At 73.4% G+C, this 114,754-nt stretch carries 97 protein-coding genes (1 of these 97 cut by a window edge); 47 read left to right on the plus strand and 50 right to left on the minus strand.

Going from position 1 to position 114,754, the window contains the following annotated elements; translation table 11 throughout:
- Window positions 1-53: 53 nt before the first annotated feature.
- The 4 genes from qcrB to ctaE are packed head-to-tail and all read right to left on the minus strand — an operon-like array spanning window position 54 to window position 4,300.
- Window positions 54-1,781, minus strand: coding sequence for a cytochrome bc1 complex cytochrome b subunit (gene qcrB, locus CPE01_RS01840; RefSeq protein WP_146804958.1), 1,728 nt, complete (start codon window positions 1,779-1,781; stop codon window positions 54-56).
- Window positions 1,778-2,824 (minus strand): cytochrome bc1 complex Rieske iron-sulfur subunit, encoded by a 1,047-nt coding sequence (gene qcrA / locus CPE01_RS01845; RefSeq protein ID WP_146804959.1) that lies wholly within the window; start codon window positions 2,822-2,824, stop codon window positions 1,778-1,780. Before qcrA ends, qcrB begins: the two co-directional genes overlap by 4 nt.
- Entirely contained in the window at window positions 2,821-3,606 is a 786-nt protein-coding gene (gene qcrC / locus CPE01_RS01850; protein ID WP_146804960.1) for a cytochrome bc1 complex diheme cytochrome c subunit, read from the minus strand. Before qcrC ends, qcrA begins: the two co-directional genes overlap by 4 nt.
- 46 nt (window positions 3,607-3,652) lie before the next feature.
- Window positions 3,653-4,300, minus strand: coding sequence for an aa3-type cytochrome oxidase subunit III (gene ctaE, locus CPE01_RS01855; RefSeq protein ID WP_146804961.1), 648 nt, complete (start codon window positions 4,298-4,300; stop codon window positions 3,653-3,655).
- Window positions 4,301-4,517: 217 nt separating this feature from the next.
- Between ctaE and CPE01_RS01860 the strand changes: the two genes are divergently transcribed.
- Together CPE01_RS01860 and trpD are read left to right on the plus strand one after the other, a co-directional pair.
- The gene (locus tag CPE01_RS01860) at window positions 4,518-4,943 is read left to right on the plus strand and encodes a response regulator transcription factor (RefSeq protein ID WP_146804962.1); all 426 of its coding nucleotides are present in this window, start codon (window positions 4,518-4,520) and stop codon (window positions 4,941-4,943) included.
- Complete coding sequence (trpD, locus tag CPE01_RS01865) at window positions 4,940-5,983, plus strand: anthranilate phosphoribosyltransferase (RefSeq protein WP_146804963.1); 1,044 nt, start codon at window positions 4,940-4,942, stop codon at window positions 5,981-5,983. Before CPE01_RS01860 ends, trpD begins: the two co-directional genes overlap by 4 nt.
- A 217-nt stretch (window positions 5,984-6,200) precedes the next feature.
- Here trpD and CPE01_RS01870 read toward each other — a convergent pair whose 3' ends face one another.
- Window positions 6,201-6,482: an Lrp/AsnC family transcriptional regulator gene (locus CPE01_RS01870; RefSeq protein ID WP_146804964.1), complete on the minus strand. Its 282-nt coding sequence runs from the start codon at window positions 6,480-6,482 to the stop codon at window positions 6,201-6,203.
- A gap of 25 nt (window positions 6,483-6,507) precedes the next feature.
- The gene (locus tag CPE01_RS01875; protein ID WP_146804965.1) at window positions 6,508-8,376 is read right to left on the minus strand and encodes a DEDD exonuclease domain-containing protein; all 1,869 of its coding nucleotides are present in this window, start codon (window positions 8,374-8,376) and stop codon (window positions 6,508-6,510) included.
- Window positions 8,377-8,555: 179 nt separating this feature from the next.
- Here CPE01_RS01875 and CPE01_RS01880 point away from each other — a divergent pair, with 179 nt between their 5' ends.
- Together CPE01_RS01880 and CPE01_RS01885 are read left to right on the plus strand one after the other, a co-directional pair.
- The gene (locus CPE01_RS01880; protein WP_146804966.1) at window positions 8,556-9,956 is read left to right on the plus strand and encodes an NYN domain-containing protein; all 1,401 of its coding nucleotides are present in this window, start codon (window positions 8,556-8,558) and stop codon (window positions 9,954-9,956) included.
- 91 nt (window positions 9,957-10,047) lie between these two features.
- Complete coding sequence (locus CPE01_RS01885; protein ID WP_146804967.1) at window positions 10,048-10,323, plus strand: hypothetical protein; 276 nt, start codon at window positions 10,048-10,050, stop codon at window positions 10,321-10,323.
- Between the two features lie 101 nt (window positions 10,324-10,424).
- Here the strand turns inward: CPE01_RS01885 and CPE01_RS01890 are convergent, their stop codons facing one another.
- Window positions 10,425-12,254, minus strand: a complete 1,830-nt coding sequence (locus CPE01_RS01890; RefSeq protein ID WP_146804968.1) for an AMP-dependent synthetase/ligase — start codon at window positions 12,252-12,254, stop codon at window positions 10,425-10,427.
- Between the two features lie 198 nt (window positions 12,255-12,452).
- On the opposite strand from CPE01_RS01890, the gene CPE01_RS01895 reads away from it, so the two are divergent.
- The gene (locus tag CPE01_RS01895) at window positions 12,453-13,397 is read left to right on the plus strand and encodes an ROK family glucokinase (protein WP_146804969.1); all 945 of its coding nucleotides are present in this window, start codon (window positions 12,453-12,455) and stop codon (window positions 13,395-13,397) included.
- Between the two features lie 74 nt (window positions 13,398-13,471).
- Here CPE01_RS01895 and CPE01_RS16280 read toward each other — a convergent pair whose 3' ends face one another.
- Window positions 13,472-14,002, minus strand: a complete 531-nt coding sequence (locus CPE01_RS16280) for a hypothetical protein (protein WP_186811367.1) — start codon at window positions 14,000-14,002, stop codon at window positions 13,472-13,474.
- Window positions 14,003-14,101: 99 nt separating this feature from the next.
- Here CPE01_RS16280 and CPE01_RS01905 point away from each other — a divergent pair, with 99 nt between their 5' ends.
- From CPE01_RS01905 to CPE01_RS01915, 3 genes are all read left to right on the plus strand, one after another.
- A complete protein-coding gene (locus tag CPE01_RS01905; RefSeq protein ID WP_246783674.1) occupies window positions 14,102-14,902 on the plus strand; it encodes a lysophospholipid acyltransferase family protein in 801 nt (266 codons plus the stop codon).
- A gap of 151 nt (window positions 14,903-15,053) precedes the next feature.
- On the plus strand, window positions 15,054-16,274 hold the full coding sequence (locus CPE01_RS01910) for a pyrophosphate--fructose-6-phosphate 1-phosphotransferase (RefSeq protein ID WP_146804970.1): 1,221 nt from the start codon (window positions 15,054-15,056) through the stop codon (window positions 16,272-16,274).
- Window positions 16,271-17,623 (plus strand): class II 3-deoxy-7-phosphoheptulonate synthase, encoded by a 1,353-nt coding sequence (locus tag CPE01_RS01915; RefSeq protein ID WP_146804971.1) that lies wholly within the window; start codon window positions 16,271-16,273, stop codon window positions 17,621-17,623. The genes CPE01_RS01910 and CPE01_RS01915 overlap by 4 nt, the downstream gene beginning before the upstream one ends.
- A 103-nt stretch (window positions 17,624-17,726) precedes the next feature.
- On the opposite strand, the gene pknB is transcribed toward CPE01_RS01915, so the two are convergent.
- Both pknB and CPE01_RS01925 read right to left on the minus strand, forming a co-directional pair.
- Entirely contained in the window at window positions 17,727-19,760 is a 2,034-nt protein-coding gene (gene pknB / locus CPE01_RS01920; RefSeq protein ID WP_146804972.1) for a Stk1 family PASTA domain-containing Ser/Thr kinase, read from the minus strand.
- Between the two features lie 70 nt (window positions 19,761-19,830).
- Window positions 19,831-20,973, minus strand: a complete 1,143-nt coding sequence (locus CPE01_RS01925) for a LysM peptidoglycan-binding domain-containing protein (RefSeq protein ID WP_146804973.1) — start codon at window positions 20,971-20,973, stop codon at window positions 19,831-19,833.
- 180 nt (window positions 20,974-21,153) lie between these two features.
- On the opposite strand from CPE01_RS01925, the gene CPE01_RS01930 reads away from it, so the two are divergent.
- Entirely contained in the window at window positions 21,154-21,558 is a 405-nt protein-coding gene (locus tag CPE01_RS01930; protein WP_146804974.1) for an Rv2175c family DNA-binding protein, read from the plus strand.
- A 105-nt stretch (window positions 21,559-21,663) separates the two neighbouring features.
- Here CPE01_RS01930 and CPE01_RS01935 read toward each other — a convergent pair whose 3' ends face one another.
- Window positions 21,664-22,812 carry a polyprenyl synthetase family protein gene (locus CPE01_RS01935; protein WP_146804975.1) on the minus strand — a complete coding sequence of 383 codons (1,149 nt, stop codon included), beginning with the start codon at window positions 22,810-22,812 and terminating at the stop codon, window positions 21,664-21,666.
- A gap of 9 nt (window positions 22,813-22,821) precedes the next feature.
- Complete coding sequence (locus CPE01_RS01940; RefSeq protein WP_146804976.1) at window positions 22,822-23,382, minus strand: hypothetical protein; 561 nt, start codon at window positions 23,380-23,382, stop codon at window positions 22,822-22,824.
- A 112-nt stretch (window positions 23,383-23,494) separates the two neighbouring features.
- Between CPE01_RS01940 and CPE01_RS01945 the strand changes: the two genes are divergently transcribed.
- From CPE01_RS01945 to CPE01_RS01955, 3 genes are all read left to right on the plus strand, one after another.
- Entirely contained in the window at window positions 23,495-24,688 is a 1,194-nt protein-coding gene (locus tag CPE01_RS01945; protein WP_246783675.1) for a DUF4192 domain-containing protein, read from the plus strand.
- An 88-nt stretch (window positions 24,689-24,776) separates the two neighbouring features.
- A complete protein-coding gene (locus CPE01_RS01950; protein ID WP_146804978.1) occupies window positions 24,777-25,172 on the plus strand; it encodes a universal stress protein in 396 nt (131 codons plus the stop codon).
- Between the two features lie 308 nt (window positions 25,173-25,480).
- The gene (locus CPE01_RS01955) at window positions 25,481-27,052 is read left to right on the plus strand and encodes an RNA polymerase sigma factor (protein WP_146804979.1); all 1,572 of its coding nucleotides are present in this window, start codon (window positions 25,481-25,483) and stop codon (window positions 27,050-27,052) included.
- 210 nt (window positions 27,053-27,262) lie between these two features.
- On the opposite strand, the gene CPE01_RS01960 is transcribed toward CPE01_RS01955, so the two are convergent.
- Window positions 27,263-27,511 (minus strand): DUF7455 domain-containing protein, encoded by a 249-nt coding sequence (locus CPE01_RS01960; RefSeq protein ID WP_146805243.1) that lies wholly within the window; start codon window positions 27,509-27,511, stop codon window positions 27,263-27,265.
- Window positions 27,512-27,694: 183 nt separating this feature from the next.
- Between CPE01_RS01960 and CPE01_RS01965 the strand changes: the two genes are divergently transcribed.
- The 3 genes from CPE01_RS01965 to CPE01_RS01975 all read left to right on the plus strand — a co-directional run bounded on the left by CPE01_RS01965 (window position 27,695) and on the right by CPE01_RS01975 (window position 31,860).
- Window positions 27,695-29,824 (plus strand): DNA gyrase/topoisomerase IV subunit B, encoded by a 2,130-nt coding sequence (locus CPE01_RS01965; RefSeq protein ID WP_146804980.1) that lies wholly within the window; start codon window positions 27,695-27,697, stop codon window positions 29,822-29,824.
- Between the two features lie 73 nt (window positions 29,825-29,897).
- A complete protein-coding gene (locus tag CPE01_RS01970) occupies window positions 29,898-30,938 on the plus strand; it encodes a GNAT family N-acetyltransferase (RefSeq protein ID WP_186811368.1) in 1,041 nt (346 codons plus the stop codon).
- Window positions 30,939-31,104: 166 nt separating this feature from the next.
- Window positions 31,105-31,860 carry a lysoplasmalogenase gene (locus CPE01_RS01975; RefSeq protein ID WP_146804982.1) on the plus strand — a complete coding sequence of 252 codons (756 nt, stop codon included), beginning with the start codon at window positions 31,105-31,107 and terminating at the stop codon, window positions 31,858-31,860.
- Between the two features lie 15 nt (window positions 31,861-31,875).
- Here CPE01_RS01975 and CPE01_RS01980 read toward each other — a convergent pair whose 3' ends face one another.
- Entirely contained in the window at window positions 31,876-34,362 is a 2,487-nt protein-coding gene (locus CPE01_RS01980; protein ID WP_146804983.1) for a DNA gyrase/topoisomerase IV subunit A, read from the minus strand.
- Between the two features lie 100 nt (window positions 34,363-34,462).
- On the opposite strand from CPE01_RS01980, the gene CPE01_RS01985 reads away from it, so the two are divergent.
- The 4 genes from CPE01_RS01985 to CPE01_RS02000 all read left to right on the plus strand — a co-directional run bounded on the left by CPE01_RS01985 (window position 34,463) and on the right by CPE01_RS02000 (window position 39,884).
- Window positions 34,463-37,222, plus strand: a complete 2,760-nt coding sequence (locus CPE01_RS01985; protein ID WP_146804984.1) for a bifunctional acetate--CoA ligase family protein/GNAT family N-acetyltransferase — start codon at window positions 34,463-34,465, stop codon at window positions 37,220-37,222.
- 74 nt (window positions 37,223-37,296) lie between these two features.
- Window positions 37,297-37,869: a DUF5998 family protein gene (locus CPE01_RS01990; RefSeq protein WP_146804985.1), complete on the plus strand. Its 573-nt coding sequence runs from the start codon at window positions 37,297-37,299 to the stop codon at window positions 37,867-37,869.
- A gap of 1 nt (window position 37,870) precedes the next feature.
- Window positions 37,871-39,106, plus strand: coding sequence for an alkaline phosphatase family protein (locus tag CPE01_RS01995; RefSeq protein ID WP_146804986.1), 1,236 nt, complete (start codon window positions 37,871-37,873; stop codon window positions 39,104-39,106).
- 91 nt (window positions 39,107-39,197) lie between these two features.
- Window positions 39,198-39,884, plus strand: coding sequence for a thymidine kinase (locus CPE01_RS02000; RefSeq protein ID WP_146804987.1), 687 nt, complete (start codon window positions 39,198-39,200; stop codon window positions 39,882-39,884).
- Between the two features lie 45 nt (window positions 39,885-39,929).
- On the opposite strand, the gene sepH is transcribed toward CPE01_RS02000, so the two are convergent.
- Window positions 39,930-41,057: a septation protein SepH gene (gene sepH, locus CPE01_RS02005; protein ID WP_146804988.1), complete on the minus strand. Its 1,128-nt coding sequence runs from the start codon at window positions 41,055-41,057 to the stop codon at window positions 39,930-39,932.
- Window positions 41,058-41,172: 115 nt separating this feature from the next.
- Here sepH and CPE01_RS02010 point away from each other — a divergent pair, with 115 nt between their 5' ends.
- The 3 genes from CPE01_RS02010 (at window position 41,173) to CPE01_RS02020 (ending at window position 43,219) form a co-directional block, all read left to right on the plus strand.
- Window positions 41,173-41,802: a trimeric intracellular cation channel family protein gene (locus CPE01_RS02010; RefSeq protein ID WP_146804989.1), complete on the plus strand. Its 630-nt coding sequence runs from the start codon at window positions 41,173-41,175 to the stop codon at window positions 41,800-41,802.
- Window positions 41,803-41,901: 99 nt separating this feature from the next.
- The gene (locus tag CPE01_RS02015) at window positions 41,902-42,756 is read left to right on the plus strand and encodes an inositol monophosphatase family protein (RefSeq protein ID WP_146804990.1); all 855 of its coding nucleotides are present in this window, start codon (window positions 41,902-41,904) and stop codon (window positions 42,754-42,756) included.
- Window positions 42,757-42,919: 163 nt separating this feature from the next.
- Entirely contained in the window at window positions 42,920-43,219 is a 300-nt protein-coding gene (locus CPE01_RS02020; RefSeq protein WP_013883495.1) for a DUF4193 domain-containing protein, read from the plus strand.
- Between the two features lie 99 nt (window positions 43,220-43,318).
- On the opposite strand, the gene CPE01_RS02025 is transcribed toward CPE01_RS02020, so the two are convergent.
- On the minus strand, window positions 43,319-43,810 hold the full coding sequence (locus tag CPE01_RS02025; protein WP_146804991.1) for a DUF3093 domain-containing protein: 492 nt from the start codon (window positions 43,808-43,810) through the stop codon (window positions 43,319-43,321).
- A 132-nt stretch (window positions 43,811-43,942) separates the two neighbouring features.
- Between CPE01_RS02025 and dut the strand changes: the two genes are divergently transcribed.
- From dut to CPE01_RS02045, 4 genes are all read left to right on the plus strand, one after another.
- Window positions 43,943-44,431 carry a dUTP diphosphatase gene (dut, locus tag CPE01_RS02030; RefSeq protein ID WP_186811369.1) on the plus strand — a complete coding sequence of 163 codons (489 nt, stop codon included), beginning with the start codon at window positions 43,943-43,945 and terminating at the stop codon, window positions 44,429-44,431.
- A gap of 112 nt (window positions 44,432-44,543) precedes the next feature.
- Complete coding sequence (locus CPE01_RS02035; RefSeq protein WP_146804992.1) at window positions 44,544-45,317, plus strand: DUF3710 domain-containing protein; 774 nt, start codon at window positions 44,544-44,546, stop codon at window positions 45,315-45,317.
- On the plus strand, window positions 45,314-45,682 hold the full coding sequence (locus CPE01_RS02040; RefSeq protein ID WP_146804993.1) for an OB-fold nucleic acid binding domain-containing protein: 369 nt from the start codon (window positions 45,314-45,316) through the stop codon (window positions 45,680-45,682). Before CPE01_RS02035 ends, CPE01_RS02040 begins: the two co-directional genes overlap by 4 nt.
- 7 nt (window positions 45,683-45,689) lie before the next feature.
- A complete protein-coding gene (locus CPE01_RS02045) occupies window positions 45,690-46,469 on the plus strand; it encodes a DUF3159 domain-containing protein (RefSeq protein ID WP_307723666.1) in 780 nt (259 codons plus the stop codon).
- On the opposite strand, the gene CPE01_RS02050 is transcribed toward CPE01_RS02045, so the two are convergent.
- Together CPE01_RS02050 and CPE01_RS02055 are read right to left on the minus strand one after the other, a co-directional pair.
- The gene (locus CPE01_RS02050; RefSeq protein WP_146804994.1) at window positions 46,402-47,118 is read right to left on the minus strand and encodes a potassium channel family protein; all 717 of its coding nucleotides are present in this window, start codon (window positions 47,116-47,118) and stop codon (window positions 46,402-46,404) included. The two genes, CPE01_RS02045 and CPE01_RS02050, sit on opposite strands and share 68 nt — an antisense overlap.
- Window positions 47,115-47,765, minus strand: a complete 651-nt coding sequence (locus CPE01_RS02055) for a potassium channel family protein (protein WP_146805246.1) — start codon at window positions 47,763-47,765, stop codon at window positions 47,115-47,117. The genes CPE01_RS02050 and CPE01_RS02055 overlap by 4 nt, the downstream gene beginning before the upstream one ends.
- A gap of 178 nt (window positions 47,766-47,943) precedes the next feature.
- On the opposite strand from CPE01_RS02055, the gene CPE01_RS02060 reads away from it, so the two are divergent.
- The 6 genes from CPE01_RS02060 (at window position 47,944) to CPE01_RS02085 (ending at window position 58,992) form a co-directional block, all read left to right on the plus strand.
- Window positions 47,944-49,944 (plus strand): APC family permease, encoded by a 2,001-nt coding sequence (locus CPE01_RS02060; RefSeq protein ID WP_146804995.1) that lies wholly within the window; start codon window positions 47,944-47,946, stop codon window positions 49,942-49,944.
- Complete coding sequence (locus tag CPE01_RS02065) at window positions 49,937-51,193, plus strand: class I SAM-dependent RNA methyltransferase (RefSeq protein WP_146804996.1); 1,257 nt, start codon at window positions 49,937-49,939, stop codon at window positions 51,191-51,193. The genes CPE01_RS02060 and CPE01_RS02065 overlap by 8 nt, the downstream gene beginning before the upstream one ends.
- Window positions 51,194-51,313: 120 nt before the next feature.
- Window positions 51,314-51,478 (plus strand): translation initiation factor 2, encoded by a 165-nt coding sequence (locus tag CPE01_RS02070; RefSeq protein ID WP_146804997.1) that lies wholly within the window; start codon window positions 51,314-51,316, stop codon window positions 51,476-51,478.
- 220 nt (window positions 51,479-51,698) lie between these two features.
- Window positions 51,699-54,443: an aconitate hydratase AcnA gene (gene acnA / locus CPE01_RS02075; RefSeq protein WP_146804998.1), complete on the plus strand. Its 2,745-nt coding sequence runs from the start codon at window positions 51,699-51,701 to the stop codon at window positions 54,441-54,443.
- Between the two features lie 635 nt (window positions 54,444-55,078).
- Window positions 55,079-58,123 (plus strand): hypothetical protein, encoded by a 3,045-nt coding sequence (locus tag CPE01_RS02080; RefSeq protein ID WP_146804999.1) that lies wholly within the window; start codon window positions 55,079-55,081, stop codon window positions 58,121-58,123.
- 668 nt (window positions 58,124-58,791) lie between these two features.
- Window positions 58,792-58,992, plus strand: coding sequence for a serpin family protein (locus CPE01_RS02085; protein ID WP_246783702.1), 201 nt, complete (start codon window positions 58,792-58,794; stop codon window positions 58,990-58,992).
- 79 nt (window positions 58,993-59,071) lie between these two features.
- Here the strand turns inward: CPE01_RS02085 and CPE01_RS02090 are convergent, their stop codons facing one another.
- The 6 genes from CPE01_RS02090 to CPE01_RS02115 all read right to left on the minus strand — a co-directional run bounded on the left by CPE01_RS02090 (window position 59,072) and on the right by CPE01_RS02115 (window position 64,388).
- The gene (locus CPE01_RS02090; RefSeq protein WP_146805001.1) at window positions 59,072-59,548 is read right to left on the minus strand and encodes an aromatic ring-opening dioxygenase LigA; all 477 of its coding nucleotides are present in this window, start codon (window positions 59,546-59,548) and stop codon (window positions 59,072-59,074) included.
- 160 nt (window positions 59,549-59,708) lie between these two features.
- A complete protein-coding gene (locus tag CPE01_RS02095; RefSeq protein WP_146805002.1) occupies window positions 59,709-60,611 on the minus strand; it encodes an aminoglycoside phosphotransferase family protein in 903 nt (300 codons plus the stop codon).
- Window positions 60,608-61,333 (minus strand): NUDIX hydrolase, encoded by a 726-nt coding sequence (locus tag CPE01_RS02100; protein WP_371861968.1) that lies wholly within the window; start codon window positions 61,331-61,333, stop codon window positions 60,608-60,610. Before CPE01_RS02100 ends, CPE01_RS02095 begins: the two co-directional genes overlap by 4 nt.
- Entirely contained in the window at window positions 61,330-62,031 is a 702-nt protein-coding gene (locus tag CPE01_RS02105; protein ID WP_246783676.1) for a type 1 glutamine amidotransferase, read from the minus strand. Before CPE01_RS02105 ends, CPE01_RS02100 begins: the two co-directional genes overlap by 4 nt.
- Window positions 62,028-63,482 carry a GuaB1 family IMP dehydrogenase-related protein gene (locus tag CPE01_RS02110; RefSeq protein WP_146805003.1) on the minus strand — a complete coding sequence of 485 codons (1,455 nt, stop codon included), beginning with the start codon at window positions 63,480-63,482 and terminating at the stop codon, window positions 62,028-62,030. The genes CPE01_RS02105 and CPE01_RS02110 overlap by 4 nt, the downstream gene beginning before the upstream one ends.
- Before the next feature lie 81 nt (window positions 63,483-63,563).
- Window positions 63,564-64,388 carry an alpha/beta fold hydrolase gene (locus CPE01_RS02115; RefSeq protein ID WP_146805004.1) on the minus strand — a complete coding sequence of 275 codons (825 nt, stop codon included), beginning with the start codon at window positions 64,386-64,388 and terminating at the stop codon, window positions 63,564-63,566.
- 83 nt (window positions 64,389-64,471) lie between these two features.
- Between CPE01_RS02115 and CPE01_RS02120 the strand changes: the two genes are divergently transcribed.
- From CPE01_RS02120 to pflA, 4 genes are all read left to right on the plus strand, one after another.
- Window positions 64,472-65,059, plus strand: a complete 588-nt coding sequence (locus CPE01_RS02120; protein WP_146805005.1) for a DUF4126 domain-containing protein — start codon at window positions 64,472-64,474, stop codon at window positions 65,057-65,059.
- 39 nt (window positions 65,060-65,098) lie between these two features.
- Window positions 65,099-66,988: a 1-deoxy-D-xylulose-5-phosphate synthase gene (gene dxs, locus CPE01_RS02125; RefSeq protein ID WP_146805006.1), complete on the plus strand. Its 1,890-nt coding sequence runs from the start codon at window positions 65,099-65,101 to the stop codon at window positions 66,986-66,988.
- 143 nt (window positions 66,989-67,131) lie between these two features.
- Entirely contained in the window at window positions 67,132-69,405 is a 2,274-nt protein-coding gene (gene pflB / locus CPE01_RS02130; RefSeq protein WP_146805007.1) for a formate C-acetyltransferase, read from the plus strand.
- A 111-nt stretch (window positions 69,406-69,516) separates the two neighbouring features.
- Window positions 69,517-70,407: a pyruvate formate-lyase-activating protein gene (gene pflA / locus CPE01_RS02135; protein WP_146805008.1), complete on the plus strand. Its 891-nt coding sequence runs from the start codon at window positions 69,517-69,519 to the stop codon at window positions 70,405-70,407.
- 33 nt (window positions 70,408-70,440) lie between these two features.
- Here the strand turns inward: pflA and CPE01_RS02140 are convergent, their stop codons facing one another.
- From CPE01_RS02140 to CPE01_RS02165, 6 genes are all read right to left on the minus strand, one after another.
- On the minus strand, window positions 70,441-71,112 hold the full coding sequence (locus CPE01_RS02140; protein WP_246783677.1) for a maleylpyruvate isomerase N-terminal domain-containing protein: 672 nt from the start codon (window positions 71,110-71,112) through the stop codon (window positions 70,441-70,443).
- 120 nt (window positions 71,113-71,232) lie between these two features.
- The gene (locus CPE01_RS02145; RefSeq protein ID WP_146805010.1) at window positions 71,233-73,404 is read right to left on the minus strand and encodes a 3-hydroxyacyl-CoA dehydrogenase NAD-binding domain-containing protein; all 2,172 of its coding nucleotides are present in this window, start codon (window positions 73,402-73,404) and stop codon (window positions 71,233-71,235) included.
- Entirely contained in the window at window positions 73,401-74,636 is a 1,236-nt protein-coding gene (locus CPE01_RS02150) for a thiolase family protein (protein ID WP_146805011.1), read from the minus strand. Before CPE01_RS02150 ends, CPE01_RS02145 begins: the two co-directional genes overlap by 4 nt.
- 260 nt (window positions 74,637-74,896) lie before the next feature.
- Window positions 74,897-76,195, minus strand: coding sequence for an HRDC domain-containing protein (locus tag CPE01_RS02155; protein WP_146805012.1), 1,299 nt, complete (start codon window positions 76,193-76,195; stop codon window positions 74,897-74,899).
- 89 nt (window positions 76,196-76,284) lie between these two features.
- The gene (locus CPE01_RS16995; protein ID WP_246783678.1) at window positions 76,285-76,791 is read right to left on the minus strand and encodes a response regulator transcription factor; all 507 of its coding nucleotides are present in this window, start codon (window positions 76,789-76,791) and stop codon (window positions 76,285-76,287) included.
- Window positions 76,792-76,940: 149 nt separating this feature from the next.
- Window positions 76,941-77,525: a DUF3000 domain-containing protein gene (locus CPE01_RS02165; protein ID WP_146805013.1), complete on the minus strand. Its 585-nt coding sequence runs from the start codon at window positions 77,523-77,525 to the stop codon at window positions 76,941-76,943.
- A 500-nt stretch (window positions 77,526-78,025) separates the two neighbouring features.
- On the opposite strand from CPE01_RS02165, the gene CPE01_RS16285 reads away from it, so the two are divergent.
- The 3 genes from CPE01_RS16285 to CPE01_RS02180 all read left to right on the plus strand — a co-directional run bounded on the left by CPE01_RS16285 (window position 78,026) and on the right by CPE01_RS02180 (window position 81,363).
- Window positions 78,026-78,403 carry a YbaB/EbfC family nucleoid-associated protein gene (locus CPE01_RS16285; RefSeq protein WP_186811370.1) on the plus strand — a complete coding sequence of 126 codons (378 nt, stop codon included), beginning with the start codon at window positions 78,026-78,028 and terminating at the stop codon, window positions 78,401-78,403.
- Between the two features lie 228 nt (window positions 78,404-78,631).
- Window positions 78,632-80,092 carry an NADP-dependent phosphogluconate dehydrogenase gene (gnd, locus tag CPE01_RS02175; protein WP_146805015.1) on the plus strand — a complete coding sequence of 487 codons (1,461 nt, stop codon included), beginning with the start codon at window positions 78,632-78,634 and terminating at the stop codon, window positions 80,090-80,092.
- Window positions 80,089-81,363 carry a carboxylate--amine ligase gene (locus tag CPE01_RS02180; RefSeq protein WP_246783679.1) on the plus strand — a complete coding sequence of 425 codons (1,275 nt, stop codon included), beginning with the start codon at window positions 80,089-80,091 and terminating at the stop codon, window positions 81,361-81,363. The genes gnd and CPE01_RS02180 overlap by 4 nt, the downstream gene beginning before the upstream one ends.
- A 102-nt stretch (window positions 81,364-81,465) precedes the next feature.
- Here the strand turns inward: CPE01_RS02180 and CPE01_RS02185 are convergent, their stop codons facing one another.
- From CPE01_RS02185 to CPE01_RS02215, 9 genes are all read right to left on the minus strand, one after another.
- Window positions 81,466-81,951 carry a hypothetical protein gene (locus CPE01_RS02185; RefSeq protein ID WP_146805016.1) on the minus strand — a complete coding sequence of 162 codons (486 nt, stop codon included), beginning with the start codon at window positions 81,949-81,951 and terminating at the stop codon, window positions 81,466-81,468.
- Between the two features lie 9 nt (window positions 81,952-81,960).
- Window positions 81,961-82,779: a dihydrofolate reductase family protein gene (locus tag CPE01_RS02190; protein WP_146805017.1), complete on the minus strand. Its 819-nt coding sequence runs from the start codon at window positions 82,777-82,779 to the stop codon at window positions 81,961-81,963.
- Window positions 82,776-82,931: a hypothetical protein gene (locus CPE01_RS16290; RefSeq protein WP_186811371.1), complete on the minus strand. Its 156-nt coding sequence runs from the start codon at window positions 82,929-82,931 to the stop codon at window positions 82,776-82,778. The genes CPE01_RS02190 and CPE01_RS16290 overlap by 4 nt, the downstream gene beginning before the upstream one ends.
- A gap of 8 nt (window positions 82,932-82,939) precedes the next feature.
- Window positions 82,940-84,124, minus strand: a complete 1,185-nt coding sequence (gene cobA / locus CPE01_RS02195) for a uroporphyrinogen-III C-methyltransferase (protein WP_146805018.1) — start codon at window positions 84,122-84,124, stop codon at window positions 82,940-82,942.
- Complete coding sequence (locus tag CPE01_RS02200) at window positions 84,124-85,563, minus strand: sulfate adenylyltransferase subunit 1 (RefSeq protein WP_443092623.1); 1,440 nt, start codon at window positions 85,561-85,563, stop codon at window positions 84,124-84,126. The genes cobA and CPE01_RS02200 overlap by 1 nt, the downstream gene beginning before the upstream one ends.
- A gap of 110 nt (window positions 85,564-85,673) precedes the next feature.
- Entirely contained in the window at window positions 85,674-86,654 is a 981-nt protein-coding gene (gene cysD, locus CPE01_RS02205; RefSeq protein ID WP_146805020.1) for a sulfate adenylyltransferase subunit CysD, read from the minus strand.
- Entirely contained in the window at window positions 86,651-87,370 is a 720-nt protein-coding gene (locus tag CPE01_RS02210) for a phosphoadenylyl-sulfate reductase (protein ID WP_146805021.1), read from the minus strand. Before CPE01_RS02210 ends, cysD begins: the two co-directional genes overlap by 4 nt.
- A complete protein-coding gene (locus CPE01_RS16295; protein ID WP_186811372.1) occupies window positions 87,367-87,531 on the minus strand; it encodes a hypothetical protein in 165 nt (54 codons plus the stop codon). Before CPE01_RS16295 ends, CPE01_RS02210 begins: the two co-directional genes overlap by 4 nt.
- Entirely contained in the window at window positions 87,528-89,186 is a 1,659-nt protein-coding gene (locus CPE01_RS02215; RefSeq protein WP_146805022.1) for a nitrite/sulfite reductase, read from the minus strand. Before CPE01_RS02215 ends, CPE01_RS16295 begins: the two co-directional genes overlap by 4 nt.
- Before the next feature lie 331 nt (window positions 89,187-89,517).
- On the opposite strand from CPE01_RS02215, the gene zapE reads away from it, so the two are divergent.
- Window positions 89,518-90,627 carry a cell division protein ZapE gene (gene zapE / locus CPE01_RS02220; protein ID WP_371861969.1) on the plus strand — a complete coding sequence of 370 codons (1,110 nt, stop codon included), beginning with the start codon at window positions 89,518-89,520 and terminating at the stop codon, window positions 90,625-90,627.
- A gap of 4 nt (window positions 90,628-90,631) precedes the next feature.
- Here zapE and CPE01_RS02225 read toward each other — a convergent pair whose 3' ends face one another.
- The gene (locus CPE01_RS02225) at window positions 90,632-94,165 is read right to left on the minus strand and encodes a bifunctional proline dehydrogenase/L-glutamate gamma-semialdehyde dehydrogenase (protein WP_146805024.1); all 3,534 of its coding nucleotides are present in this window, start codon (window positions 94,163-94,165) and stop codon (window positions 90,632-90,634) included.
- A gap of 141 nt (window positions 94,166-94,306) precedes the next feature.
- Here CPE01_RS02225 and CPE01_RS02230 point away from each other — a divergent pair, with 141 nt between their 5' ends.
- On the plus strand, window positions 94,307-95,224 hold the full coding sequence (locus tag CPE01_RS02230) for a LysR family transcriptional regulator (RefSeq protein WP_146805251.1): 918 nt from the start codon (window positions 94,307-94,309) through the stop codon (window positions 95,222-95,224).
- A gap of 4 nt (window positions 95,225-95,228) precedes the next feature.
- On the opposite strand, the gene treZ is transcribed toward CPE01_RS02230, so the two are convergent.
- The 3 genes from treZ to glgX are packed head-to-tail and all read right to left on the minus strand — an operon-like array spanning window position 95,229 to window position 101,873.
- Complete coding sequence (treZ, locus tag CPE01_RS02235) at window positions 95,229-97,073, minus strand: malto-oligosyltrehalose trehalohydrolase (protein ID WP_146805025.1); 1,845 nt, start codon at window positions 97,071-97,073, stop codon at window positions 95,229-95,231.
- Window position 97,074: 1 nt separating this feature from the next.
- Complete coding sequence (gene treY / locus CPE01_RS02240; protein WP_146805026.1) at window positions 97,075-99,582, minus strand: malto-oligosyltrehalose synthase; 2,508 nt, start codon at window positions 99,580-99,582, stop codon at window positions 97,075-97,077.
- Window positions 99,579-101,873 carry a glycogen debranching protein GlgX gene (glgX, locus tag CPE01_RS02245; protein WP_146805027.1) on the minus strand — a complete coding sequence of 765 codons (2,295 nt, stop codon included), beginning with the start codon at window positions 101,871-101,873 and terminating at the stop codon, window positions 99,579-99,581. The genes treY and glgX overlap by 4 nt, the downstream gene beginning before the upstream one ends.
- A gap of 150 nt (window positions 101,874-102,023) precedes the next feature.
- On the opposite strand from glgX, the gene CPE01_RS02250 reads away from it, so the two are divergent.
- Window positions 102,024-103,280: an NAD(P)/FAD-dependent oxidoreductase gene (locus tag CPE01_RS02250; RefSeq protein ID WP_146805028.1), complete on the plus strand. Its 1,257-nt coding sequence runs from the start codon at window positions 102,024-102,026 to the stop codon at window positions 103,278-103,280.
- 23 nt (window positions 103,281-103,303) lie between these two features.
- Here CPE01_RS02250 and CPE01_RS02255 read toward each other — a convergent pair whose 3' ends face one another.
- Window positions 103,304-104,401 carry a carboxylate-amine ligase gene (locus tag CPE01_RS02255; protein ID WP_146805252.1) on the minus strand — a complete coding sequence of 366 codons (1,098 nt, stop codon included), beginning with the start codon at window positions 104,399-104,401 and terminating at the stop codon, window positions 103,304-103,306.
- A 134-nt stretch (window positions 104,402-104,535) separates the two neighbouring features.
- Between CPE01_RS02255 and CPE01_RS16300 the strand changes: the two genes are divergently transcribed.
- Complete coding sequence (locus CPE01_RS16300; protein WP_186811373.1) at window positions 104,536-104,991, plus strand: hypothetical protein; 456 nt, start codon at window positions 104,536-104,538, stop codon at window positions 104,989-104,991.
- 19 nt (window positions 104,992-105,010) lie between these two features.
- Here the strand turns inward: CPE01_RS16300 and CPE01_RS02270 are convergent, their stop codons facing one another.
- Genes CPE01_RS02270 through CPE01_RS02280 form a run of 3 tightly spaced genes read right to left on the minus strand, consistent with a single transcriptional unit; the run spans window position 105,011 to window position 107,740 of the window.
- Window positions 105,011-105,880 carry an ABC transporter ATP-binding protein gene (locus CPE01_RS02270; RefSeq protein ID WP_146805031.1) on the minus strand — a complete coding sequence of 290 codons (870 nt, stop codon included), beginning with the start codon at window positions 105,878-105,880 and terminating at the stop codon, window positions 105,011-105,013.
- Window positions 105,873-106,697: an ABC transporter ATP-binding protein gene (locus CPE01_RS02275; protein WP_146805032.1), complete on the minus strand. Its 825-nt coding sequence runs from the start codon at window positions 106,695-106,697 to the stop codon at window positions 105,873-105,875. The genes CPE01_RS02270 and CPE01_RS02275 overlap by 8 nt, the downstream gene beginning before the upstream one ends.
- On the minus strand, window positions 106,694-107,740 hold the full coding sequence (locus CPE01_RS02280; RefSeq protein WP_186811374.1) for an ABC transporter permease: 1,047 nt from the start codon (window positions 107,738-107,740) through the stop codon (window positions 106,694-106,696). Before CPE01_RS02280 ends, CPE01_RS02275 begins: the two co-directional genes overlap by 4 nt.
- Before the next feature lie 67 nt (window positions 107,741-107,807).
- Between CPE01_RS02280 and CPE01_RS02285 the strand changes: the two genes are divergently transcribed.
- From CPE01_RS02285 to CPE01_RS02300, 4 genes are all read left to right on the plus strand, one after another.
- Window positions 107,808-108,470, plus strand: a complete 663-nt coding sequence (locus CPE01_RS02285) for a TetR/AcrR family transcriptional regulator (RefSeq protein ID WP_146805033.1) — start codon at window positions 107,808-107,810, stop codon at window positions 108,468-108,470.
- A gap of 304 nt (window positions 108,471-108,774) precedes the next feature.
- Entirely contained in the window at window positions 108,775-110,493 is a 1,719-nt protein-coding gene (locus CPE01_RS02290) for a glycosyltransferase family 2 protein (protein WP_246783680.1), read from the plus strand.
- Window positions 110,490-111,221: an HlyD family efflux transporter periplasmic adaptor subunit gene (locus CPE01_RS02295; protein ID WP_146805034.1), complete on the plus strand. Its 732-nt coding sequence runs from the start codon at window positions 110,490-110,492 to the stop codon at window positions 111,219-111,221. The genes CPE01_RS02290 and CPE01_RS02295 overlap by 4 nt, the downstream gene beginning before the upstream one ends.
- The gene (locus CPE01_RS02300) at window positions 111,218-113,263 is read left to right on the plus strand and encodes a glycosyl hydrolase (RefSeq protein WP_146805035.1); all 2,046 of its coding nucleotides are present in this window, start codon (window positions 111,218-111,220) and stop codon (window positions 113,261-113,263) included. The genes CPE01_RS02295 and CPE01_RS02300 overlap by 4 nt, the downstream gene beginning before the upstream one ends.
- On the opposite strand, the gene CPE01_RS02305 is transcribed toward CPE01_RS02300, so the two are convergent.
- The 3 genes in view from CPE01_RS02305 to CPE01_RS02315 are tightly spaced (at most 34 nt apart) and all read right to left on the minus strand, a layout consistent with a single transcriptional unit that may run on beyond the window.
- The gene (locus CPE01_RS02305) at window positions 113,225-113,950 is read right to left on the minus strand and encodes a potassium channel family protein (protein WP_246783681.1); all 726 of its coding nucleotides are present in this window, start codon (window positions 113,948-113,950) and stop codon (window positions 113,225-113,227) included. The genes CPE01_RS02300 and CPE01_RS02305 overlap by 39 nt on opposite strands.
- Before the next feature lie 34 nt (window positions 113,951-113,984).
- Complete coding sequence (locus tag CPE01_RS02310; protein WP_146805036.1) at window positions 113,985-114,461, minus strand: pyrimidine dimer DNA glycosylase/endonuclease V; 477 nt, start codon at window positions 114,459-114,461, stop codon at window positions 113,985-113,987.
- A 1-nt stretch (window position 114,462) separates the two neighbouring features.
- Window positions 114,463-114,754, minus strand: partial view of a prenyltransferase gene (locus CPE01_RS02315; protein WP_146805037.1) — the 3' end only. The gene runs 626 nt beyond the window's last position; only the last 292 of its 918 coding nucleotides appear in the window; its start codon lies beyond the right edge, outside the window; the stop codon is at window positions 114,463-114,465.

The raw sequence follows: 114,754 nt of genomic DNA on the forward strand, positions 1-114,754 counted from the left end.
GGGCGGCCCGCCCGTGGGGCGAGCCGCCCGACTCGGTCAACTCTTGTCCAGGATCAGCGATTCCGCCCGTCGGGCGTCGTCTCGGATGCTGGATCGGCCGTCACACCAGCGCCGACCTGCACGGGAGCGCCGTGCGACTCGATCGCGTGGTCGTCGTGACCGCCGTGCGCCGCGTGTGCGGCCGCGAGCTCGGCGGGCGTCACCGGCTCGACGCGGTCCTCGTAGAACACCTGCGAGATCCGCTGGCGCAGACGGTCCGTCTTGTAGCCCTTGCGGCGCACGCCGCGCGAGTCCTCGGCCGGCTCGATCTCGAGCGGGCGGACGGCCTCGTGCTGCACACGGAGCCAGCGCTCGTGCGCGTCCAGCGGCTTGTGGACCTCGATGTACTCACCGGACGCGTAACGCACGATGCGACCGGTCTCGTGGCCGTGCAGGACGAGCTCGCGGTCCTTGCGCTGCAGGCCGAGGCAGATGCGCTTCGTGATCACGAACGCCAGCCACGGGGCGACGAACAGCAGCACGCGGAACGTCCACGTGATGTCGTTGATCGACAGGTGGAAATGCGTCGCGATGAGGTCGTTCGAGCCCGCCAGGACCAGGATGAAGAAGGCCACGAGCAGCGAGACGCCGAACGCCGTGCGGAACGGCCGGTTGCGCGGGCGGTCGAGCACGTGGTGCTCGCGCTTGTCACCGGTCGCGAACGCCTCGATGAACGGGTAGCCGCCGAGCAGCGTGAACAGGATGCCCGGGACGATCATCGCGGGGATCAGGATGTTCAGGCTGAGCGTGTACGGCCCGATCATGAACTCGGTCTGGCCCGGCATCAGTCGCAGCGAGCCTTCGAGGAAGAGCATGTACCAGTCGGGCTGGGCTCCTGCGGACACCGGTGACGGGTCGTAGGGGCCGTAGTTCCACACCGGGTTGATCGACATGGTGGCCGCCATGAGGGCGATCACGCCGAACACCACGAACAGGTTGAACAGCAGCTTGCCGGCGTAGGCCGGGAGCGCGGGGTAGCCGACGACGTTCGTGTTCGACCGGCCCGAGCCCGGGTACTGCGTGTGCTTGTGCATCACCATGAGGAACAGGTGGAGCCCGACGAGCGCGAGGATCAGGCCCGGCACGAGCAGGATGTGCACCGTGAAGAGCCGGGGGATCAGGTCGTGCCCGGGGAACTCGCCGCCGAACACGAAGTACGACATGTACGAGCCGATGATCGGGATCGCCTTGACGACGCCGTCGGTGATGCGCAGGCCGTTGCCCGAGAGCACGTCGTCCGGGAGCGAGTAGCCCGAGAAACCGGCGGCCAGACCCAGGATCAGCAGCACGAAGCCCACGAGCCAGTTGATCTCACGCGGCTTGCGGAACGCACCCGTGAAGAACACGCGCATCATGTGCACGACGATCGACGCCATGAAGATGAGCGCCGCCCAGTGGTGGATCTGCCGCATGAGCAGCCCGCCGCGCACCTCGAACGACAGGCGCAGCGTCGAGGCGAACGCCTCGGACATCTCGACGCCGTTCATCGAAGGCCACGGGCCCTCGTAGTGCGTCTCGCCCATGCTGGGGACGAAGAAGAGCGTCAGGAACACGCCCGAGATCAGCAGCGTGACGAAGCTGTACAGCGCGATCTCGCCGAGGAAGAAGGACCAGTGGTCCGGGAACACCTTGCGCGCGAAGAACTTGACCGCGCCGCCGATGCCGGTGCGCTGGTCGAGGTAGTCGGCAGTGGCGCCGGCCGCCTTCGCGGTACGCGTCGGGGGAGACTTGAGGTCGCTCACTTGGTCGCACGCTCCCAGAAGCTCGGGCCGATGGGCTCGGCGAAGTCGCTCTGCGCGACCAGGTAACCCTCGTCGTCGACGGTGATCGGCAGCTGCGGCAGCGGACGCTTGGCGGGGCCGAAGACGACCTTGCAGCTGTCCGCCACGTCGAAGGTCGACTGGTGGCACGGGCACAGCAGGTGGTGGGTCTGCTGCTCGTAGAGCGCCACCGGGCAGCCCACGTGGGTGCAGACCTTCGAGTACGCGACGATGCCCTCGTGGCCCCAGGTCTCACCCGCGGGAGACTGGTCGGACTTGATGTCGCGCGGGTCCAGGCGGACCAGCAGGACGATCGCCTTGGCCTTCTCGTCGAGCATGCCGTGCTCGAGCTCGTTGAGCCCCTCGGGGATCACGTGCCAGACGTCGCCGATCGTGACGTCGGAGGCCTTGATCGGGCGGTTCGTCGGGTCGGTGTGGAGGCGAGTGCCCTTCTTCCACATCGTGTGCTTGAACTTGCGCACGTTCCAGTCCTCGCCCACGTTGCCGATCAGCGGCACGAGGATCGACAGCGGGAAGAGGGCGAGAGCGGTGACGCCCGCGCCGACGAGCGCGCCGCGTCGGGTCAGGCCGGAGTCCTCGCCGCCGTCCTTGAGCATCTGGACGGCGATCTCGCGGGTCTCGTCGGAGGAGCGCAGCTCGTGCCGCTCCTCGACGTACTCACGATTGCTCATGAGGACCTTGATGTAGTAGTTGCCGCCGATGCCGATGCCGAGCAGGCAGACCGCCAGGCCCAGGCCGAGCACGAGGTTCGACACGCGCATCGAGCCGACCGTCTCGCCCGGGGGCAGCGCGAAGTAGGCCCAGATGACCGCGATCGTGCCGAGGATCGACAGCGTGAACAGCGCGAGCACCTGGCGCTCGACGCGCTTGCTCGTGCGGGGGTCGACGTCGGCCTGGCGCGGCGTGTGCTCGTGCAGCCCCGGGTTCTCGAACCGCGCGGGCAGCTCGCCGTGGCCATCACCGTGCACGGCGACGTCGCGGTTGTGGTCGTGGGGGGTGCTCACGAGGACTTCGCTCCGATCCAGACAGAGATGCCGAGCAGCAGGCCGAGGCCGACGACCCAGGCCCACAGGCCCTCGCTCACCGGACCGAGCGAGCCGAGGTCGAGGCCACCGGGCGAACCCTGGCCCTGCTCGTCGATGAAGGCGATGATGTCGCGCTTCTCCTCGGGCGTGAGGTTCGCGTCGTTGAAGACGGGCATGGACTGCGGGCCCGTGAGCATCGCCTCGTAGAGGTGCGTCGGGGTCGTGTCCCACAGGTTCGGGGCGAACTTGCCCTGCGAGAGGGCGCCGCCGGCGCCGACCGCGTTGTGGCACATCGCGCAGTTGGTGCGGAACAGCGCCATGCCGGACGCCGAGTCGCCGAGCGCGGGGTCGACCATCTCCTCCGTGGGGATGGCCGGGCCGGCGCCGAGCGACGCGACGTACGCCGCGAGCTGGGAGATCTGCTCGTCCGTGAACTGCACGGGCTTGGCCTGGGCCTGCGGGCCCGTCATCTGCATGGGCATGCGCCCGGTGCCGACCTGGAAGTCGACCGCGGCGGCGCCCACACCGATGAGGGACGGCGCGCTGTCGGTGCCGGACGCAGACGGTCCGTGGCAGGTCGAGCAGTTGGCCTGGAACAGCTTTTCGCCGGCGGCGATGTCGTCAGCGGTCGCGGTCTTCGTGGCGGCCTCGGCCGACGAAGGGGCGACCACCGCGTACACCGCACCGACCAGCAGCAGCGCCAGCAGGAGCAGCATCGCTGGTGCGCGCCGGTCGTGCCTGCGGGCCGCGAGTGCCTTCACGGATCGATCCTCGTCTCGCATGGTGGGGAGTGGGGCGGGGTGCGGCTCAGCGCAGCAGGTAGATGACCAGGAACAGCGCGATCCAGACCACGTCGACGAAGTGCCAGTAGTACGACGTGACGATGGCCGTCGTGGCCTCGTGGTGCCCGAACCGCTTGGCCGAGAACGAGCGGCCCAGCAGGAACAGGAACGCGATGAGGCCGCCGACGACGTGCAGACCGTGGAAGCCGGTGGTCAGGTAGAAGACCGAGCCGTAGGGGCTCGACGAGATGGTCAGGCCCTCGTGCACGAGCTCGGCGTACTCGTAGACCTGGCCGCCGATGAAGAACGCGCCCATGACGTACGTGAGCGTCATCCACTCGTTCATGCCCCAGCGGTTGACCTGCAGCAGCGAGCCGCTGCGGACCGGCTGGAAGCGCTCGGCGGCCCACACGCCCATCTGGCACGTCACCGACGACAGCACCAGGACGGTCGTGTTGATCGCCGCGAACGTCAGGTTGAGCTTCGCGGTCTGCTCCGCGAACTCCTCAGGGACGGCAGCTCGCACCGTGAAGTACATGGCGAAGAGGCCGGCGAAGAACATGAGCTCGCTGGCCAGCCACACGATCGTCCCGACCGACACTGGGTTCGGTCGGTTGACGCTCACGTGGGGGGCGGTGCGAGGGGCAGCCGTTGCGGTCGACACGGTCGCCATTATGGCGGAAACGACGTCCGCATGGGCCATTGGGCCCACGCGTGGCGGGCGGTAAATGTCACACCGTCAGGATCTGAGGCCTTCAGGCAGCCGGTGTGAGGCCCCTGATCGTCGTGAGGGCGGCCCGTCGCGACACCGTGGGCGAGCGGGCGTCGTGTCCTGCGTCACGCCGTGCCAAGATGCTTCACGACGCACGTCGAGACGAGTGAGGGACCACATGAGCACCGCGCACGACCCAGCCGCCACGAACCGCGGACCGCGGATCGTCCTGTACAGCGACGACGTCGATGTGCGCGCGCAGGTCAGGCTCGCGATCGGGCCGCGGCTCGAGCACGGCGCGCCCGAGATCGAGTGGGTCGAGACCGCGACCCCGGCCGCGGTCGTGTCCGCCACCGAGGCGGGCGGCGTCGACCTGCTCGTCCTGGACGGTGAGGCCGACAAGCTCGGCGGCATGGGCCTGGGCCGCCAGCTCAAGGAGGAGGTCTACCGCTGTCCTCCGGTGCTCGTGCTGACCGGTCGCCCGCAGGACGCGTGGCTCGCGTCCTGGTCCAACGCCGACGCGACGGTGAGCCGCCCGCTCGACCCGCGCGAGCTGCACTCCACGGTCGTCGGGCTCCTGGCGTCGCAGGCCGTCGCCGGATGAGCGGCGCCTCCACCTGGCCCGACCTGCTCACCGGTCTCGTCGCGGGTGAGGACCTGACCGCGGCGCAGGCGTCGTGGGCGATGGACGAGATCATGCGCGGCGAGGCGTCGCCCGTGCAGATCGCCGGCTTCCTCGTCGGGCTGCGCGCCAAGGGCGAGACCGTCGAGGAGCTGTCCGGGCTCGCCGAGACCATGCTGGCGCACGCGCAGCGCATCGAGGTGCCCGGTCGCACCGTCGACATCGTCGGCACCGGCGGGGACCGCTCGCACACCGTGAACATCTCCACGATGTCGGCGCTCGTGATCGCCGGCACCGGGCTGCGCGTCGTCAAGCACGGCAACCGCGCCGCGTCGTCGTCCTCCGGGTCGGCCGACGTGCTCGAGCAGCTCGGCATCCGGCTCGACCACGCACCTGAGCGCGTCGCGCAGATCGCCCTCGAGGCCGGGATCACGTTCTGCTTCGCGCAGGTCTTCCACCCGTCGTTCCGGCACACCGCGGCTGCCCGCGCCGGGCTCGGCATCGCCACCGCCTTCAACTTCCTCGGCCCGCTGACCAACCCGGCGCAGCCCGGCTCGGCCGCGATCGGCGTCGGCGACGGGCGGATGGGTCCGCTGATCGCGGGCGTGCTGGCCCGACGAGGGACGAGCGCGCTCGTGTTCCGCGGCGAGGACGGTCTCGACGAGATCGCCCCGACGAGCTCGACGCGCATCTGGGAGGTCGCCGACGGGCAGGTCACCGAGCACCTCGTCGACTGGCGTGAGCTGGGCGTCGAGCGCGTCGAGCTCGCCGCGCTGCGGGGCGCCGACGCGGCCCACAACGCGGGCGTCGCGCGAGCGTTGATCGACGGCGAGCCCGGTGCCGTGCGCGAGACCGTCCTGCTCAACTCCGCCGCCGCGCTCGTCGCCGACGGGACGCTGTCCGGGACGAGTGGCGGGACGCTCCTCGAGCGGTTCGCCGCGGGCGTCGAGCACGCGCGCGCGTCCATCGACAGCGGTGCCGCGCGAGGTGCGCTCGAGAGGTGGCAGCGCGCCAGCGCGTGAGGCCTGCCCTCAGGTCACGGTGCGCTCGGGCTCAGTCCCTGTGTCTGTTGGTCGGATTGAGCCTGCGCTCCGCGTGAGGCGAGTGCCGCCTCCGGGCGGCCTTCATCGTGCGGTGCGCTCGGGCTCAGTCCCTGTGTCTGTTGGTCGGATTGAGCCTGCGCTCCGCGTGAGGCGAGTGCCGCCTCCGGGCGGCCCTCACCTCACGCTGCGCTCCGGCTCAATCCTCGAGCCCGAGCGCGAAGGCCTGGTCCAGGTCGTGCTGGCTGTACGTGCGGAAGGCGATGTACGTCTGGGTGCGCAGGACGCCCTCGACCTTGCTCACCTGGTCGGCGATGACGTCGGCGAGGTCGTCGTGCTCGCGCACGCGGACGAGGGCGATGAGGTCCACCTCGCCGGTCACGGAGTAGACCTCGCTCACGCCGCGGATGTCGGCGATCGCGGAGGCCACCTCGGGGATGCGGGCGGCGTCGGTCTCGATGAGGACGATGGCGGTCAGCATGGTTGCCATCATGCCGCGCGAAGGCTCACGCCGTGCGGGGCATCGCGGCGTGGCGGGCGACCTCGGGCACCGGCGGAGCCGCGACGCGCGGCTCGTCCTGCTCGACGGGCACCCCAGGCGCGGCCCGGCCGAGGACCGCGGCCGCGTGCGCCGCGAGCGCAGCGGCGGGCTCGACGTCACCGAGAGCCGTGCGCACGGGCAGCGCCCACGTCCCGACCACATCGACGATGCGGACGCCCGGTCGCTCGAGCCAGTCGAGCACGAGGTCCGTCTCCTCGGGGTGCGCGGCCGACGCGGGGGCGATCGGTGCCGGGACGTGCTCGGCGGTCGAGCGCAGCGTCGTGATCGTCGGGTGAGGGTCCGTCATGCGGTCGACGCGCGCCGTGGCCGCGAGTCGCCCGTGCCGGACGAGCACGATCTCCCAGCCCCCGTCGTCGGTACGCCGCGCGGCCACGACCTCCTCGCAGCGCGCCACCGGCATCACCCGCTGCGCGCGGGCGGCGCCCCGCAGGAACGCGCCGAGCCGGTCGCGGACCGTCGCGGCCTCCTCGTAGCGCTGCTGGGCGACGAGGGTGTCGATGCGCTCGGCGTGGACCGCGACGACCGGCGCCGGATCGCCCAGCATCGCCGACCGGACCCGCTCGACGACCTCGCGGTAGTCGGGCTCGCCCTGCTGGCCGATGCACGGCGCCCCGCACCGGCCCATGTCCGCCAGCGCGCACGCGGACGCGTTCGCGGGCGCCACGAGCGGCAGCCGCCTCGTGCACTGGCGGACCGGGAAGCTCTCCTGCAGCGCCTCGAGGGCGAGCTGGGCCGAGCTCTGCGACCCGAACGGGCCGATGTAGCTCGCGCCGGGCTCGTCGCGCACGTCGCGCACGATCGACAGACGCGGGTACGGCTCGCTCGTCAGCCGGACCCACGGCATGCGCTCGGGGAAGCGTGAGCGCCGGTTGTAGCGGGGCGAGTGCTCGGTGATGAGCCGCAGCTCGCGTACGCGGGCCTCGAGCGGCGTCGCGCACACCACCGGGTCGACGCGCTCGGCGATGCGCACCATCTCCTGGATGCGACCGCGCTTCTCCGACGACGTGAAGTACGAGCGCACGCGCGTGCGCAGCGACGTCGTCGAGGTGCCGACGTAGAGCACCTCGTCCTTCGGGCCGCGGAACAGGTAGACACCGGGGGCGTCCGGGAGCCCGTCGGCGAGCGTCCGCTTGCGGCGGACCTCCTGCGGCACGGGGTCGGTCGCGGTCGCGAGGTCCTCGAGGTGCGTCACGCCCAGCGGGCCGAGCCGGGCCAGGAGCGCGTGCAGGACGTCGACCGTCGCGCGTGCGTCGTCGAGCGCACGGTGGTTGGGGGTCACCGCGGCGCCGAACAGCGCGGCGAGCGTGCCGAGCTTGTGGTTGGGCGCCTCGTCGCGCGTCACGACGCGGCGCGCGAGGCGCACGGTGTCGACCACGCGGTACCCGGGCCAGGCGTGGCCCGTGCGCGCGGCGGCAGCCCGTAGGAAACCGACGTCGAACGGCGCGTTGTGCGCCACGAGCACGCAGTCGTGCGCGAACTCGAGGAAGGAGGGCAGGACCTCCTCGATGGTCGGTGCGCCGACGAGCATCGACGACGTGATGCCGGTCAGCACCTGGATGAACGGGGGGACGGGGCCGCCCGGGTCGACGAGCGTCTGGAGCTCGCCCAGGACCTGGCCGCCGCGCACCTTGACCGCGCCGATCTCCGTGATGCCGCACTCGGCCGGCGTCCCGCCGGTCGTCTCGAGGTCGACGACGACGAACGTCACCTCGGACAGCGGGGTGCCGATCTCGTCCAGGCCGAGCTGGACCGGGATGCCGTCGGCCGGAGCGCCCGCCCACACGGGACGCAGGCGGTGCAGGCTGGACGACATGCCGCGACCGTACCCGCGCGCTCCGACACGCTCGGCGGGTCGACCCCGCGTGTCGCGAGACGTCGGCCACCCGTCCGCGGAGGCCGCACGGTGTCGTGGTCGCAGCGGGCTGCGGCGGATCCGTGCGCTGACCTGGGCGCGTGCGCGCGGCCGCGCGCACTGCGGCCTAGGGTGACGCCATGGGCGACGACGGGCGGGTTCCGACGGCGCTGCGCGCCGAGATCGTCGCCGTCGCCGCGAGGACGCTGGCCGGCTACGACCGCGCCGCGGTCCCGGCCGCGCTGCGCAGGGTCGCGGCGTTCGCACCCGCCAAGCGGGCCGTGGCCGGCGCCGTGCCCCTGTGGTCAGCGCTGCACGAGGACGCGTTCCGCGCGCGGGTCGGCCGGACGTGGGCCCAGGAGCACCCCGACCTGGCGACCCGGCTCGGGGTCGGTCACGAGAGCGGTGACGACGAGACGGCACCTGACGAGACGGCACCCGGGACGGCACACGACGAGACGGCGCACGGCGAGCCGACGTCCGACGGGACGACCTCCGACGACGTGCCGCGGGACGCCCGCGCGCACGCTGACGCAGAGCAGGACGACGCCGGTGCGCTCGAGCCGTCCCTCGCCGCCGCGGCCGGGGCGTGGCTGCTCGGCCGACCGTGGGAGCACCTCGTGCCGGCGCACGCCACCGCGCCCGCACCCGAGCCCGTGCGGACGGGGCCGTCCCAGGCCGACCTCGACCGCGTGACGGCCGAGCTCGCCCGCCTGCGCGAGGAGCACGAGGCCGCGCGCGACGAGCTCACGACGCTGCGCAAGCAGGCGCGACGTCTGCGGTCGGACGCCGACCGGGCTCGTGCCGAGGGGCGCCAGGCGCTGAGCGAGGCGAACGAGCTGCTCGACCAGGCGCGCGCCGCGCGCGACGAGGCGGCGACCGTGCTCGAGATCGCCACCGACGAGCGCCGCGCGGCCGAGGCCGAGCGCACCGCCGCGCGCGCCGAGCTGCGGGTCGCCCGCAAGCTCGCCGACGCGCGCGTGCGCCTCCTGCTCGACACGATCGTCGACGCGGCGAGCGGCCTGCGCACCGAGCTGGCCCTGGCTCCGACCACCGACCTGCCGGCCGACCTCGTCGCCCCGCCCCAGGCGAGCAGCACGGCCCGCGTGGGCTCGCGCGGGCGGTTCGTCGACGACCCCGCGCTGCTCGACGAGCTGCTGCGTCAGCCCCGGTCGCACCTCGTCGTCGACGGCTACAACGTCACCAAGACCGCGTTCCCCGACCTCACGCTCGAGCAGCAGCGCCGCCTGCTCGTAGACGGGCTCGGCGCGATGGCGGCGCGCTCGGGTGCCGAGGTCACGTGCTGCTTCGACGGTCAGCCGACGCCGCTGCCGGCCACCGCGCTCGCACGCGGCATCCGCGTGCGCTTCTCGGTCGGGGAGATCGCGGACGACCTCATCCGCCGCCTCGTGCAGGCGGAGCCGACGGGTCGGGTGGTCGTGGTCGTCACGAGCGACCAGGAGGTCGCGCGCGACGTCGAGGCGCGGGGCGCGTACGTGGTGCCGTCCGCGACGCTCGTCGCGCGCCTGCACCACGGCTGAGCCGCCCGGCGCTGCCGGTCGTCTGCGGTGCAGCACCGTCCGAGGCCGGCGTGAGGCCACCGTGTCGGTGGTCCGCCCTAGCGTCCGGCGCATGATCATCGACTGCGAGGGGTGCACCGCTCGGCCGGCCGCCTGCGCGGACTGCGTCGTCACGTTCGTGCTCGAGGTGCCGGCACGCGCGGCCGGGGACCGACCCCGCGAGCGGCTGCGTGAACGTCCGTCCGACCGCGCGCACGAGCGACCGCCCGGCGTCGCGGGCCGGGACGCCCGCGTGCCGTTCGAGCTCGACGACGCCGAGCGCCGCGCGCTGGGGACGCTCGCCGACCTGAACTTGGTCCCGCCGCTACGCCTCGCCGAGGGCGGCTGACACGGACGGGCGACGAGACCCGCGAGTCTCGTCGCCCGTCCGTGAGCCTGCTGTGCGGTGCTGGGTCCGGAGCCGGAGCCGGAGCCGGAGCCGGAGCCTGGTCAGCCCAGCGCCACGTCGTGCCCGCCCGGGCCCGACTCGTACAGCGCGTCGACCTCGGCCTCGAAGTCCTTGAGCACGAGCGAGCGCTTCACGCTCAGCTTGGGCGTGAGGTAGCCGTTCGCGATCGTCAGGTCCGTCTCGAGGATGCGGTACTTGCGGATCGACTCCGCGCGCGAGACGGCCTTGTTCGCGCGCGCGACGGCCTTGTCGATCGACGCCAGGACGTCCACGTCCCGCGCGGCCTCCTCGAGCGTCATCGCGGGCTTGCCGTGCGCGCTGAGCCAGCCGGGCACGCCCTCGGGGTCGAGCGTGACGAGCGCACCGATGTACGGGCGCTGGTCGCCGACCACGACGACCTGGCTGATCAGCGGGTGGCCGCGCAGCCGGTCCTCGAGCACGGCCGGTGCGACGTTCTTGCCGCCGGCCGTGACGATGATCTCCTTCTTGCGCCCCGTGATGGACAGGAAGCCCTGCTCGTCGAGCGAGCCCAGGTCGCCCGTGCGGAACCAGCCGTCGTCGAGCGACTCAGCGGTCGCCTCCGGGTTGTCGTGGTAGCCGCGGAACACCTGGACGCCCTTGACCTCGATCTCGCCGTCGTCGGCGATCCGGATCGCGGTGCCGGGCAGCGGGAGGCCGACCGTGCCGATCTTCGTGGCCTCGGGCCGGTTGACGGTCGCGGGCGCGGTCGTCTCGGTCAGGCCGTAGCCCTCGAGCACGCGCAGGCCGACGCCGCGGTAGAAGTGGCCGAGGCGCTCGCCGAGCGGTGCTCCGCCCGAGATCGCCCAGCGTGCCTGCCCGCCGAGCAGCGCCCGCAGCTTGTGCAGCACCAGGACGTCCGCGACCTTGTGCTGCAGCCGCAGCCACGGGCTCGGGCCGCGCGGGTCGTCGAGCGCGCGCGAGTAGACGATCGAGGTCTTCGCCGCTCGCTGGAAGATCGCGGCCTTGCCGCCCGCGGCGGCCTTCTGCTCGGCGCCGTTGTAGACCTTCTCGAACACGCGCGGGACCGCGAGCACGAACGTCGGCCGGAACGAGCCCAGGTCCTCGATGAGGGTGCGGGTGTCGGGGGAGTGGCCGAGCACGGCGCCCGCCGGGATGCACAGCACGTGGATGAACCGCGCGAAGACGTGCGCGAGCGGCATGAACAGCAGCGTGCGCGAGCCGGGGTCGGACACGACGGCCTTGAGCCCCTCGACCGCGTTGACGGTGAGCTCGTAGAAGTTGCCGTGCGTGAGCTCGACGCCCTTGGGTCGGCCGGTCGTGCCCGAGGTGTAGATCACCGTGGCGAGGCTCGACAGGTCGGCGAGCCCGCGGCGGCGGGCGATCTCGTCGTCCGGCACGTCCGTTCCCGCGGCGACGAGGGTGTCGATCGCGCCGCCGTCGATCACGAGGACCTCGCGCAGGTCCGGGACGTCCGCGCGGATCTCGGCGACGGTGGCGGCGTGCGTCTCGGTCTCGACCGCGAGCACCGTGACGTGGGCGTCGGTGAGGATCCAGGCGACCTGCTCCGCCGACGAGGTCTCGTACAGCGGCACGGGCACGGCGCCGGCGGCCCAGATGGCCCAGTCGAGCAGCGACCACTCGTACCGCGTGCGGGACATGATGCCGACGCGGTCACCCGGCTCGACCCCTCGTGCGACGAGGCCCTTCGCGACGGCCACGATCTCGGCGTCGAGCTCGCGCGCCGTGATCGGGATCCAGGGCCCCGTCTGCTGGGTCTTGTGCTCGATGACCACACCGTCGGGGTCGGCCGCGAGCCGTTCCGCGAACAGGTCGTTGAGATTGCGGTCGGGCGCGACCTCGACAAGCAGTGGGGTGCTGTACTCGACCATTCTGACTCCAGTGGCAGAGGTGACGGGTCCGACGAGGATACGGGACGTGTGTCCGACTCCGGCGGCGCCCGCGCAGGCTAGCCTCGCTGCGTCGCCACGTGCGCGGACGCACGTGCGGCGGTGCGCGCTGTTGGCGCTAGCGTGGGCGTGCGCCGTCGGTCGCGCGATCAGCCACAACTCACTCGGGAGCACGAACGCATGCACGCCATCGGTGTGGACATCGGCGGTACCAAGATCGCCGCCGGCGTGGTGGACGACGAGGGCCGGATCCTGGCCCAGACGCGTCGCGACACCGAGCCGGACGACGCCGCGAGCATCGACGCGGCGATCGCTGACGCGTACGCCGAGCTGAGCGCGCAGCACCCCGTGAAGGCGATCGGGCTCGCCGCGGCCGGCTTCGTCGCCGCCGACCGTTCGGGTGTGCTGTTCGCGCCGAACATCGCGTGGCGCGACTACCCGCTGCGCGACCGCGTCGCGGCGCTCATCGACGAGAAGGTCGACATCGTCGTGGAGAACGACGCGAACGCGGCCGGGTGGGCCGAGTTCCGGTTCGGCTCGGCGCGGGACGTCGACGACATGCTGACCCTGACGATCGGCACAGGCCTCGGTGGCGCGGTCGTCTCCAACGGCGCGCTCGTGCGCGGCTTCGCGGGTGTCGCGGCCGAGGTCGGCCACATGCGCGTCGTCCCGGGCGGGCACTACTGCGGCTGCGGGCACGAGGGATGCTGGGAGCAGTACGCATCGGGTAGCGCGCTCGTGCGCGACGCGCAGGCGGCGGCCGTGGCGTTCCCCGACCGCGCGCAGCGGATCGTCGAGCTCGCGGGCGGCCGCGCCGACAAGATCGTCGGCCCGTACGTCACGAAGGCGGCCGAGGAGGGCGACGAGCTCGCGATCCAGCTCCTGGCCGAGCTCGGCCGGTGGATCGGTGAGGGTGCCGCCTCGGTCGCCGCGCTGCTCGACCCGGCGATGGTCGTCATCGGCGGCGGTGTCGCGGCGGCGGGTGACCTGCTGCTCGAGCCCGCCCGCAAGGGTTTCGGCGACCAGCTCTCGGCGCGTGGTCACCGCCCGGAGGCGACGATCGTGATCGCCTCGATGGGCAACGACGCCGGCATCGTCGGCGCCGCGGACCTCGCCCGCCTGTAGCTCCGGTCCCGGCGCGTCGTCCGCGACGGTGCGCCGGGGCCGTGCCGCGGTCGGGCGACCGCTCGGACGACCGCTCAGACGACCGCGCCGTCGTCGTCGTCCTGCCGGTCGCGGCGCGCGGGCATGCGCCACACGAGCACCGCGACGCCGAGCACGAACACGACGCACGCGACCTGGATCAGCAACGCGGGCGCGTCGCGCCACGCGACGAGGACGACGAGCAGCAGCATCGGCACGCCCGCCGCCGCGAACCACGCCATGGTGAGCAGCGGGTCGCCGCCCAGCACGGGCCCGGGGTCGGGCGCGACGAAACTCTCCTGCTCGTCGACGCTCGCCTCGGCCTCGTCGTACTGCGACGTCCCGTCCCAGTCCCGGCCCGTGGCGGCCGAGAGCGGGTCGGCCGGCTCGGCGGCGTCGTCCTGCGCGGGGCGCACGACGCGCGACCCGTCGCGGAACGGCGAGTCCACGCCGGGCGCGACGGGGAAGTCGAGACCGCGCGAGGCAGCCGCGTCCGCGGCGGAGTCCACGTCGTCGAGCTCCGCGACGATGCGGGCCCACCGTTCGTCGTCGACCGGTTCGTCGGGCCGGTCGGAGCGAGGAGCCATGAGAGCACTCTAGAGTCGGACGTGCGGTCCCGACGGTCCGCGGCGGCCGAACGGTCGTCCAGGCGGTCCGGGCCGTCGACGGTGCAGGAAGGTGACCCCTTGTTCTACTGGTTGATGAAGCGGATCTTCGTCGGTCCGTTGCTCCACCTCGTGTACCGACCGTGGATCCGCGGCGCGCACCACGTGCCCGCTGACGGGCCCGCGATCCTCGCGAGCAACCACCTGGCGGTCATCGACTCGTTCTTCCTGCCGCTGATGCTCGACCGCGAGCTGGTGTTCATCGGCAAGCAGGAGTACTTCACCGGTCGCGGCCTCAAGGGCCGGCTCACGGCGGGCTTCATGCGCGGGGTCGGCACCATCCCCGTGGACCGTGGGGGCGGCAAGGCGAGCGAGGCCGCCCTGCGCACGGGTCTGCGCCGGCTCGAGGAGGGCGACCTGTTCGGGATCTACCCCGAGGGCACGCGCAGTCCTGACGGCCGGCTCTACCGCGGCAAGACGGGCATCGCGCGGCTCGCGCTCGAGTCGGGCGCGCCGGTCATCCCCGTCGCGATGATCGGCACGAACATCGCCCAGCCGGTCGGCAAGCGGATCCCGAAGATCATGCGCATCGGCATGGTCGTGGGGGAGCCGCTCGACTTCTCGCGCTACAAGGGCATGGAGAACGACCGGTTCATCCTGCGGTCGGTGACCGACGAGATCATGTACGCGATCATGAGCCTGTCGGGCCAGGAGTACGTCGACGTCTACGCGGCCACGCAGAAGGCGCGCATCGCGGCCGGTGTCAGCGACGCCCAGCCCGCAGCCGACGAGCCGCGCACGGCCGCTCCGGGCGGCCGTCCGGTGCCCGACGTCCAGGTTCCGGTACCGCCTCAGGACGACGCGGAGCCGTCAGTAGGATGACCGTGTCGACCGCCGCGCGCGGTCGTCGTCGCCCGGCCCGAGCGCCCCGCGATCCGCTCCGCTGAAAGTCCTGGCTGCGCGCCGTGCGCGCGACCTAGGGTCGCCAGCGTCCCCGCAGGGACTCCCTGCAGCTCTACGGAAGGTGTTTGTCATGTCGGTCCGTCGCGTCGCCCTCCTCACCGCGGGTGGCTTCGCCCCGTGCCTGTCGTCCGCCGTCGGTGGGCTCATCGAGCGCTACACGGAGATCGCTCCGGACGTCGAGATCATCGCGTACGAGCACGGGTACTACGGGCTGCTGCGTGGCGACAAGATCGTCATCGACGAGCAGGTCCGCAAGAACGCCGGCATCCTGCACCGGTTCGGCGGCTCGCCGATCGGCAACTCCCGCGTGAAGCTCACGAACGCCAAGGACTGCGTCAAGCGCGGCCTGGTGGCCGAGGGTCAGGACCCGCTGCAGGTCGCGGCCGAGCAGCTCAAGGCCGACGGCGTCGACGTGCTGCACACGATCGGCGGCGACGACACGAACACGACGGCCGCGGACCTGGCCGCCTACCTCGCGGAGAACGACTACGGCCTGACGGTGGTCGGCCTGCCCAAGACGATCGACAACGACGTGGTGCCGATCCGCCAGTCGCTCGGCGCGTGGACCGCCGCCGAGGAGGCCGCGGGCTTCGCCGCGAACATCATCGGCGAGCACCGCTCGGGCCCGCGCATGCTGATCGTGCACGAGGTCATGGGCCGGCACTGCGGCTGGCTCACGGCTGCGGCCGCGGTCGAGTACCGCAAGTGGCTCGACCGGCAGGAGTGGGTCCCCGGCATCGGCCTGTCGCGTGAGCGCTGGGACATCCACGCGGTGTTCGTCCCCGAGCTGGCGATCGACATCGACGCCGAGGCCGAGCGCCTGAAGGCGATCATGGACTCCCAGGGCAACGTCAACATCTTCCTGTCCGAGGGTGCGGGCATGCACGAGATCGTCGACCAGCTCACGGCGGCGGGCACGCCCCCGGAGCGCGACCCGTTCGGTCACGTCAAGCTCGACACGATCAACCCCGGGCAGTGGTTCGCCAAGCAGTTCGCCGAGAAGCTCGGTGCCGAGAAGACGATGGTCCAGAAGTCGGGCTACTACTCGCGTGCCGCCGCGGCGAACGCCGAGGACCTGCGCCTCATCAAGTCCATGACGGACCTGGCGGTCGAGTGCGCGCTGCGCGGCGAGGCCGGCGTCATCGGTCACGACGAGGAGCGCGGCGACGTGCTGCGGGCCATCGAGTTCCCGCGCATCGCCGGTGGCAAGGCCTTCGACGTGACGCAGCCGTGGTTCGGTGAGCTGCTGGCCGACATCGGTCAGCCGCTCGTCCCGGCGAGTCACTCGTGAGCGTCGCGCCCGACCCGGAGGTCGTCGCGGGTCTCGACGCCTGGCGTGGGCTCCCGGTGGGCCAGCAGCCCGCCTGGCCGGACCAGGCGGCGCTCGCCCAGGTGACCGACCGGCTCGCGGCGCTTCCTCCTCTCGTGTTCGCGGGGGAGGCCGACGCCCTGCGCGCCCAGCTCGCCGCGGCGAGCCGGGGCGAGGCGTTCCTTCTGCAGGGCGGTGACTGCGCCGAGACGTTCGCCGAGGCGACGGCCGACAACATCCGGAACAAGATCAAGACGATCCTCCAGATGGCCGTGGTCCTCACGTACGGCGCGAGCCTGCCGGTGATCAAGATGGGCCGCATGGCCGGGCAGTACGCCAAGCCGCGGTCGTCGGGCACCGAGACGCGGGACGGCGTGACGCTGCCCGCGTTCCGGGGCGACATCATCAACGGGTTCGACTTCACGCCCGAGGCCCGCACGCCGGACCCGCAGCGCCTGCTCGAGGCGTACCACACGTCCGCGTCGACGCTGAACCTCATCCGCGCGTTCACGACCGGGGGCTTCGCGTCCCTGCTGCGCGTGCACGAGTGGAACCGAGGCTTCACGACGAACCCCGCGTACAAGCGCTACGAGGAGATCGCCGCCGAGATCGACCGTGCGATCCGCTTCATGGCGGCGTGCGGGGCGGACTTCGACGCGCTGCGCACGGTCGACTTCTACTCGTCGCACGAGGGCCTGCTGCTCGACTACGAGCGTCCCCTCACGCGCATCGACAGCCGCACGGGCCTGCCGTACGACTGCTCGGCGCACTTCGTGTGGATCGGTGAGCGCACGCGCGAGCTCACGGGCGCGCACATCGACTACTTCTCGCGCGTGCAGAACCCGATCGGGGTCAAGCTCGGCCCGACCTCGACGGGTGACGACGCGATCGCGCTGATCGACAAGCTCAACCCGACGGGGGAGGCGGGGCGCCTGACGTTCGTCACGCGCATGGGTGCGGGCAAGATCCGCGACCACCTGCCGCAGCTCGTCGAGAAGGTCACCGCGGACGGCCGTCCCGTGACGTGGGTCTGCGACCCGATGCACGGCAACGGCATCACCTCGGCGAACGGCTACAAGACGCGCCGGTTCAGCGACGTGATGGACGAGGTCGCGGGCTTCTTCGAGGTGCACCGCGCGCTGGGCACCGTGCCCGGAGGCCTGCACATCGAGCTCACGGGCGACGACGTGACCGAGGTGCTCGGCGGCTCGGAGGAGATCGACGACGAGCGGCTCACCGAGCGCTACGAGACGCTCGTCGACCCACGGCTGAACCACCAGCAGTCGCTCGAGCTGGCGTTCCAGGTCGTGGAGCTGCTCCGGGCGTCCTGAGCCCACCGCTCGTACGAGGGGGTCGGTCCGCTGCGGCGGGCCGGCCCCTTCGTCGTCCCCGTGGCCGTCGGCGGTGCCCCGCGTCGTCGATCCGGGCCGTCGGTCAGGTGATCGTCAGGACGATCGTCGTGCCCTTGGGGTGCATGCTGCCGCCGCCGGGCTCCTGCCCGACGACGAAGCCGAGGCCGAAGTACGTCGCCGCGTGCACGACCTTGACCTTGAACCCCGCGTCCTGGAGCGTGTCGGTCGCCGAGCCGACGCCGTTGCGCATGACGTTCGGGACCTCGAACAGCTCGGGGCCCTTGGAGACCACGAGCGCGACGGTGTCACCGCGGTGGCCCGCTGTGCCGTCCTTCGGGCTCTGGCTGATGACGACGCCGGCCTTGACGTCGGCGCTGAACTGCTCGGAGATCTTCACCTTGAGGCCGAGGTCGCCGAGCTGCTCCTTCGCGTCGTCCACCGTCGCGCCGACCACCGAGATCACGGTGACGGGTGCCGGGCCCTTCGACACCGTGAGCGTGACGACGGAGTGCCGGACGGTCCGCGCGCCGGCCTCGGCGGGCTCGCCGTCGGGCAGGACCGCGCTCAGCACGACCCCGAGCCCCGCCTCGTCGTCGTAGACCGCGTCCGCGTAGTCGACCTCGAGGTCGGCCGCCTCGAGCGCCGCCGCGGCGTCCGCCTGCAGCACGCCGACGACGCCGTCGGGCACCTTCACGTAGTCCGGACCCTTCGAGACGGTGATCTCGACCGTGCCGTCCTTGCGGACGCGCTCGCCGGGCGCGGGTTCGGATGTCACGACGAGGCCCTTGGCCACGTCGGACGAGAAGTCGGACGTCGTGCTGACCTCGAGCCCCACGGCGTCGAGGGCCGCGGCCGCGGCCTCGGCGCTCGTGCCGCCGATCTGAGGGACGGTCGTGTAGGCGCCGGGGCCGGCGACGACGTACCACCAGCCGGCGCCGGCAGAGGCCAGCACGACGAGCGCCACCAGGACGATCGCGAGCGCGCGCCGCGGCAGGCGCCGCCGCCGGACCTCGGGCTCCGGCTCGGCGGGCGGGGGCGGCACCGTCACGGCGCCGCCCAGCCCGATCGGCAGGGCGACGGTCGAGCCGCGCGGCACGTCCTCGAGCCGGACCGTCGCGCCCGTCTCGCCGTCCTGCTCCGGCCGGGCCTCGTCGTCCTGCGGCGTGGCCTCGCCCTCGGGCAGGGACGTGGTCTCGGGGTCGGTCGCGGTGGGCAGGACGATCGTCGGGGCGACGTCCGCACGTCGGGTCAGCAGCTCGGTGTCGAGCTCGGCCCGGACCCGGCGCAGGAGCGCCGCTGCGGCGGCGGCGTCCGTCGGACGGTCGTCGGGCTCGCGTGCACCCAACGCCCGGACCAGGTCGTCGATCTCGACCGGCAGCCAGTCGACCTCGTCGGAGGGCGCCGGCATCTCGGAGTTCACGTGCTGGAACGCGACCTGGATCGGGGTCTCGCCGACGAACGGCTGACGTCCCGTGAGCATCTCGTACAGCAGGATCCCGCACGCGTACACGTCGGTACGGGCGTCGCTCGCGCCGTGCACGACGAGCTCGGGCGCGAGGTAGGCCACCGTGCCGAGGACGGTCCCCGAGGTGGTGGACGTGACCTCCGTGACCGCGCGCGCGAGGCCGAAGTCGGCGAGCTTGATGCGGCCGTCGGTCGCGAGCAGGACGTTCTCGGGCTTGATGTCGCGGTGCACCAGACCGGTGCGGTGCGCGGCGGCGAGCGCGTCGAGCACCGACTCGGCGACGCGCAGCGACTCCTCGACGCTCAGCGCCCCTTGCTCGGCGAGCCGGCGGCGCAGGTTCGCGCCGTCCACGTACTCCATCGTCAGGTAGCTGGTCTCGCCGTCGACGCCCTGGTCGTAGACCCCGACGAGCCCGGGATGGGTGAGCCGGGCGGCGGCGCGCGCCTCACGCCGGAAGCGTGCGACGAAGTCAGCACCGGACGTGCCCTCCGCGAGGTGGGCGTGCATGACCTTGAGCGCGACGTCGCGGTCGAGCCGCCGATCCACCGCGAGGTAGACCGTGGCCATGCCACCGCGCGCGATGCGGGAGACGACCTCGTACCTGCCGTCGACCAGGCGGCCGACGAGCGGATCGGTGACGGTGCTTCCCACGCGGCGAGTCTACGTTCGGGACGTGCCAGGTCCGGGTATTGCGACCCGAGTCACGGCCACGTCGTGCCGCTCAGCGGAACCGCGCCATGAGCGTCTGGACGTTGGCGGCGTACCGGCGCGTGTCGGAGAACATCCCGTACTTCCGCACCGAGGCCGCGCCCTGGTAGTACCCCGCGATCGCGCTCGGCAGGTCGGGCGACATGCGCACGAGCGCGCGCAGGATGACGACGCCCGCGGTCACGTTGTCGTCGGGGTCGAGCAGGTTGAGCTGGCGTCCGACGATGCTCGAGGCCCAGTCGCCCGACGACGGGATGACCTGCATGGTGCCGATCGCGTTGGCGGGGGAGACAGCGGTGTGGTTGAACCCGGACTCCTGGAACGCGATGGCCTGCGCGAGCGCGGGGTCGAGGCCGTAGGCGCGTGCGGTCGCCGCGACCTTCGCCTGCATCTGCGCCCTGGACGGCACGCCCGCGGCGAGCAGCGCGCGCTTGTTGGCGTTCGCCGCGTCGACGACGTCGCGCGCATAGGTGCGGCCCTCGAAGGTGTCGCCGACGAGCCGCGGGGCGGGCGACGACGAGGCCGCGCCGCTGAGGGTGAGCGTCTGACCGATGCGAATCATCGCGTTCGAGCCCAGGCCGTTGGCGTCCGAGATCGCCCTGACCGTCGTCCCGTGGCGGGCGGCGATCGCGGAGACCGTGTCGCCCGCGCGGACGGTGTAGGTGGTCGTCGTGCGGGGCGTGGCGGGGGCAGGTGCCGACGAGCGGCCCTTGCCGGGGATCGTGAGCTTCTGGCCGGCGATGATGAGGCCGTCGGCACGCAGCCCGTTCGCGGCGATGATCGCCTTGACGGTCGTGCCGGTGCGGGCCGCGATCCCGGTGACGGTCTCGCCCAGGCGCACCGTGTGCGTCGTCGCCGTGGGCGCCGCGGGCGTGCTCGTCGTGCGTCCCGAGGCCGAGGGGATCGTCAGGACCTGCCCGGCGCGGATGCGCGAGACGTCGGCGAGCGAGTTGGCGCGCGCGATCGCCGCGACCGATGCGCCCGTGCGCGCGGCGATGTGGCTCACGGTGTCACCGTCGCGCACCGTGTAGGAGTCGTCGGCGTGCGCGGCGGGGGAGGCGGACACGGAGATCGCGACGAGGGCGAGCGTGGCCCCGGTCCCGGTCGCTGCTCGCCGGACGGTGTCGCGGCGGGCTGTCGCGCTGCTCGTGCTCATGGGTCCCCCTCGTCTCGCGTGACGCGAGTGAAGCGTGTGACTCGTGTTACTGATGTGACAGGAGTGAACCTAGCTGACCCTCGGCGGTGTGCAAACCCCGCCAACGGGGTGACACCTACCGACGGGTAGCACACGGCGGGCCGTCCGACCCGTGCGCGCCCGCCTGCGTAGGCTGGCACCGTGAGCCAGACACCCGAATCCTCGCCCGCCGCCGTCGACGCCCTCGTCGACTCCTGGCTGACCCTGCCGGACGTCGCCGAGCGCGTCGGGCTCGACGTCGGCAAGGTGCGGCGCCTGCTGCAGGAGCGCAAGCTCGTCGGCGTGCGCCGCGGCGAGCCGCGCGTGTTGTCCGTGCCCGAGCGCTTCCTCGTCCCCGGCCAGCAGGGCGAGGCCGCGACCGGTGAGTGGGCCGCGCTCCCGTGGCTCCAGGGCACGCTGACGCTGCTCGCGGACGCGGGGTTCTCCGACGAGGAGGCGATCATCTGGCTCTTCACGCCGGACGACTCGCTCCCGGGGACGCCCATCGACGCGCTGCGTGCGGGCCAGAAGACCGAGGTCCGGCGTCGGGCCCAGGCCGAGCTCTAGCAGGCCTGCGTCGGCCGCGGCACGGCGTCGGCCCCCCATGGGCGGGCGTCCGATGACGCCTGGTGCGGTCCTCCGCCGTCGAGGTCGCCGTCGTCCGTGCGTCGCTCAGGCGTGCCGGTCGACGGCCGCGTGCGCGAGCCGGACCAGCACGTCTGCGGCGGGCCGGCGCCATGACCGCGCCGTCAGCCGGTCCAGCGCCGTGCCCGCGAGCTCGCTGATCAGCTCCTCGACCTCGTCGACGGCTCCGGTCGAGTCGATCGCGTCGGCGAGCACGGCGACCTGCTCGTCGCTCAGCGCGCGGTCGCCGAGGCTCGTGCGCAGCAGGTCCGCGGTCGCGGAGTCGCCGCGCTCGAGCGCGCGTCGATGCGCCCGGGCGATGAGCACGGTCCGCTTGCCCTCCCGCAGGTCGTCGCCCGCGGGCTTGCCCGTCGTCCGCGGGTCGCCGAACACCCCGAGCACGTCGTCGCGCAGCTGGAACGCCTCGCCGAGCGGCAGCCCGAGCGCGCGCACTGCGTCGAGCTCGGCGTCGTCGGCGTCGGCGAGCGCCGCGCCGAGCGTGAGCGGGTGCTCGACGCTGTAGCGAGCGGACTTGGCGCGGATCACCTCGCGCGCCCGTGCCTCGTCGCCCGCGGGGTCGCCCCACGGCTGCGACTGCGCGAGCACGTCGAGGTACTGGCCGACCGTGACCTCGGTGCGCATGAGGTCGAAGACCGCCCGCGCGCGCAGCACGCGGGGGAGCGGCGCCTGCGCGAGAGCGTCCGCGAAGACCTGCTCGCTCGCGACGAGCGCGAGGTCGCCGAGCAGGATCGCCGCGGACGTGCCGAACCGCTCGGCGTCACCCTGCAGCCCGAGCTCGTCGTGCATCGCCGCGAACGCACGGTGGGCTGCCGGCTTGCCGCGTCGCGTGTCGGAGTCGTCCATGACGTCGTCGTGGAACAGCGCGGCCGCCTGGAAGAGCTCGAGCGCCGCCCCGACGCGCAGCACGGCTGCAGCCTCCGGTGTGTCCGGCTGACCGCCGTGAGCGCGCCACGACCACCAGCAGAACGCCGCGCGCAGGCGCTTGCCGCCCGCGAGCATCGCCTCGACCGCGTCGGCGAGCCGGTCCGCGTCGGAGCTCACCGCGCGCAGCTCGGCGCGCAGGCGGGCGACGTGCTCGGCGAGCACGTGGTCCACGCCGGCGCGCAGCCCCTCGAGGTCCACCAGGGCGTGCGTGGGGACGTCCGCGCCGTCCAGCGGCCGGGTGTGCGTGCTCATCCCGGCAGCCTAGGCGACCGCGACACGGCCCCCGAGGGTCAGCGTCCGCACGCCGTCCCGGTCGAGCACCGCGACGGTGACGACCTCACCGGTCTCGCGGGCGAACGTCGACTGGGCGGCCACCCCGGCAGGAGGAGACGCGACGGGGGACTGCGTGAACCCGGCACCGGTCAGTGCGGTCGCCAGGCTGGCCATGAGGTCGTCGGCCGACAGCGTCGTGCGCAGGTTGAGGCTGATCTCGGTGAACGCGCCGTCGGGGTCCACCTGCGCGGCGGAGACGAGGATGTCGGCGTCGTCGGGCAGCGGTACGAGGTCCGTGGGAAAGCCGTCGGCGAGCTCGCCGACGCTGCCGTGCTCGCCGTCGAGCGGCTCGAACGTCGCGTCGGCGGTCGGCTCGGCGGTCAGGAGCGGCTGGTCGCTCGCCGCGAGCGGCGTGTCGAGCCGGGCAGGCTCGGAGCTCGAGCACCCGGCGAGAGCCGCGCCGAGCACCAGGGCGGGGACGAGGGCCACGATGCCGTTCACGCGCCTCGTCGGGCGGGTGCCGGCGGGCAGGGTCAGGCGGTCGCGCACCGCGTCAGCCTAGCCGCGCGCGACCCGACCCCAGGCCTGGCTGCCGTCGGTCGCTCCACAGACGGGCGGCGCTGCCGCCGGGGACGGCCCGGGCGTGCGGTGGGGTGCAGTCATGACGGCGACCACGACGATGCGGGTGAACGAGCCCCGCGAGATCATCTCCCTGCTCCCGTACCGCCTGGGCTTCCGGCCGCGCGACAGCGCGGTGGGCGTGAGCCTGCGGGCCCCGCGCGGACGCGTCGGGGTCGTCATGCGGGTCGACCTGCCGGCGCTCGGGGACGGCGAGGTGGGCGCGCAGGTCGCCCGCGCGATGATCGCGACGATGGGCCGCGACGGTGCGCAGAGCACGGTGCTGGTCGTCTACACCGACGTCGACCCTCGGCTCGACCCCGGGTCGGCCGCCGAGCAGGTGATGCGCGCGGTCGCGCACTACCGCGAGGCCGCGGACGCGTCGCTCGGCAGCGTGCCGGTCTGGGTCGTGACGTCGAGCGGCTACCTCTCGTACGACTGCGCGCGCTCGTGCTGCCCGCCCGGCGGCCGTCCGCTGCGCGAGCTCGAGTCGACGCAGGTCTCGGCGCGCATGGTGCTCGAGGGGGCGACGGTCGCCGGTTCGCGCGACGACCTGGTGCGGATCCCGTCGGCGGACGCCCAGCGGCGTCGGGTGGTGGCGCGGACGCGACGCCGCTGGCACGAGCGCGGCCAGCAGGCCCTGGCCGACGGCCCGCACGCGCTCGAGCGGTGGCGGCTCGCGTCGGTCGCCGCATGGCGTGCGGCGGTCGACCTGGTCGCCGGGCGCGCGGAGCTCGGGGCGCCGGCTCCGTGGGGCCGGCTCGAGGCCGGGCTGCAGGACCGGCGTGTGCGCGACGCCGTCCTCGCCTCGTTCGTCCCGGGCGTCGGCGACCTGCCTGAGCGGAGCGTGCGCGGGGCCCGGCCGGCCCCCGACGTCGAACAGGCGATGGCGCAGGTCTCGACGCGCATCATGGGCGCGTCCGCCGGGATCCCGGCGCCCGAGGGACCGGTCAGGCTCTACGAGGAGGCGCTCGAGGCCCTCGTCGCGCACGGCCGTCGCTCCGCCCAGGCGCCCGCACTCTCGCTCCTCGCCGTCCTGTCGTGGTGGCGCGGCGACGGAGCCCGCGCGCAGATCCTGCTCGACCGCGCGCTGCAGGACGACCCGGCCTACCGGCTCGCCACGCTCCTGGACGCGGCTCTTGGGGCGGGCATCGGCCCCGGGTGGGCGCGCCGACCCGACCTGGAGGACGACGAGGACGGCGGGCCGGACGACGCGCCTGGGCCCGCCGTCGGGTGAGGTCCGGGGGCGGCGCGCGTCGTCGCAGGTGGAGTCGTGGGCCGGGCGGCGGTACGGTCCAGGCACGGGCCATCGAGAGGAGCTCAGCATGGGCATCGTGGTCGGCTACCTGGCGACGCCAGAAGGGCGTGCCGCTCTGGACGCCGCAGTCCAGGAGGCCGGGATCCGAGGACGCGATGTCGTCGTCGTCGTGAGCGTGCGTGCCGACGAGCCCGCCGAGCAGCGTGCCGCGATCGAGTCGGAGCTCGAGCAGGTCGCGCAGGACCTCACCGCCCGTGGCGTCGCGCACGAGGTGCGCCTGCTGTCGGGCGGCGACACCGCGGACGACCTGCTGGCCACGGCCGAGGAGGTGGCCGCCGAGCTCGTCGTCATCGGGCTGCGGCAGCGCAGTCCCGTCGGCAAGCTCATCCTGGGTGCGAACGCGCAGCGGGTGCTGTTCGACGCCCCGTGCCCGGTGCTCACCGTCAAGCCCACGACGCGCTGAGACCCGCGCCCGGAAGGGGCAGGACGGGCGTCGGCGAACTCGTCCGCCCGGGCGGGAATCCTGACGGCCCTCCGTGCGTTGGAGCATGCGGACGTCCCGGCGCCGCCACACGACCGGCCACGTGAGAGGACGCCATCTTCCTGACGCGCGCGGCCCCCGCCGCGCGACACCGAGTCGCTCGCGGAGTCCCTCGTCGCCGACGCTGCTGCCGCACTCGCGCAGGACGGCTCGTCCACGCGTTCGGCTCGGTACAATATCCGTCTACCACCCGGCTCCATCTCCGGTGTCGTGCTGCCGAAAGGTCGTTCGTGACGTCCCAGACTCCGCATCCCGCGCTTCCGCGCGAGTTCGAGCACCCCGCGCTCCAGGACCTCGTGGTCCGGGGCCGCACCCACGGCTCGGTCGGTGCCGCTGAGGTCCGTGCGGCGTGCGAGCAGGCCGGCGTCGAGGACGCCAAGCGCCTCAAGGCCGTCGTCCGTGGTCTGGCCACCGCCGGTGTCACCGTGAGCGACGCCGTCCCGGCTCGCGTCGCCGCCGCCACCAGCGCCAAGGCCCGCACGACGTCGAAGGCCGCCGTCACGACGGCCGCCAAGCCCGCGAAGGCCGCCACGACCGCGAAGGCGACGGCCGACGGTGACGCCGCGCCCGCCAAGCCGGCGGCCAAGTCGGCCGCGAAGCCCGCCGCCAAGTCCGCCAAGGCGGCGAGCGCCAAGGCCGCGAAGGTCACCGACGAGGACGATGTCCCCGCCGACGGCCAGGACATCGAGATCGAGGACGTCGACGTCGCCGAGCTCGAGGACGAGGTCGTCGCGGTCGAGGCCGACGTCGACGCCGACGCCGAGTCGGGCGACGACGAGACCGAGACCAAGCCCGCCGCCACCACGGCGCGCGAGGACTCCGAGGACTCGGGCTTCGTCTACTCCGACGCCGACGACGACGACGCACCCGCGCAGCAGGTCGTCACCGCGGGCGCCACCGCCGACCCGGTCAAGGACTACCTCAAGCAGATCGGCAAGGTCGCGCTCCTCAACGCCGAGCAGGAGGTCGAGCTCGCCAAGCGCATCGAGGCCGGCCTGTTCGCCGAGGAGCGGCTCAACTCGGGCATCACGCTCGAGCCGAAGGCGCGCCGTGAGCTCGAGTGGATCGCGCAGGACGGCCGTCGTGCCAAGAACCACCTGCTCGAGGCGAACCTCCGGCTGGTCGTCTCGCTCGCGAAGCGCTACACCGGCCGCGGCATGCTCTTCCTGGACCTGATCCAGGAGGGCAACCTGGGCCTGATCCGCGCGGTCGAGAAGTTCGACTACACCAAGGGCTACAAGTTCTCGACGTACGCGACGTGGTGGATCCGCCAGGCCATCACCCGCGCCATGGCCGACCAGGCGCGCACCATCCGCATCCCGGTGCACATGGTCGAGGTCATCAACAAGCTCGCGCGCGTCCAGCGCCAGATGCTCCAGGACCTGGGCCGCGAGCCCACGCCGGAGGAGCTGGCGAAGGAGCTCGACATGACGCCTGAGAAGGTCGTCGAGGTCCAGAAGTACGGCCGTGAGCCGATCTCGCTGCACACGCCGCTCGGCGAGGACGGCGACAGCGAGTTCGGCGACCTCATCGAGGACTCCGAGGCTGTCGTGCCCGCCGACGCCGTGAGCTTCACGCTCCTGCAGGAGCAGCTGCACCAGGTGCTCGACACGCTGAGCGAGCGTGAGGCCGGCGTCGTCTCGATGCGCTTCGGCCTCACCGACGGTCAGCCCAAGACGCTCGACGAGATCGGCAAGGTCTACGGCGTGACGCGTGAGCGCATCCGCCAGATCGAGTCCAAGACGATGTCGAAGCTGCGCCACCCGTCGCGCTCGCAGGTCCTGCGCGACTACCTGGACTGACGCGGCCCCGAGCTGGCTCGCGCGCGAGAGCCCCCGCCCCTGACGACAGGGTGCGGAGGCTCTCGCGTGTGTGATGCGTCGCGTCGCCGCACCCGTGCCGTCGTCGTCCTCGCTCGGCCGCGACGGCTGGTCAGGACGGGAGCGGTCCCAGGTACGACGAGACGAGGCCCGGACCGCAGGGGTCCGGGCCTCGTCGTCGAGGGGAGCGGGTCAGCGCATCGCGCCGGCGCCGTGCTCCTCGAGAAGTCGGTCGGTCTCGTCGTGGACGTGCGTCGCCAGCTCGGCGAACTTCGGCGCGTGCTCGCGCGCGTGGTGCGCGCAGAACAGGAGCTCACCCACGGGGAGCACCACGCGGACGTAGGCCTGGGCGCCGCAACGGTCGCAGCGGTCGGCTGCGGTGAGCGGTTCGGTCGTTGTCGCTGTCACATCCCCATACAACCATCCGTCTGCCGAATCCATCCTCTCGGGAGCGGGTGGTTCGCTGTCCGCGTACGGAAACGTCACACGATCGTGACGCACCTGACATGCAAGGGACCTTCGGCGCACCTCAGGTGGGCCTTCACGTCGCGGGGCGCGAACCGGTGCGCGTGGTCACGGCATGGCTCGCGGGCTGCGGGGGTGGGCGCAGCTACCATCTCACGCGTGACGACGACCTCCTCGCGCTCGGCCTACACCGCCCGGCACCTGTCGGTGCTCGAAGGACTCGAGGCCGTCCGCAAGCGACCCGGCATGTACATCGGGACCACGGACAGCCGCGGTCTCATGCACTGCCTCTGGGAGATCATCGACAACGCCGTCGACGAGGCGCTCGCCGGGTTCGGCGACCGGATCGAGGTCGTGCTGCACGCCGACAGCTCGGTCGAGGTCCGCGACAACGCGCGCGGCATCCCGGTCGACGTCGAGCCGAAGACCGGTCTGACGGGTGTCGAGGTCGTGTTCACCAAGCTGCACGCGGGCGGCAAGTTCGGCGGCGGCTCGTACGGCGCGTCGGGCGGACTGCACGGCGTCGGCGCGTCGGTCGTCAACGCGCTGTCGGCACGTCTCGACGTCGAGGTCGACCGCGACGGCAAGACGCACCGCATGACGTTCCACCGCGGCGAGCCCGGCACGTTCGACGACCGCGAGGGCCGTACGCCGCAGTCGCCGTTCGAGCCGTTCGTGTCGGGCTCCGAGCTCGCGGTCGTCGGCAAGGTCGCCAAGGCCCGCACCGGAACGCGCGTGCGGTACTGGGCCGACCGTCAGATCTTCCCCAAGACCGCCGTGTTCGCGTACGACGAGCTCGTCACGCGCGCCCGCCAGACGAGCTTCCTGGTGCCCGGCCTGACGATCGTCGTGCGCGACGAGCGCGGGCTGGCGGGGACGCCGGGCGAGCACGGCCCGCACGAGGAGACGTTCTGCCACACCGGCGGCGTCGTCGACTTCGTCGACCACCTGTCGCCCGACGCACCGGTGACGGACACGTGGCACCTGACGGGATCGGGGACGTTCACCGAGACCGTGCCCGTGCTCGACGAGAAGGGCCACATGACGCCGCGCGAGGTCGAGCGCACGTGCGACGTCGAGGTCGCGGTGCGCTGGGGGACCGGGTACGAGACCGAGCTGCGCACGTTCGTCAACATCGTCGCGACGCCCAAGGGCGGGACGCACCAGGCAGGCTTCGAGGCAGGTCTGCTCAAGACGCTGCGCAAGCAGGTCGACGCGAACGCGCGTCGCCTCAAGATCAGCGCCAAGGACGCGGCGACGGAGCGCATCGACAAGGAAGACATGCTCGCCGGCATGACCGCGGTGCTCACGGTCCGCCTCGCCGAGCCGCAGTTCGAGGGTCAGACCAAGGAGGTCCTCGGCACGGGCCCCGTGCGCGGGATCGTCGCGAAGGTCGTCGAGAAGGAGCTCGCGGCGCTGTTCGCGTCGAGCAAGCGCGAGCACAAGGCGCACACGGCTGCCCTGCTCGACAAGGTGGTCGGGGAGATGCGTGCGCGGCTGTCCGCGCGCAAGCAGAAGGAGATCTCGCGCCGCAAGAACGCGCTCGAGTCCTCCTCGCTGCCGGCCAAGCTCGCGGACTGCCGGATCGACGACGTCGCGCACAGCGAGCTGTTCATCGTCGAGGGTGACTCGGCGCTCGGCACGGCCAAGCTGGCACGCTCGTCGGACTTCCAGGCGCTGCTGCCGATCCGCGGCAAGATCCTCAACGTCCAGAAGGCGTCCGTGACGGACATGCTGAAGAACGCCGAGTGCGCCGCGATCATCCAGGTCATCGGCGCGGGCTCGGGGCGCACGTTCGACCTCGAGGCGGCCCGCTACGGCAAGATCGTGCTGATGACGGACGCCGACGTCGACGGCGCGCACATCCGCACCCTGCTCCTGACGCTCTTCTTCCGGTACATGCGGCCGCTCGTCGAGGAGGGACGCGTGTACGCCGCGGTCCCGCCGCTGCACCGCATCGAGCTCACGGGTGTGCGCGGCGACGCGGACAAGTACGTCTACACGTACTCGGAAGCCGAGCTCGCCGCGACGCTCAAGAAGCTCGACAAGGCCGGCAAGCGCTACAAGGACGACATCCAGCGCTACAAGGGCCTCGGCGAGATGGACGCCGACCAGCTCGCGGAGACCACGATGGACCCGCGCTTCCGCACGCTGCGGCGGGTGACCGTCGACGCGGCCGCGCGGGCCGAGGAGGTCTTCGAGCTGCTCATGGGTTCGGACGTCGCACCGCGGAAGGACTTCATCGTCGCGGGCGCGAGCGGCCTGGACCGCAGCCGCATCGACGTCTGACGGCAGCCGCGCACCTGCGGCGGCAGACGAAATGGCGTTGCCGTCGCCGGGTCCGCCACGGAGCATGTGCACCATGTCTGTCTCCGAGCCCACGACCCTGAGCCCGATCGCCGAGCGGGCCCAGGCGCCCGCCGAGGTCCGTCTGCCGTCGGCCGACCACGGCCTGACCTGGCGACCCCTGTCGGTGGCTGACGTCCCGGACCTGACGAGCCTGCTGGGACGCATCGAGGAGGCCGACGCGGAGCCGTTCCGCACCTCGCCGGAGGAGGTCGCCGAGAAGTTCGACGGCGACTGGAAGGACCCGGCGCGCGACACGCTCGGCGGCGTCGACGACTCGGGCGTGCTGCGGGCGTGGGCGCAGGTGACGCAGCCGCCCGGTGACACGACGGTCGTGCGCGCGTTCCTCGAGGGCGGCGTCGACCCGCAGTGGCGGGGCCGGGGGATCGGGCGTGAGGTGCTCGCGTGGGAGCTCGACCGTGCGCGCCAGGTCCTGGCGGCGACCGGCAAGGACGTGCCGGGCCGGATCGGGGCGTACGCGTCCGAGCAGACGACGAGCGCGCTCGCGCTGCTCCGTGCGTGCGGGCTCACGCCGATCCGCTACTACTCGGACCTGCACCGTCCGCTGGAGACCGACCTGCCGGACGTCCCGGTCCCCGCGGGTGTGCAGATCGTCGGGTGGAGCGAGGAGCGCGACGAGGAGGTCCGGCTCGCGCACAACGAGGCGTTCGCGTCGCACTGGGGGAGCGAACCGCAGACCGCCGAGTCGTGGCGCAGCGGCCGTAGCCACTTCGCGCCGCAGTGGAGCCTGGTCGCGCTGGACGAGGCGACGGGCGAGGTCGCGGGCTACCTGCTCACGGGCCGGTACGAGCAGGACTGGGAGATCGCGGGCCACAGCTCGGGGTACGTCGAGCTGCTGGGTGTCCGCCCGGCGTGGCGACGTCGCGGCATCGCCCCTGCGCTGCTCGCAGCGGTGATGCGGCGCCTGCACGCCGACGGCATCCAGTACGCGGAGCTGGGGGTCGACACCGAGAACCTGTCCGGTGCGCTCGGGCTCTACACCTCGCTCGGCTTCACGCCGTTCTACCGGTCGACGCTGTTCACGATCGAGCTCTGACGGGGAGGTTCGCCCGGCACGGTCGGGCGCACGGGCGTCGCGACGGCCGTCCACCCGTCGGCGGGGCAGCGTCGCCGGGCCCCTGGGCTGCGGGATAGCATCACGGCCGGCGGACGACGAGGTCCGCCGTCTCGCTGCCGGCATGCGCCGGCGGGAAGGACGCCCGATGCACTCGTCTGCTGCGGTGCGGCGGTGGTCGATCGGTTACGGCGTGCTCGTCGCGGCGCATCTCGGCGCCCTGCTCGCGGGCGCCGACGACCTCGCCGACGTCACGCAGTGCCTCCTCATGCCCGTCCTGGCCGGGGTGCTCTGGACGGCGACGCGCTGGCCGCGCGGGCACACGGTGACCTGGGCGTTCGGCGCGCTCGCCGCGTCGTTCCTCGGGGACGCCGTGCCCCGGCTGCTCGACGGCGACGCCGCGTTCCTCGCGATGGTCGGGTGCTTCCTGCTGGCCCAGGTGTCGTACGTCGTCGCGTTCGCCCCGCGGGCGCGCCGCAGCGTCGTGCGGACCCGGCCTGCGTGGCTCGTCGTCTACGGCGCGGTGCTGGTCGGTCTCGTCGCGCTGTGCGCGCCGCACGCCGGGACCCTCCTGGTGCCGGTCGCGGTGTACGGCGGGGTGCTCACCGCGATGGCGGTGCTCGCGACCGGGCTCGGGCGTCTGGGCGCGATCGGAGGTGCGGTGTTCCTGCTGTCCGACGCGCTCATCGCCCTCGCCCGGTTCGTGCCGGGCTGGGACCTGCCCGGGCAGGGCGTCGCGGTCATGCTCACGTACGCCGTCGGCCAGGCGCTCCTGGTGGCGGCCGTCGCGTCCGACAACCGCGCGCGACGACGCGCCCGCCCGACGACGCTCGCCGTGCGCACACCGACGACGACGCGCGACAACGTGGTCGCGTTCGTCGCCGTGCGTCGCGTCGGGGTGTGAGCGCGTCGAGGCCGACTAGCCGATCGCGTGCAGCGGCGCGTGCAGCGCCGTGCCCGACATGTCGCGACGCGGGTCGAGCTCGGGCAGGTCGATGGGTTGACCCGCCGAGCCGCACGCCCACGCGGGCGCGGCACCCACCCACGCGAGGATCAGCGCGTCCTCACCCTTGAGGAACCGGTGCGAGCGCACGCCGCCCGTCGCGCGGCCCTTGCCGGGGAAGACCTCGAACGGGGAGACCTTCGCCGAGCCGGCCTGCGTGCCGGGCAGCGCGGTCGACGAGCCGGACACGGTCACGACGACCGCGTCGCCGACCCGCGCCGCCGGGACGCCCGCGAACGCGACGACCCGCTGACCCGCCGCGAGCTTGATGCCGGCCATGCCGCCCGCGGCACGGCCCTGCGGCCGGACCTGCGCGGCGCCGAAGTGCAGCAGCGAGGAGTCCGACGAGACCAGCACGAGCTCGTCGTCGTCGGTGACCTGCGTCGCGCCGACCACCTCGTCGCCGTCCTTGAGCGCGACGACCTCCCACGCGTCCCGGTTGCCGGGCACGTCGCCCGCGGTCACGCGCTTCACGACGCCCTGCGCGGTCGCGAGCGCGAGCGTCGGGGCGTCCGCGGCGAGCGACGCGAGGGCGACGACGCGCTCGCCGGGCTCGAGCGTGACGACCTCGCTGAGCGGCACGCCGCCGCCGAGCGACGGTGCGCCGTGCGCGGGCGGCAGCGCGGGCAGGTCGAGCATCGGGATCCGCACCATGCGGCCGCGGGACGTGACGGCTCCGATCTCCGCGCGCGTCGTCGTCGCGACCACGGACGCCAGGACGTCGTGCTTGGCCCGGCGCGTGTCCGGCGTCCGCTCGATCGGCTCGTCGGTCGCGGTGCGCGCGAGCAGACCCGTGCCGGACAGGAGGGCGAAGCACGGCGTGTCGGCGATCTCGAGCGTGACCGCGGCGCCGCGCGACGAGCCCTTCGCCGCGGGCGCCCCGGTCACCGCGGACCCGCCCGCGGACTCGAGCAGGATCGTGCGTCGCGGCGTGCCGTACGTGGCCGCGACCTGCGCCATCTCGTCGGAGACCAGCGTGCGCAGCGTGACGTCGTCACCGAGGACCGCGCGCAGCTCGTCGATCTCGGCCTCGAGCTGCTCCTTCTCGCGCTCGAGCTCGAGGCGGGAGAACTTCGTCAGGCGGCGCAGGCGCAGCTCGAGGATGTACTCGGCCTGCGGCTCCGACAGGTCGAAGACCGAGCGCAGGCGCGAGCGTGCCGCCTCCGCGTCGTCGGACGTGCGGATGACCTGGATGACCTCGTCGATGTCGAGGATCGCGACGAGCAGGCCCTCGACCAGGTGCAGGCGCTCGAGACGCTTGTCCAGCCGGAACTGCGAGCGGCGTCGCACGACCGAGAGCCGGTGGTCGACCCACACGACGAGCAGCTCGCGCAGGCCGAGCGTGCGGGGCTGGCCGTCGACGAGCGCGACGTTGTTGATCGAGAACGAGTCCTCGAGCGGCGTCGCGCGGTAGAGCTGCTCGAGCACCGCGTCCGGGTCGAAGCCGGACTTGACCTCGATCACGAGACGCAGGCCGTGCGCGCGGTCGGTCAGGTCGACCGCGTCGGCGATGCCGGAGAGCTTCTTGGACTGCACGCCCTCCTTGATCTTCTCGATGACCTTCTCCGGGCCGACCATGTACGGCAGCTCGGTGATGACGATGCCCTTGCGGCGCGCCGTGACGTTCTCGATGCGGGCGGTCGCGCGCGTGCGGAACGCCCCGCGTCCGGTCCGGTACGCGTCGCGCACGCCGTCCAGCCCGACGATCTTGCCGCCCGTGGGCAGGTCCGGCCCGGGCACGAACCGCACCAGGTCCTCGAGCGTCGCGTCGGGGTGCATGACGAGGTGGCGGGCCGCGGCGACGACCTCGACGAGGTTGTGCGGCGCCATGTTCGTCGCCATGCCGACCGCGATGCCGGCCGCGCCGTTGACCAGGAGGTTCGGGATGGCCGACGGCAGCACGTCGGGCTGCTGCAGCTTGTTGTCGTAGTTGGGCACGAAGTCGACGACGTCCTCGTCGAGGTCCGTGGTCATCGCCATGGCGGCGGGGGCCAGGCGCGCCTCGGTGTAGCGCGGGGCAGCGGGGCCGTCGTCGAGCGAGCCGAAGTTGCCGTGCCCGTCCACGAGCGGCAGACGCAGGCTGAACGGCTGTGCGAGGCGCACCATCGCGTCGTAGATCGCGGAGTCGCCGTGCGGGTGCAGCTTGCCCATGACCTCGCCGACGACGCGCGCCGACTTCACGTACGGGCGGTCCGGGCGCAGGCCCATGTCGGACATCTGGAAGAGGATGCGCCGCTGCACGGGCTTGAGGCCGTCCCGCGCGTCGGGCAGCGCACGCGCGTATATGACCGAGTAGGCGTACTCGAGGAACGAGCCCTCCATCTCGGTCGCGACGTCGATGTCGACGATCCGCTCGACGAGGTCGTCGGGCGGCAGGTTCGGGGTCGCGGGGCGACGCGCCATGCGGGGCTGCTCCTCGGGTGCTGCGGTCGTGGTGCCGGCCCATTCTCGCCCGCGGGCGGGGTGCGACGTGCCAGGCGCGCGGGATCGCTAGCCTGACGGCATGGACGACGCGACCCGCGACGACGCGGACGCCGCCTATCCGGCGGGCTGGGAGGCCGACGTCGTCCTGCTCGACGGGGCGACGACGCACATCCGTCCGATCAGGCCGCAGGACGCCGACGCGCTGCAGGCGTTCCACGTCGCCCAGTCCGAGCGCTCGACCTACCTGCGCTTCTTCGCGCACCTCGAGCGGCTGCCCGAGCGCGACCTGCACCGGCTCGTGCACGTCGACCACACCGACCGCGTCGCGCTCGTCGCCACCGCGGACGACGACGGGCCGCAGGGCTACCGGATCATCGGCGTCGCGCGGTACGACCGGGTCGACGAGGACGAGGCCGAGGTCGCGTTCAACATCGCGGACGCGCAGCAGGGCCGCGGGCTGGGCTCGGTGCTGCTGGAGCACCTCGCCGCGGCCGCGCGCGAGCGTGGCGTCCGTCGCTTCGTCGCCGAGGTGCTGCCGCAGAACGGCCGCATGATCTCGGTGTTCCGCGACGCGGGGTACGAGGTGCGCCAGCACGCCGAGGACGGCGTGGTCTCGCTCGCGTTCGACATCGACCCGACGGACCGGTCGCTGGCCGTGATGGCCGACCGCGAGCACCGCGCCGAGGCGCGGTCGATGCGCGCGGTGCTCGGGGCACGCTCGGTGCTCGTCGTCGGACCGGTGCTGCCCGGCGCGCCGCCGCCTCGCACGCTGCACCTCGGCATGGCGCGCGCGGTGCTCGCGCACCTCGCCCTCGCCGACCCGCAGGTGCGGGTGCAGTCGGTCGGCACGGACCCCGTTCCCGACGCCGACGCGACCGGGGCGGCCGACCTCGACGAGCGGGCGCGGGCCGCCGCTGTGGCGGCGGCGTTCGAGGGCGTCGTCGGGCCCGTGGACCTCGCGGTGCTCGCCGTCCCGGCGCAGTACGCGCCCGCGGTGGTGCGCGCGATCGCGCCCACGGGTGCGCGTGCCGTGGTGCTGATGACCGCGGGCTTCGCCGAGACCGGGCCCGAGGGGCTCGCGCTGCAGCGCGCGGTGCTCGCCGCGGCGCATCGCACGGGGATGCGCCTGATCGGTCCCGCTTCCTACGGGATCGTCTCGCTCGGGCAGGACGGCGCGCTCAACGCCTCGCTCGCCGACGAGCTGCCGGCGCCCGGCCGACTCGGGCTGTTCAGCCAGTCGGCGGCCCTCGCGGTGCCCCTGCTCGACGCGGCGCGGCGGCGCGGGCTCGGGCTGGCCGAGTTCGTCTCGGCCGGGCACCGCGCGGACGTCTCGGGCAACGACCTCATGCAGTTCTGGGCCGACGACGAGGGCACCGACGTGGTCGGGCTGTACCTGGAGTCGATCGGCAACCCGCGCAAGTTCTCGCGCGTCGCGCGGCGCCTCGCGCTCATCAAGCCCGTGATCGTCCTGACCGCGGGCCGGTCGGGGCAGGTCGTCCCTCCCGGGCACGCCGTGCGCCCCACGCAGGCGCCCGGGCGCGCGGTCGACGAGCTCATGCGGCAGTCGGGTGTGATCCGGGTCGAGAACACCCACCAGATGTTCGACGTCGCACAGGTCCTTGCGCTGCAGCCGCTGCCCGCGGGACGCCGTGTGGCGGTCGTCGCGAGCTCGTCGTCGGGCGCGACGTTCGTCGCGGAGGCCGCCGCGACGGCGGGGCTGGTCGTCGCCGGGGCGCAGGTGCTGCCCGAGGACGCGGACGACGAGACCGCCGAGGCGCTCGTGCGGGAGGTCCTGCGGGAGCCCGACGTGGACGTCGTGATCGTCGTGCGCATCCCGATCGTCGGGGCACCGGACCCGCGGTTCGGGCGGGTGGTCGCGCGCGCCGCGGCGGACAGCGGCAAGACCGTCGTCGCGTGCGTGCTGGGGCTGCGCGGCGTGACCGACGAGCTGACCGCGCCGGGACCGGACGGCGAGCCGCGCACGGTGCCCGCGTACGCGACACCCGAGGACGCCGCGCTCGCGCTCGGCCACGCGGCTCGCTACGCGACGTGGCGCTCGCGGGACCACGGGCGGCCGTTGCACCCCGAGGGCGCCGACCTGCGCCGCGCAGCGCGCCTCGTGCGCGGGTGGCTCACCGGCTCGGCGCAGGTCGTGCTGACGCCCGAGCAGGCAGGCGAGCTGCTCGCCGCGGTCGGGGTGCACGTGCTGGCCTCGACGCCCGCGCACGACGCGGACGAGGCCGCCGCGGCCGCGCGCGCGATCGGGTACCCCGTCGCGCTCAAGACGACCGCACCCGCGCTGCGGCACCGGGCGGACCTGGGCGGGATCCGGCTCGACGTGGCCGACGAGGCCGAGCTGCGCGCCGACGTCGCCGAGGTGCTCGCGCTCGCCGCCGAGCACCGGCCCGAACCCGGGGCCGCGCCGCTCGAGGTCCAGGCGATGGCGCCGCGCGGCTCCTCGTGCGTCGTGCGTTCGGTCGAGGACCCGCTCTACGGCCCGGTCATCAGCGTCGGGCTCGCGGGCGACGCGTCCGACCTGCTCGGCGACGTCGCCTACGGGATCCCGCCGCTGACGGACGTCGACGTCGCCGACCTGGTCCGCGCTCCCCGCGCCGCGCCGCGGCTGTTCGGCTACCGCGGGCTGCCCCCGCTCGACGTCGCCGCGCTCGAGGACGTGGTCGCACGGGTCGCGGTGCTGTCCGACGCGCTGCCCGAGGTCCGTAGCCTCGAGCTCAACCCGGTGGTCGTCGCCGAACGCGGTGCGGTCGCGCTCGCGGCGCGCGTCACCCTCGCGCACGCGGACCGCGCGGACAACACGCGCCGGCTGCAGCGCACGTGAGCGTGACGCCACGCTCTCCACAACGTGACGGACGAGGCTGGGGCCGAGCACCCCGGCGGTGGGAGGATGGGCAGATGCCCGCAGCTGCTCGCTCCTTGCACGAGGACCTGTACCGCGCCGGTTACTACCCCGAGCTCGTCGCCGACGTGCTGGAGGTCGCCCTGGCCGACGAACCCGTGGTGGCCCACCTCGTGCACCCCGAGACCACGTTCGACTCCGCCGAGGTGCGCCGCCACGTCACGGTGCTCGTGCTGACACCGACCCGCCTGGTCTGCGCGCACGTCGACGACCACCCTGCGGACTCCGAGCACCCGTCGTCGGCCGCGTCCGCGACCACCGAGTCCGTCCCGCTGGCCGAGCTGCGCTCTGTCGTGCTCACCCACCTCGTCGAGCGGCCCGAGCGGCACGAGCCCGGCAAGGCAGCGCTCGAGCTCACGCTCGCGATCGGGTGGGGTGCGGTCTCGCGCGTCGACCTCGAGCCCGCGACGTGCGGCGACCCCGCGTGCGAGGCGGACCACGGCCTGACCGGGACGCTCGCACCCGACGACGTCGTGGTGCGCGTCAGCGCCGCGGCCGAGGGGGCCGACTCGGTGCGCGCGGCGACCGAGTTCGCACGCGCGCTCTCGGCCGCGAGCGCACGGCGCTGACATGACGACGCACGTCGGAGCGCCCTCCTCGGACGCCGGGACGGCGGCTGCGCTGCTCGCGCAGTCGGCCCAGAAGTACGGGTTCGTGCTGCCCGGGGCCGACGACCGCACGGGTCTGGGCTCGGTGCTCGCGGGAGCGGCCGGAGCGCTGCACGAGGCGGCCGGTGCGAGCGACGGCCTGCCGGCGGCCGCGGGCTGGGCGGCGGCGCGCGCGCTCGTCGGGGTGCCCGCGAGCCCGCGCGTGTGCGTCGTGCTCGTGGACGGTCTCGGCCACCTGAACCTGGCCGAGCGCAGCGGGCACGCGCCGTTCCTGCGCCGTGCCGTCGACGGCTCGAGCCCGGTCTCGAGCACGTTCCCGTCGACCACGGCGACCGCGCTGGGCACGTTCGGCACCGCCGTGCCGCCCGGCGGGACCGGGATGCTGGGCTACACCGTGCGCGTGCCCGGCACGGGAGCGCTCGCCAACCTCGTCTCGTGGAGCGACGCGCCCGCGCCCGAGACGTGGCAGCCGCACGCGAGCACGTTCGAGCTCCTGACGGCCGCCGGGACCCCGGTCACGAGCGTGGGGCCGGCGCGGTTCGCGGGGTCCGGCCTGACGCGGGCGGCGCTGCGCGGCTCGCGCTACGTGGCCGCCGAGTCGCTCGCCGACCGCGTCGACGCGGCGCTCCAGGCGCTGCGTCAGCCCGGCCTGGCCTACCTGTACTGGGGTGACGTCGACAAGGTCGGGCACCACCACGGTGTGGGCTCGTGGCAGTGGGGCGACGCGCTCGCCGAGGCCGACGCCGAGATCGGCCGGCTCGCGCGCCTCATGCCGCGCGGGGGAGTGCTCGTCGTGACCGCCGACCACGGGATGGTCGACGTCGACCGGACGCGGCGGTGGGACGTCGCGTCCGACGCGCGACTGTCGGCCGGTGTCGACCTGGTCGCGGGCGAGCCGCGCGCGAGCCACGTGCACCTCGCGCGCGGTGTCCCCGTCGAGCGGGTGCGCGACGCGTGGCAGGACGTCCTGGGCGACGACGGCCTCGTGCTCACGCGCGACGAGGTGGTCGACTCCGGCCTGATCGGCCCCGTCGACGACCGTGTGCGTCCCGTCGTGGGCGACCTCATGGTCGCGATGGCGGGCGCCGCGACCGTCGTCGACACGCGCACGCAGACCGCCGCGTCGCTCGACATGGTGGGCGTCCACGGGTCGCTCACACCGCACGAGATGCTGGTGCCCTGCATCGTCGTCGCGTGACGCGGCCCGGCGAACCGCGGGGTGCGGCGCGAGCGGCCGCGTCTGCGAGGATGTGCGGCGCACGACAGGACGAGGACGAGGGGCGGGCACGGTGGCCGAGCTGGTGTTCTTCTCGGGCACGATGGACTGCGGCAAGTCGACGCTCGCGCTCCAGATGCACCACAACCACGCCGCGCGAGGCCGCGACGGCGTGCTGTTCACGCGGCACGACCGCTCGGGCAACGCGACGATCTCGTCGCGCCTCGGGCTGACCAAGCGCGCGCACGAGGTCGACGACCGCACGGACTTCTGGGCCGAGGTGATCGGCCGCCGCACGCAGGGCCGTCCCGTCGACTACGTGCTGGGCGACGAGGCGCAGTTCTACACGGCCGAGCAGGTCGAGCAGCTCGCTCGCGTCGTCGACGAGCTCGGGGTCGACGTGTACGCGTTCGGCATCTCGTCCGACTTCCGCGCGCGGCTCTTCCCCGGGTCGCAGCGGCTCGTCGAGCTCGCGGACCGGGTCGAGGTGCTGCAGGTCCGCGCGCTGTGCTGGTGCGGCGCGCGGGCGACGCACAATGCCCGCACGGTCGACGGCGAGATGGTCGTCGAGGGTGAGCAGGTCGTCGTCGGGGACGTGGCGGGCAGTCCCGACGCGTCGGTCGGCGAGGTGCAGTACGAGGTGCTGTGCCGGCGGCACCACATGCGGCGGATGACCGCCGCCGTCGCGCGTGCCGCGGCGCCGAACGCGCAGACCCTGGTCACGTCCGTGCTCGTCGAGCAGCCGACGCTCGACGTCTGAGCGTCGCGTGCCGACCGGCTGCTGAGCGCCGACCGACCGTTCGTCCTACTCCGGACGCGCCCCGAACACGATCTCGTCCCAGCTCGGCACCTTCGCGCGCGTCTTGCGCCCGCGCGGCCGGTCCTCGTGCGCGGGGGCCTTCGCGTGCTCCTGCTCGGCGGGCTCGTCGGGCGGCGACGCGGTCGAGGCGGCCGCCGGGACCGCGGCCTCGGGTGCCGTGGCGTCGTCGGTCGCCGGCTCGGTGGCCGGCCGGGCCACGAGTCGGTGCGCCGGCAGCACGACCGCCTCGGCCCGCTCGTCGGCGTCCGCGGGGTGCGCACCCGGGACGTCCTCGAGGCGCGAGAAGTCGAACGCGTGCTGCGGGCCGAAGCCCTCGAACTGGGCGTCGTCGTCCTCCTCGGGCTCGACCGCCTGCCGCACGCCGCGGCGCGCCTGCAGGTCGTCGAGGAGGGCGTGCGTCTGCTCCTGCGGGTCGACGGCCGGCTGCTCGTGCGTGTCGCCGTCGGCCTGGTCGCCACCGCCGATCGGGCGCACGGCCGCGACCGACTCGAAGTCGAACACCACGTCACGCACCGCGGCGAGGTGGCGGCGTGAGACGGGCTCGTCGGGCAGCTCGGTCTCGGACAGCCAGCGGGCCTCGTCCTCGTCGGCGACGAGCGTGCGGGCCGCGGGGTCGAACGACCACCGGGCCTCGCGCGGCGAGTCGTCCACGGTGAACCGCGCCAGGACGAACCACGGACCGTTCGCCTCGCGGGCGGCGTCCCACGCGAGCGACGACAGGTCGACCCCGCGCGCGGCGAGGCGGTCCGTCACGAGGTCACCGAGCACGGGCGCACCGTGGTCACGGCCGACCCGCGAGGCACGCGCCTGCTCGGCGACGTACTCGCGCTCGGCGAGCACCGGGCCCTCGTAGCGGCGCACGTGCGCGACCGGCAGCCCCGACTGCTCGGCGACCTCCTGCGTCGTGGCGCCTGCCCGGATGCGGGCCTGGATCTCGCGCGGCGACAGCGCGCTCGCGCTCTCGGCGCGCAGCTGCTCGAGCTGCGGTCGGTCGCGGCGGACGGCCGCGCGCAGCGGCTCGTCGATGCGGACGCGGAACCGCTCGCCGTCCGCGCGCGTGAGCACGAGGTGCTCGCCGTCGTCGGCCAGACCCACCAGCTCGAGCTCATCCATACGTCCTCCTACTGCCTCACGGTCGAGGGTGCCACCTTCTGCACGTCTGCGGGCGGAGGTGGGCCCGGTGTGCCGTCCCTCTCGGATGTGACGCTCGGGGTGTCATCATGCACTCGTGGTCGGCGACATCCCGTTCGAACCGGTGCTCGAGATCGTCGGCGTCGGGGTCGGAGCGATGTCGGGAGCGCTCGCCGCGGTCCGCAAGCAGTTCGACGTGTTCGGCATCTTCGTGCTCGGCTGGGCGGCCGGGCTCGGTGGTGGACTCCTGCGTGATGTGCTGATCGGCGCGGTGCCGCCCGTGGGCATCTCCGACTGGCGGCTCATCGTCACCGCGCTGGTCGGTGCGCTCGTCATGTACTTCTTCCACCCGCGGCTGCAGCGGGCACGCCGGTTCATCGTCGTGCTCGACGCCGGTGCGCTCGCGGTGTTCACGGTCGTCGGGACGGTCAAGGGCCTCGAGTACGGCACGACCGCGGTCGCCGCGGTGATCGTCGGCGTCATCACGGGGGCGGGCGGCGGCGTCCTGCGCGACCTGCTGACCGGTGAGGTGCCGGTGGTGCTGCACGACCGCCAGCTCTACGCGGTCCCCGCGCTGCTCGGCGCCGCGGCGACGACCGGACTGTGGATCGCGGGCCGGCCGACCCCGCTCGTGCTCTCCGCGGTGGTGCTCGGGGTGTTCGCGCTTCGCGTGCTGTCGCTGCGCTTCCGGCTGCACGCACCCGGGCCCTGGCGCGGACGTCCCTGAGACCGCGCGTCGGCGATGGCTGCGTCACGGCGGACGCAGGCCGGGGTCCGGTCGAGGGCGGCGACGAGGGGACGGCCGTTCCGACGGCAGGATGGACCCATGAGCACACCCGAACCGCACGACGTCTCGGCGCTCGTCGCCACCGCGCAGATCCTGGCGCGCGAGGCCGGATCCCTCGTGCACGAGGGCCGTCCCGCCCGCGTCCGTGTCCACGCGACGAAGTCCAGCCCGGTCGACGTGGTCACCGCGATGGACCTCGCGTCCGAGGAGCTGCTGCGGCGGCGCCTCGCGGAGCTGCGGCCCGACGACGGCATCCTGGGTGAGGAGCAGGGGTTCGTCCCGGGGACCAGCGGTGTGACGTGGGTCGTCGACCCCATCGACGGGACCGTCAACTACCTGTACGGCCTCGCGTCCTGGTCGGTGTCGGTCGCCGCGGTCGTCGGCCCGCCCGGAGCGCCGCTCGACCGAGCGCCCGAGCCGCAGACGTGGACGGCGCTCGCGGGGGCGGTGCACGCGCCCGCCGACGGGCGTACGTTCCTGGCCGGTCGAGGCCTGGGCGCCACGCTCGACGGCGAGCCGCTGCGGGTCAACGAGCCCAAGCCGCTCGAGCTGAGCCTCGTCGGGACGGGCTTCGGCTACCTCGTCGAGCGACGACGCGCGCAGGCCGCGATCGTCGCCGAGCTGCTGCCGCTCGTGCGCGACATCCGGCGTCTCGGATCGGCCGCGCTCGACCTGTGCGCGGTGGCCTCCGGCGCCCTCGACCTGTACTACGAGCGCGGTCTGGCGCCGTGGGACCAGGCCGCCGGCGCGCTCGTCGCGCAGGAGGCAGGAGCGCTCGTCACCGGCCTGCACGGCAGGCGTGCTGACCACGAGATGACGGTTGCCGGAACCCCTGGCACGATCGAGGCGCTGGTCACGTTTCTCGAGTCTCGCAAGGCCGATTCGACGGCGTAGTCCGATCCACCCGTCGGTGTGATCGTTGTCTGCGTCACCTCTGTTCGCGTGTGGCACGGATGTGGTGCACAATCCCCTGCGCGCGGGAACAAAAGGCTCCAGCTGTGCATTGATCACGCGTACTCATCAGCCTGCAACACAAAGACGGAGTGTGAAGCCCCAGATGGCTACCGACTACGACGCACCGCGCAAGACCGAGGAGGACCTGAGCGAGGACTCGCTGCAGGAGCTCCAGGCGCGGCGCGCGGACAAGAACTCGGGCGTGGTCGACGAGGACGAGACCGAAGCGGCTGAAGGGTTCGAGCTGCCCGGCGCCGACCTGTCGGGCGAGGAGCTCTCGGTCCGCGTGCTGCCGCGGCAGGCCGACGAGTTCACGTGCTCGCGCTGCTTCCTCGTCCATCACCGCAGCCAGCTCGCCTACGAGCGAGACGGCCAGCAGGTCTGCTCGGAGTGTGCTGCCTGACCTTCACCGCAGGCACCCTGAGACCACGACGGCCGGTCCCGAGACGGGGCCGGCCGTCGTCGTGCCCGGTGCGTGTGCGGCATGCGTACCGCCGAGGCGTCAGCCGCGCGTGAGCGCGGCGACGAGCTCGTCGGGGCGCCGTGTCGAGACGATCCAGTAGGGCGTCGGGTCCTGGGGATCGTCCACGTCGACGCGCACCGCGCTGTGCACCCAGCCGCGCAGGCAGACGTAGGCGCGCGCGTCGAGACCCGGGCCGAGCGCCTCGCGCAGCTCGGCACCCGCCAGGGCGCGCGGGGCGCGCAGGAGGTCGAGAGGGATGTGCGCACGTCCGGCGACGAGCTCGCCGCCGCGCACCCGCACGCGCGGCGTCCAGCGCACGACGAGCAGCACGGCGACGACGGCGGCGACCGCGGCGACGGCGGTGGCCAGCACCAGGTCGACCGGCAGCAGTGCGATCCACAGGGTGACGACGAGGCCGGCGACCGCGAACCAGCCGAGCGGGCCGAACCGCAACGCCTCGTCGAAGGTGCTCGAGGCAGTCTGGACGGCGTCGGGCGAGGGGCGGCGTGCGGGGTCGGGCGTCGCGGGCATGGGACCAGCATCCCAGAGCGACCGGCACGGGACGGCAGGACGTGCGCGTCGTCGCGCGCGCTGCCGTTGCAGGAGGTGGCCGCCCTGGGGACGACGGCGCCCCGGCGCTCGGTGGGCCGGTAGGGTCGGCGCGTGACGACCGAGCCCGCCCTGGAGGTGCTGCTGCAGCGCCTCGACCCCGACCTGCCCGCCCCGTCGTACGCCCACCCCGGCGACGCCGGGGCAGACCTCGTGACGCGGATCGACGTGGTGATCCCGCCGCAGGGTCGCGTGACGGTCCCGACGGGGACGTCGATCGCGCTCCCGGACGGGTACGCCGCGTTCGTCCACCCGCGCTCGGGGCTCGCCGCGCGGCACGGGCTCACGATCGTGAACGCCCCTGGGACGGTCGACGCGGGCTACCGCGGCGAGATCGCGGTGACGCTGCTCAACACCGACGTCGAGCACCCGATCGAGCTGCACCGCGGGGACCGGATCGCCCAGCTCGTCGTGCAGAAGGTCGAGTGCGTGCGGTTCGTCGAGGTCGAGCGGCTGCCCGGCTCGCACCGCGGTGCGGGTGGGTTCGGCTCGAGCGGGGGATGGAAGACCGCCGACGGGACGCCCGCGCCCGTGGGCGGCTAGGTCCGCGGCCCGTCGCGGGCTACTGTCGAATCAGCATCGAACTACTGGCTGCCCGCTGCCGTGCGGCGCGGGCGTGCGACGGGCGCGAGACGCGCCCGAGGAGGAGTGACACGTGGCGATTTTCCGGCGCCGTCCCCAGGGCGACAGCGAGCCCGCGGCGGTCGAGGAGGAGGTCCAGGCCACCGACGAGCTCGCGACCGATGCTGCCGAGGAGCAGGACGAGGCTGCCTCGTCGCCGGTCGTGACGGGTCGAGGTCCGTGGGACGTCGACGACGAGGCCGCCACGAAGATCTCTCGGCTCGACCTGGGTGCCCTGCGGCTGCCGGGTGTGCCCGGCATGGAGCTGCGCATGGAGGTCGACAAGGCGACGAACGCGGTCTCCGCGGCGGCTGTCACGGTCGACGGCTCGACGCTGCAGCTGCAGGCGTACGCCGCGCCGCGGTCCGAGGGCATCTGGGACGAGATCCGCGCGGAGATCCAGCAGTCGGTCGTCGCGCAGGGTGGCGCGGCCGACGACCTGCCCGGCCCGTTCGGGCGCGAGCTGCTCGCCCGTCTGCCTGCCCGCACGCCCGAGGGCCGCACGGGTCACCGGCCCGCACGCTTCCTGGGCGTCGACGGGCCGCGCTGGTTCCTGCGTGGCGTGATCACCGGTCGTGCCGCCGTCGAGCCCGCCGCCGCGCAGGTGCTCGAGCGGGTCTTCGGCGAGGTCGTCGTGGTGCGCGGGACCGAGGCCCGCCCGCCTCGCGACCTGCTCACGCTCACGCTGCCGGGACGGCCCGAGGCGGCGAGCGCCGCTGCGGCCGGGGAGCAGGCCGACGAGAAGCCCGCGGCCGACCTCGAGTTCGACCCGCTCACGCGGGGTCCGGAGATCACGGAGACGCGATGAGCCTCAAGGAGGTCCTGCACTCGCTCGCGGCCTCGCAGGCCGAGGTCGAGGCCGCCGAGGAGCGGGTCGAGGCGGGACGCGCGATCGGCTGCACGACGGTCGAGAACGCGCCGCTGCGTCGGCGCGCCAAGGTGAGCGGGATCCTGCGCTCGGTCACGTTCCGTCCGCGCGAGGGTGTGCCGGCGCTCGAGGCCGAGCTGTACGACGGGAGCGGGTCGCTCACGCTCGTGTGGCTCGGACGCCGCGAGATCGCAGGGATCACACCGGGGCGGCGGCTGACGGCCGACGGCATGGTCTGCATGGTCGAGGGGCGGCGCACGATCTTCAACCCCCGCTACGAGCTGCGTCCCCGAGCCGGTGAGTGACCGCGAGGTGAGCGCGCCCGACGACGCGGTGCGTCCCGACGCACCCGACGACGTGGTGCGCCCTGACGACACGGTGCGCGCCGACGCGCCCGACGCGGACGCGGGCCCCGCGCGCGGCATGCGCGCGATCACGGGAGAGACGTTCTCGGCATCCGACGCGGTCGGCGGCGTACGCGGCGTCGTCGAGTCGGTCGCCCCTGGTCTGCTGTTCGTCGTCGTGTACCTCGCGGCCGGGCAGCGGCTGACGCCCGCGCTCGTCGCCGCGAGTGCGGCCGCCCTGGTCGCGGTCGTCGTCCGGCTGGTCCAGCGCACGCCCGTCACGCAGGCGCTGTCGGGCGTCATCGGCGTCGGCATCGGCGTGGTCTGGGCGTGGCGCACGGGCGACGCGAGCGACTACTTCGCGTACGGGCTGTGGGTCAACGGGGCCTACCTGCTCGCGACGCTCGTGACGGTCCTCGTCGGCTGGCCGCTGGTCGGCCTGGTCGTGGGCCTGTTCGCGCACGACGGCCCGCTGAACGGGGGCTCGTGGCGCAACGCGGTCGCGTGGCACGACGACCCTGCGCTGCGCCGCGCCTACACGTGGGCGACGATCCCGTGGGTCGCGATGTTCGCGCTGCGCATCGCCGTGCAGCTCCCGCTGTACTTCAACGACGAGGTCGCGTGGCTGGGCACGGCGAAGCTCGCGATGGGCGTGCCGCTCACCGCGCTCGCGCTGTGGATCAGCTGGGTGCTGGTGCGCTCGACCCGGCCGCGCCGTCAGCAGCAGGAGTCACCTGAGGTCCCGTGAGGATCGCGTCGAGCGCACCCTCGTCGGCCTCGCTGCTCGTGACGAACAGCAGCTCGTCACGCCCCTCGAGCGTGTCGTCGATGCTGGGCGCGATGGGTCGTCCGTCTCGGACGATGCACGCGAGCACGACGTCGGTGGGCCAGGCGACCTGACCGACGCGCACGCCCACGAGCGCGGCGTCCTCGGGCAGCGTGATCTCGAGGATGTCCGCGCCGGACTGGTGGAACGTGAAGATCCGCACCAGGTCGCCGACGGCGACGGCCTCCTCGACCATCGCGGTCATGATGCGCGGCGTCGAGACGGCCACGTCCACGCCCCACGCCTCGTCGAACATCCACTCGTTCTTGGGGTTGTTGACGCGCGCGACCGTGCGGGGCACGCCGAACTCGGTCTTGGCGAGCAGCGAGATGACGAGGTTGGCCTTGTCGTCACCCGTGGCGGCGACCATGACGTCGCACTCATCGGTGCGCGCCTCGCGCAGGGTGGGGAGCTCGCACGCGTCGGCCAGCAGCCAGTCGGCCTCGGCGACCTGCGCGACGCGCATCGCGGTCGGCTGCCGGTCGACGAGCGTGACCTCGTGGTCGTGCGCGAGCAGCTCGCGCGCGATGGAGCGGCCCACCGAGCCGGCGCCGGCGATCACGACCCTCATGCGGTCTCCTGGGGTTCGGCGGTGAGCACGCGCTCGACCGTGGCGAGCTCGTCGACGCGGGCCATGACGTGCACCACGTCGTTCTCCTGCAGGACGGTGCGGGCGTCGGCCAGGACGCCGTCGCCGTACCGCGACAGGTACACGACCCGGACCCCGGCCGCGGCCTCGAGCGCGGTGACCGGGCGGCCCACCCAGCCCGCGTGGACGTCGACCTGCACGAGCGTGAGCTGACCCGACGGGTCGCGGTACTCGTCCGTCGCGCCGAGGGGGAGCAGCCGGCGCAGCACCTGCAGGGCCGTCCAGCGCACGGTCGCGACGGTGGGGATGCCGAGCCGCTGGTAGATCTCGGCGCGGTGCGGGTCGTAGATGCGGGCCACGACGTTCTCGATGCCGTACGTCTCGCGCGCGACCCGCGCGGCGAGGATGTTCGAGTTGTCGCCGTCGGCGACGGCGGCGAAACCGTAGGCGTCGTCGATGCCGGCCTTGATGAGGGTGTCCCGGTCGAAGCCGAGGCCCGTGACCTTGTGCCCCGAGAAGCTGCCCGTCAGGCGGCGGAACGCCTCGGGGTTCTGGTCGATCACGGCCACCGAGTGGCCGTGCTCCTCGAGGGTTTGCGCGAGGCTCGCCCCGACGCGGCCGCAGCCCATGATGACGAAGTGCACAGCGCGCCACGCTATACCCCCGCGGGGCGCCCTGCTGACGCCGCGCGACCGGGTGGGGCGGGCACCGGCCGGCGGCCCCGTCGACCCGGGTGGTGACGACGCCTCGCACCCGCGGGTACGGGTGGCACGCGGTGCGGCCCGCGGCGCCCTACGATGGGGCATCGTGTCGGACCTGTCGGATGCCGCCAAGAGACTGCTGCTCGGACGTCCGGTCCGGAGCGACAGGCTCGGCCACACCCTCCTGCCCAAGCGCATCGCGCTCCCGGTCTTCGCGTCCGACGCGTTGTCGTCGGTCGCGTACGCGCCCGACGAGATCCTCCTGACGCTCTCGCTCGCCGGCATGTCGGCGCTCGTGATCTCGCCGTGGGTGGGCCTGGCGGTCGCGATCGTCATGCTCACGGTCGTCGCGAGCTACCGCCAGAACGTGCACGCCTACCCCTCGGGAGGTGGCGACTACGAGGTCGCGACCGTCAACCTGGGGCCCAACGCGGGCGTCACGGTCGCGAGCGCGCTGCTCGTCGACTACATCCTGACCGTGGCGGTCTCGATCTCGTCCGGTGCGCAGTACGCGGCCGCGGCGTTCCCCGCGTTGCGCGGCCACGAGGCGCCGTTCGCCATCGGGCTCGTCGTGCTGCTCACGCTCGTGAACCTGCGCGGCGTCAAGGAGTCCGGGACGGCGTTCGCGATCCCCGTGTACCTGTTCATGCTCGCCATCGGGCTCATCGCGGTGTTCGGGAGCGTGCGGTACGCCCTCGGGACGCTGCCGATGGCCGAGAGCGCGGGCCTCGAGCTCGCGCCGGAGGCCGAGTTCGACCAGGGCCTCGTCGGGCTCGCCGGGTTCTTCCTCGTGCTGCGCTCGTTCGCGTCCGGATGTGCAGCGCTCACCGGCGTCGAGGCGATCAGCAACGGCGTGCCCGCGTTCCGCAAGCCCAAGTCGAGGAACGCCGCGACGACGCTCGCACTGCTCGGCATGCTCTCGATCGTCATGATCATGTCGATCCTGCTGCTGGCCCGCGCGACCGGCGTGGTCTTCGCGGACCGCCCGCACGAGCAGCTGCTGCGCGACGGCGTCCCGGTGGGGCCCGACTTCGAGCAGCACGCGGTGATCGCGCAGATCGCGGGCGCGGTCTTCCAGGGCTTCCCGCTGCTCGTCGCGGTCGTCGCGGTCGTCACTGGCCTGATCCTCGTGCTGGCCGCGAACACCGCGTTCAACGGCTTCCCGGTGCTCGGCTCGATCCTCGCGCGCGACGGCTACCTGCCGCGTCAGCTTCACACGCGCGGCGACCGGCTCGCGTTCTCGAACGGCATCATCACGCTCGCGGTCGTCGCGATCGGCCTCATCTGGGCGTTCGACGCCGAGGTCACACGACTCATCCAGCTGTACATCGTCGGCGTGTTCGTCTCGTTCACGCTGAGCCAGCTCGGCATGGTCCGGCACTGGACCCGCGAGCTGCGGACCGAGCCGAACCCGGGCGCGCGCTCACGGATGAAGCGGTCCCGGGTCGTCAACGCGATCGGTCTCGGCATGACCGCGACCGTGCTCGTCGTCGTGCTCATCACCAAGTTCACGCACGGCGCGTGGATCGCGATCCTCGCGATGATCCTCGTGTTCGCGCTCATGCAGGCGATCCACAGGCACTACGTGGCGGTGCGCCGGGAGCTCGCGCTCGGCGAGGACGCCGCCGCGGCGCGTGCCCTGCCGAGCCGCGTGCACGCGATCGTCCTCGTCTCGCACCTGCACCGGCCGACGATGCGGGCGATCGCCTACGCCCGGGCCGCGCGGCCGCAGGTCATCGAGGCGGTCACGGTGGGCGTCGACGAGGACGACGTCGCGCGCCTGCGCGAGCAGTGGGACGCGATGGACCTGCCCGTCCCGCTGCGTGTGCTCGACTCGCCGTTCCGGGAGATCACCCGGCCCGTGCTGCAGTACGTCCGTTCGATCCGCAGGGACAGCCCTCGGGATCTCGTCGTCGTCTACATCCCGGAGTACGTCGTGGGTCACTGGTGGGAACAGCTGCTGCACAACCAGAGCGCGTTGCGCCTCAAGGGGAGGTTGCTGTTCACGCCGGGCGTCGTCGTCGCGTCCGTGCCGTGGCAGCTCGCGTCGTCCGAGGGACAGACCGGTCTCGAGGACCGGATGCGCGGGACGCTCCCTCGTGGCTGAGGCGCACGAGCGCGAGCTCGTCGAGCTCGAGATCGGACCGGTCGCGCACGGCGGGCACTGCGTCGCGCGGCACGAGGGTCGCGTCGTGTTCGTCCGGCACACGCTGCCGGGGGAGCGCGTGCGCGCGGTTCTGACGGACGCCGAGCCGGACGCGACGTTCTGGCGTGCTGACGCGGTCGAGGTGCTTGACGCCTCACCGGACCGCGTGCCGAGCGTCTGGCCGCAGGCCGGTCCGGGCGGTGTGGGCGGCGGCGAGCTCGCGCACGTCGCGCTGCCCGCACAGCGCGCGTGGAAGGCCGCGGTCCTGCGTGAGCAGCTGCAGCGGCTCGGCAAGGTCGAGCGTGACGTGACGGTGCACGCGGCAGCGGGCGACGACGAGCGTGGCGGCCTCGCGTGGCGCACACGCATCGACCTGGTGGCCGACGAGCACGGCCGGGCCGGTATGCGGCGGCACCGGTCGCACGACGTGGTGGCGATCGACGAGATGCCGCTCGCGGTCGAGCAGATCGCCGAGCTCGAGCTGTTCGGCCGGCGCTGGCCCGTGGGGGCGCGGATCGAGGCGATCGCGCCCGTGGGCGGCGACCGTCCGCTCGTGCTCGTCGACGGCGTCCCCTACGACCTGGGCCGGCGACGGCCGGACACGCGGCCCAACGCGCGCACGTCGGTGCGCGAGGTGGTGGTCGCGGACGACGTCGAGCGCACCTACCGTGTCGCGGCGGCCGGGTTCTGGCAGGTGCACCGCCAGGCCCCCGCGACGCTCGTCCACGCTGTGCTGGGCGGAGTCGGTGACGTCGCGGGTGCCACGGTGCTCGACCTCTACGCGGGCGCCGGGCTGTTCACGGCCGCGCTCGCGGACGCGGTCGGACCGACGGGGCGGGTCGTCTCGGTCGAGGGCGACGCGCGTGCGGTGCGCGACGCGCGTCGCAACCTGCACGACCGGACCAACGTCGAGCTGCACGCGGGTGACATGGCGCGGGTGCTGACGGGCGAGCAGGACGCCTCGTCCGACGTCGTGCACGCCGACGTCGTCGTCCTCGACCCGCCGCGCGTCGGCGCGGGCCGCCGCGTGCTCGACGCGGTGACCGCGCTGCGCCCCGAGCGCCTCGTGTACGTCGCGTGCGACCCGGCGGCGCTGGGGCGCGACGTGGCGTTGCTCGCCGACGCCGGCTACGGCCTCCTCGACGTCGACGGGTATGACCTTTTCCCCATGACGCACCACGTCGAGGCGGTCGCGACCTTCGCTCGCTGAACGCGTACGCGCGCTGCAGGGGTCCTGCCCGTGCGTCGGGCGTGCCGCGCGCCTAGCGTGGGAGCGAGCGGTCCCGTCGGACGAGGGCGGGAGCCGGGCGACGAGTGGGAGGGGTCTGGCATGAGCGAGCAGGACGCGGCACACAAGCTGGCCGAGGCGCGTCGTCACGCGACCGAGGAGCTGTTCAAGCAGGGCACGCCGGAGTACGACCAGCGCGCGCACCAGCGCGCGGTCGAGGCCGAGCGGAAGGCCGCGGAGGCCGTAGAGGCTGCTGAGCAGCCCTGACGGCGATCGCGACGGCGACCCGGTCGGGACCGGGCTGGGCGCGCGTGGCGGGTGACTCCCGCCACGCGCGTTCCCGCGAGTCGGAGGTGCGCGGGGCGTTGCCAGCATGTATCTTGATGTCGAGATATCCCGCGTCGGCACCGGTCATAGGCTGGAAGCCGACGTCCGCGGTCCGGTGGATCACCGTCCCCGGCAGACTCGCCCCAGAAGGAGCCGCCTCGTGAGCACCGTCGACAGCTTCGGATCCCGTGGAACGCTGGAGGTCGGTGACGCCTCGTACGAGGTCTACCGCCTTGCCGCCGTTCCCGGCCTGGAGCGACTTCCCTTCAGCCTCAAGGTCCTCGCCGAGAACCTGCTGCGCACGGAGGACGGCGCGAACATCACCGCCGACCACATCCGCGCCCTCGCGTCGTGGGACCCCGACGCTCAGCCCGACACCGAGATCCAGTTCACGCCCGCACGCGTGATCATGCAGGACTTCACGGGCGTGCCCTGCGTCGTCGACCTCGCGACCATGCGTGAGGCCGTCGCCGAGCTCGGCGGCGACCCGGAGCGCATCAACCCGCTCGCGCCGGCCGAGATGGTCATCGACCACTCCGTGCAGATCGACGTCGCGGGGCGCGCCGACGCGTTCGAGCGCAACGTCGAGCTCGAGTACCAGCGCAACCGCGAGCGCTACCAGTTCCTGCGGTGGGGCCAGACCGCGTTCGACGACTTCAAGGTCGTGCCGCCTGGCACCGGCATCGTCCACCAGGTCAACATCGAGTACCTGGCCCGCGGTGTCATGGTCCGCGACGGCAAGGCGTACCCCGACACGTGTGTCGGCACCGACTCGCACACCACGATGGTCAACGGCCTCGGCGTGCTCGGCTGGGGCGTCGGCGGCATCGAGGCCGAGGCGGCCATGCTCGGCCAGCCCGTCTCGATGCTCATCCCGCGGGTCGTCGGGTTCAAGCTCACGGGCAACATCCCCGCCGGTGTGACCGCCACGGACGTGGTGCTGACCATCACCCAGAAGCTGCGCCAGCACGGCGTCGTCGGCAAGTTCGTCGAGTTCTACGGCGAGGGCGTGGCGGCCGTCCCGCTCGCGAACCGCGCGACGATCGGGAACATGAGCCCCGAGTTCGGCTCGACCGTGGCGATCTTCCCGATCGACGGCGTGACGATCGACTACCTGCGCCTGACCGCCCGCTCGCAGGAGCAGCTCGAGCTCGTCGAGGCGTACGCCAAGGAGCAGGGGCTGTGGCTCGACCCCACGGCCGACGGCTACACCGAGCCGGTGTTCTCCGAGTACCTCGAGCTCGACCTGTCGACGGTCGTGCCGTCGATCGCCGGGCCGAAGCGTCCGCAGGACCGCATCGAGCTGTCCAAGGCCAAGGAGCAGTTCCAGCGCGACCTGCCGACCTACGCACCCGAGCTCAACCAGGTCGACGAGGCCGAGCGCGAGTCGTTCCCGGCTTCCGACTCGCCCGCGATCTCGTCGTCGGCGACGCGGACCTTCTCGGTCACCGACAGCGAGGGTCGCTCGTTCGAGCTGTTCCACGGCGCGGTCGCGATCGCGTCGATCACGTCGTGCACCAACACCTCGAACCCGTCGGTGATGCTCGCCGCGGCGCTGCTCGCCAAGAACGCGGTCGAGAAGGGCCTCGTCGCCAAGCCGTGGGTCAAGACGTCGATGGCGCCCGGCTCGCAGGTCGTGACCAACTACTACGAGAAGGCGGGGCTGTGGCCCTACCTCGAGAAGCTCGGCTTCCACCTCGTGGGCTACGGCTGCGCGACCTGCATCGGCAACTCCGGCCCGCTCGACGAGAAGGTCTCGGCGGTCGTCCAGGAGCACGACCTCGCCGTGGCCGCCGTGCTGTCGGGCAACCGCAACTTCGAGGGTCGCATCAACCCCGACGTGAAGATGAACTACCTCGCGTCGCCGCCGCTGGTCATCGCGTACGCGCTCGCCGGCACGATGGACTTCGACTTCGACTCCGACCCGCTGGGCCGCACCGAGGACGGGCACCCGATCTTCCTCAAGGACATCTGGCCCGCGCCCGAGCAGGTGCAGGCCACGATCGACGCGTCGATCGACCGCAAGATGTTCGAGGACGACTACGCCGACGTCTTCTCCGGCGACGAGCGCTGGCGCGGCCTGGACACGCCCGAGGGCAACGTCTTCTCGTGGGACCCCGAGTCCACGTACGTGCGCAAGCCCCCGTACTTCGAGGGCATGGGCGCCACCCCGGAGCCCGTCACCGACATCACGGGTGCGCGCGTCCTGGCCAAGCTCGGCGACTCGGTCACGACGGACCACATCAGCCCCGCGGGCTCGATCAAGCCGGACAGCCCGGCCGGCGTGTACCTCGCGGAGCACGGCGTCGAGCGTCGTGACTTCAACTCCTACGGCTCGCGCCGCGGGAACCACGAGGTCATGATCCGCGGCACGTTCGCGAACATCCGCCTGCGCAACCAGCTCGTCCCCGGCGTCGAGGGCGGGTTCACCAAGAACCTGCTCACCGGCGAGGACACGACGATCTACGACGCGTCGGTCGCCTACCAGGCCGCGGGCGTCCCGCTCGTCGTCCTCGGTGGCAAGGAGTACGGCTCGGGCTCGTCGCGCGACTGGGCGGCCAAGGGCACGCGTCTGCTCGGCGTGCGCGCCGTCATCACCGAGTCGTTCGAGCGGATCCACCGCTCCAACCTCATCGGGATGGGCGTCCTGCCGCTGCAGTTCCCGGAGGGCGAGTCTGCTGACTCGCTCGGCCTGGACGGCACCGAGACGTTCGACATCGCGGGTGTCACCGCGCTCAACGACGGCGTGACGCCGCGGACCGTCAAGGTCACCGCGACGAAGGCCGACGGCACCGTCGTCGAGTTCGACGCGGTCGTGCGCATCGACACCCCCGGTGAGGCGGACTACTACCGCAACGGCGGCATCCTGCAGTACGTCCTGCGCCAGGTCGCCGGCGTCGCCTGACAGCTGGTCCACCAGCGAGGCCCGCACCCCGACGGGGTTGCGGGCCTCGCTGCGTCCGCTCCAGTCTTCGGGCCTAGCGGCACCCTGGCCCGTCGGCAGTGGGCCGTTCGGGTGACCGTACGCACGCGGTCGCGCAGGGAGTGCCATTCTTGCTGCGCGCCGAGCGGCGCTGCGCTTCGAGCTGGGGAGCCGCGAGTCTCTTGGTCCGTACCCGAACGCGGGTCACCGCGCACGTCGCCGTGCTCGTTGCCGGTCTCCTCGTCGCAACAGGGGCGGTGGTCGGCCCCGCGCCTGCGGATGCAGCAGAAGACGCCGCTGTCGCGAGCGCCGACGAGTGTGTGATCAGCGGGACCGTACGGCTCCCGCCCGGCTCGTCGAGCACCCTCGGCGGATCGGTCGACGTCGCGTACCAGGGCGACGTCGAGCAGACCGCGACGGTCTCTGCGAGCGGTGTGTTCGCGCTGCGCGTGACCAGCTCGACTGCCGGGTACGAGCTGCGTTACCGAGCAGGAAGTCGGCCGCTCGTGGGGGGTTGGTACGCCTCCGACACGCGCACGCTACAGTCCACGCGAGCAGGGTCGGCGCGTCTTTCGTGCGGTGCGGCCGTGGTCGTACGTCCCAAGGCGGCAGCGACCATGTCAGGGCGGGTCGAGCCGCCCCCGAGCCGGGCGACGTCGTTCGACTCGTACCAGGTGACCGTGAGCGGCGTGAACAGCGGGTTCCGGGCGGCGATGTGGACCACGAACGGCGCCTTCTCCTTCTCAGGCCTCGACCCGGACGACCTTTACGCGGTCGGGTGGGAGACGGCCGACGACGTGCCGTCCGGCTGGCTCGGGCAAGACGGGTCGTCGTCACCGAACTCACGAGCGGTTCCCCCGATGTCGGGCCTGATCCTGCGACCGACCGAGTGGGCGTCCGTCGGCGGCCGGATCCAGCTGCCCCCTGAGGTGTCTCTCGACGAGGTGGAGCTCGTCGTCGACGTAGAAGGCTTCGGGAAGCACGAGGGCGCGTATCCACGTGGCTCCGTGCGCGCCGACGGGACCTTCCTCGTCTCGGGCATCGAGCCCGGTTCGACCGGGTACATCAAGATCGACGATCGGCGCGACCGACTTCGGGGTGGTTGGTACACAGGCTCGGTGACGCTGTCTCCCGTGGAGCGCAGCCGGAGCGCGATCGCTGCGGGCGACCAGGACGTGCTCGTGGTGCTCGAGGAGGCGGCGACGATCGAGGGCACCGTCGTTCTCGGAGACCAGTCGCCTGCGGAGTCGTTCGACTCGCTCAAGGCGAAGGCGCACGGGATCGGCGATGAGTTCGTCGAGGCTGTTCCGGTCGGCCGGGACGGCCGGTTCGTCCTCGGCGGCCTGGTCCCCAGCGAGTCGTACACCGTGCGCGTCGGGGGCACGACGTCGCAGCTGGTCAGCGTCGAGTCACCCGCTCGGGTGACTGCACCAGGCGCAGTCACGCTCACGACGGCAGGGCGGACCTGGATCACGGTGAGGGTGTCGGGGCCCGGCGTCTCTGCTCAGTCCGTGGGATCGGTCAGAGCCTTCGACGAGGCAGGGGTGGAGCGCGGCTACGCGTCGGTGGACCGCACAGGCACCGGGAGGATCAACGGTCTGCAGGCCGGCCGTCAGTACCGCCTGCAGACCAGCGGAGGGTGGTCGAGCGGTTGGTACGTGGGTGACGGCGCCGTCGTCCAACAACGTCGCGCGAATGCGGTGTCGGTCGCAGCAGGGGGACACGCAGAGCTCGTCGTCGTGCCACAGGCGACTCTCAGCGGCCGACTGGCTCCTAGCCGGTGGACGATGGTCGAGTACTTGGATCCTGAGACGGGCGAGCTCGTGGACTACGGCTACGTCGAGGGTTCTGACTACACGGTCGACGCGCCCGCCGGGACGTACAAGATCCTGGTCGATGACACGGATGAGTCATACGCCCCGAGCTTCTACTCCGAGGACGGCCGCAGCTTCGTCTCGTTCGACGAGGCCTCCGAGGTCACCTTCGAGCCCCAATCCACTGTCGAGGGGGTTCTGCTTCGTGGCGGGAGGTGCGCCTCCTACTCGGGCCGGGTCGAGCTCGACGACCGATTCGTGGAGCCCGAGCAAGTGAAGCTGTGGAGCGACGCACCGGGTTCCATCGGCGAGCACACGGGCTGGATCGGGGATCCTGACCCCCGGTTCACCGTCAGAGGTCTGGCACCCGGGACGTACCACGTCGCGATCGTGTACACCGACCGTGTCGAACGGCAGTTCCCCGACGTCGTGATCGACGGTTGCACCGCTACGACCGGTGTCGTCCTGGGCGATGATCCGGGCCTCGTCCAGGTCGAAAAGCCGACGCTCACCGGCGAGTCGCGGGTCGGCAGCGAGCTGAGCGTCAGCACCGGGTCCACGGCACCTGCCGCCGAGTCGTTCGACTTCGAGTGGCGTCGTTCGGAAGCGCGCATCCCCGGGGCCGACGGGCCGACGTACGTCCCGACCATGGATGACGTCGGGCACCCGCTGAGCGTCGTCGTGACGGCCCGCCGCAGCGGCTACCGCTCCGTGAGCTACGAGGTCGATCACGAGGACTGGGTGCCGGCACCCGAGGTCAGGCCGGGCCAGGTGACCGTTGACGGGCAGGTCCGAGTGGGCGGCACCTTGCGTGCAGGGGTCCAGGGATGGCCCCAGGACGCGGTCATCTCCTACCGCTGGGCGCGGGACGGCTGGACGATCGTCGGTCACGACGGACCTCTCTACCCGCTGGGGGCCGACGACGTGAACGCCCGGATCTCCGTGACGGCGACCGCCCAGCTGCCGAGGCACGTGCCGGCGTCCGCCGCCGTCACCACGGCCCCCGTCGAGCTCGACTTCCTCCTGCTGGAGGCGCCGCGGCTCACTACGGGGGCGGTCGTCGGAACCAGGCTGTCCGTGGATGAGCTGGCGTGGAGCGCTGCGCCCGACGCGACTCGCTTCCAATGGCTGCGCGACGGGCGGGCGATCACCGGGGCGACGGCGGCCCAGTACACACCGGTGGCCGCTGACCAGGGCACGCGGATCTCCGTGCGGATCACCGGCAAGCTCACGGGCTTCGCTGACGTGGTGGCCACCACGTCGGCCGTCCAGGTCAAGCGTGGAGTCATCACCGAACGCACCCGGCCGACGGTGAGCGGAACCGCCCGCGTGGGGGAGACGGTTCGCGTGACGACTGGTTCGTGGTCGCCTTCGAGTGTGACGCTCAGCTACAGGTGGCTGCGTGACGGTGTCGCCATCTCCGGCGCGAGCGGACCGGCGTACCGACTCCGGGTGCTCGACGCCCACGCACGCGTCTCCGTCCGGGTGACCGCCTCGAGACCCGGGTTCGGCTCGGTGTCGGACGTCGTCGCCTTCAATGCTCGCGTGGGCAAGGTTCGACCTGACATCGGTGCCACGTTCGTCAGGTCGGACGACCGGAGTCGGATCACGGCACGGGTCACTGTCGCGGCGTCCGGCGTCAGCGCCCTCACTGGTCGCATCCGGGCCACGGTCGACAGCCGCAGCGTCTGGACGACACTGCGGGCGTCCGCGAAGGGCAAGGTCACGCTGCTCCTGCCTGCGCGGGTCAAGTCCGGCGACATCGTCCACATCGAGTTCACGCCGACGGGCGACACCTCAGTCGGCGTGATGAAGCGCACCGTGACGCGCACGGTTCGAGGGGTCTAGGTTCGCGGCATCCTCCGTCCGGGTGACGTCGCGCCCATGGCCCGTGATCGACGACCAGGACCCAGGACCGCCGGGCATCCCTGCTTCGTTTCGGCGTGATCGCCGTGAGTCAGGGAGAACGCGCCGTGCGCGCACAGCGGTCGACGCGCGTCACCACGATCGTCGCTTAGCTCGTCGTCGGTGGCCTGTTCGCAACCGGCCTGGCCGGGGCGCCGGCGATGGCTGGCACGGACCCGTCCGACGCGCCGCCGAGTCCACACCGACTCCGACGGCGACGGCCGATCCATCTGCGCCCGACGCGCCCGCCCGGAGCGTCACGCCGGTGTCTCCGGCCTCGGACGAGCCCGGTCCGACGTCCGCGGCGACCCTGTCTCCGGACGTGGAGACGACCGCGCCGGTCCGCACGTCGTCGCCGTCGCCATCGGCCGCTCCGAACCCCGCGCCGACTCCGTCGCCGACGGCCACACCACGTCCGGCGGCGCCCTCGCCAGGCCCGGAGGTCAGGCCCCGGCACTCAGTCGTTCGCTCGACACGCAGTCGAGCGAGCAGGTGCTCGTCACGCTCCCGCGCCTGGACCTCACGAGCCGGACCGACCTCATGCCGCTGCTCACCGAGCTCGTGTCGCCGACGTCTCGCTGAGCGGCATCGCCGACACGCCCGTGGACCTCATGCAGGCCGCGCAGCAGGCCGTCCTGCGGGTCGACGAGGCGGGCACGCGTGCGGCGGCGGTCACCGAGGTGATGGCGGGCGAGGCTGCTCCGGTGGCGACGCGTGAGGTCAGGTTCGACCGTCCCTTCCTGCTCGTCGTGCGGGACGTGACGACCGGCTGGCCGCTGTTCCTGGCGTCCGTCGCGGACCCCACGCTCTGACGCCGACCGTGTCCGGGCATGACGAAGGCCCCTGCCCGCCGGGGAGAGCGGGAGGGGCCTTGTCAGCTCAGAGGTCGGCTCAGACGGCCGAGGAGGCGAGCTCGGGCTTCGCGGGAGCCGCGTCGTCGGCCGGCGCGAGCTTGCGGATCGCGACACCGGTGATGGCGAGGACGACACCCAGGCCCATGACCAGCAGCGCGACACCGAAGGCGACGACCGAGGTGAAGAGCGAGGCCCGCAGGAAGGAGCCGTTCATCGCGACGGCGCGCAGCGGGTCCTCCTTGTCGAGCTCGGCGTAGGTCTTGCCACCGGTCGCGTCGAGCGCGTGGTGCTTGATGATGTCGGCCTGTGCGAACGCCTCCCACGGCGTGTCGACAGCGCCGCCCGCGAACGCCGCGGCGTCGTCGGAGACGGTGATGTTCTCGGCCTTGAGGTTCACCGAGACGGCCGTCCAGGTCGTGGCGCCGGCGACGAAGAAGACCGCGCCGAAGATGATGATGATGAGGCCCAGGAGGCGGGGCAGCTTGGTGGTGGAAGAAGAAGTCGGCGTCGACATCGTGAGTCCTTGTCTGATCCCTCGGGTAGGGGCTCCGGCCCCGGCGAACCGGTCCGGCCCGCTGCACTGATCGTTCACCCACGAAGACCCGTGCACCTGGGACCAACGGTCCATGTGCCTGCGGTCACATGTGCACGTGCATACATCGCGTCTTCGCAGGTCAGCGCGATGCTACCGCGTCTGCGGCGTGCAGCCCGACAGCGGCCATGAGGGGGTACTCGACCGGGTGGGCGAGGAAGACCGGTACGAGACCGGCTGCCCACGCACGTGCGCGTCGCCACGTCGCGTCGTCCCATCCGCGCGCCGCGACGCTGCGGGCGACGAACGCGTCGCGCCCGTCGGCGTCGAACGTCAGCCACGCGGTCGCGAGGTCGCTCGCGGGGTCGCCGTGGCCGAGGTCCCCGAAGTCCAGGACCGCGGTGAGACGCCCGTCGTCGCTCAGGAGGTTGCCCGGGTGAGGGTCGCCGTGCACCCACACCGCGGGTTCGCGCCACGGGGGAGCGGCCAGGCCGTCGTGCCAGGCGTCGAGCAGCGCGTCCCGGTGCGGCAGGTCGGGGGCCGTCTCGAGCCGCGTCGCGACGACCTGCGCCCGCTCGACGAGCGGGACGCCGCGGTACGGGTTGCGCGGTGCGTCGGCGGGGGCCGCGACGTGCAGGGCGGCGAGCGCGTCCGCGAGCTGCGTGGCCCATGCGGTGCGGTCGGCCACGGGCGTCGCCGCCACGACGGTCCCCGGCAGCCACGGCACGACGCTCCAGGGCCACGGGTAGAGCGGCGACGGGACGCCGGTCCGGACCGGGACGGGCGTCGGGACCGGCACGTGCGCACCGATGAGCGGCAGCCAGCGGTGCTCGTTCGCGACGAGCGGTGCGCTGACCGCGCGCACCGGCAGCCGCACCGCGAGGTCGTCACCGAGCCGCCACGTGATGTTGTCCCAGCCGTGCACGCGTGAGTGCAGGGGCAGGTCGGCGAGGTCGGCGTGCTGCTCGGCGAGCAGGGCGTGCACGAGGTCGGTGTCGACGTCGATCTCGATGAGCGGGTGCACGGGCGCGGCCGGCCGGCTCACGGCTCGAACCGCCGCAGCTCGAACGTCCGGCTCCGCTCCCACGGCACGGTCCAGCCCAGCGCGTCGAAGATCCCGTCGAGCACGAGGGCGGTGAAGCCCCAGACCAGGACGTCGTCTCCGACGAGGAACGCCGGCGTCCGCAGCCGCCCGCGCACCCCGGCGTGCTCGACGAACCCGCGGCGGGCCGGGTCGAGCAGCTCGGCGACGGGGGTGCGGAACACGTCCACGGCCTCGTCGTGGTCGACCGCGGCGACGCGCGACGGGCGGGTCCACCACGCGAGGACGGGCGTGACGAGGTTGTTGCTCACGGGCAGCGGGACGTCGGCGAGCGTGCCGAGCACCTCGACGCCGGACGGGTCGAGGCCGGTCTCCTCGACGGCCTCGCGCAGCGCGGCCTCGCGCGGGCCGGCATCCTGCGGGTCGATCCCGCCGCCAGGGAACGCGACCTGGCCCGGGTGGTGGCCGAGCGTCGCGGCGCGGCGCTGCAGCAGCACGTCGAGATCGGCCGGCACCCGGGAAACGCCTCGCGCGTGCGCGGGCAGTGCGTCGAGCACGCCGAACAGTACGAGCACCGCGGCGCGGCGTGCGTTCGACGGGTCGCGCAGCGCTCGGCCCGCGTCGAAGCGCCACGGGACCCCCCGGCCGACGAGCGCGCGCAGGCTGTCACGCGCGTCGGCCTCGCCGCGGTCGTCGAGGTCGCCGGGTCGGTCGGACGCGCTCACCCGCGCGTCCGCACCCGCTCGGCGAACGTCTGGACGAGCTTGTGCGCGGCCGGGACGAGCGTCGGCAGGTGCCGCGCGCCGTCGTCGCGGATCGTGGCGATCTCGTCGTCCGTCAGGTCGGCGGTCATGGTCGACGTACCGAGCCACAGGTCGAGCAGCGCGGGCTCGACCTCGATGTGGAACTGCACGCCGAGCGCGCTGCCCGCCCGGAACGCCTGGACCGGCGTGGTCGGGGTCGAGGCCAGCAGCGTGGCCCCCGGCGGCAGGTCGATCGCGTCGCTGTGCCAGTGCAGCACGGTGGGGCGCGAGCCGAGCGGGCCGAGCACGAGGTCGTCGGCGACGACGTCGACGGGCGCGAACCCGATCTCGGTGCCGTGCCGACGGTGCAGGTGAGCGCCGAGCGCCATGCCGAGCAGCTGCGCGCCGAGGCACACGCCGAGGACCGGAACGTCCGCGTCCACGGCCGCGACGAGCAGCGCGCGTTCGGCCGCGAGGCCGGGGTAGCCGCGGTCGTCGTCGGCGTCCATCGGTCCGCCCATGACGACGACGCCCGAGAGCTCGTCGAGCGAGGGCAGCACGGGGTCGGCGGTGCCGCAGACCGTGCGCACGCGCACGGGCGCGTCGAGGCCCGGAGCGATCAGCCCGGGGCCCTCGTACGGGACGTGCGTGAGCACGAGGACGGGTCGCACGCCGGTCACCAGCCGTCCGGGAGCGGACGTCCCTCTTCGTAGCCGGCCGCGGACTGGATGCCGACCGTCGCGCGCTCGTGGAGCTCCTCGATCGTCGCGGCGCCCACGTACGTCGCCGCCGACCGGACGCCCGACGTGATGTGGTCGATGAGGTCCTCGACGCCCGGGCGCCGCGGGTCCAGGTACATGCGCGAGGAGGAGATGCCCTCCTCGTACAGCGCCTTGCGTGCGCGGTCGAACGCCGAGCCACCGCGCGTGCGTGCGGCCACGGCGCGCGCCGACGCCATCCCGAACGACTCCTTGTAGAGCCGGCCGGAGCTGTCCTCGTGCAGGTCGCCCGGCGACTCGTGCGTGCCCGCGAACCACGAGCCGATCATGACCTGGGAGGCGCCCGCGGCGAGCGCGAGCGCGACGTCGCGCGGGTGGCGCACGCCACCGTCGGCCCACACGTGCGCGCCCAGGCGGCGGGCCTCGGCGGCGCACTCGAGCACCGCCGAGAACTGCGGGCGCCCGACGGCCGTCATCATGCGCGTCGTGCACATCGCGCCCGGGCCGACGCCGACCTTGACGACGTCCGCACCCGCCTCGACGAGGTCGCGCGTGCCCTCGGCCGTCACGACGTTGCCTGCGACGACGGGGACCTGCGGGTCGAGCGCGCGCACGGCGGCGAGCGCGTCGAGCATCTTGCGCTGATGGCCGTGCGCGGTGTCGACGACGATCGTGTCGATCCCCGCCTCGAGCAGCGCGGCGGCCTTGGCCTTGACGTCGCCGTTGATGCCGACGGCACCCGCGATGAGCAGGCGGCCGGACGTGTCGAGCGCGGGACGGTAGATCGACGAGCGCAGCGCGCCGACCTGGGTGAGGACGCCGACGAGCCGCCCGTCGCGCACCACGGGGGAGAACTTGCGCCGGCTCGAGTGCAGCTTCTCGAACGCCGCCTCGAGCCCGCGCGCGCCGCCGTTCTCGACGACGTCGAGGTCGACGGTCGTCGGGTGCGCGGTCATGACGTCCTCGACCTGCGTGAACCGGTCGACGCCCTGGCAGTCCGCCTCGGTCACGACGCCGACCGGGACGCCGTCGGCGACGACGACCGCGGCACCGTGCGACCGCTTGCCGATGAGCGTGAGCGCGGTGTGCACGGTGTCGTGCGGGGCGACCACGACGGGGCTCTCGACCACCGGGTGCGCGGCCTTGACCGACTGCACGACGTCAGCGACCACCTCGACGGGGATGTCCTGAGGGATCACGGCCATGCCGCCGCGGCGCGCGACGGTCTCCGCCATCCGGCGCCCGGCGACCGCGGTCATGTTGGCGACGACGAGCGGCACCGTCGTGCCCGTGCCGTCGGTCGACGCGAGGTCGACGTCGAAGCGGGAGGTGACCTCGGAACGCGACGGCACGAGGAACACGTCGCCGTAGGTGAGGTCGGAGGTGGCCGAGTGGCCAGGCAGGAATCGCATCGAGTTCCCCCTTTCCGACGCATCGTACCCGGGGCACGTGCGCCAGGCCCTGCCCCGGGCCCGTACCCCGGCCCGTGCGGGTCACAGCCCGAGGTCGACGAGCCAGTCGAACGCGACGGGCAGCGCGTGCAGCACCGAGACGTGGCCGTCGTGAGGCCGTTCCCAGAGCTGGGCGTCGGGCAGCAGCTCGAGCAGGCGGCGGCTGTGGCTCGCGGGGACGACCCGGTCGCGCCCGCCGTGCACGAGCAGGACCGGCACGCGCACGTCGGCGGGGGAGAAGCCCCACGGCTGGGCGTACGCGACGTCGTCGTCGACGACGCCGTCCGGCCAGGCCGCCCCCGCGGGACCGGCGTCCGCTCCCAGGGCGGCCCAGGCCGCCTCGAGCGCGGCGAGGTCCGCGTCGACGAACCACTCCACGTCGTCGTCCTCGACCACCGCGGCGCGAGCGGCGCGCCCGGCCCCTGCGGCCCGCAGCGCGGCGTCCGAGGCCATGCCCGCGGCCCAGTCGAACCCGTCGAACGGCGCCAGCCCGGCGATGCTCACGACCGCGGTCGCGCGGTCGCGCAGCAGGGCCGCGCACGCGAGCGCGTGCGGTCCGCCGCCGGACGCGCCGACGAACGCCGCACGCGGCACGTCGAACGCGTCGAGCACCGCGCGCACGTCGGCCGCCGCCGAGGCGACGTCCCGCCCCGGCCGTGGGGACGACCCGCCGTACGACGGTCGCCCGTAGGACACGACGCGCAGACCGCGCCGGGCCGCGGCGTCCACCACGGGCGCCAGGAGCGCTCCGGACTGCGGCGTCCCGTGGTGCCAGACGACGACACCGGCGTCCTGGTCGGCGGACGAGGCGTGCGCGCGCAGGACGCGGCCGTCCGGCAGGTCGAGCGTGACCGACGTGCTGCTCATGCGGCCGAGTATGGCGAGGACGGGTGACACACGCGCGTCGCGCACGCAGTGCCTGCCCGGTGCCCGGTCGGTAGGGTCCAGCCATGCTCGTGGCGCTCACGGGGATCGGCCTGGCGACGGCGGCGGGGCTGAACGCGTACATCCCGTTCCTCGTCGTCGCGCTGCTCGCGCGGTTCACCGACGTGGTGGTCCTGCCCGACGGCCTGACCTGGATGGAGTCCTGGTGGGCCATCGGGATCGGTACGGTCCTGCTCGTCGCGGACGTCGTGCTCGACAAGGTCCCCGTCGTGGACTCGGTCAACGACGCGATCCAGACGGCGATCCGGCCGCTGTCCGGGGGCGTGGTCTTCGCCGCGACGTCGGCCGCCGCCGACCTCGAGGAGTCCCGGTGGGTGCAGGACCACCCGTGGGTGCCGTTCGTCGCGGGCGTCGTCGTGGCGCTCGTCGTGCACGCGGGCAAGGCCACCGTGCGGCCCGTGGTCAACGCCGCGACGCTGGGCGCCGGCGCGCCCGTGGTGTCGACGGTCGAGGACGGGACGTCGGTGGGGCTGAGCCTGGCGGCGGTGTTCGTCCCGCTGCTCGTCCTGGTGTTCCTGGTGGCGCTCGTCGTCGTGATCGTCACCCTGCGGCGACGGCGCCGTGCGGCGACGCGTACGCCGGAGGCGTCCTAGAGTGGGACGTCAGTCGTCAGAGGGACGTGGGAGGAACGCGTGAACAGGTCGCTGCTGTCGCGCGTCCGCACCCCTGCGGACGTCCGCGCGCTGCACCCCGGTCAGCTCGACGCGCTCGCGCAGGAGATCCGCACGTTCCTGGTCGACCGGGTCTCGCGGACCGGCGGCCACCTGGGGCCGAACCTCGGAGTCGTGGAGCTGACGATCGCGCTGCACCGCGTGTTCGAGTCGCCGCGCGACACGCTCGTGTTCGACACCGGGCACCAGTCCTACGTGCACAAGCTGCTCACCGGCCGCCGCGACTTCGAGGAGCTGCGGCGGCGCGGCGGGCTGTCGGGCTATCCGAGCCGCGCCGAGTCCGAGCACGACGTGGTCGAGAACTCGCACGCCTCGACGGCGCTGAGCTGGGCGGACGGCATCGCCAAGGCCAACGAGCTGCAGGGCCGCTCCGACCGGCACGTGGTCGCCGTCATCGGTGACGGAGCGCTCACGGGGGGCATGGCCTGGGAGGCGCTCAACAACATCGCCGAGGGCCAGGACCGTCGGCTCGTCGTCGTGGTCAACGACAACGGCCGGTCGTACGCGCCGACGATCGGCGGCCTCGCGCTGCACCTCGACACGCTGCGCACCACGCAGGGCTACGAGAACGTCCTGTCCTGGGGCAAGCGCACGCTCAAGCGCTCGGGGCCGCCCGGGCGGCTCGCGTACGACGCGCTGCACGGCCTGAAGAAGGGCATCAAGGACGTCGTCCTGCCGCAGGGCCTGTTCGAGGACCTCGGCCTGAAGTACGTCGGGCCGGTCGACGGGCACGACGAGCAGGCCGTCGAGCGTGCGCTGCGCCGCGCGCAGGCGTTCGGCGGGCCGGTCATCGTGCACGTGATCACCGAGAAGGGCCGTGGGTACACGCCCGCGGAGCAGGACGTCGCCGACCGGTTCCACGCCGTCGGCGTGATCCACCCCGAGACGGGGCTGCCGGTCGCGCCCTCGCGGTTCGGCTGGACGAGCGTGTTCGCCGACGAGATCGTGCGCATCGGCCGTCGACGCCCGGACGTGGTGGCGATCACCGCGGCGATGCTGCAGCCCGTGGGCCTGGCGCCGTTCGCCGCGGAGTTCCCGCACCGCGTGTTCGACGTGGGCATCGCCGAGCAGCACGCGGCGACGTCCGCGGCCGGCATGGCGTTCGGCGGGCTCCACCCCGTCGTCGCGGTGTACGCGACGTTCCTCAACCGCGCGTTCGACCAGGTGCTCATGGACGTCGCGCTGCACCGCGCGGGCGTCACGTTCGTGCTCGACCGGGCGGGCCTGACCGGCGACGACGGCGCGAGCCACAACGGCATGTGGGACATGGCGATGCTCGCGATCGTGCCGGGGCTGCGCCTCGCGGCGCCGCGCGACGAGCAGACCCTGCGCACCGCGCTGCGTGAGGCCGTCGACGTCGACGACGCGCCCACGGTCGTGCGGTACCCGAAGAGCGCGCTGGTCGACGAGATCCCCGCGATCGAGGACCTCGACGGCGTGGACGTCCTCGCGCGGCACGACGCCCCTGACGCCCACGCGCGACGCGTGCTCGTCGTCGGCGTGGGGGCGATGGTCGGCAGCGCTCTGCAGGTCGGCGAGGCGCTCGCCGCGCACGGGCTGTCCGTGACGGTCGTCGACCCGCGCTGGGTGCTCCCGATCCCGGCTGCGCTGACGAAGCTCGTCGGTGACCACGACCACGCGGTGACGATCGAGGACGGCCTCGTCGACGGCGGTGTCGGTGCGCACGTCGCGCAGCGCGCGAGCGAGCACGGGATCCTCACGCCGGTCCAGGCGTTCGGCATCCCGCGGGACTTCCTGCCGCACGCGTCACGCGACCAGCTCGTCGGCGCCCTGCGCCTGACTCCGCAGGACATCACGCGCGACGTCCTCACGGCGCTGGCGGGCGCCTGACACCAGGTGCCCGCGGTGCGCGCGCGACCGTGGAAAAAGGGCCTGTGACCTGCGAAACATCACCCCGGGGCCCTAGGTCCCGAGACATCCCATCATTTCCCTCCTAGGTTCGAGTCATCGGACCGATTCCACAAGGAGCGCAGATGTCCACGACGGCCGTACCCGGCACCGACCACCTCGAGGCAACGATGCCTGCAGCATGGGAGGGGTTCGTCGCCGGCCCGTGGGTCGACCACGTCGACGTGCGGGACTTCATCCAGCGGAACTACACGCCCTACACGGGTGACGCGTCGTTCCTCGCCGGGCCCACCGCACGCACCACTGGCATCTGGTCGAAGCTGTCGGCGATGTTCCCCGAGGAGCGCGAGAAGGGCGTCTACGACGTCGACGCCGCGACCCCCTCGACCATCACCTCTCACGCCCCGGGCTACATCTCCGAGGGCGAGGAGGTCATCGTCGGCCTGCAGACCGACGCGCCGCTGAAGCGCGCGATCATCCCCAACGGCGGCTGGCGCATGGTCCAGACGTCGCTGGAGACCTACGGCTACCAGGCGCCGCAGGAGATCATCGACATCTTCACCAAGTACCGCAAGACGCACAACGACGGCGTCTTCGACGTGTACCCGCCCGACGTCCGCGCCGCGCGCTCGTCGCACATCATCACGGGCCTGCCCGACGCGTACGGCCGCGGCCGGATCATCGGCGACTACCGCCGCGTCGCGCTGTACGGCGTCGACGCGCTGATCGAGGCGAAGAAGCTCGAGAAGTCCGAGCTCGACATGGAGCGCTCCGTCGAGGACGTCATCCGTGCCCGCGAGGAGCTCGCCGAGCAGATCCGCGCGCTGGGCGAGCTCAAGGCGATGGCCGCGTCCTACGGCTGCGACATCTCGAAGCCTGCGACGAACGGCCGCGAGGCCGTGCAGTGGCTGTACTTCGGCTACCTGGCCGCCGTGAAGGAGCAGAACGGCGCGGCCATGTCGCTCGGCCGCACGTCGACGTTCCTCGACGTCTTCCTCAACCGCGACCTCGAGGCCGGCACGCTCACCGAGGAGCAGGCGCAGGAGATCATCGACGACTTCGTCATCAAGCTGCGGATCGTGCGCTTCCTGCGCACCCCGGAGTACGACAGCCTCTTCTCGGGCGACCCGACCTGGGTGACCGAGTCGATCGGTGGCATGGGTGAGGACGGTCGTCCGCTCGTCACCAGGACGTCGTTCCGGTACCTGCAGACGCTGTACAACCTGGGCCCCGCCCCCGAGCCGAACATGACGGTCTTCTGGAGCGACGCGCTCCCCGAGGGCTTCAAGAAGTTCTGCGCCCAGGTGTCGATCGACACCTCCGCCGTGCAGTACGAGTCCGACGACCTCATCCGCGCGGACTGGGGCGACGACGCCGCGATCGCGTGCTGCGTCTCGCCGATGCGTGTCGGCAAGCAGATGCAGTTCTTCGGCGCTCGCGTGAACCTCGCCAAGGCGCTGCTCTACGCCATCAACGGCGGTCGCGACGAGGTCTCGGGCAAGCAGGTCGCGCCGGTGTCGGCCCCGGTCGAGGGCGAGTTCCTCGACTACGACGACGTCATGGCGAAGTTCGACAAGATGATGGACTGGCTGGCCCAGACGTACGTCGACGCGCTGAACTGCGTGCACTTCATGCACGACAAGTACGCGTACGAGCGCATCGAGATGGCGCTGCACGACCGCGAGATCCTGCGGACCATGGCGTGCGGCATCGCCGGCATGTCGGTCGTGGCGGACTCGCTGGCGGCCATCAAGTACGCGAAGGTCCGTGCGCTGCGCACCGCCGACGGTCTCGTCACCGAGTACCAGGTCGAGGGCGACTTCCCGAAGTACGGCAACGACGACGACCGGGCCGACGACATCGCGGTGTACCTCGTCGAGACGTTCATGCGCAAGATCCGCCAGTACCCGACGTACCGCAACGCGCTGCACACGCAGTCGGTGCTGACGATCACGTCGAACGTCGTCTACGGCAAGGCCACGGGCTCGACGCCCGACGGTCGTCGTCGCGGCGAGCCGTTCGCCCCGGGCGCCAACCCGATGAACGGGCGCGACACGCACGGCATGCTCGCCTCGGCGCTGTCCGTCGCGAAGCTGCCGTACTCGGAGGCGCAGGACGGGATCTCGCTCACCTCGACCGTCGTGCCGTCCGGCCTGGGCCGCACGCGTGAGGAGCAGGTCGCCAACCTCGTCGGCCTGCTGGACGCGTACACGATGTCGAACGGCTACCACATGAACATCAACGTGCTGAACCGTGAGACGCTCGTGGACGCCATGGAGCACCCGGAGAACTACCCGCAGCTCACGATCCGCGTGAGCGGCTACGCGGTGAACTTCGTCCGGCTGACCCGTGAGCAGCAGCTCGACGTCCTGTCCCGCACGTTCCACGGCGCGGTCTGACCGACGCCCGGGTGAGGGGCCGCACCGCGAGGTCGCGGTCCCTCACCGGGGCGGGTCGAACGCCCGCCACGCACCGCAACCGCCACCCGAGAACGACGAGAGGAGCCGACGATGAGCACGAGCACCACGCAGGTCGGCGCCCCGGTCGTCGAGCTCGGCCTGCCGCTCGTCGGCGGCGCCCTCGGGCGCGCGCAGGGTGCCGGCACCGAGGGTCTCGAGGTCGCCGAGACCGACGACCGCTCGGCCAAGCTCGCCGCGGTGCGCGCGGGCGAGGTCGGCTCGGTGCACTCCTGGGAGCTCGTGACCGCGGTCGACGGGCCCGGGACGCGCATGACGGTGTTCCTGTCGGGGTGCCCGCTGCGCTGCCTGTACTGCCACAACCCCGACACCATGGAGATGCGTCGGGGCACCGACGTCACCTCCGACGAGATCCTCTCGAAGGTCAAGCGCTACCGCGGGGTCATGAAGGCCACCGGCGGCGGCCTGACGATCTCCGGCGGTGAGCCGCTCATGCAGCCCGCGTACGTGCGGCGGCTGCTGCGCGGCGCCAAGGCCATGGACGTGCACACCGCGATCGACACGTCGGGCAACCTCGGTGCGCACTGCACCGACGAGATGCTCGACGACATCGACCTGGTCCTGCTCGACGTGAAGTCGGGCGACCCGGAGACCTACAAGAAGGTCACCGGCCGCGACCTCGAGCCCACGCTCCAGTTCGGCCGGCGCCTGGCGGCGCACGGCGACACCGAGGTCTGGGTCCGGTTCGTGCTCGTCCCGGGTCTCACCGACGCCGAGGACAACGTCGACGCGGTCGCCGAGTACGTCGCGTCGCTCGGCGAGTGCGTCACGCGCGTCGAGGTGCTGCCCTTCCACCAGATGGGCCAGGACAAGTGGGCCGAGCTCGGCATGCGCTACGAGCTCGCCGACACCAAGCCGCCGAGCCCCGAGCTCGTCGAGCGCGTGCGCGGCCAGTTCCGAGCCCGCGGGCTGCGCGTCTTCTGACCGGGCTTCCGGCCTGCGCCTGGCGAGCAGCCCCTAGAACGCGCTGATCGAGATCGGCGCGCGCTGCGGCCGGCTGAGCGTCCGCACGAGCGCGTCCTGGCCGTGGCGGCGCAGCGCGGTGTCCGTCAGCAGCGTGAGCACGGGGGACAGCACCTCGTGCGGGAACTGCGGCACGGGGACGCCCAGGCTCGCGGCGAGGTCGTCGGAGTGGACGACGATCTCCAGGAGCCGGGTCGCGACGAAGTCCTCGATCGCGAGCGCCGCGCCCGTCCACGGGACGACGACGACCGGGGGCGCGGTCGTGAGCACCGCGTCGAGGCGCGCGAGCGCGTCCTGAGCGGCCGTCGCGGCAGCGCGCGGGCCGGCCGCGGCCTGCTCCTCGCCCCGCTCGCGTACGCCGCGGTTGGCGGGCCCTTCGAGGTCCTGCTGGATCCACAGCGCCTGCGCGTAGTGCTCCGAGACGGTGATGGGCTCGGACAGGCGCGAGTCCGACCGGTCGTGCGCGAGCAGCGTCTCGACGATGCGCTGGGGCTGGTTGACGAGGTGCCACGTGAGCGCGCCGACGGTCATGCCCGCGCACGCGGACTCGTCGTTCCAGCGCTGCGTGATCTCGGGCCAGGCGACCAGCCCGGCCAGGAGACGGGTCGCACCGATCGCGGCGCGAGGGTCGAGGTTCCCGACGAACGTCAGCTCAGGCCACTGCATGCGCACACCTTGTCACGTCTCGGAGGTCCTGGTGGTGCAGGCGGCCGCCCCGACGTGCCGCGGTGGCGTCGTCGAGGCGGCCGGCCCGTGACCCGCTGCCTGTGCCGGTTCCGTCCCCGCTCAGGTGGCCGGCACGTTGGCGACCCCGTCGGGCAGCAGCCGGTGCCCGAGGACCCGCTCGCTGTACCCGGTGCGGTCCAGGTAGGGCGTCAGGCCACCCAGGTGGAAGCCCCAGCCCGCGCCGAGGATCATGCACAGGTCGATCTGCTGCGGCGTGGCGACGACGCCCTCGTCGAGCATGTGCCCGACCTCGACCGTGAGCGCGGTGAGCACCGCGTCGAGGACACCCGCCTCGTCGAGCGGCGGGTCGAGCGGCGCGGTCTCGCGGTGCGCGTCGAAGGTCGCCTGGATCGCGGGGTCGACCGGCTTCGGCAGCCCCTTGGCGGGCGCCGGCAGCACGACACGCGTGCCGTCCTCGACGAGTCGGGTCAGGCCGGGCGAGCGCGGGAACCGCTCGCCGAGATCCTCGCGCAGCGACGTGAGCACGTGCAGGCCGACGGCGGGCCCGACGAGGTCGAACAGCTCGAACGGCGGCATCGGCAGACCGAGCGGCCGCAGCGCGCGGTCGGCGACCTCGACCGGCGTGCCCTTCTCCACGGCGTCCACGATCACGCCGAGCAGCAGGACGAGCAGTCGGTTCACGACGAAGCCCGGACGGTCCGCGCACAGCACCGCCGTCTTGCGCAGCCTGCTCGCGACCGCGACGCCCGTGGCCAGCGCCTCGGTCGACGTGCGCTCGGCGTGGATCACCTCGACGAGCGGCATCGCCGCGACCGGGTTGAAGAAGTGCAGGCCCACGACCCGCTCCGGGTGCTGCAGGTCGGCCGCCATCTGCGTGACGGACAGCGCCGAGGTGTTCGTCGCCAGGATCGCGTCGGACGAGACGACCTGCTCGACCTCGGCGAACACGCGCTTCTTGAGCGAGAGCACCTCGGTGACCGCCTCGATGACGAAGTCGCACCCCGCAAGGTCCTCGAGGCGCGTCGTCCCGTGGATCGAGCCGAGCAGGCGTGCGGCCGTCGACCCGGACATCCGCCCGGAGGCGGTCTGGCGCTCGACCCCGGCCCGGACCGCGTCGAGGCCCTTGGCCACACGCTCGTCGTCGAGATCGCGCATCACGACCGGCACGCCGAGCCGCTGGGCGAACAGCAGCGCGATCTGCGCGGCCATGAGCCCCGCACCGACGATCCCGACGCGCGTCACCGGCCGCGCGAGCGCGGTGTCGGGCGCTCCGACGGGGCGCTTGCCCGCCGAGACGAGCCCGAACGCGTAGACGCTCGCGCGCATCTCGTCGGACATGATGAGGTCCGCGAGGGCCTCGTCCTCGGCCGCGAACGCCTCGTCGCGCGACGCCGTGCGGGCCGCCGCGACGAGGTCGAGCGCACGGTAGGGCGCGGGACGTGAGCCGGCGACCGTCGCGTCGAGGCGCTCGCGTGCCGCGTCGGTCACGGCCCGCCACGTCGCCTCGTCGTCCAGCGGACGACGCTCGACGACCAGCTCGCCCGTGACCACGCGGGCTGCCCAGCGGATCGACTCCTCCAGGAAGTCCGCGGTGTCCAGCACGACGTCGACGAGGCCGATCTGCGCGGCCTGCTGCGCCGTGAACGGCTTGTTCGCGGCCGGGCGGGTCAGGATGACGTCGAGCGCGGCCTGCACCCCCACGAGGCGCGGCACGACGTACGCGCCGCCCCAGCCGGGCACGAGGCCGAGGCCGGTCTCGGGGAGCGCGAGCGCGCGCACGTCCGCGGCAACGGTCCGGTAGCGGCAGTTGAGCGCGAGCTCGAGGCCGCCACCCAGCGCGACGCCGTTGACGAACGCGAACGTGGGTACGCCCATGTCCTGCAGCAGGCCGTAGGCCACGTGCCCCTGCCGGCCGAGCTCGAGGGCCTCGTCGCGCGACGTGATCCCCGCGACCTGCGTGAGGTCCGCACCCGCCGCGAGGAAGTACGGCTTGCCGGTCACCGCCACGGCCTGCACCTCGCCGTCGCCCACGCGGTCCCGGACGGTGGTGAGCGTCGCGACGAGCTCGGCCATGCCCTGCGGTCCGAGCGTCGTCGGCTTGGTGTGGTCCAGGCCGTTGTCGATCGTCACCAGCACGAGCGTGCCCGCACCGCCCGGCAGCGTCACGTCGCGGGCCAGCGCGTGCGAGACGCGCTCGGGGCGGGCCGCAGGTCGCTCGTCGCCCTGCTCGACGGTGCTGGTCGTGGTCCTGGTCGTCGCGTCGGCGCTCATCGGGCGGCCTCCTCGTCGGTCGTCGGCACGTAGTCGGCGTGGTGCGGGTTCTCCCAGACGACGGTCCCGCCCTGGCCGAGACCGACGCACATCGTCGTCAGGCCGTAGCGGACCTCGGGGTGCTCGGCGAACTGGCGCGCGAGCTGGGTCATGAGGCGCACGCCCGACGACGCCAGCGGGTGGCCGACCGCGATCGCGCCGCCGTACTCGTTGACGCGCGGGTCGTCGTCGGCGATGCCGAACGCGTCGAGGAACGCGAGCACCTGCACGGCGAACGCCTCGTTGACCTCGAACAGGCCGATGTCGTCGATCGTCAGGCCGGCCCGCTCGAGCGCACGACGCGTGGCCGGCACCGGGCCGACGCCCATGATCTCCGGCTCGACCCCCGCGTAGGCGAACTGCACGAGGCGCATGGCCACGGGCAGCCCGAGCTCGGCCGCGGTGTCCTCGGCGGCGAGCAGGCACGACGCGGCGCCGTCGGTGAGCGGGGCGGCGGTGCCCGCCGTGACCCGCCCGCCCGGCCGGAACGGGGTCGGCAGGCCGGCGATCGCCTCGACCGTCGTGCCGGGGCGCGGCGGCTCGTCGGCGGTGGCCAGGCCCCAGCCGCGCTCGGGGTCGCGCGTCGCGACGGGCACGAGGTCGGGCTCGACCTTGCCGGCTGCCAGGGCCTCGGCGTACTTGCGCTGGCTGGCGGCGCCGTACGCGTCGGCCCGCTCACGCGTGAGCGCGGGGAAGCGGTCGTGCAGGTTCTCGGCGGTCACGCCCATGTTGAGGGCGTCGGCGGCGACGAGCCGTTCGGCGAGGAACCGCGGGTTGGGCTCGGCGTCGAACCCCATCGGGTGCCGGCCCATGTGCTCGACCCCGCCGGCGAGGGCGACGTCGACCGAGCCGACCGCGATCGCCCCCGCGACGGTGGTCACGGCGGTCATCGCGCCCGCGCACATGCGGTCGATCGCGTAGCCCGGCACGGTCGTCGGGAGCCCCGCGAGCATCGCGACCGTGCGACCGAGCGTCAGCCCCTGGTCGCCCTGCTGGGTGGTCGCCGCGATCGCGACCTCGTCGACGCGGTCGGGTGGCAGCTGCGGGTGACGGCGCAGGAGCTCGCGCACGGTCTTGACGACGAGGTCGTCGGCACGTGTGTGCGCGTACAACCCGTCGGGACGGGCGCGACCGAACGGGGTGCGGACCCCGTCGACGAAGACGGTGCGACGAGCACGGGTGGCGGCGGGCATCGGGCCTCCTGGGGACGACGGTGTCCGTACGGTCGGGCGGGACCGGGGAGTGCTGTGCTGGTCCGGGCCCTGCGCCATGATGCGCAGAGCCTGGGACTTACGACCCACAGGGGCCGAAGTTACCCGAGAGTAACATCCGCTGACCTGCAGCGGGAGAGCCGCCTCGAGGCGCGCCGGCGGGGCTCGGGCCTCGAGCTCAGTCGTCGAGCCCGGCGTGCGAGCTCAGTCGTCGAGCCCTGCTACGAGACGAGGCTTCGCGATCAGCCGTCGAGGGAGGCGAACGCCGCCGCGAGCGGGCCGGCCACGAGCTCGACCTGCCACGGACGTGCGGCACCGGCGGCCAGGTGCTCGGCGATCGTCGTCGCGTCGAGCGCGTCCGGAGGCGTCCAGCACAGCCGCCGCAGCAGGTCCGGCTGCAGGATGTTCTCCACCGGGACGTTGTGCTGCGTCGACAGGCTCGCGACCACGTCGCGCGCGGCGGCCAGGCGTGCGGCAGCGGCCGGGTCGCGGTCGGCCCACGCGCGCGGCGGCGGCGGGGCGTCGCTCTTCGGCCCGCGCACCGACGGCAGCTCGGAGTCCGCCAGCGCGAGGCCACGGTCGATCGCGGACTGCCACAGCACCGCACGGCGGCGCGTCCCCTTGCCGGAGAAGGCCGGGAGCGCGGTCAGCTGGGGCACGGAACGCGGCAGCGCCTGGGCGGCGGCGACGATCGCGGCGTCGGGCAGCACCCGCCCGGGCGACACGTCGCGCTGGCGCGCGTTCTGGTCGCGCGTCACCCACAGCTCGCGGACGACCGCGAGACGACGCGCGTCGCGCACGGCGTGCAGGCCGGACACGCGGCGCCACGGCTCGACGCGCGGTGCCGGCGGGGGAGCGGTCCGGACCGCCTCGAACTCCTGGGCGGCCCACTCGGCCTTGCCCTCGACCGCGAGCCGCTCGGCGAGCACCTCGCGCACCTCGACGAGCACCTCGACGTCGAGCGCCGCGTACCGCAGCCACTCGGTCGGCAGCGGACGGGTCGACCAGTCGACGGCGGAGTGCTCCTTGGCCAGGCCGAGGCCGAGCGTGTCGGCGACGACCGCCGCGAGACCCACACGCTCCATGCCGAGCAGGCGAGCCGCGAGCTCGGTGTCGAAGACGCGCGTCGGGACCATGCCCTGCTCGGTCAGCCCCGGCAGGTCCTGCGACGCCGCGTGCAGCACCCACTCGACGCCGACGAGCGCGTCGGAGAGGGCGGACAGGTCGGGCAGCGCGACCGGGTCGATGAGGGCGGTGCCCGCGCCCTCGCGGCGCAGCTGCACCAGGTAGGTGCGCTGGCCGTACCGGTACCCGGACGCGCGCTCGGCGTCGACCGCGACGGGCCCCGTCGCCGCACCGAACGCCTCCACCACGGCGGCGAGCGCCTCGGGCGTGTCGACGACCGCCGGGATGCCCTCGGCCGGCTCGGTCAGCGGGACGACCGGCGGGGGGACGTCGGCCTGCACCTCGGTGCCGAGCGCGTCAGCCACGTCGTCCGACGGGACGACGCCCGGTGCGCGCTCGTCGTCCACAGGTCGCATGAAACCAACCGTAGGCGACAACGGCCCGCACCTCGTGCAGGCCGCGCCCAGGCCGCGGACGCCTCGTGCGTCACACCGCGGGGGCGACGTCAGTCGAGCAGGCCGCCGCGGAACGACATCGCGACGAGGTGCGCGCGGTCGCCCGTGCCGAACTTGCGCGAGATCCGCGCCAGGTGGCTCTTGACGGTGAGCGCCGACAGGCCGAGCTCCTCGCCGATGAGGCGGTTGCTGCGGCCCTGCGCGACGAGCCTGAGGACGCTGAGCTCGCGCGACGTCAGCTCGGGCAGCGGCGGTGCGGGGGGAGGCGCGACCGGCGTGCGCGTGAGCGACGGTGCGGTGCTGCTGGCGACCGCTCCTCGCAGCCCGCCCGCGAGCAGCGTGCACAGCTCCGAACGGCTCGCCCGGCGGGTCAGCACCACGACACGCTGGTTGCCGCGGCGGCGCAGGTTCTGCACGAGCGTCGTGCCGTCGCCGTCCGCGAGCTCGGTCACCACGACGCACATGTGATGAGCCGCAGCGGGCCGTGCCGCACCCGGTGCCGCCGACGTGGCGGAGGTGCGGGCGGCGGGCGCGCGGCGCAGCGGCTCGATGGTCACGACCTGCTGATCGGCAGGCTCGGCCGGGGACTTGAGCCCCGCCAGGACGAAGACGACAGCTCGTCAGCGTCTCGTCGCCTCGCTGTGGTGCCGGCGCCGGCCCACCGGCGTGCCCGGACGGCGAGCGAGCCCGCCGTCCGGGCACGTCGTCAGTGGCGGGGACCGAGCGGGACGACGCCGTCGGGCAGCGGGGGCAGCCCCGCCGCGGCGCACAGCAGCGCCTCCCACGCACGCAGGTGGTCGCGCAGGTCCGGGTCGGGCGCGGTCCACGACGCCCGGATCTCGAGCTCGGTCTGCTCGGCGCGCACGTCGAGCGCGCCGAAGCTCTGCGACAGCACGCGCGTGACGGTCCCGCCCGCCGCGTGCGCGTCGAGGCCGACGCTCGACAGGGCGTCCAGGAACCAGCTCCAGGCGACCTCGGCGAGCAGCGGGTCCGCGCCGACCTCGGCCTCGAGGGTCGCCCGGACGAGGGTCACGAGGCGGAACCGGCCGTCCCAGGCCTCCTGGCCCGCGGGGTCGTAGAGGACGACGAACCGCCCCGAGGCGAGCTCGGCGGCGGAGACGGACCGTCGTGCGGTGCGCACCTCGGCGGTCAGTGCGGCCGAGTACGGCGCGATCCGGGCGGGGCCGGGCACCTCGTCGAGGACGACCTCCGGCCGCACCGTGACCGTGCGCAGCGAGCGCAGGGCCTGCACGAACTCGGCAGGCACGTCCTCAGGACCGGCGGGGCTCATGGTTGCCGAGCGTAGGCAACACCGTCGCCCGCAGGGCGCGCGGCGCGCCGGGCGCCTGTGGAGGACGCGCACGCGGGACGCGGCACGCTCGCTACGGTCCGCTCACGCCCCTCACCAGGGCGACGACGGCAGGGCAGAGGCGGGGGAGAGCCATGACCACGAGGACGACGAGCGACGCGGACGGCGCGCGACGCGGGCGAGCCGACCGAGGCGGTGCCGGGACCGGCCGCTCGACCACCGGAGGGTTCGTGCCCGGTCGCCTACCGGGCGGCCCTGGTGCGGGGACGGGTTCGAGCAGGTCGCCGCAGGACGGGTCCGCAGCGCATGCGCGGGCCGGGGCGGGCGCCCTCCTGAGTACGGCGGGCGGTGCGACCCCGCCCGCCGGCCTCGGCGGGCCTGCACGCGGTTCCGCCCCCGCACCCTCGCCCGCCTCCGCGGCGACGGCGGGCCCCGCCACGACGCGCGTGGGCGGCGGCGCCGTCCCACCGTCGGCCCCGCCGGTGGCGCCCGGAGCGGACTGGGTCGACGGGGCCGAGGAGCGGTTCGCGGCGCAGGTCGCCCGCGCGCACCAGCACGCGCGGGACCTGGAGTCGCTGCGCGACGAGGTCGACGCGCTGCGCGGCGCGGCCACCTCGCCACGCGGGGAGGTGGACGTGCTCGTCGACGCCCGCGGGCGCCTGGTCCGGCTGCGGCTCGCCGAGCGTGCGTACGCGCTACGCCCCGCGTCGCTCGCGCGACTCGTCGAGGACACGGTGCGCGCCGCGGTCGCGTCGGCCGAGCGGGCCGCCCTGGCGCTGGTCGAGGCGAGGTGCGGCGCCGACGCGTCGATCACCGCTGCGGTGCGAGCGGACCTCTCGGCGGCGACGACGCTCGCGTGAGCAGTCTTGCCCCGTGATCGGCACACCGGGGCGGGTGCGCGGGCGCACTAGGCTGAGGCGGCACCTCTCCCGGCCCGCACGGCCGGGTCCATGACATCCGGCAGGAGCCACGGGTTCGTGGCGTCGGTCCCTCGCTCGTCCAGGGCGCACGGTGTGCGCGCCTGCACGACGGTCGCGGGTCGAGCCAGCCCGCCTGCCGCGGCGACAACCGAAGGAGCACCACGCAGCATGGTCGACAACGCCCCCGGCGGTCAGGTCGGGATCGCGCAGATCGGTGTGACGGGGCTGGCGGTCATGGGCCGCAACCTGGCGCGCAACTTCGCCCGCAGCGGCTTCACGGTCGCGGTGCACAACCGGTCGTTCGCGAAGACGCAGTCGCTGGTCGCCGACCACGGCGACGAGGGCACGTTCGTCCCGTCGGAGTCGCTCGCCGACTTCGTCGCCTCGCTCGAGCGGCCGCGCAAGGTCGTGATCATGGTCAAGGCGGGCGGCCCGACCGACGCGGTGATCGACGAGCTCGTCCCGCTCCTCGAGCCGGGCGACATCGTCGTCGACGCGGGCAACGCGCACTTCCCGGACACGATCCGCCGCGAGAACGCGCTGCGCGCCCACGGCCTGCACTTCGTCGGCTCGGGCGTCTCGGGCGGTGAGGAGGGTGCGCTGCTCGGCCCCTCGATCATGCCCGGCGGCACGCGCGAGTCGTACGAGTCGCTCGGCCCCATCCTCGAGAAGATCGCGGCGAAGGTCGACGGCGTGCCGTGCTGCACCTACGTCGGCCCCGACGGCGCGGGCCACTTCGTGAAGATGGTGCACAACGGCATCGAGTACGCCGACATGCAGCTCATCGCGGAGGCGTACGACCTCCTCAAGCAGGGCCTCGGCGCGTCCGCGGCGGAGATCGGCGAGATCTTCGCGCAGTGGAACACGGGCGACCTCGAGTCGTTCCTCATCGAGATCACGGCCGACGTGCTGCAGCACGTGGACGCCGCGACGGGTTCCGCGTTCGTCGACGTCGTCCTGGACCAGGCCGAGCAGAAGGGCACCGGGCGCTGGACCGTCCAGAACGGTCTCGATCTGGGCGTCCCGATCACGGGCATCGCCGAGGCGACGTTCGCCCGGGCCCTGTCCGGCGGTGTCGCGCAGCGCGAGGCCGCGCGCAGCACCCTGGTCGCGGACACCGCGCCGTGGGCGGTCGAGGACCGGGACGCGTTCGTCGAGGACGTGCGCCTGGCGCTGTACGCCTCGAAGGTGGTCGCGTACTCGCAGGGCTTCGACCAGATCGCGGCCGCCTCGGCCGAGTTCGGCTGGGACATCGACCGCGGCGCGATGGCGCGGATCTGGCGCGGCGGCTGCATCATCCGCGCGCGGTTCCTCAACCGCATCACCGAGGCCTACGAGCGTGACGCGCACCTGCCGCTGCTGCTCGCCGACGAGTACTTCACGCAGGCGGTCGGTGCCGGGGTCGCCGCCTGGCGCCGGATCGTGGCGGGCGCCGCGCTGCACGGCGTGCCCACGCCCGCGTTCTCCTCGTCGCTCGCGTACTACGACGGCGTGCGGGCCGAGCGTCTGCCCGCGGCGCTGATCCAGGCGCAGCGCGACTTCTTCGGTGCCCACACCTACCGACGCACCGACCGCGACGGCTCGTTCCACACCCTGTGGTCGGGCGACCGCACCGAGCAGGACGCGTGACGCAGCCGCTCGGCGCCGCAGGCACGCCGCAGGACGACCGGCTGGAGGCGCGCGCGCTCCAGCCGGTCATCCTCGGGGCCGACATCGGCGTCTACGCACTCGCCCGCTCGTTCCACGAGCAGTACGGCGTGACCTCGGTCGTCGTCGCGGGCGCGGCGCTGGGACCCGTGCAGCACTCGTCGATCGTGCGGCACGAGATCGTCACTGACGGTCACGACCCGCGTCAGCTGGTCGACCGCCTGCTCGAGGTGGCGCGGGGCCTGGCGGACCGACGCCTGCTGCTCATGGCGAACTCCGACTGGCTCGTGCGGGTCGTCGTGGAGCACCGGGACGAGCTCGAGCCGTTCTACGCCGTGCCGTTCCTGTCCGCCGACCTGCTCGCCCGGATCAGCGACAAGGCGACGTTCGCCGAGATCTGCGCCGAGCTCGACATCTCCGTGCCGCGCACGATCGTGCAGGGCTTCGGCGCCGGCGAGCCCGACGTCCCCGTCGACCTCGAGTACCCGCTGATCGCCAAGGCCGCCAGCAGCGCCGACTACCAGGACGTGGAGTTCGAGGGCAAGAAGAAGGTCTTCGAGATCCAGTCGCCGGCCGAGCTCGCCGCACTGTGGCGCTCGCTGCGCGGGGCCGGGTTCGTCGGACGCTTCGTCGTGCAGGAGCTCGTCCCCGGTGACGACACGCAGATGCGGTCCGTCACGGCGTACGTGGACCAGCACGGCGTCGTGACGCTCTCGTGCTGCGCGCACGTGCTGCTCGAGGAGCACACGCCCTCGGGCCTGGGCAACCCGGCCGCGATGATCACATACCGCGACGACGCGATGCTCGAGCAGGCGCACCGCTTCCTCACGAGCACCGGCTACGTCGGGTTCGCCAACTTCGACGTCAAGGTCGACCCGCGCACCGGGCAGTTCCGGTTCTTCGAGGTCAACCCGCGCATCGGCCGCAACAACTACTACGTCACGGCGGCGGGCGCGAACCCGGTGCGGTTCGTCGTCGAGGACCGCGTCGAGGGGCGGGCCGTCGAGCCGGTCGTCGTCGAGCGCGAGGTGCTCTACTCGATCCTGCCGCACCGGCTGCTGCTCAGGTACGTGCGGGACCCGCAGCTCGCGGCCCGTGTCCGCCGGCTCATCAAGTCCCGCGCGACAGCCCACCCGCTGCGGTACGAGCGGGACCTGTCGCCGCGGCGCCGGTTCTACGTGCTCGCGGCGGCGGTCAACCAGATCCGCAAGTTCCGCCGGTGGTACCCCGAGCCGACGGACACCGGCTTCTAGGCGGAGCGCTCGTCGCGGGCGTGGCGCCGCCCGACCGACAGCACGAGGGCCCGACGGGACGATCCCGCCGGGCCCTCGTCGCGTGCAGGGGACGTGACGCGGTCAGCCGAGCTCGGACGTCCCCGAGTACAGGTGCAGGACCGGGAGCTCGAGCGTCTCGCGGGCGCGCGAGGCCCAGTCCTGGTGGAACGTGTCGAGCCATGCGTGCGGGTACGTGATGATCGCGACCTCGCGCGCCTCGCGGTCGACGGCCGCCTGGCGCAGCGCGGGCAGCGGGTCGTCGTCGACGATCTCGCCCGTGGCGCTGCGACCCGCGGCGGCGAACTCGGCCAGGGTCGCCGCGAGCTGCTCGGAGGCGGTGGCCTTCGCCTCGGTCAAGGTCGGCTCCTTGCCCCGCAGCCGCGCCAGCGCGTCCTTGAGGTCGCCGAGCCCGAGGTTGTCGACGATGGTCGGAAGCAGCGGCCGGTCGGAGTCCGCGGGCACGAGCACGTGGTACGCGAGCTGTTCGCCCTCGTGCAGCGCGAGCAGGTGCTGGACGTCGACGGGTGCGAGGGTGTCCTCGATGAGGACCAGGATCGTGTCGGTCACGTCGCGAGCCTAGTTCGACTCGTGCCTCGCCGGGGCGCGGACACCCCAGCGTCCCAGCAGCACCCCGTCGGCGTGCAACAGGTGCAGCAGTGTCGCCTCGCGCGGCGGTCGCAGCCAGGGCGCGCCGTCGAGGATCCGCGGCGCGGGGCCGCCGGCCACCGTCGGCGACCACGTGAGGAACAGCTCGTCGACCAGGTCCCGCGCCACCAGCTCGGCCAGCAGCGACGGTCCGCCCTCGGCCAGGACGCTGGTCAGGCCGCGGTCGACGAGCGCGCGCAGCATCACGACGAGGTCGACCTCGACCTCACCGGCGACGACGACGCGGTCGGTCCCGATGCGCTCGCGCAGCGCCCCCAGGCGCGGGTTGGTCGCGATCGTCACGACGAGCGGGGGGCGCGGCGCGTCGAGCAGCGCGTCCGGGAGGTCTCCCGAGCGCGTCACGACCGCGAGCTCGGGCGGCGCCGGGCGGCCGAGCGCGCGGCGCGTCCGTGCGAGCGGCGCGGGCAGGTCGAGCGTCCCGTACCGCTCCTGGCGCACCGTGCCGGCCCCGACGAGCACGACGTCGGCGAGCACGCGCAGCGACTCGAAGACCCGCAGGTCGGCCGCCCCGTTGATGGATCCCGTCACGTGGTCCGGGCCGGTGGCCGCTCCGTCCAGCGTCGCGATCATGTTCGCGCGCACCACGAGGGTCGGTCCGGTGTGCTGCGTGGTGTCCGCCGGGCGCTCGTCGACGAACGCCACGAGCTCGGCCTCGTCCGCGCGGGGCTCGAACCGGCGCGGCGCCGACTCGGAGCGGGGGAGCAGCACGTCGAGCGTCGGGGCGGTCATGGCTCCGACCGTACGTCGCACGGCTCGTCGGCGCCGTGCAGGTCGGTCGTGTGCAACTGGGCTTTGTGCAGCTCGGTTCTGTGCAGCTCGGTTCTGTGCAGCCCGGTCGTGTCCAGGTCGGTGCCGTCCAGGACGGCGGGCGGGGCGAGCACGGCAGCTCCTACGGGACGTCCGCCAGCGCGGCGACGTCACCGACGACGATCACGGCCGGGTTGGTCACGCCGCGGGCGCGGGCGAGCCCCGCGATCGTCGCGAGCGTGCCGACGGTCGTGCGCTGGCCCGGGAGCGTCCCGTTCTCCACGACCGCGACGGGAGTCGCCTCGTCGCGACCGTGCGCGACGAGGGCGGCCGCGTACTCGCCGAGCCGCGCCACGCCCATGAGCAGGACCAGGGTCCCGTCGAGCCGTGCGAGGTCAGGCCAGTGCGGCGTCGAGTCGTGCGCCGACAGGATCGTCACCTGCCTGGACAGTCCGCGGTGCGTGACGGGGATCCCGGCGGCACCGGGAACGGCGATCGCGCTCGTGACGCCGGGGACGACGGTGACCGGTACGCCCGCGGCGACGCACGCCTGCACCTCCTCGCCACCGCGCCCGAGCACGTACGGGTCGCCGCCCTTGAGCCGCACGACGCGCTTGCCTGCGCGCGCACGCTCGACGAGCACCGCGTTGATCTCGGTCTGCGTGAGCGTGTGCGCGTGCGGCGCCTTGCCGGCCTCGACGACCTCGACGTCCTCGTCGAGGTCGTCGAGCAGCTCGCGCGGCGCGAGCCGGTCCACGACCACGACGTCGGCCTCGGCGAGCGCACGCCGGCCCTTCGTCGTGATGAGGCCCGGGTCGCCCGGACCGCCGCCGACGAGCGTGACGCTGCCGCGGGCGGGCGGCCGGTGGTGCCGTAGCGGGAGCCCCGCGGTGTCGAGCAGCACCGCGATCGCCGACCGCAGGCGTGCGGCGCGGCGCGGGTCGCCGCCCGCTGTCACGGCGACGTCGACGTCACCGGCTCGCGCGACCGCGGGGCTCCACGCGGACGAGCGCGCGGCGTCGTCGGCGCGGACGCACCACACGCGCGCCGCCTCGGCGTCGGCGGCGACGCGGTCGTCGATCGTGCGCACCCCGGTCGCGGTGTGCACGAGCCACGCGCCGTCGAGGTCGCCGTCGGCGTAGTCGCGCTGCTCGTGCTGCACGGCGCCCGACGCGACGAGGGCCGCGAGGTCCTCGCACACGTCCGGCGCCACGACGAGGACGTCCGCGCCGTCGTCGACGAGTCGCGCGGTGCGGCGCGCCGCGACCGGGCCGCCGCCGACCACGACGACCCGTCGCCCGCGCACGTCCAGGAAGAGCGCGTGCATCAGATGCCGGCGCCCGCGAGCCAGTCGGTGTCGGACTCGCCCTCGGCCGTCGGTGCGAGCCGGTCGAGCAGGGTCGGCCCGACCATGCCCGCCGCCAGGGTCGTGCCGTCGGACGGGTCGACGAGCAGGAACGCGCCCGTGCCCCGGTGCGCGGCGTAGTCGTCCAGCAGGACGGGCTCGGCGAGCCGCACGCGCACACGTCCGATCGCGTTGAGCCCGAGAGCCGACGGGGCCGCGTCCGACGACGTGTCGGTCGCGTCGAGCGCGTACCTCGTGTCGACGCCGCTGACCAGCTCGACGGTCTGCGTGTCCACGTCGAGACGCGCGTCGACCTCGCGGAGCAGTGCGCGCACGGTCCGCGTCCCGATGCGTACGAGCAGGCGCGCGCCCAGGACCGAGCGTCGCTCCGAGAGCCAGCACACGGTCCCGACGAGGTCCTGGCCGAGCGTCGTGCGCGCGCCCGCCGGGACCAGGACGTCGCCGCGCGAGATGTCGAGCTCGTCGGCGAGGCGCACGGTCACCGAGCGGCCCGCGGCGGCGCTCTCGAGTGGCCCCGCGAACTCGTCGATGCCCGTCACGACGCTCGTCCGGCCTGACGGCAGCACCGTGACCTGGTCGCCGACGCGGACCGTGCCGGAGGTGATCCGGCCCGCGTACCCGCGGTAGTCCGGGTGCTCCGCGGTCCGCGGTCGGATGACGAGCTGCACGGGTAGCCGCAGCTCGTCGTCGGCGCGCAGGTCGGAGACCGGGACGGTCTCGAGGTGCTCGAGGAGCGTCGGGCCGTCGTACCACGGCGTGCGCGTCGAGCGGTCGACGACGTTGTCGCCGGTGAGCGCCGAGACCGGCACCGCGAGCACGTCCGGCAGTCCGAGCCCGGCCGCGTACGCCGCGAAGTCGTCCGCGATGGTGCGGAACGTGGCCTCGTCGAAGTCGACGAGGTCCATCTTGTTCACCGCGAGCAGCACGTGCGGGACGCCGAGCAGCGCCGCGACGGTCGCGTGCCGGCGCGTCTGCTCGAGCACGCCCTTGCGTGCGTCGACCAGCACGATCGCGAGCTGGGCCGTCGAGGCGCCCGTGACCATGTTGCGCGTGTACTGCACGTGGCCTGGCGTGTCCGCCAGGACGAACGCGCGCCGTGCCGTGGAGAAGTACCGGTAGGCGACGTCGATCGTGATGCCCTGCTCACGCTCGGCGCGCAGGCCGTCGGTGAGCAGCGCCAGGTCGACCTCGCCCTCGGCCGCGCCGCGCGCCGCGGTCGCGCGCTCGACGGCCGACAGCTGGTCCGCGAGGACCGACTTCGTGTCGTAGAGCAGACGGCCGATGAGGGTGGACTTGCCGTCGTCGACCGAGCCTGCGGTCGCCAGGCGCAGCAGCTCGCGCGAGGCGTGCTCGGCGGCACCGTCCGACAGCGCGGTGCCGGACAGCGTGGTGCCGGACAGCGCGGTACCGGGCGGAGCAGTCTCGGCCGGAGCGGGGGAGGCGGGGGCGGGGGACGTCGTCACGGGTCTCGTCTCGTCGTTCGTCAGGGTGGGTCCGGAGGCGGCGGGCATCAGAAGTAGCCCTCCCGCTTGCGGTCCTCCATGGCGGCCTCGGAGGCCCGGTCGTCCGCCCGCGTCGCGCCGCGCTCGGTGAGCCGGCTCGCCGCGACCTCCGCGATCACATCCGCCACCGTGGTCGCGGTCGACTCGACCGCGCCCGTGCAGCTCATGTCGCCCACCGTGCGGTAGCGCACCGTGCGGGTCTCGAGCGTCTCGCCCGCGCGCGGGCCGCCCCAGTCGCCCGGGGCCAGCCACATGCCGTCGCGGGAGAACACCTCGCGCTCGTGCGCGTAGTAGATCTCGGGGAGAGCGATGCCCTCGCGCTCGATGTAGCGCCACACGTCGAGCTCGGTCCAGTTGGACAGCGGGAACACGCGCACGTGCTCGCCGGGCTTGTGGCGGCCGTTGTACAGGTCCCACAGCTCGGGTCGCTGCCGCCGCGGGTCCCACTGACCGAACTCGTCGCGCAGGGAGAACACGCGCTCCTTGGCGCGCGCCTTCTCCTCGTCGCGGCGCCCGCCGCCGAACACGGCGTCGAACCGGTGCGACGTGATGGCGTCGAGGAGCGGGACGGTCTGCAGCGGGTTGCGGGAGCCGTCCGGCCGCTCGTGCACGCGGCCGTCGTCGATCGCGTCCTGCACGTGCGCGACCACGAGCCGCAACCCGTGCTGCGCGACGGTCGCGTCGCGGTAGGCGAGCACCTCGGGGAAGTTGTGCCCCGTGTCGACGTGCAGCAGCGTGAACGGCACGGTGGCGGGCCAGAACGCCTTGCGGGCCAGGTGCAGCATGACGATCGAGTCCTTGCCGCCGGAGAACAGCAGCACGGGCCGCTCGAACTCGCCGGCGACCTCACGCATGACGTGGATCGCCTCGGACTCGAGGGCGTCGAGCTGCGTGAGCCGGCCGGGCCCGGCCGCATGCGGTCCCGACGAGGGGGACTGCGTGCGGGTGGGTGCCGACGTGGGGGACGGGGCGCCGAGCGTCGTCGTCATGTGTGCAGACCGCATTCCGTCTTGGAGGTACCGGACCAGCGCCCCGCCCGCGGGTCCTCACCCGGGGCGACGGCGCGCGTGCAGGGGGCGCACCCGATCGAGGCGTACCCCGACTGGCGCAGAGGGTTGAGGACCACGCCCTCGGCCTCGACGTACGCGTCGACGTCGGCCTGCGACCAGGCGGCGAGGGGGTTGAGCTTGACCTTGTTGCGCCGGGTGTCCCACCCCACGACGGCGATGTCCGTGCGGGTGGGCGCGTCCTCGCGGCGCATGCCGGTGATCCACGCGCGGTACGGCGCGAGGCCGCGCTCCAGCGGCTCGACCTTGCGCAGCGCGCAGCACAGGTTCGGGTCGCGGTCGTGCAGGCGTGGTCCGTGCTCGGCGTCCTGCTCGGCGACCGTGCGCAGCGGCAGGATCGTCGTCAGGTGGATCGCGGTGAAGTCGGCGTAGTAGTCGCGCGTCCCGATGGTCTCGGCGAAGTGGTAGCCGGTGTCGAGGAAGATCACCTCGATGCCGGGTGCCGTGGCCGCCGCGAGGTGCACGAGCACCTCGTCGCCCATCGACGACGCGAGCACCAGGTCGGGGCCGAACGTGCGCGCCGCCCACGCGATGATCTCGCGCGGGTGCGCACCCTCGAGCTCCGAGCCGGCCCGCTCGGCGAGCGCGCGCAGCTCGTCGTCGGTCAGGTCGGCGGCGGTGGGGGTCGACGTGCTCATCGGTCACCTCCGGGTGTCGTCAGGCCGACGAAGCGCAGCGCGAAGGTACGGGCGCACGACCGGCACTCCCACTGGCCGTGGGTCTCGCCCACCGGCCACAGGTCCTCGCTCGCGCAGAACGGGCAGTAGTACGGCACCGCGCGGCCCTCGGACGTGCTCATCGCAGGTCCTCCTCGGCCGCGCGCTGGACCCACTGCGCGAACAGCTCGCCCTCGAGGCGCTGCTCGTCGAACCTGCGGGTCACGCGCTCGACGTAGTTTTCGAGCTCGGAGGCCGGCACGCGCAGGCCGCGCAGGGTCTTGCCGAGCCCGACGGTCAGGCCGAGCCCGCCTCCGAGGTGGACCTGGTAACCCTCCTCGCCCTGCGCGAGCGCGCCCTTGAGGCCGATGTCGGCCGTCTGGATGCGCGCGCACGAGTTGGGGCAGCCGTTGACGTTGATCGTGATGGGCTGGTCGAACGTCGGCAGGCGCTTCTCGAGCTCCCCGACGAGGGCCGTCGCACGCGCCTTGGTCTCGACGATCGCCAGCTTGCAGAACTCGATGCCGGTGCACGCGAGCGTGCCGCGCCGGAACGTCGACGGGTTGCGGACCTGCAGACCGAGGGCCTCGAGGCCGTCCACGACGGCGTCGACGTCGTCGGCGGCGACGTCGAGGATCACGAGCTTCTGCTCGCTCGTGAGCTGGACGCGGTCGGAGCCCGCTGCCTCGACCAGGTCGGCGACGGCGTCCAGGATCGGACCCGAGACGCGGCCCACCGTGGGCGCGGCACCGATGTAGAACCGGCCGTCCTTCTGCGGGTGCACGCCGACGTGGTCGCGGCGGCCGGTGGGCGGCGGCGCCGGCTCGGGCCCGTCGGGCAGCGCGTACCCGAGGTACTCCGTCTCGAGGACCTGGCGGAACAGCTCGGTGCCCCAGTCGGCGAGCAGGAACTTCAGGCGCGCACGCGTGCGCAGCCGCCGGTAGCCGTAGTCGCGGAAGATCGACGTCACGCCGACCCAGACCTCGGGGACCTGGTCGAGCGTGACGAACGCGCCCAGGCGCTTGCCGAGCATCGGGTTGGTGGACAGCGCACCACCGACCCACAGGTCGAAGCCCGGTCCGAGCTCGGGGTGCACGACGCCGACGAACGCCACGTCGTTGATCTCGTGCGCGACGTCCTGGTGCGGCGACCCGCTGATCGCGGTCTTCCACTTGCGCGGCAGGTTCGAGAACGCGGGGTCGCCGATGTAGAGGCGGTGGATGGCCTCGATCGCCGGCGTGCCGTCGATGATCTCGTCGGCCGCGACGCCCGCGACGGGCGAGCCGACGATCACGCGCGGGACGTCACCGCACGCCTCCTGCGTGGTGAGACCGACGCCCTCGAGCCGCCGCCAGATCTCGGGCACGTCCTCGATGCGGATCCAGTGCAGCTGGATGTTCTGCCGGTCGGTGATGTCGGCGGTGTCGCGGCCGAACTCACGTGAGATGCCCGCCACGGTGCGCAGCTGCGCGAGGGTGAGCTTCCCGCCGTCGCAGCGCACGCGGAGCATGAAGTACGAGTCCTCGAGCTCGTGGGGCTCGAGCGTGGCGGTCTTGCCGCCGTCGATCCCGGGCCGACGCTGCGTGTACAGGCCCCACCAGCGCATCCGGCCGCGCAGGTCGTCGCCGGGGATCGAGTCGAAGCCCTGCTGCGCGTAGACCGTCTCGATGCGATGACGCACGTTCAGGCCGTCGTCGGCCTGCTTGAGCTCCTCGTTGGCGTTGAGCGGCTCGCGCTGGTCGAAGGCCCACTGGCCTTCGACTCGTGCAGCGGGTGGGGCGATCCGGGTCTGCGCCATGAGGCGCTACCTCCAGGACGTTCATGGCGTACGGCTGCACCCAGGACACAGCGAGCGAGCGCTGGTCTTCCGTCCGGGCACGACCGCGCGCCCGGGTGGGGGACGTGGGCGGGGTCAGTTGCTCCGCAGACAGCAGCACATGCACATGGACGTCCGGGCACGCGCAGCCGAGCCGGCACACGGCCGACATACGCGCACGAACCCGGAGGAGATCACGGGTCGAGATTCACACGGGTTCCCCCGTTCGGGGAGTCCCAGACCGGATGGTGAGATGCGCGTGACGGCATGTGGACGACGATCCGACCATCCCGTGGACGTACCCTGGACCCTCGTGACCGACCTGCAGTCCACCCGACCGACGGCGCTGACCTCGCGCGTGCCTGCGGTCGACCCCGCGCGGCTCGTCGCCGAGCTGGTGCCGCCGCCCCACTTCGCGACCGCGTCGTTCGAGTCCTACGTGCCGGACCCGGTGCACCCCAGCCAGGCCGCGGCCGTGCAGCGGCTGCGCGACGCGGCGCAGGCCGTCGGCCGCGGTGCGGGCTCGTCGTGGCTGCGTCGTCGTCGCACGCAGCCCGAGGCCGTCTACCTCGATGGCGGGTTCGGTGTCGGCAAGACCCACCTGCTCGCCGCGCTCGCGCACGCGGTCACCGCCGCCGGGCACCGCGCCGCGTTCGGGACGTTCGTCGAGTACACGAACCTCGTCGGCGCGCTCGGGTTCCGCCAGACCGTCGACGCGCTCGCCGCGCACCGGCTCGTGTGCATCGACGAGTTCGAGCTCGACGACCCCGGCGACACCGTGCTGATGTCCCGGCTGCTGCGCGAGCTCGCCGACCACGGCGTCGCGCTCGCGGCGACGTCCAACACGCTGCCCGGCTCGCTCGGCGAGGGGCGGTTCGCCGCCGACGACTTCCTCCGCGAGATCCAGGCGCTCGCGGCCCGGTTCGACGTGCTGCGGATCGACGGCGACGACTACCGGCACCGCAGCGTCGAGCACGGTGAGGCGCTGGACGACGACGCCGTGCGCGCCGCGCTGGCGGGCCGCGCAGGAGCGACGCTCGACGACTTCGGGGCGCTGCTCGACCATCTCGCGACCGTCCACCCGTCCAAGTACGGCGCCCTGCTCGACGGCGTCACGCTCGTCGGCCTCACGGGCGTGCACGGCGTGCGCAAGCAGGACGTCGCGCTGCGGCTCGTCGTGCTCGTCGACCGGCTCTACGACCGGGACGTGCCCGTGCTGCTGGGCGGCGGCGGGACCGACGGGTTGTTCTCCGAGGAGATGAGGCGCGGCGGCTACCGCAAGAAGTACTACCGCGCGTTGTCCCGCCTGGGCGCGCTCGCGTCCGAGGGTGCCGCGCTCGCGGCCGCCACGGCTGCCTCCACGACGGACGCGCCGACGACGAGCGCGCCGACGACGAGCGCGCCGCCCGCGGTGGGCGCCTGAGCGGTCAGGCGGACGGCAGCACGTCGTCGGTGAGGTGGTTCTGCGTGCCGAACCGGTGCGCCGTGGCGCTCACGGCCTGCTCGCGCAGGAACGGCAGGAGCTCGACCCGCCCGGACTCGGTCGCCTCGTGGTCCCAGACCGCGACGTCCGGCCGCCCGCGCGTCGCGGGGACCGTCGACCCGGCGGTCGCCCCCAGGAGGCGGACGCGGCCGCCGTCGAGCGCGGACAGCCGTTCGAGCCACGCGTTCTCGTCCTCGACGTGCAGCGCGGCGGCCGCGGCGTCGACCGCTGCGGCGAGCCCACGGGGCAGGGCCTCGGCGGTCGAGACGACGACCGGCGTGCGCGCGGCGGCGGCGGCCGCGACCACGCGGGCGAGCGCCGCCGCGCCGTGCCCGGCCGCGAGGCGCACGAGCACGGGTTCGCGGCAGGGCAGGTGGCGCAGCACGTCGCGCTCCGCGTCCAGGCCGGTGACGTCGCGCGGCGCGAACCGGGTCGCGAGCGCGAGGGCGTCGCTGCGGGCGCCGCGCTCGACGGTGCCGGCCTCGTCGGGTGTGAGCTCGGCGCGCGCGGCTGCGACGATCGCGCGGACCTTCTCGTCGGTCACCTCCAGCCCCTCGGTCGCGGTCGCGGTCCGCCACGTGCCGAGCACGTCGAGGTAGCTCGGGCCGCCCGCCTTCGCGCCGGGTCCGACAGCCGAGCGCTTCCAGCCGCCGAACGGCTGGCGGCGCACGATCGCGCCTGTGATCCCGCGGTTGACGTAGAGGTTCCCGGCCTCGATGCCGTCGAGCCACGTCGCGATCTCGGCGCGGTCGAGCGAGTGCAGACCCGCGGTGAGCCCGTAGTCGACGTCGTTGGCGATCGCGATCGCCTCGTCCAGGTCGGCGGCGGTCATCACCGACAGCACCGGCCCGAAGTACTCGGTCAGGTGCGCGGGCGCTCCTCGTCGCACGCCCACGCGCACGCCAGGGCTCCACAGGCGGCCGGAGTCGTCGAGCCGGCGGGGCGCCAGCGCCCACCGTTCGCCGGGCGCGAGCTCGGTGAGCCCGGACAAGAGCTTGCCCGCGGCCGGCTCGATCACGGGTCCGACCTGGGTGCGCGGGTCCTGCGGGTAGCCGACGACGAGCGACGAGGTCGCGTCGAGCAGCTGGTCGCGGAACCGGCGGGAGCGCGCGACGGAGCCGACGAGCACGACGAGCGACGCCGCCGAGCACTTCTGCCCCGCGTGCCCGAAGGCGGAGGTCACGACGTCCTTGACCGCGAGGTCGAGATCCGCGCTCGGCGTCACGACGATCGCGTTCTTCCCGCTCGTCTCGGCGAGCAGCGGCAGGTCGGGCCGGAACGAGCGGAACAGCGCGGCGGTGTCGTAGGCGCCCGTGAGGATCACCCGGTCGATGCCGGGGTGGGCGACGAGCGTACGGCCGAGCGTGCCCTCGTCGACCTGCACGAGACGGAGCACGTCGCGCGGGACGCCCGCCTCCCACAGCAGCTCGGCGAGCACCGCGCCGCAGCGCTGCGACTGGCCCGCGGGCTTGAGCAGGACGGCCGAGCCGGTGGCGAGCGCGGCGAGCGTCGACCCGGCGGGGATCGCGACGGGGAAGTTCCACGGGGGAGTCACGAGCGTGAGGGACGCCGGGGTGAAGAGCGCGCCGTCCACGTGCTCGAGGTCGCGCGCGAGCTCGGCGTAGTAGTGCGCGAAGTCGACCGCCTCGCAGACTTCGGGGTCGCCCTGGTCGAGCGTCTTGCCCGTCTCGGCGGCCATGACCTCGATGAGCTCGGCGCGGTGGGCCTCGAGCACGTCGCCGACGCGGTGCAGCACGCGTGCGCGCTCGTCGGCCGGCAGCGCCGCCCACGCGTGCGCGGCCGTGCGTGCTCGGACGACCTCGTCGTCGACCCCGTCGGACGAGCGCAACCAGGCCGCGTCGATCGTCGCCGAGCCGAGCGTCGAGACCGGAACCCGCGCGAGCACGTCGCGCGCCCAGGCGCGGTGCTCACGGACCGCGGGGTCGGTGTCGGGCGTGCTGACGAACCGCCCCGGGCCCGGAGGCGCGCCGACGGCCGCGTACCGGTCGGGTGTCCGGTGCCGGGCGGGCACCTCGTCGTCGAGCGCCGCGACCGACGCGAGGAAGCGGTCACGCTCGCGTGCGAACAACGCCGGGTCGGAGTCGAGCTCGAACACCGCGGACATGAAGTTCTCCGCCGACGCACCCTCCTCGAGGCGTCGGATCAGGTAGGCGATCGCGACGTCGAACTCGCGCGGAGCGACCACGGGCGTGTAGAGCAGCAGGCCGCCGACCTCGCGCCGGACCACCTCGGCCTGGCCCTGCGCCATGCCCAGGAGCATCTCGACCTCGACCGCGTCGCGCACCCCGCGTCGGCCGGCGAGCAGCCACGCGTACGCGACGTCGAACAGGTTGTGCCCCGCGACGCCGAGCCGCACGTTGCGGACGCGGTCGGGGTGCAGCGCGTAGTCCAGGACGCGCTTGTAGTGCGTGTCGGACTCGCGCTTGGTGTGCCAGGTGGACAGCGGCCAGCCGTGCAGCTCGGCCTCGACGTGCTCCATGGGCAGGTTCGCGCCCTTGACCAGGCGCACCTTGATCGGCGCACCGCCCCGCGCACGGCGCGCGGCGGCCCACTCCTGGAGCCGCTGCATCGCGCTCAGCGCGTCCGGCAGGTACGCCTGCAGCACGATGCCGGCCTCGAGGTGCAGCAGGTCCGGCTCGTCGAGGAGGCGCATGAAGACCTCGAGCGTGACGTCGAGGTCCTTGTACTCCTCCATGTCGAGGTTGATGAACTTCCGCGTGCGGGAAGCGGCCGCGAGCCGGAACAGCGGCCGGAGCTCGGCGACCGTGTGCGCCACGGTCTCGTCGAACGCCCACGGGTTGTGCGGCGCGACGGTCGACGAGACCTTGACCGAGACGTAGTCCACGTCGTCACGGGCGAGCAGCCGCATCGTCCCGGCGAGGCGTCGGCTCGCCTCGCGACGCCCGAGCACGGCCTCGCCGAGCAGGTTGACGTTGAGGCGGACGCCGGGCCTGCGCAGGCGAGCGATCGCGCGGCCGAGCCGACGGTCGGTCGCGTCGATGACGAGGTGGCCGACGAGCTCGCGCAGCACGCGCCGGGCGGCGGGCACGACGACGTGCGGGAGCACGGGGGCGAGTGCGCCGCCGAACCGCACGAGCGCGCGCAACCCGGGGGACAGGAACGCGGGCGTCCGGCGGGACAGGTCGCGCAGTGCCGCGGCCGCGACGTGCACGTCCTGCGGACGGATCACGCCGTCGACGAAGCCGACGACGAACGCCAGGCCGTCCGGGTCCTTGAGGGCGGCGGCGAGCTGCGCGGCCGAACCGTCGACCGGGTGCCCGGCGGCGTCCGCGAGCCAGCGCTCGACGAGTGCGACCGCCTCCTGCGCGAGGTCGCTCGCGCCTGCCGACCCCGCTGCCGCGCGGTCGGGATCGAGATCGGGCTCGCGATCGGTCTCGCGGTCGGGGTCGGGCACCGGCGCACCCGCCGGCACGGCAGGGCTGGGCTGGACCGTCATGGCGCTCCTTCGTGCGAGGTGACCGGGCTCGTCGCGGTGAGACGCCGCCAGTATCGAACGCGCTGCGTCGCCGTGAGCGGTCAGGAACGGTGACGGATCTGGCAGAGTAACGATCACCAGACACGATGAGTGGAGGCTCCCGTGCTCGACCTGCGTCGTCTCGTCCTGCTGCGTGAGCTCTCGATCCGCGGCACGCTCGCCGCGGTCGCGCAGGCCATGAGCTACAGCCCGTCGGCGGTGTCCCAGCAGCTCAGCCTGCTCGAGAAGGAGACCGGGCTCGAGCTGCTGCGCAAGTCCGGGCGCGGGGTGCGGCTCACGCCGCAGGCCGAGGTGCTGGTGGCGGCCGCGGGGGAGCTGCTCGACACGATCGAGCGCGCCGAGGCGGAGGTCGCGGCGTCGCTCACCGAGGTCCGCGGTCGCGTGCGCGTCGCCGTCTTCCAGTCCGCCGCCCTCGCGCTCATGCCCGCCGCGCTGCGGCTCACCGCCCAGCGCTACCCGCAGGTGCGGGTCGAGATGGTCCAGCGGGAGCCGGAGACCGCGCTGCACGAGACGTGGGCGCGCGAGTTCGACATGGTGGTGGCCGAGCAGTACCCCGCGCACGCGGCGGCATGGCTGCCGGGGCTCGACCGGCACGAGCTGACGACGGACGCGATCCGCCTCGCGCTGCCGCCGCTCGACCATCCGATCGCGGGCGGCGCCGGCGACGGACGCCCGGTGGAGGCGCTCATCGACGCGCGCGACCTGCCGTGGGTCATGGAGCCCCGCGGCGCGGCCTCGCGGCACTTCGCGGAGCAGACGTGCCGTGCGGCGGGCTTCGAGCCCGACGTGCGCTACGAGACCGCCGACCTGCAGGCGCAGATCCGCCTGGTCGAGACCGGGAACGCGGTCGCGCTCATGCCCGACCTCGTGTGGACCGACCGCGACACGACGTGCCGTCTCGTCGAGCTGGCCGGCGGCCCGCGGCGCACCGTGTTCACCGCGCAGCGGCTCGCCGGACTGGCGTCACCGGCCGTGCGCGCGTTCCGCTCGGTGCTCGAGGAGGTCGCGGTCGCGACGTGACGGGTCAGGTCTCCGTCGCGGGCACGAGGACGGCGACCGAGCACGGTGGCAGGACGAGCCCACCCGGCCCGTGCTCCACGACGCCCCACCGAGCGGCGACGACCCAGGGCGCTCCGGTGCCGCTCGCGTCCGGAGTCGGCCGTGCGGCGCCGCGGCCGTCCCACGCGCGGGCGTGCAGCGCGTCGGGGGCGACCGTGCGCTCGTCGTCGTCCAGGTTGACCACCACGCGCGCCCGCCCGCGCCGCAGGACCAGGACGCCGCGCCACGGACCGTCGGCGGCGTCCGGCCCGTCCCACGCGAGGTCCGTGGCGGCGAGGTCGCCCGAGGCGAGGTCCGGCACGCTGCGTCGCAGGGCGACGAGCGTGCGGTACCAGTCCAGCAGGAGCGCGTGCTCGCCCTGGGTGCGCTCCGTCCGGTCGAGGACCGCCGCGTCGCGCGTCGCCGGGTCCTGCGGGTCCGGCACCTGCACCGTCCCGCCGTAGAGGTCCTGCCAGCCGTGGCCGGAGAACTCCGCGGTCCGCCCCTCGCGCACGGCCTGCGCGAGCTCGGGGTCGGCGTACGACGTGAAGAACGGGAACGGGCGGCGCGTGCCCCACTCCTCGCCCATGAAGAGCATGGGGGTGAACGGCGACAGGAGCAGCAGCGCCGCCTCGCCCGCGAGCGCGCCCGCCCCCAGCCGCTGCGAGGGGCGGTCGCCGATCGCGCGGTTGCCCACCTGGTCGTGGTTCTGCACGCACACGACGAACCGGTGGCCGTCCGTCCCGGGCGGCACCGGACGCCCCCAGTCACGTCCGCGGAACGTCGAGCGGCCCCCGTCGTGCACGAACACGCGCGTCAGGGCGTGCCGCAGCGTCGCCGGCGAGCCGAAGTCCACGTAGTACCCGTGCCGCTCACCGGTGACCAGCGCGTGGATCGCGTGGTGCACGTCGTCGGCCCACTGCGCGGTCATGCCCCAGCCGCCCTCGCTCGTCGGTGTGACCGAGACCGGGTCGTTGAGGTCGGTCTCCGCGACGAGCGACAGCGGGCGACCCAGCTCGTCGGCCAGGGTCGCGACGCGGTCCGCGAGCTCGGCGAGCAAGTGCGGCTCGGAGTCGTCGGCGAGCTCGTGCACCGCGTCGAGGCGCAGCGCGTCCACGTGGAAGTCCCGCAGCCAGCGCAGCGCCGAGTCCACGATCCACGCCCGGACGTGCGCGGAGCCCGGCTGGTCGAGATTGATCGCCGCGCCCCAGGGCGTGTGGTGCGCGTCCGTCCAGTACGGCCCGAACTCGCCCACGTACGCGCCGGTCGGCCCGAGGTGGTTGTGCACGACGTCGAGGCAGACCCCGAGGCCGTGGGCGTGCGCCGCGTCGACGAACCGTTGCAGCGCGGCCGGTCCGCCGTACGCCTCGTGCACGGCGTAGAGGCCGACACCGTCGTAGCCCCAGCCGCGGGGACCGTCGAACGGGGCGAGCGGCATGAGCTCGACGACGTCCACGCCGAGCTCGACGAGCTCCTCGAGGTGCTCGACGGCCGCGTCGAGCGTCCCCTCGGGTGTGAACGTGCCGACGTGCAGCTCGTACAGCACGCGCCCGCGCACGTCGACGCCGGCCCAGCCGTCGTCGGACCACGCGAACGCGGCCGTGTCGAACGCCCGGCTCGGTCCGTGCACGCCCTGCGGCTGCCACGCGCTGCGCGGGTCCGGTCGCGGGTCGCCCCCGTCGAGGCGCAGCGCGTAGTCGGTGCCGTGCGGGACCTCGCGGTCGTCGTGCCACCACCCGTCGTCGCCCCGTGCCAGTGCGCGCTCCTGCCCGCTGCGCGGCAGGACGAGGTCGACCCGGTCGGCGTGCGGCGCCCACACCTCGACGCGCACGTCAGCCCTCCCGCACCAGCAGCGCGACGGGCAGACGCTCCAGGAGCGGAGCCACGTGGACCACGCCGCCCGCGACGTCCCGCCCCGTGAGCACGTCGCGCCACGCCCCGTCCGGGACCGCGACCGTGTGGTCCGCCCAGCCGCCCAGCCGGTCGACCGAGGCGGCCAGGCGGGTCGCGACGACCACCACGCGCGCCTCGTCGGCCACGGTGCGCGCGTACGTGACCGCGTGCCCGGAGGAGTGGGCCAGCGGCACGTAGCCGGCGTCGGGACCGACGAACGCGTCCGGCAGGTCGCGTCGGAGCCGCAGCGCGCGCGAGGTGACCAGGAGCTTCTCGTCGGACAGGTCGCGCGGACCCGCGCCCTCGTCGAGCCGCTCCAGGCGCGCGGCCAGCGGCTCGTGGTCGACGTGCCGGCGGTTGTCGGGGTCCACGAGCGTCGGGTCGTCGACCTCCGTGCCCTGGTACACGTCGGGGACGCCCGGCAGCGTGAGCTGCACGAGCTTGGTGCCGAGCGCGGCGGCGCGGACCGCACCACGGGTGCGCTGCTCCCAGTCGGCGAACAGCGCGACGACGCCCTCGTGGGACAGTGCCGTGCGGGCCAGGTCGAGCACCGCGGCCTCGTAGCCCTCGTCGGGGGCGGTCCACCACGTGTGCGTCTTGGCCTCACGCATCGACTTGGTCAGGTACTCGACCAGGCGGTCCTCGCCGATCGGGCCCGCGGCCGTCCACGTGCCCGCGAGGGTCTGCCACAGCCACTGCTCGATGCGACCGTCGACGCGCGCGCTGCGGGCCGTCGCGGTCAGCGCGCGCACGTCGCCCACGAGCCGTGCCCACTCGTGCGGGAGCTCGCTGAGGACCCCGAGCCGGTTGCGTGTGTCCTCGCCGCGCTTGGTGTCGTGCGTCGACAGCGTCGTCATCGCGAGCGGCGAGGCGACCTGCTGGCGCGCCGCCCACGCGGACAGGTCGGACGGCGTCAGCGCGAAGCGCGCCGGCTCACCGCCCACCTCGCACAGCCCGACGAGCTGCGTCCAGCGGTAGTACGCCGTGTCCTCGACGCCCTTGGCGGTCACCGCGCCGCACGTCTGCTGGAACCGGACGACGAGCTCGTCGCGCCGCTCGCCGCGCGTCCGACCCGCGCTGCCGACCTCGCGGCCCAGCAGCAGGTCGACGACGACGTCCATGGTCGCCGCACGCTCGACGGACATGCGTGAGCGCGCGAGCGTCGCGGCGTCCTCGAGGGCGGCCGCCGCGTCGGGGTGCGTCTGCTCGCCCGGCACGACGTACGCGCGGTAGCGGTCGAACGCGACGAGCAGCTCGACGAGGCACTCGTGCAGCGCGCGCCACGTGTGGTCGCGCAGGCGCAGGTCGTCGGCGCAGATGCTCGCGGCGAGCGTCGTGAGGCGGTAGACCTCGGCGTACAGCGGACCGTCGACCACCTCGCGCTTCGCGCGCTCGACGACGTGCGCGTAGTCGTCGGACGCGTCCCCGGTGATCCGGTGCATGAGCGCGCCCAGCGGTGCGGCACCGCCCGGGTCGACGAACGTCTGCTGGATGCGCCACAGCGCGTCGTAGCCGGTGGTGCCTGCGGTGTCCCAGTCCGCCGGCAGCGCCTCGTCGCCCTCGAGGATCTTCTCGACGACGACCCACGCGCCGTCGGTCGCCTCGCGCAGACGCGCGAGGTAGCCGGCGGGGTCGGCCAGGCCGTCCGGGTGGTCGATCCGCAGGCCGTCGACCGTGCCGTCGGCGAGCAGGTCGAGCACCAGACGGTGCGTCGCGTCGAAGACCTCGGGGTCCTCGACGCGCACCGCCACGAGGGTCCCGACGTCGAAGAACCGCCGGTAGTTGAGCTCTTCGTCGGCGACCCGCCAGTACGCGAGCCGGTAGTGCTGGCGTTCGAGCAGCTCGACGAGCGGCAGGTGCTCGGTCCCGGCGCGGACCGGGAAGACGTGGTCGTGGTACCGCAGCACGGTGCGTGTGCCGTGGCCCGGCACGTCCTCCTCGGTGAGCACGAGCTCCCCGCGTGCGACCACCGCGCCGACCCGGTCACCCAGCACCGGCATGAGGACAGCGCCCTCGCCCGCGGACCAGTCCACGTCGAACCACGACGCGTACGGCGAGGCCGGTCCGTCCTCGAGCACCGACCACAGCGCGGCGTTGTGCCACACGGGCGTCGGCACCGCCATGTGGTTGGGGACCACGTCGAGCACGAGACCCAGACCGGCGTCGTGCGCGGCCGACGCGAGCCGGCGCAGCCCGTCGAGGCCGCCGAGCACCGGGGCGACCTCGTCGTGCGCGACGACGTCGTAGCCGTGCGTCGACCCCGGTGCGGCCGTGAGCACGGGCGACAGGTACACGTGCGTCACGCCGAGCGATGCGAGGTACGGCACGCGCTGCGCGACGTCGTCGAACGTGAGGTCGGCACCCAGCTGCACGCGGTACGTGGAGACGGGCACGGGGCGGCCCGGCGCCGGCAGGCGGCGCGACGGGGTCTGCCGCGCGTCGGTCACGTGGCGTCCTTCGACGTGTCGTTCGTCGTCCCGTCCGACGCGCCCTGCCCTCGCGAGCCGGAGCCGCCCGACGAGCCGGTGCGCTTGCCCGGACGGCGCTTGGGCTTGGTCGGGGTCACCTTGGCCGCCTCGCGCGCGGCCGCGGCGACCGCACCCGAGCCCGACGTGGCCGGGATCGGCGTGAGCGGCGGACGCGTCAGCACGACCATCGAGTGCCGCGCGAGCGCAAGCTCCTCGCCGGGACGCGCGATGTCGCCCGGGTCCACCTGGGAGTCCGTGTCGAGCACGGCGGTCCAGACCTCGCCGTAGTCGCTGTCCGGGATCGTGAACGACGTCGGACCGGGCTGGCCGTTGAACAGGATGAGGAACGAGTCGTCGACGATCTCCTCGCCGCGCAGGTCCGGCTCGGCGATCGCGTCGCCGTTGAGGAACACCATGACGGAGCGCGCCATCGAGTTGTTCCACTCCTCGTCGGACATGTGCGTGCCCGACGGGGCGAGCCACTCGATGTCGTGCAGGTCGGACTCGCCGCCCTTCTCGGGCGCGCCCGCGAAGAAGCGACGGCGGCGGAACACGGGGTGCTCCCGGCGCAGCTGGACGACCCGCCGCGTGAACTCGAGCAGCTCGGTGCGCTCCTCGTCGAGGTCCCAGTCCACCCACGACAGCTCGTTGTCCTGGCAGTACACGTTGTTGTTGCCCTGCTGCGTGCGGCCGAGCTCGTCGCCGTGCGCGAGCATCGGGATGCCCTGCGAGAGCAGGAGGGTGGCCAGGAAGTTGCGCTGCTGGCGGCCGCGCAGCGCGTTGATCGCCGAGTCGTCGGTCGGGCCCTCGGCGCCGCAGTTCCACGAGCGGTTCCAGCTCTCGCCGTCGCGGTTGTCCTCGCCGTTCGCCTCGTTGTGCTTCTCGTTGTAGGACACGAGGTCGCGCAGCGTGAAGCCGTCGTGCGCGGTGATGAAGTTGATGCTCGCGATCGGCAGGCGCCCGGTGTGCTCGTACAGGTCCGACGAGCCCGACAGCCGGCTCGCGAACTCGCCGAGCGTCGAGGGCTCGCTGCGCCAGAAGTCGCGCACCGTGTCGCGGTACTTGCCGTTCCACTCCGACCACAGCGGGGGGAACCCGCCCACCTGGTACCCGCCGTCGCCGACGTCCCACGGCTCGGCGATGAGCTTGACCTGCGAGACGACCGGGTCCTGGTGCACCAGGTCGAAGAACGCCGAGAGGCGGTCGACCTCGTGGAACTGCCGGGCCAGCGTCGCCGCGAGGTCGAACCGGAAGCCGTCGACGTGCATCTCGGTGACCCAGTAGCGCAGCGAGTCCATGATGAGCTGCAGCACGTGCGGCGAGCGCATGAGCAGCGAGTTCCCGGTGCCCGTCGTGTCGAAGTAGTGGGCCTTCTCGTCGTCGACGAGCCGGTAGTAGTTCGCGTTGTCGATGCCCCGGAAGCTCAGCGTGGGGCCCATGTGGTTGCCCTCGGCCGTGTGGTTGTAGACCACGTCGAGGATCACCTCGATGTCCGCGGCGTGCAGCTCCTTGACCATCGCCTTGAACTCCTGGACCTGCTGGCCCGGCTGGCGGAACGCGGCGTAGGCGTTGTGCGGCGCGAAGAAGCCGATCGTGTTGTAGCCCCAGTAGTTCGACAGGCCCTTCTCCTGCAGCGACGGGTCGTCGACGAACTGGTGCACGGGCATGAGCTCGACCGCGGTGACCCCGAGCTGCTTGAGGTGGTCGATCACGGCCGGGTGCGCCATACCCGCGTACGTGCCGCGCAGCTCCTCGGGCACCGCGGGGTGCAGCCGCGTCAGCCCGCGCACGTGCGCCTCGTAGATGACGAGCTCGTGGTACTCGTGCTCCGGCGGCCGGTCGTGGCCCCAGTCGAAGAACGGGTTGACCACGACGGAGGTCATGGTGTGCGCGGCGGAGTCGTCCTCGTTGCGCTGCTCCGGGTCGTCGAAGCGGTAGGAGTACAGCGACGGGTCGCCGTCGACCTGTCCGTGGATCGCCTTGGCGTACGGGTCCAGGAGCAGCTTCGAGGGGTCGCAGCGGTGCCCGTTGGCGGGGTCGTACGGGCCGTGCACGCGGTAGCCGTACAGCTGCCCGGGCTGCACCGCGGGCAGGTAGACGTGCCACACGAAGGCGTCGACCTCGACGACCTCGACGCGTCGCTCGGTGCCGTCGGGGTCGAGCAGGCAGAGCTCGACGCGTTCGGCGACCTCGGAGAACAGCGCGAAGTTGGTGCCGGTCCCGTCGTAGGTGGCGCCGAGGGGGTAGGGGCGTCCAGGCCAGGTGAGCATGGCGACCAATGTGCCAGCGACCGGCGAAGTCGGCAGCGGATGGGCCCCGTGAGTTCGTCACACGCGCTCGGGTTGCGTCGCGGGGCGAGGGGTTGCAGTGCGGTGCGCGACCTGGTCCGCTGAGGGTCGGGCGCGAGGTGGGAGACGGCGATGACGGGTCGAGTGGTGGTCGTGGGCGGCGGCCTGGGCGGTGCGAAGACGGTCGAGGCGTTGCGCGAGCGGGGCTTCGAGGGTTCCGTCACGCTCCTGGGTGCCGAGCGGGAGCGTCCGTACGAACGCCCGCCCCTGTCGAAGGAGTACCTGCAGGGGCAGGACGAGCGAGAGCAGGCGTTCGTGCACGCGCCCGGCTGGTACGACGAGCACGAGGTGGACCTGCGGCTCGGCGTGACGGTCGCGCGGGTCGACCGCGCGTCACGGTCGGTGGTGGACACCGCCGGGACGAGCACCGGGTACGACCACCTCGTCCTCGCGACCGGGTCGGAGCCGCGGCGCCTGGACGTGCCGGGTGCTGACCTGGACGGTGTGGTGACGCTGCGGACCATCGACGACAGCGACCGGCTGCGGTCGTCGATCGCGACGGTGGCCTCCCGCGGCGGGCGGGTGGTCGTGGTCGGCGGCGGGTGGATCGGCCTCGAGGTCGCGGCGGCCGCGCGCACCGCCGGGTGTGCCGTGACGGTCCTCGTCCGCGACTCGGCTCCGTTGCTCGCCGTGCTGGGCGAGCGCATGGCCGCCCTGTTCGCCGACCTGCACCGGGAGCACGGGGTGGACCTGCGCACGCGCGTCGCGGTTCGTTCCGTCGTGCCGGGCGACCGCGCCGACGCGCGCGGCGTGGCGGCGGTCGAGCTCACCGACGGCAGCCGGCTGGACGCCGCGCTCGTCGTCGTGGGCATCGGCGCGGCGCCGCGGTCCGGGCTCGCGCGCGACGCGGGGCTCGCGCTCGGCTCGGACGGCGGCATCGAGGTCGACGAGCACCTGCGCACGTCGGACCCGCACGTGCTGGCCGTCGGGGACCTCGCGGCCGTGGCGCACCCCTTCCTGGGCGAGCGTGTCCGCGTCGAGCACTGGGACGCCGCGCTGCACCACGGCGAGACCGTCGCGGCGACGATCACGGGCGCCGACGAGCCGTACGACCGCCTGCCGTACTTCTTCACCGACCAGTACGACCTCGGCATGGAGTACACCGGCTGGCCCGGCCGCGAGGGCTACGACGAGGTCGTCGTCCGCGGCGACGAGCAGGCGCGCGAGCTCGTCGCGTTCTGGCTGCGTCAGGGCCGGGTGGTCGCGGGCATGAACGTCAACGTGTGGGACGTGGTCGACGACGTGCAGGCCCTGATCCGTTCGCGCGCGGTCGTGCCGCGCGAACGGCTCGCGGACCCCGACGTGCCGATCGCCGACCTGCTCGGCTGACTGCCGGGCAGATCTGCCGAGCGTCAGGCGACGAGCGCCGGGGCCCCGAGCGTGCGCTGCGTCGCGCGGCGGACCACCGCGGCGTCGTCGTCGCCCCGCGCGCGCCAGGCCATCTGCTCGATCGCGCCGTTGCCGCGTCGGCGCACCTCGGCGAGCTGCCGCTCGACCGCCTCGAGGTCCCCGTTCGCGACGAGCGCGTCCCGCACGTGGTCGACGAGCTGGTCGACCACGTCGCTCGCGCGTGCCGGTCGCCACGTGAGCGGGCTGACCAGCTCGCCGGCCAGCCCCGAGCGCGCGGCGCGCCACGCGGCGGTGCGCAGCACCTCGACGCGCGGCGGGACCGGGTCGACGGGCGTGGCGACCGCGGTGTCCGCGAGCGCGCGCACGAGTGCGGCCTGCAGCGCGGCGTCCGCGGCGTCGAGGCACACGTCCGCGACGCGGACCTCGACCGTGGGGTAACGCTGCGACAGGCGAGCGTCGAAGTAGAGCATCCCGTCGTCCAGGATCGTCCCGCTCGCCAGGAGCCCGTCGACGACCGCGCGGTAACCCGCCGCGTCGCCGAACGGTGCGGTCGGGCCCGCGGTGGGCCATCGGCCCCAGACCTGCGAGCGGTAGCTCGCGTAGCCGCTCGCGACGCCCTGCCACGCGGGGGAGTTGGCGGACAGCGCGAGCAGCACCGACGTCCAGGGGCGCAGGTGGTCGAGGATCCGCACGCCCTCCTCGTCGTCGGCGACCGAGACGTGCACGTGGCAGCCGCAGGTGAGCTGCTCGTGCGCGGTCAGGCCGAACCGCGCGCGGATCTCACCGGCCCGCTTGTCCGGGATCACCGTCGGGTCGATGGCCTGGGGCGCGGTGCCGAGCGCGGCGATCCGTACGCCGACGCCCTGCGCGAGCGTGTCGACGCGCTCGCGGCCGGCCCGGATCTCGCCGAGCAGCTCGCCGAGGTCCGTGCACGGACGTGTCGAGGTCTCGACCTGCTCGCTCTTGAACTCCTTCTCGACGTCGCCGCCCGGCTCGTCGGTCCGGGGCACCTCGCGGGCGGCCAGCCCGAGCACGGCGGGCGACTGCGCTGCGGGCTCGCCCTCGGGCGTGACCAGCAGGTACTCCTCTTCGACTCCCATGGTTCGCACGCGGCAAGTCTGGGGTGAGGCGGGCGGTCCGGCGACCGGAACGGGAGGCGGTCGGCGCTCGGGTACCGGCGTGTGCAAGGAGCGCGCCGCCGACGACACGAACCCGGTGGGCGGAGGGAGCCGGTGTGCAGGCGACGACGCGTGCGGTGCTCGGCGGTGCGACGACGGTCGTGGGCGTCGTCGGCGTGCTCGTCGCGGCGCTCACCGCGTGCCAGCAGGGCGCGGGCGCGACCACCCCACGGGCGACGGCGACGGCCAGACCGGTGCCGGTCGCCGCGTCGTGCGGCGCGATCCGGCTCGGCCAGGGCGAGGAGGTGCCCGACGAGGCGTGGACGTGCCTGGACGCGGCCCTCGCGTCGGGGCGCGCGACCACGCTCGTCGTGACGCGCCCGACCGTCGAGGGCGACCCCGTCGTGCTGACCTACCGCGTCGGCGGCGACGTGCGCGGGCTCGAGATCGTCACCGACGACTCGGCGGACGCGTTCGCCGCACCGCAGGCCCGCGGCGTGCACGTCGAGCGGTGCCCCGGGACGGTGCGCGTGGTCGAGCCCCGCGACTGCCGCACGGTCGACCCGGGCTGACGGTCCTCGCCTGCGCGCCTCACGGCGTCCGGGCGCGCTCGGTGTCGAGCGCGACCATCGCCTCCTCGAGCGTGGCCGGCACGTCGCGCACGTCCGCGGCGAGGCCGGCGTCGTGCAGCACGCGCTCGACCAGGTCGCGCGGCACGGCCGCGACGCGCACGGCGCGGCCCGCGAGCATCACCGGCAGCCCGGCAGCGTCCAGCACGGCGAACACCCGCTGCCAGGACCCGGCGTCGACCGCGACCGCCGTGGTCGAGCCGGTGAGCTCGTCCTCCGACCCGGCCGCGACCACCCGGCCGTGCGACATGAGGACGAGGCGGTCGCACTGCTGGGCCTCGCTCATGTAGTGCGTCGTGACGAGCACGCCGACGCCCGCCTCGGCCTGGGCGTGCACCCGGTCCCACAGGCGCGCGCGGGCCAGCGGGTCCACGCCGGAGGTCGGCTCGTCGAGCACCAGCAGCGCGGGCCGGTGCGCGAGCGCGAGTGCGAACGCCAGCCGCCGCTGACGTCCCAGCCCGATCGCGCCGACGAGCGTGTCCGCGACCGGCACGAGCTCGGTGGGGACCTCCGGGACGTCGTACCCGTACGCCTGCGCGGCGAACACGACGTTCTCCCGCACGGTGAGGTCGTCGTACAGCCCGAGCCCCTGCGGCACGTACCCGACCTGGCGCCGGGTCGACCTGTCCGGCACCCGTCCGAGCAGCCGCAGCCCACCCGCGTCGGCCGTCGTCAGGCCGAGCAGCATGCGGATGAGCGTGGTCTTGCCGGCGCCGTTCGCGCCGAGCAGCCCGACGATCTCGCCCGGCTCGACCGACAGCGACACGTCGTCCACGGCGACGTGCGCGCCGAACCGGCGCGTGACGTGCTCGACCCGCACGAGCTCAGGCATCGGCGGCCTCCCGCGCGAGCGCGGCGGCGACCACGGCGTCCTCGAGGTCGACGTGCACGGGGTCGCCGGTCGGCGTCGCGTCGGCGGGGAACCAGGCCCGCAGCTCGCGCCCGCGGCGCCACGTCCACCGCGGGTCGTGCGCGCCGGTCGCGCGCCGGACGTGCCCGGGCGAGCGGCGCACCACCTCGTCGGGGGGTCCCTGCAGGAGCTCGCGCCCCTCGTGCAGCACCAGCACGCTCGAGGTGCGCTCGGCCTCGTCGAGGTAGGTGGTCGCGAGGACGACCGCAGCGCCGTCGGACGCGGCCTGCGCGACGAGCCGCCACAGGTCGACCCGGCTCACGGGGTCGACGCCGGTGCTCGGCTCGTCGAGCACGAGCAGGGCCGGGTCGTGCAGCGTCGCGAGGCCGAACGCGAGCTTCTGGCGCATCCCGCCGGACAGCGCGGACGCCAGCCGGTGCCGCGCGGCGTGCAGACCGGTCGCCTGCAGCAGGCGCTCACGCCGACGTTCGAGGTCGGTCCCGCGCAGCCCGTGCGCGGCCGCGACGAAGTCGACGTGCTCGTCGACCGTGAGCTCGGCCCACGTCCCGCCGCCGGTCGGCATGAAGCCGGTCGCGCGGCGACCCGGCGCGCGCACCGAGCCGCGCGTGAGCGGGACCACGCCCGCGAGCGCGCGCAGCAGCGTGGACTTGCCCGCACCGTCGCCCCCGACGACCGCGGTGACCGCACCCGCGGGGACCGCGAGGGTGACGTCGTCGAGCGCGAGCACGTCGTCGTAGCGCACGCTCACGCCGGAGGCGCCGAAGCCGGAGGCGCTCATGCGGGCACCTGCTCGCGGTCCGGCGCGCTCGCGCGGCGCGCGGGTGCGAGGTCGCGGCGGAACCGCAGGACTGCCGCACTGAACACGGCCACCGCCATGCCGGTCAGCACGACGAACGCGGGCCACAGCGAGTCGAGCCCCGCGCCGCGCAGCATGATCCCCTGCGAGACCTTGACGAACCACGTCAGCGGCAGGCAGTACCCGATCCAGGAGATCGCCGGGGGCATCGCCTGCAGCGGGAAGATGAAGCCCGACAGCAGGATCTGCGGCAGGAGCGTCATGAGCGCGACCTGGATCGCCTGTCCTTGCGTCTGCGACGCGGTCGAGATGAGCACGCCGAGCCCCAGCACGACGAACAGGAAGGTGGCCGCCGCGAGCGCGAACAGCGCGGGGCTGCCGCGGAACGGCACGCCGAAGATCCACACGCCGAGCAGCGTCACGACGAGCATGTCGAGCGAGGCCAGCAGGAAGTACGGCGCGATCTTCCCGACGATCACGTCGGCCGGCCGCAGCGGCATGACCGCGAGCTGCTCGAGCGTGCCCGTCTGCCGTTCCCGCACGAGCCCGATGCTCGTGATGATCGTGCCGACGAACGTCAGGATCAGGCCCACGAGCGCCGGGACCATCACCCAGGACGTCGTCAGGTCCGGGTTGAACAGGATCTCCGTGCGGACCTGGTCGCCCGCACGCCCCAAGGCCGCGGAGGCCGTCTGCGCGACGAACAGGCTGGACCCGTCGACGTATGCCGTGGGCGGGGTCGTGGACGTGTCGAGGACGACGTCGGCGACGTCGTCGCGCACGAGCGTGCGGGCCTCGTCGCTGCTTGCGGCGGCGTCGGTGCCCTGCACGTCGAACAGCGGGGGGAGCACCACGGCGACCTGCTCCGCCTGCGGCCCGACGACCTGCGTGCTGATCGAGTCGATCGTGAAGTTGGCGGCGTAGCCGAAGATCACGAGCAGGAGGACGGGGAGCGCGAACAGCATGGCCATCGTGCGGTGGTCGCGCCGCAGCTCGCGGAACTCCTTGACGATCATGGCCCGCATGGCGGCCTCCCGGTAGGCTCGACAAGGAATATCCTCGCACGTGGAAATCTAGGAGGCGGGTCGGGTGGTGGTCAAGCGCGACGAGGCCGGCGGTCACGAGGTCGGCGACGACGAGGCCCGCGGTGCCGAGTCGACGGCACGGCGCGGGCGGCGGCCGGGGGCGAGCACGACGAGGGACGAGATCCTCGCGGCCGCACGGCGGCAGTTCGCCGAGCTGGGGTTCCGGCGCACGAGCGTGCGCGCGATCGCACGCGAGGCCGGCGTCGACCCGAAGCTCGTCGGGCACTGGTTCGGCGGCAAGGCCGAGCTGTTCGTCGCGTCCGTCCAGCTGCCGTTCTCGCCTCGTGAGCTCGCGGACCGGATCGCGCAGGGCGACCCCGACCGGGTGGGTGAGCGCCTGGTGACCGCGCTCGTGCACGGCGTGCTCGAGGACCCCGCGGCGCGCGGTCGGGGGATCGCGCTGCTGCGCGCCGTCGCGACCGAGCCCCAGCTCGCGCCGCTGCTGCGTCGCCTCGTCGTCGCCGAGGTGCTGACGCCGGTCGCGCGCGCGATCGGCGCCGACCACGCCGAGGTGCGCGCGTCCCTCGTCGCGAGCCAGATGGTCGGGCTCCTGATGATGCGGCACGTGGTCGAGCTCGGCCCGTTGGTCGAGCGCGGCCCGGACGAGCTCGTGGCGCTCGTCGCGCCGACGGTGCAGCGCTACCTCACGGGCGAGCTGCCCTTGGCCTGACCGTCCGGGCGCCCGCTGCGGCGTCCGGGTGACCCCGTCGGACCCTGTCGGGTGGTCCCGAGCATCCGCCAGTCGGGCGTCCGTGTCGCCAGATGGGCGGTGTGCGGGGCGTTGACCTGCGATGTCGCCGAGTGTGACGTGGACCACACTGGGACAGGATGGACAGATCGCCCGAACCGTCCGTTAGCGTCGAGTCACACCACGGAGGCCCCGCTTCCGTGATCCTGGCGCCACCGCCGCCGTCACAACGGCACCGGTGGGTCCACCTCCGGTGCCGCTCTCGGGCACGACGGAGGGGGACCAGATGACCACGACGTTCGACCGGCTCGTCCTCGAGCCGCGCCGCACCGACGAGCCGCAGGCGCGGTCCGCGCGGTCGACCGAGAGCCAGGCGGCGCAGAGCCCCTCGCTCGTCCTCATGGTGCTGCTCGCGAGCGCGGGCATCGTCGTCTACGCGGTGTTCCTGCTCAACCCCGACAACCGTGGCGACTGGCTGCCGTACTCGATGGTCATCGCCGCCGAGACGGTCCTCGTCGTGCACGCCCTGCTGGCGATGTGGACCGTGCTCTCGGCCGGGCACGACCCGCGCTCGTTCGCGTTCCACCACGCGCAGGACCGCATGTACGACGTCGCGGACATCGTGCGTGCCGGCGTCGAGGACCGGCCGCACGAGTGGCAGATGTACCTCGGCAACCGTCCGGTCGAGGTCGACGTGTTCATCACGACCTACGGCGAGGACCTCGAGACCATCCGGCGCACGGTCACCGCGGCGCTCGCGATGCAGGGCCGGCACCACACGTGGGTGCTCGACGACGGCCGGTCCGACGAGGTCCGCGACCTCGCCGCCGCGCTCGGCGCACGCTACGTGCGCCGGCTGTCGAGCAACGGCGCCAAGGCCGGGAACATCAACCACGCGCTCTCGATCGCGCACGGCGACGTGTTCGCCGTGCTCGACGCCGACTTCGTGCCGCGGCCGAACTTCCTGCACGAGACCGTGCCGTTCTTCTCCGACGACGCCGTGGCGTTCGTGCAGACCCCGCAGACCTACGGCAACCTGCACACCGTCATCTCCAAGGGTGCGGGGTACATGCAGGCGGTCTTCTACCGCTTCATCCAGCCCGGCCGGAACCGGTTCAACGCGGCGTTCTGCGTCGGGACGAACGTCGTGTTCCGACGCGCGGCGATCGACTCGGTCGGCGGGATCTACTCGGACTCGAAGTCCGAGGACGTGTGGACCTCGCTCATGCTGCACGAGAAGGGCTGGCGGACGGTCTACATCCCCGACACGCTCGCCGTGGGCGACACCCCCGAGACCATCGAGGCGTACTCCAAGCAGCAGCTGCGGTGGGCCACGGGCGGCTTCGAGATCATGCTCACGCACAACCCGCTGCGCCGGAAGCACCCGCTCACGCTCGACCAGCGGCTGCAGTACACGGTCACGGCCACGCACTACCTCACCGGGATCGCGCCGCTGCTGCTGCTGCTCGTGCCGCCGCTGCAGATCTACTTCGACCTGACGCCGATGAACCTCACGATCACGCCGCTCACCTGGGCGCTGTACTACGCGGGGTTCTACGTCATGCAGATCTTCCTGGCGTTCTACACGCTCGGCTCGTTCCGCTGGCAGGTGCTCCTGCTCGCCTCGGTCTCGTTCCCGATCTACACGCGCGCGCTCGTCAACGCGGTGCTGCGCCGGGACCAGGCATGGCACGTCACGGGCGCCAAGGGCGCCTACCGCTCGCCGTTCGCGTTCATCACGGCGCAGGTGCTGTTCTTCGAGCTCCTCGCGCTGACCACCGTGGTCGGCATCTGGAAGGACGTCTCGAACGGCTACCCGAGCCTGGCCGTCGCCTGGAACGCGACCAACACCGTGATCCTCGGCGGCTTCGTGCTGACCGCCTGGCGCGAGGCCCGCGTCGGGCGGCGCGAGGCGCGCGCCGCCCGTCGCGCAGCCGCCGCGCAGGCACGCCACCTGACGACCGACGCCCCCGCGCTCGCCCTGACCACCGGAGGTGCCGCATGACCTGGCGCGTACGACTCAAGCTCTTCGTGGGCACGATCCTCGTCCTGCTGATCGCGGCCTACGCCACCTACCACGTCAACGAGACGCGCAGCATCGCGGCCAGCGACTCCGCGCAGATCCTCGGGCAGACCTACGTCGTCGGGACGCCGTACGCGGGCCTCGTCGTCGCCTCGCACGCGGCGGTCGGTGACGAGGTCGCCCAGGGCGACCCGCTGTTCGTGCTCGACTCCGCCGCGCTCGACCGTGACCTGTCGCTCGGGACGGTCAGCACCGCCGGCCAGGCCACGACGATCGACGCGGACGGCAACCTCGTCGTCCTCGCGACTCAGGACGGCACGGTGACCGAGCTCAACGCGCGGCAGGGCACGTTCGTCTCCGCGGCCGACCATCTGGCGACCGTGCAGATCGCCGGCTCGCTGTACGTGCAGGCCGAGTACACGCTCTCGCCCAAGGAGTACGCGCGGGTGCCCGACGACGCGGCCGTGACGATCGAGCTGCCGAACACCGCGACGCTGGCCGGCCACGTCGAGCGCGTGCAGGTGACGACCGTGGGCGGCAAGGCGCTCGCGCTCGTGACCGTGGTGTCCGACGAGCTCGTGGACGGCGACCAGAACGGCCTCGTCGGCTCCGGCACGCCCGTGCAGGCCCAGCTCGCGCTGGACAACGACGGGGTGGTGACGACCGTCTCCGACGCCGTGACGTCCTACGTGCGGGGGATCTTCGGGTGACCCGCCGCGCATGGCTGGTGTCCGCCGTCGTCGTGCTCGCCGCCCTCGTCGGGGTCGCGGTCGCCTATGCAGCCGCGGGCCGCGACGACCCGTCGACCACTCCGAGCGTGGCGGCCCCCGTCGGACCGCACGACGCACGCGTGCCGGAGCCGGACGTCGCCGCGCTCGTCGCGCAGGTGCCGGCCCGGCAGGTCGCCACGCTCCCGGACGCGCGGGTCGACGACGCCGTCCTGCCGCAGACGAACCGCTGGTACAGCGGGCTGGTGTTCGGCGACCAGCCGGTGTTCGCCCAGCCGCTCTCGTTCCAGCTCACGGCGTCCGGCTTCACGCTCGGGCTGCCCCGACCCGTCGGGACGGCGACCACGGTCGCCGCGCCCCACGTGCCGGCGCTGACCGTCGACGTCGGGGCGACCCGCGCCGTCGTGAGCGCGGCGGACCCGGTCGCGGTGACCCTCGCCCTGCTCGACGACCGGGGTGAGGTGCTCGGCCACGTCGCACTCGCGGAAGGGTCACCCGTCGTGACGTTCACCGCGGCGAGGGACCTCACCGTGCGCACCGAGGGTGGGCTCAGCGCGACGCCCGACGGCCCCTCGACGGCACGCGGCGAGGTGGGCGGCACCGACTGGGCCGTGCAGGCGCCGTCCTTCGACGCGGGGGCGACGGCGGTGGCCGCCGGTGAGGTCGTCGGGTGGTACGCGCTCCCGGCCGACGCGACGAGCGCGGCCGAGCGCGCACTCGCGGACGCCGCCCAGCATCCCGTGCAGGGCGTCGACGTGACGTACGGCGTCGACGAGCGGGTCGCGCGCACCACGCTCACCTACCGGACCGCGGGCGGCGACGGGGCGTACGTGCTCGCGCCGCACCACCGCGCGGGCGACCAGCCCGAGCGGGACGGCTGCGGGCTGGGGGAGTACGCGAGCCTCGGCGGGCCGCTCGAGCTGTGCGCGGGATCGCGGCTCGACGCCTTCGCACCGACCGTCGAACCCGCGCCCGTGCCGGACGTCGCGGACGCCTCGTCGCACGAGCGACAGGCGATCCTCACCGCGCTCGCCGACGACGTCGCCTCCACACCCGACTTCCCCTCCGACACGTACTTCGGCGGCAAGGCCCTCTTCCGGGCCGCCACGCTCGTCGTCCTGGGTGAACAGCTCGGCGCGACCGACCAGGTCGCCGACCTGCGCACCCGCACCGAGGACGCGCTGCGGGAGTGGACCCAGCCCGACGGGTGCGGGCAGCGGGAGGCGCGCTGCTTCGTCTACGACCCGGACGCGCGCTCCGTCATCGGTCTCACGCCGTCGTTCGGGTCCGACGAGCTCAACGACCACCACTTCCACTACGGCTACCTGCTCGCCGCGGGCGGGCTCCTGGCCGCGGACGACCCGGCGCTCGCGGACGACCTCGCCCCCGTGCTCGACCTGCTCGCCACCGACGTGGCGGCAGGCACCGCGAGTGACGACCTGCCCCAGCTGCGCACGTTCGACCCGTACAGCGGGCACTCGTGGGCGTCGGGGAGCGCACCGTTCGCCGACGGCAACAACCAGGAGTCCAGCTCGGAGGCCGTCAACGCGTGGAACGGGCTCGGGCTGTGGGCGCAGGCCTCGGGCCAGGACGACCTGCTCGCGCAGGCGACCTGGCTGGCGTCGACCGAGTCGGCCGCCGCGCGCACCTACTGGACGGCGCCCGCACCCGTCCCGGGGTTCGAGCACGAGATCGTCTCCCTGGTGTGGGGCGGCAAGCGCGACTACGCGACGTGGTTCAGCCCGGAGCCGAGCGCGATCCTCGGCATCCAGCTGATCCCCATGGGTCCCGCCCAGGCCGCGCTCGCCGAGGGCGTCGACCCGCAGCGGATCCGGCACGCCGTCGTGGAGGCGGGTGCCGACGGGACCGCGCCGACCTTCGGCGGGTACGTGCTCGCCTACCTCGCGCTCGCGGGTGACGACGACGCCGCCGAGGCGTGGGAACGCCTCCTGGCGATCCCGGCCGACGCGGTGGACGACGGGACGTCACGCGCCGCGCTCCTCGCGTTCGTCGCCGCGCGGTGAGGGCGACGAGGGGCCGCGCCACGCGGCGACGAGGCGCGCGACGATCGTGACGAGGTAGATCTGCGCGAGCAGCGCCTCGAACGTCGCGAGCCCGCGGCCGGCGTACGTCGCGGCGGTCAGGTCGCCGTATCCGAGCGTCGTCAGCGTCGTGAACGAGAAGTACTGCAGCGACCGGCCGTCGGACGGCGCGCCGTCCGCGAAGAACGGCGGGTCGAGCCACGCGACCACGCCGAACACGTGCGTGAACATGATGCCGAGCAGGAGGTACCCGGACAGCGCCGCCGCGATCGACCGCAGCGTGACCGCCCGCTGCTCGAGCACGCGCGCGAGGACCACGACGAGCGTGAAGCAGACCACCGCGGCGAGCGTCGCGTCGACGACCGCCACGGCGTCCCGCTCGGGCAGGAGGACGAGCGCGACGACGGTCGCGACGAGGCCCACGCCGACGACCGTGCGCACCAGGGTGCGCATGCGCGGCGACGGCACCGACGTCCGGACTGCGAGCACGAGGCTGCCGAGCAGCAGCACCGCGACCGCGACCTGCGCCCAGGTCCCCGAGGAGACCGCGAAGAGCACGTAGCTCACCGAGAGGAGGACGAGCACGAGTCCGTACAGGTCCGGACCCACCTCGCGGCGCCCGCGCGGACCCTGCCTCGCCTCGTCGGCCGTGCCAGCGGCGTCGCTCACGGGACCCTCCGTGTCCGGCTGTGCTGTCCGGAGGCTACCGCCGGGAGCGCCTGCGCGCCGTGCGAGGGTGGGTCCGCTCCCAGGCCGCGACGTCGCCCGGTACGACGACGAAGCTCGGGTGGGCACGCAGCGGGTCGGCGCGCAGACGGACGGCGTCCGCGGGTGAGCGTGCGTCGAGCTTGGCGAGCAGGTGCGTGCGTTCGTACGCGAGCTGGCCGGTGGTGACGACGAGCTGTGCGTCGACGAGCGCCGGGTCGCCCGTGCGCGGCGCCACGACACGTGAGCGGTCGAACCGGTACCCGCGGGCGTCGGCCTCGTCGGCGAGCAGCTCGAGGTAGGCGCCGATCGCCGCGAGCGGGTCGGTGCTCGCGCGGAAGCGCTCGAGCTGCGGGTGGCGCCCGTAGCCACCCTCCGGCCGGCGCAGCGCCGCCTGGGCGAGCAGCCCCTCGCGCCACCCGGCGACGAGCCCGATCCGGTCGAGGTGCGCGGGGTGCAGGGACCACACGCGCACGTCAGCCGCCCCCGGCGAGAGCCGCGACGATCAGGCCCTGCGTGAGCGCGAACCCCGCGACGAGGTTGAGCCACAGGAAGCGTCGCCACCCGCGGTTGGCCTGCTCGCACTCCTCGTCCTCGATCGACCGGAACGGCAGGATCGAGACGAGGTACGCCACGGGGATCGCCGCGGCCAGCGCCGTGGGCCATCCGGCGGTGAGCAGCAGGACGCTCGCCAGCGCGTAGCCGCCGACGGCGAGCCGGACCGTGCGTCGTGCGCCCAGGACGGTCGCGATCGAGCCGATGCCGGCG

It is taken from the genome of Cellulomonas persica (assembly GCF_007989825.1).
Classification (GTDB): Bacteria; Actinomycetota; Actinomycetes; order Actinomycetales; family Cellulomonadaceae; genus Cellulomonas; species Cellulomonas persica.

Bases quoted from the DNA above. Each gene is read 5' to 3' on its own strand.
- ctaE (WP_146804961.1), bottom strand. From the start codon at position 4,300: ATGGCGACCGTGTCGACCGCAACGGCTGCCCCTCGCACCGCCCCCCAC.
- CPE01_RS01860 (WP_146804962.1), top strand. From the start codon at position 4,518: ATGAGCACCGCGCACGACCCAGCCGCCACGAACCGCGGACCGCGGATC.
- trpD (WP_146804963.1), top strand. From the start codon at position 4,940: ATGAGCGGCGCCTCCACCTGGCCCGACCTGCTCACCGGTCTCGTCGCG.
- CPE01_RS01870 (WP_146804964.1), bottom strand. From the start codon at position 6,482: ATGCTGACCGCCATCGTCCTCATCGAGACCGACGCCGCCCGCATCCCC.
- CPE01_RS01875 (WP_146804965.1), bottom strand. From the start codon at position 8,376: ATGTCGTCCAGCCTGCACCGCCTGCGTCCCGTGTGGGCGGGCGCTCCG.
- CPE01_RS01880 (WP_146804966.1), top strand. From the start codon at position 8,556: ATGGGCGACGACGGGCGGGTTCCGACGGCGCTGCGCGCCGAGATCGTC.
- CPE01_RS01885 (WP_146804967.1), top strand. From the start codon at position 10,048: ATGATCATCGACTGCGAGGGGTGCACCGCTCGGCCGGCCGCCTGCGCG.
- CPE01_RS01890 (WP_146804968.1), bottom strand. From the start codon at position 12,254: ATGGTCGAGTACAGCACCCCACTGCTTGTCGAGGTCGCGCCCGACCGC.
- CPE01_RS01895 (WP_146804969.1), top strand. From the start codon at position 12,453: ATGCACGCCATCGGTGTGGACATCGGCGGTACCAAGATCGCCGCCGGC.
- CPE01_RS16280 (WP_186811367.1), bottom strand. From the start codon at position 14,002: ATGGCTCCTCGCTCCGACCGGCCCGACGAACCGGTCGACGACGAACGG.
- CPE01_RS01910 (WP_146804970.1), top strand. From the start codon at position 15,054: ATGTCGGTCCGTCGCGTCGCCCTCCTCACCGCGGGTGGCTTCGCCCCG.
- CPE01_RS01925 (WP_146804973.1), bottom strand. From the start codon at position 20,973: ATGAGCACGAGCAGCGCGACAGCCCGCCGCGACACCGTCCGGCGAGCA.
- CPE01_RS01935 (WP_146804975.1), bottom strand. From the start codon at position 22,812: ATGAGCACGCACACCCGGCCGCTGGACGGCGCGGACGTCCCCACGCAC.
- CPE01_RS01945 (WP_246783675.1), top strand. From the start codon at position 23,495: ATGACGGCGACCACGACGATGCGGGTGAACGAGCCCCGCGAGATCATC.
- CPE01_RS01950 (WP_146804978.1), top strand. From the start codon at position 24,777: ATGGGCATCGTGGTCGGCTACCTGGCGACGCCAGAAGGGCGTGCCGCT.
- CPE01_RS01960 (WP_146805243.1), bottom strand. From the start codon at position 27,511: ATGGATTCGGCAGACGGATGGTTGTATGGGGATGTGACAGCGACAACG.
- CPE01_RS01970 (WP_186811368.1), top strand. From the start codon at position 29,898: ATGTCTGTCTCCGAGCCCACGACCCTGAGCCCGATCGCCGAGCGGGCC.
- CPE01_RS01975 (WP_146804982.1), top strand. From the start codon at position 31,105: ATGCACTCGTCTGCTGCGGTGCGGCGGTGGTCGATCGGTTACGGCGTG.
- CPE01_RS01980 (WP_146804983.1), bottom strand. From the start codon at position 34,362: ATGGCGCGTCGCCCCGCGACCCCGAACCTGCCGCCCGACGACCTCGTC.
- CPE01_RS01985 (WP_146804984.1), top strand. From the start codon at position 34,463: ATGGACGACGCGACCCGCGACGACGCGGACGCCGCCTATCCGGCGGGC.
- CPE01_RS01990 (WP_146804985.1), top strand. From the start codon at position 37,297: ATGCCCGCAGCTGCTCGCTCCTTGCACGAGGACCTGTACCGCGCCGGT.
- CPE01_RS01995 (WP_146804986.1), top strand. From the start codon at position 37,871: ATGACGACGCACGTCGGAGCGCCCTCCTCGGACGCCGGGACGGCGGCT.
- sepH (WP_146804988.1), bottom strand. From the start codon at position 41,057: ATGGATGAGCTCGAGCTGGTGGGTCTGGCCGACGACGGCGAGCACCTC.
- CPE01_RS02015 (WP_146804990.1), top strand. From the start codon at position 41,902: ATGAGCACACCCGAACCGCACGACGTCTCGGCGCTCGTCGCCACCGCG.
- CPE01_RS02020 (WP_013883495.1), top strand. From the start codon at position 42,920: ATGGCTACCGACTACGACGCACCGCGCAAGACCGAGGAGGACCTGAGC.
- CPE01_RS02025 (WP_146804991.1), bottom strand. From the start codon at position 43,810: ATGCCCGCGACGCCCGACCCCGCACGCCGCCCCTCGCCCGACGCCGTC.
- CPE01_RS02040 (WP_146804993.1), top strand. From the start codon at position 45,314: ATGAGCCTCAAGGAGGTCCTGCACTCGCTCGCGGCCTCGCAGGCCGAG.
- CPE01_RS02050 (WP_146804994.1), bottom strand. From the start codon at position 47,118: ATGAGGGTCGTGATCGCCGGCGCCGGCTCGGTGGGCCGCTCCATCGCG.
- CPE01_RS02055 (WP_146805246.1), bottom strand. From the start codon at position 47,765: ATGGGCTGCGGCCGCGTCGGGGCGAGCCTCGCGCAAACCCTCGAGGAG.
- CPE01_RS02070 (WP_146804997.1), top strand. From the start codon at position 51,314: ATGAGCGAGCAGGACGCGGCACACAAGCTGGCCGAGGCGCGTCGTCAC.
- CPE01_RS02080 (WP_146804999.1), top strand. From the start codon at position 55,079: ATGTCAGGGCGGGTCGAGCCGCCCCCGAGCCGGGCGACGTCGTTCGAC.
- CPE01_RS02085 (WP_246783702.1), top strand. From the start codon at position 58,792: ATGCAGGCCGCGCAGCAGGCCGTCCTGCGGGTCGACGAGGCGGGCACG.
- CPE01_RS02090 (WP_146805001.1), bottom strand. From the start codon at position 59,548: ATGTCGACGCCGACTTCTTCTTCCACCACCAAGCTGCCCCGCCTCCTG.
- CPE01_RS02110 (WP_146805003.1), bottom strand. From the start codon at position 63,482: ATGCGATTCCTGCCTGGCCACTCGGCCACCTCCGACCTCACCTACGGC.
- CPE01_RS02115 (WP_146805004.1), bottom strand. From the start codon at position 64,388: ATGAGCAGCACGTCGGTCACGCTCGACCTGCCGGACGGCCGCGTCCTG.
- CPE01_RS02120 (WP_146805005.1), top strand. From the start codon at position 64,472: ATGCTCGTGGCGCTCACGGGGATCGGCCTGGCGACGGCGGCGGGGCTG.
- pflB (WP_146805007.1), top strand. From the start codon at position 67,132: ATGTCCACGACGGCCGTACCCGGCACCGACCACCTCGAGGCAACGATG.
- pflA (WP_146805008.1), top strand. From the start codon at position 69,517: ATGAGCACGAGCACCACGCAGGTCGGCGCCCCGGTCGTCGAGCTCGGC.
- CPE01_RS02140 (WP_246783677.1), bottom strand. From the start codon at position 71,112: ATGCAGTGGCCTGAGCTGACGTTCGTCGGGAACCTCGACCCTCGCGCC.
- CPE01_RS02145 (WP_146805010.1), bottom strand. From the start codon at position 73,404: ATGAGCGCCGACGCGACGACCAGGACCACGACCAGCACCGTCGAGCAG.
- CPE01_RS02150 (WP_146805011.1), bottom strand. From the start codon at position 74,636: ATGCCCGCCGCCACCCGTGCTCGTCGCACCGTCTTCGTCGACGGGGTC.
- CPE01_RS02155 (WP_146805012.1), bottom strand. From the start codon at position 76,195: ATGCGACCTGTGGACGACGAGCGCGCACCGGGCGTCGTCCCGTCGGAC.
- CPE01_RS02165 (WP_146805013.1), bottom strand. From the start codon at position 77,525: ATGAGCCCCGCCGGTCCTGAGGACGTGCCTGCCGAGTTCGTGCAGGCC.
- gnd (WP_146805015.1), top strand. From the start codon at position 78,632: ATGGTCGACAACGCCCCCGGCGGTCAGGTCGGGATCGCGCAGATCGGT.
- CPE01_RS02190 (WP_146805017.1), bottom strand. From the start codon at position 82,779: ATGACCGCCCCGACGCTCGACGTGCTGCTCCCCCGCTCCGAGTCGGCG.
- cobA (WP_146805018.1), bottom strand. From the start codon at position 84,124: ATGCACGCGCTCTTCCTGGACGTGCGCGGGCGACGGGTCGTCGTGGTC.
- cysD (WP_146805020.1), bottom strand. From the start codon at position 86,654: ATGACGACGACGCTCGGCGCCCCGTCCCCCACGTCGGCACCCACCCGC.
- CPE01_RS02210 (WP_146805021.1), bottom strand. From the start codon at position 87,370: ATGAGCACGTCGACCCCCACCGCCGCCGACCTGACCGACGACGAGCTG.
- CPE01_RS16295 (WP_186811372.1), bottom strand. From the start codon at position 87,531: ATGAGCACGTCCGAGGGCCGCGCGGTGCCGTACTACTGCCCGTTCTGC.
- CPE01_RS02215 (WP_146805022.1), bottom strand. From the start codon at position 89,186: ATGGCGCAGACCCGGATCGCCCCACCCGCTGCACGAGTCGAAGGCCAG.
- CPE01_RS02225 (WP_146805024.1), bottom strand. From the start codon at position 94,165: ATGACGGTCCAGCCCAGCCCTGCCGTGCCGGCGGGTGCGCCGGTGCCC.
- glgX (WP_146805027.1), bottom strand. From the start codon at position 101,873: ATGCTCACCTGGCCTGGACGCCCCTACCCCCTCGGCGCCACCTACGAC.
- CPE01_RS02250 (WP_146805028.1), top strand. From the start codon at position 102,024: ATGACGGGTCGAGTGGTGGTCGTGGGCGGCGGCCTGGGCGGTGCGAAG.
- CPE01_RS02255 (WP_146805252.1), bottom strand. From the start codon at position 104,401: ATGGGAGTCGAAGAGGAGTACCTGCTGGTCACGCCCGAGGGCGAGCCC.
- CPE01_RS02270 (WP_146805031.1), bottom strand. From the start codon at position 105,880: ATGCCTGAGCTCGTGCGGGTCGAGCACGTCACGCGCCGGTTCGGCGCG.
- CPE01_RS02275 (WP_146805032.1), bottom strand. From the start codon at position 106,697: ATGAGCGCCTCCGGCTTCGGCGCCTCCGGCGTGAGCGTGCGCTACGAC.
- CPE01_RS02280 (WP_186811374.1), bottom strand. From the start codon at position 107,740: ATGCGGGCCATGATCGTCAAGGAGTTCCGCGAGCTGCGGCGCGACCAC.
- CPE01_RS02290 (WP_246783680.1), top strand. From the start codon at position 108,775: ATGACCACGACGTTCGACCGGCTCGTCCTCGAGCCGCGCCGCACCGAC.
- CPE01_RS02295 (WP_146805034.1), top strand. From the start codon at position 110,490: ATGACCTGGCGCGTACGACTCAAGCTCTTCGTGGGCACGATCCTCGTC.